Below are 115,343 nucleotides of genomic sequence, written 5' to 3' on the forward strand. Positions count from 1 at the left end.
GGACGCCCATCTGGCCCGACGCACCACCGACACCATCGTCTCCGATCTGGTGCACCGGCTGCCGCTGCCGCTGCCGCAGGAGCGTCGGCGTTCGTCGTACGACACCCGGCCCGCCACCAACAAGGGCCGCGCCCCGTACGAGCCGCGGAGGGCATGAGGTGCGCGACGGGCTGCGCGGGCTGACCACGCGGGGCCGGTCGTTCCTCGCCGCGGCGGTCGCGGCGGGGATCTCGGCCACCATCCTGGGTGAGCGGGACCTGCTCCGGGTGGCGGTGCTGCTCGCAGTCCTGCCGCTACTGGCAGCATTCTACGTCGGCCGCAGCCGGTACAAGCTGGCCTGCAATCGTTCACTGGAGCCAGAGCGCATACCCGCCAGCGCCAGCTCCCGGGTGGTGCTGCGCCTACAGAACCTGTCCCGTCTACCCACCGGCACGCTCCTGCTGGAAGACCGGCTGCCGTACGCACTGGGCAGCCGGCCCCGGGTCGTGCTGGACCGACTCGGCGCACAGCAGGCCAGCTCGGTGGCGTACACGGTGCGGGCCGACGCACGCGGCCGATACAAGATCGGCCCACTGGTGGTCCGGATAGCCGACCCATTCGGTCTGTGCGAGGTGACCCGGGCCTTTCCCAGCACCGACCAGTTGACGGTGGTCCCGCAGGCCACGCCCCTGCCCACGGTCCGGCTTCCCAGCGAGTACGCGGGCAGCGGCGACAGCCGGGCCCGGTCGGTCGCGGTGCACGGCGAGGACGATGCGGCGACCCGGGAGTACCGGTTGGGCGACGACCTACGGCGGGTGCACTGGAAGTCAACCGCGCGCACCGGTGAACTGATGGTCCGCCGCGAAGAGCAGCCCTGGGAGAGCCGCGCCACCGTGCTGCTGGACACCCGGGCGTACGGGCACTGCGGTGACGGGCCGACGGCGAGCTTCGAGTGGGCGGTCTCCGCCGCCACGAGCATCGCCGTGCACCTGCGGCAGGGGGGCTACCGGCTACGGCTGCTCACCGGCTCCGGGACGGATCTCGACGCGACGGAGGCGACCGGGCACGGGCTCCTCCTGGACAACCTGGCCGACGCCCACCTCGACCAGCGGGCTGAGATCGCCACGCTGGTCCGGGAGGTTCGGCAACACGTCGCCGGCGGTCTGATCATCGGCCTGTTCGGGACCCTCAGCACCGCTGAGGCCGAACTACTGGCCGCGCTACGCGGCAACGGCGCCACCTGCGTGGCGTTTCTCCAGAACAGCTCCACCTGGCTCACCCTGCCGGCCAGTGCCCGGGCCGAGGCCGACAACGCGCACGCCAGCGCCGCGCTCGCGCTGGTACGAGGTGGCTGGCGAGTGATCGGCGTAGACCACGGCTCCCGGTTGCCGATCCTGTGGCCGCAGGCCGGCCGCGGCTCGCAGGGCTTCGCTGTCCGGGCCGCGTCGGCCGAGACCGTGGCGAGCAGACGATGAACCGGAGGCCGCACGCATGATCTCCCACCGGAACCTGGGCCTGGTCGCTGCCGCCGCGACACTGCTCGCCGCGGCACCGTTGTCGGCCATCTTCGACCGCTGGACCTGGCTGGTCCAGTCGACCATCGCGGTCGCGGTGGTGGCCGCGGTGGCCGCCCTGGCCCGGCTGGGGCGGGCCCCGCGGTGGGGGCAGGTGCTGGCCATGCTCGGTGGCCTGTTACTCGCCCTGACGTGGCTCTTCCCCTCCGGTGCCGAGTTGCTGGGCGTGGTGCCGACCCCGGCCACCATCGGGCACTTCGGGGCGCTGGCGGAGGCGTCGCTGGCAGACATGCGCACCTACCGCGTCAAGGTGCCCGACACCGACCCGATGCTATTCCTCACCGTGCTCGGCATCGGCGGGGTCGCCGTGCTGGTCGACCTGATGGCGGTCGGGCTGCGCCGGCCCGCGCTCGCCGGCCTGCCGATGCTGGCCATCTACTCGGTCCCGGTGGCGATCTACGTCGACAGTGTCCCGCCGCTGCCGTTCGTCATCGGCGCGGCCGGCTACCTGTGGCTGTTGGCCGCCGACAACGTCGACCGGGTCCGGCGGTTTGGCCGGCGCTTCACCGGCGACGGCCGGGGGGTGGACGTGTGGGAGGCCTCCCCGCTTGCCGCCGCTGGCCGCCGGCTCGCGGCGGTGGGGGTCGCGGTCGCGGTCCTGCTGCCGCTGGCGGTGCCGGGGCTGAGCGGCGACCTACTCGACCGGCTCGGGTCGGGCACCGGGGAGGGCACGGGTGGAGCGGGCCGGGGCACAACCGGCCAGGTCGACCTCTTCTCGGCCCTGCAAGGCCAGCTCAACCAGGGCGAGGTCACCGACTTGGTCAAGGTGACCACCAATGCGCCGTCTCCCTCCTACCTACGGTTCGGCACTGCCGACCAGTTGCGAGGCGACGGCTTCCGGGCGCGCTCTCCCAGTGGTGCAACGGTCAACCGGGAGTTCAGCCCGACCGTGCCGGACCGAGAGGGAATCACCCGCGCCCGCTATCAGGCGACGGTTGAGGTGACGGAGGGTTTCGACATGCCGCTGCTGCCGGTGTACGCCGAGCCGGTGCAGTTCACGCTGAACGGCAGATGGTCCTACGACACGAACCAACAGGTCCTCTTCTCCAACCGGGAGCGTTCGCCGGGCAAGCGCTACGAGTTCGAGTACGTGCAGTCGACCTACTCCCCGACGGCGCTGCGGCAGGCCCGCCCACTTCCGGCCGAGCACAGCCTCCGCCGGCAGACGGCCACGCCGACGGTGCCTGCGGTGGAGGCTTTGGTGGACGAGCTCACCCAGGGCCACCACACCGAGTACGACAAGGTGCGGGCCATCTACGACCACTTCGCCACGGAGAACGGGTTCGGCTACGCCCTCAGCACCGAGGGGGGCACCAGCGGTCAGGAGATCGTCGACTTCCTCACCAACAAGGTCGGGTTCTGCCAGCAGTACGCCGCCGCGATGGCGTGGTTGGTTCGCGCCGCCGATATTCCGGCGCGGGTCGCTTTCGGGTTCACCACCGGCAACAAATCCGACGGTGACGCCTACGTGCTGACCAACCGCAACCTCCATGCCTGGACCGAGGTCTACTTCGACGGATTCGGCTGGGTGCCGTTCGACGCCACTCCCGCGTATGGCGTGTCGGGGGCCGTCCGGTCCGACTGGGCCCCCGACCTGGATGCGGAGGAGGAGGTCACCCCAGGGCCGAGCGCGACAGCGGGGCCGGCGGGATCGGGTTCCGGGACGAATCAGAACCAGGTGGAGGAGGGGCTGGAGGAGGAGCTGTCCGGGCAGTCGAGTGGCACCGGCACCCCCACCCGGCCCGGGTCATCCTGGCTCTGGTGGGCTATCGGGGCGCTGGCCCTGCTCATGCTGCTCACCGCCCCGGCGTTGCAGCGGTCCACCCTACGCCGACGGCGCAGTGGCAGACGGATGCCGTCGGCCACGTCGGCCGGGGTATCCACGGGCGGGATGTCTTCGCGCGACCAGCACATGGTGGTGCTGGCCGACGCGGACCGGGCACGGGCCGACGCGCACGCGGCCTGGGACGAGTTGCTGGACACGTTGGTGGATTTCCGCCAACGGATCAACCGGGCGGAGACGCCACGCGCCACCGCGAGCCGGCTCGCCCGGGACACCTTCCGTGCGGACAGTGCGGCCACGTCGGCGGTACGGCTGCTGGGCCGGGCCGAGGAACTCGCCCGCTATGCCCCGGATCCGCACCCCGGGGAACCGCTGCTGCCGGCCCTGCGCCGGGTCCGGGCCGCGCTCGTGGCGGAATCCGACCGCCGCACGCGCCTGCTGGCGGCAGTCCTGCCCCCGTCGATGCTGCTGCGTTGGCGGGTCGCCGTCGCAGACGCCTCGGCCCGCCTGGTGTCGTCCTACGGCCGACTCCGGGCCGCGACCCTACGCTGGAGCCCGCGTCGGCTGCTCACCGACCGCGACCCCCGTTGACCACACTCGCCCCAACCGGCGAGGACCGGTTGGGGCGGGTGTGGTCAAGGGCTCAACGGCGCCCCTCCGGGCGCTGCCGCCACCGGTCCTCCATCCGGTCCAGGATTGACGGTCGACGACCCGACCGCCCACGGGGCCGGCGGCGCGCCGTCGTCCCACCCACGACATGCAGGTCGGGGGACTGCGACCGCCGGTGTGACTGCGCCCCGAAGCCCAACGCGGCCAACATGACGACGAAACCCGCCACCGCTAGTGGCGGGGTCTTGATCACCGCGCCGTAAACCAGCAGGGACAGGCCGACGACGACCACGCCGGCAGCGATGAGCAGACGACGCCGCGCGTGGAAACGCGGGTCGCTGGCGCGCACGGCCGAGGCGAACTTGGGGTCCTCGGCAAGCGACCGCTCGATCTGATCGAACAGCCGCTGCTCGTGCTCCGAGAGCGGCACGGCACTCCTCCCCGGTCACGTTGGTCGGCCCGGGCGGCCGACAGACCGTGGCAGCCAACCAGCTGCTTACCCGCAAGTCTACGAGGGCCCTCGCGCGTCGGAAAGCGGGACGACCTATGGCCGGCGCTGATTTTCCCTCAGGTGCTGGTCACGGGCGCGCAACAGGCTGGCTGGACCGATGACGGACCGCCCGAAACGGGCCGCGGCGGCGTCAACGGCGCGTTCGGCTTCCCGCCATCCCCGGGCGGGCTCACCGAGGACGAGTTGCCGAGGTGCGTCCTGGACGGACATGATCCGCTCGGCCCGGACGCCGACCAGCCGGATCGGTTCCCCGGGGTCGAGGAGGGTGTAGAGCGCCCAGGCAGTGTCGAACATCTCCCGACCGACATCGGTCGGAACATCGAGACTGCGGGAGCGGCTGACGGTACGAAAGTCGGCCAGCCGTACCTTCAACGCCACCGTCCGCCCCACCTGGCCGGAGCGACGCAGCCGGGCACCGACCTTCTCGGCGAGCCCGAGCAGAGCCCGACGGATCTCCCGCCGTTCGGTCACGTCATCGTCGAACGTCACCTCCGCACCGACCGACTTCTCCCCCCGCTCCGGGGTGACCCGCCGCGGATCCCGTCCCCACGCCAGCTCGTGCAGGTGCCGAGCCGCGGCGGCACCGAGCGCCCGACGGAGCATCCCGTCCGGCGCCTGCGCCAGCTCGCCGACGGTGACCAGACCGAGCCGGCGCAGCGTCTCGGCCGATCGCTCCCCAACCCCCCAGAGCGCCGCCACCGGCAACGGATGCAGAAAGTCAAGCACCCGGGCGGTCGGAACCACCAGCAGCCCGTCCGGTTTGGCCCGGGTCGAGCCAAGCTTCGCGACAAACTTGCTTGACGCCACCCCGACCGAGCAGGTGAGCCCCACCTCGCTCGCCACCCGCTCGCGGATCAGCCGGGCGATCGCCGACGGCGGGCCGAACAGCCGCTGGGCGCCGGCCACGTCGAGGAAGGCCTCGTCCAGGGAGAGGGGCTCGACCAGCGGGGTGACCTCCCGGAAGATCTCCATAACCCGGCGCGAGGCGGTCGTGTAGGCGGTGAAGTCGGGCGGCAGGAAGACCGCGTGCGGGCAGAGTGCCCGGGCCCGCACGGTCGGCATCGCGCTCTGGACGCCGTACCGGCGGGCCGGGTAGCTCGCCGAGCTGACCACTCCCCGCGGCCCGAGCCCGCCGACCACGACCGGCCGCCCGCGTAGCTCCGGCCGGCGGTGCACCTCGACAGCGGCGAAGAAGGCGTCCATGTCAACGTGCAGCACCCGACATCCGGAGTCATCGGCGTCCGGCCCGAAACGCGGGTCGCCGCCGCGCGGCAATGACTGGCTGCGGCCCATACCCGGAAGGCTAGTGCGGGTGTCCCCGCCCTGGCCAGCGGCACGGCAGCGGAACGCAGCTCAGCCCCGGACCACCAGCAGCGGGATCGTCATCTCCGCCGCGGTGTCCGAACCGTGGTACGCCACCAGCCGACTCGCCATCGGCGGCTCGGACCGAGTGGCCAGCACGGCGTAGCTGCCGTTGCAGAGCACGACCACGTCCCCGATCCGGCCCAGGTGCTCCTCGGGCACCGGGCCGAACCAGCCAGCCGCCACCAGCTCCGCCCGGGTGGTGACCCGGGCGGCAGCGCCGAGTACGGCCGACCAGGTGGCCACTACGTCGTCCAGGGCGCCGGGCCGCACGTGCAGGTAGCGAACTCGGGGCTCGCCGGCAACCACCGTCACACCGGTGCGTAGGCGCGGGTCGGTGTCCAGGTCGAACCGGTGCTCGGCGGGAATGTCGAGCTGACCGTGGTCGGCGGTGACCAGCAACGCCGCGTCCGGCGGTAGCCCCTCCACGAGACGAGCCACCAGCCGGTCGACATCGGCCGCGGCGGCGCGCCAGGGTGCCGAATCGACCCCGCTGAGATGGCCGTGCCGATCGAGATCCGGATGGTAGCCAGAGACCAGGGTGGGCCCGGACCCGGCCTTCAGCGCAGCCAGCATCTCCCGGCCCAACTCGGCGACGCCCGCCGCACCCCGGTAGTCGCCGCCCCGGTTGGCCGCCAGGGTGAGACCGCTACCGCCGAACTCGGGCCGGCTCACCACCGTCACCTGGACCCCGGCAGCCCGGGCCCGCTCCAGCTGGGTGGGGACGGGCTGCCAGCGCAGCGGCTCCGGGTCGCCGGCCCAGTCGATGTGGTTGAGCACCTGGTCGGTGCCGGGAACCCGCAGGGTGAACCCGAGCACGCCGTGCGCACCGGGGGCAGTGCCCGTGCCCAGGGTCACCAGGCTCGTCGGAGTCGTGGACGGAAAGCCGGAGGTGAGCGGCCGGCCGGCAGTTGCGGCCAACCCAGCCAGGTTCGGCGCGTACGGCGTGGCGGTGGGGATCTGATGCCAGCCGAGCCCATCCACCAACAGCACGGCGATCCGGCGCACACCGGCTAGCGCGGCGGTCAGGCCGAGCACGTCGGTCGCGCCGGGCACTCCCAGCACCGCGAGCGCGGCGGGCAGGATGTCAGCGAGGCTCGCCGCGCCGTACCGGGGGGCGAGGATCCCGAGCGGATCGCTCGCCCCGACGTCAACCGCGGCGGGCGAACCGGCGCTGGCCCCCGGCGACGGAGTGCCGGGCAGGCGGGTCTGCTCGGGTGGGCCGATCATGCTCGCCGACGGGCGAACAGGTGCAGCTGGGCGGCGAGGTCCCGCCAGGGCGGTTGGGCGGCGAGCTCCAGCTCCAACTCCAGCAGGGCGGCGGGCTGGCCGTCGGCGACCGCGGCGGGTAGCAGGTCGGTGAGGACGCGTACGCCGTGGATCTCCTCGACCTCCAGACCCGCGGCCGTGAGCAGCGCGGCCGCCTCATCGGCGGCGAAGCGCCGCCGCAGAGTGTCCCGGGGGCCGCCGGCTCCGGAGGAGCCGGCGGCGAGTAGTGCGGCGACATCCAACTGGCCGGTCATCGCCCGACCGAGCACCGCGGCGGCCCGCCCGGCGACCAGCGCGCTCGCGGCCCCGCCCGGGCGCAGCGCGCCGGCCAGTGCGGCGACCACCGCCGCCGGGTCGTCAACCACCTCCAGGACGGCGTGACAGAGCACCAGGTCCACGCTGGCCGGCTCCACGAGCCCGGCGAGCGCGTCACCGTCGCCCTGCACCGCGCGCACCCGGTCGGCGACCCCGGCGTCAGTAGCGCGGCGGGTCAGCGCGGCGAGCGCGTCGGGGTTGGCGTCCACGACAGTCACCCGGTGCCCAGCCTGGGCCAGTGGGACCGCAAAGCCGCCGGTGCCCCCACCCACGTCGAGTACGGTCAGGTCGGCGCCGGCACGACGGTCCAGCTCGGCGCGCAGCACCGACCAGATGACGGCGGTACGCGGGGTAAGCGGCGGGCCAGCGAGCCGCCCTCGGGTCTGCTCCACCTCGACCAGCCTAGTCACCACGTCCAGTCCCGTCCGGAACGGCTGGCCGGTCAGGACTCGCCGGCGGCGCCGACCTCCTCCTCGTGCCGCGAACGCACCGAGTTCGCCACCGGCCCCTCGGTGATCTCGTACTCCCGGGCCTCGGCGTGATGGGTGGGCACCCACCCGGTGCCGAGCCGGGTCCGGCTCGTGTTGGCCACCCCGCCGTTGTAGGCGTGATTCCCCGTCATCGGTTCGTCCCCTCGTACCGCGCGGGCCACGTTGCCAGCGCGGGCAGGAGTCTCCCGCCGCCCGGGGCGAAAAACCATAACCTGGATCACTTGACGATCACCGAAAGTCGCGTGCCGGCCGCCGAACCTGGAGTTCAAGCGGGTCCAGCCGGTCGGCGGTGAGGTTGATCACTCCCTCGTGCCGACGGAGGAGGCCCCGGACCACCAGCCCCCCGCTGCTCTTCGCCACCTGCCGATAGCGCTGCCACAACCCCGGGGAACAGGTGACGTTGAGCATCCCCGTCTCGTCCTCCAGGTTGAGGAAGGTGACCCCGCCCGCGGTTGCCGGACGCTGCCGATGGGTGACGATCCCGCCAACCCGAATCCGCCGACCCGGCTCCACCCGCGCGAGCCGGGCGATCGGCACCGCCCCCAGGGCGTCGAGCCGGTCCCGGACAAACCGGGCCGGATGACTCTCCGGCGACAGCCCGGTCGCCCAGACATCCGCGACGAGACGATCGACCGCCGCCATCCCGGGCAGCGTCGGCGCGACTGCGCCGGGCACGGTACCAGGCAGGCGGTCGGGATGCTCCTGGGCCGCCACCCCAGCGCTCCAGAGCGCCTGCCGTCGAGTCACGCCGAAACACGCGAAGGCATCCGCGGTGGCTAGCGCCTCCAGCTGCGTGGCGGTCAGACCCACCCGCCGGGCCAGGTCCGACATGTCCCGATACGGCCCGCGCGCTGCCCGCTCGGTCTCGATCCGCTCGGCCACCTCCACGCTGAGCGTACGCACGCTGCCCAGCCCGAGCCGAACCGCCGGACCACCCAGCCCCCACTCGTGCGGCGGCTCCCCCGGCTGGCTTCCCCACCGGGTGTTCGGGGTGGACTCCAGGACCGCCCCAGCACCGCTGGCATTGACATCCGGCCGACGGACCTCCACCCCGTGCCGACGAGCGTCATCCACCAGGGTCTGCGGCGAGTAGAACCCCATCGGTTGGGCGTTGAGCAGCGCGGCCAGGAACGGTGCCGGGTGATACCGCTTGAGCCAGGAGCTGGCGTAGACCAGGTAGGCGAAGCTCATCGCGTGGCTCTCCGGGAAGCCGTAGCTGGCGAACGCGGTGAGCTTGCGGTAGACATCGTCGGCCAGCTCACCGGTGACGCCCCGCTCGGCCATCCCGGCGTAGAGTCGATCGGCGATCCTGGCCATCCGCTCCGCCGACCGCTTGGCCCCCATCGCCCGGCGCAGCTGGTCCGCCTCCGCCGCGTCGAATCCGGCCAGGTCGATGGCGAGCTGCATGAGCTGCTCCTGGAACAGCGGCACACCCAAGGTCTTCTCCAGCGCGTTGCGCATCAGCGGATGCGGGAAGGTGACCGGCTCCTGGCCGTTCTTACGCCGGATGTACGGATGCACCGCGCCGCCCTGGATCGGGCCCGGCCGGATCAGCGCCACCTCCACCACCAGGTCGTAGAAGCAGCGGGGCTTGAGCCGGGGCAGGGTGGCCATCTGGGCACGGCTCTCCACCTGGAACACCCCGACCGAGTCGGCCCGGCAGAGCATGTCGTAGACCTCGGCATCGTCCAGGGTCATGTCGCCCAGCTCGAGCCGCGCCCCGATCATGTCGTAACCGTGGTGCAACGCGGCGAGCATGCCGAGGCCGAGCAGGTCGAACTTGACCAAACCGACGGCGGCGCAGTCGTCCTTGTCCCACTGGAGCACGCTCCGGCCGGGCATCCGCCCCCACTCCACCGGGCACACCTCGATCACCGGCCGGTCGCAGATCACCATGCCACCGGAGTGGATGCCCAGATGCCGGGGAAAGGTCTGCACCGCGTCGGCGTACGCCACCACCGACTCGGGGATGCCCTCGACATCGACCGCGGCGACCGAACCCCGCCGATCGATCTGTTTGCTCCAGGCGTCCTGCTGGCCGGGGGAGAATCCGAACGCCTTCGCCACGTCCCGCACCGCCGACCGGGGCCGGTACGAGATGACGTTGGCGACCTGAGCGGTGTGCTCCCGCCCGTACCGGGCGTAGACGTGTTGGATCACCTCCTCTCGACGGGAGGACTCGATGTCCACGTCAATGTCCGGTGGCCCATCCCGCTCCGGGGCGAGGAAGCGCTCGAAGAGCAGCCGGTGACGGACCGCGTCAACGTTGGTGATCCGTAACGCGTAGCAGACCGCCGAGTTCGCCGCCGACCCTCGGCCCTGACAGTAGATGTCCTGCTCACGGCAGAACGTGACGATGTCGTAGACCACCAGGAAGTAGCCGGGAAAGCCCAGTTCCTCGATCATGTTCAGCTCATGTTCAAGCTGCGCGTACGCCTCGGGGTGTGCCTCCGGTGGGCCGTAACGCTCACGTGCCCCCCGCGCCGTGAGATGACGCAGCCAGCTCATCTCGGTGTGCCCGGACGCCACCGGATACGCCGGTAGTGCCGGGGCGACGAGCTGTAGGTCGAAGGCGAGTTCCGCGCCGAACTCAGCGGCTCGGGCCACCGCCCCCGGATAGGCGGCGAACCGGGCCGCCATCTCGGCACCGCTGCGCAGGTGGGCGGTGCCGGCAGCGGGTAGCCAGCCGTCGATCTCGTCCAGGCTACGTCGGGCCCGGACCGCGGCGAGGGTGGTGGCCAGCCGACGCCGCCCCGGAGTGGCGTAGTGAACATTGTTGGTGGCCACTGTCGGTAGCCCGGCAGCCTCCGCCAGCTCGGCGAGGGCGTCGTTGCGGTCGGTGTCGACCGGGTGGCCGTGGTCGGTCAGCTCCACCGCGACCATCTCCGCGCCGAACAGCGCAGTCAGCCGATCCAGTTCCTGGGCCGCCGCGTCGACTCCCTCGGTGAGCAGCGCGGCCGGCACGTGGCCCTTACGGCAGCCGGTGAGCACCACCACGTGGTCCCGCAGCTCGGCCGCGACCTCCGCCAACTCCCCATAGACCGGACGGCCCTTCTCGCCACCGCGTAGCTGGGCCCGGGAGATGGTGGCGGCCAATCGGGCGTACCCCTCGTGGCCGTGGGCGAGCAGCAACAGGTGCCGCCCGAGCGGGTCCGGCTCGCCGTTGGGCGCGCCCGGCAGGTCGAGGGAGAGCTCCGCACCGAAGACCGTCGGCAGGTGCAGGGCACGCGCCGCCTCGGCAAAGCGCACCACGCCGTAGAAGCCATCGTGGTCGGTCACCGCTAGAGCGGTGAGCCCCAACCGGACGGCCTCCTCGGCCAACTCCTCCGGGTGGCTGGCACCGTCGAGGAAGCTGAAGTTGGTGTGCGTGTGCAGCTCGGCGTACGGCACCACATCGTCCGGGCGGGCTGTCACGGGCGGCGGATGGTACGGATGTCTGCCGGCCCGCGCGGGGGCGTCGCCGCCGTCGGCCGCCACCGCCAGCGGGTCCACCACGTGCAGATGCCGCTCGCCGTCTCGAGTACGCCGTTGCCCCCGGGTGGATTCGCCGCTGAGCACCCGCTCCAGCTCCGACCACGGCAAATCCGGGTTGTGGAAGCTCATCGGTGGCCGCCTGTGCCACGCAGCTCAGTCATAGCTCGCCTCCACCAGCCACCGGCCCCCCTCGACCGCGAGCAGCAGGGCGGCACCATCGGCGAGGCAGACCTGGAACCGGGCCCGCCGCCGGGCCTCCGCCGGTTCCCACCACCGCTCGTCAACCGGCCACGGACCAGTCCATCCGGTGATCGCCACCGGCCGGCCGGCCCCGATGGTGAGCCACGCCGGTGCCGCACTCACCGCCAGACGTGCGCTGACCACGACGGGCTCCTTGACGGTGTCCTGCACGGTAGCGGCCAGCGGCTCGGGGAGCACCACCGCTGGCGCCGGCGGCGGAAGCCGGCCCGGCCACGGCGGCTCCCCCGGCCGGGGCGGCAACCACCCCGACGTGGGGGACCCGGGGCGGGCCGACCGGCGTTCATCGCCCCACGGCACCAGGCGTACCTGGTCGGCCGGGGATCGCCCGCCGCCGAGTACCGCGGTGACCACCGCCTCGGGGCCAAGGAGACCCTGGATCCGGCTCAACGCCCGGTGGGCCCGGCCCCGCTCCTCCCCGGCCTCCCCCCACAGGCCGGGTTGTAGGGCCCCCAGCGCGACCACCCCGTCGGGCACCAGCCGTAGCCGGACGATGCCGGCGGTGGGCCGCACCGGTTCGGCACCCGACCGGCCACCGGAGAGCCACCCGTCGAGCTGCCACCGCGTCCGGTCGGCGATGGCGGCGGCGGTGAGCAGACCGTCGTGCCGCCAGGTTCGGTGCAGTTCCTGACCGTGCGCGGTCACCGCCTCAATACCGAGGCGGGTGCAGGCCAGCCCGTACTCGGCGAGGCGATCGTGCAGCCGCTCGGCCAACGCGCGGGCGACGAAGGCCGCCGCGTCAACCCGGTCGAGCGGTTCGTCCTGGTTCGCGGTCACCGTCAGGTCCACCGGAGGCCGCCGAACCGCAAGCGGACGATGATCCTGGCCCGCGGCCAGCCGGTGGGCCAGCGCACCGTCGGCGCCGAATCGGGCCAGCACGTCGCCGGGGGACAGCGCGGCGACATCGCCAAGGGTGCAGATACCGAGCCGACGCAGCAGGTCAGCCAGGGCCGGTCGGCCGAGCGCCTCGACTGGCTGGTCGGCGAGGAACCGCGGCGTCCCACCCGGGGGAATCACCTGGCCGGTACGGGCGGCCAGCCCGGCGGCGAACTCCCCGTCAGCGATGCCGACCTGGCTCTCCACCGCACAGGCCTGGGCGACGTGCTCGATGATTCGCTCCGCCGCCACCCCCTCACCGCCGAGGTGGCGGGCCGGGCCCCGGGCCGATACCGCGCACATCCCGGGGCGGACCACCGCCACCCCGGCCACCAACTCCTCGACCGCGGCCACCACCGGCTCGAACGCTCGCGCGTCCCGGGCAGGGTCGTGGGCGAGGACGGTGAGCCGGGGGCATCGGCTCTGCGCCTCCCGCCGCCGTAATCCTCGGCGCACTCCCCCGGCCCGGGCTGGCTCGGAGCAGGCGACCACCCGGTTGGCGTGCAGTACCGCGACCGGGTCGGTGGCGGGCACCCCCTCCACCAGCTCAGCGGCGACCACCGGCCAGTCCGGGCACCAGAGCACCATCGTGCGGAGCCCGGTCATGCCGAACCGGCCAGGGTGAGCGGCCGGGGCCCGTCGGTGGCCGGTGGCACCGCTCGGAGTCGGCCGGCACCGGAACGCCCCGTAGGCGAAGCCGCCCGGGTGCCACGGGTCGAATCCGGAACCACCTGGGTCGCACCAGCACCGGGCAGCCAGATCGTCACCTCCCGGGGACGGGTGGCGGCGCCCCGCCCCCGCGCCGCCACGGTGACCTCCCGCCGCCGCAGCCGGCCCCGACCGACACCGACTCCCTGCCAGACTCCCCGGGTCACCTGAAGGGTCAGGTCGGCGCCGTCCCACCGTCCGTACGGGACGAGGACGCTGCCCCGCTGCCGGGCCCGAGCCGCCAGCCGACTGGCGACCGATGTGGACACTGTGGCCGGGACGGCGGCGACCACGACATCCACCCCGTCGATCAGCGTGGCGACGACGGTGGCCCACTCTGGTCCCGGGTTCGGCACGAGGGCGAGCCGGTCCAGGGCGATCCCGAACTCGGCGGCGGCGATCGCCCCGAAGGTCGGCACCCCGACCACGGCACACCACGAGCCGGCCTGGGACGTCTCGGCGAGCAGCGCCAGGACCAGGGAGGTGGCGCCGCTGCGCCGGGGCTGGCCAGCGGCGACCGATATCGTGCTGCCGCGGCGTAGCCCCCGGTTGGGCAGCAGGCCGGTCAGTTCGGGGGCAACCGGCAGCACCCGCTGTCCCCCGATCGGGGCCGGCGCACTCGCCGGACGCACCAGACCCGCCAATGCGGCGGAACCGACCACCATACGGCCCGCCATCGGACCTACCCCCTGTCGTGCTGTCGTGCTGATGGACCAGTGCATTACAAATAGGTAAAGAACTAACAAAACGGACTTATCTGGAAGATTCTTCTACTACTGCCAGCACCCTCGGCGTCGCGGCTCGGGGTGCCCCCAGGCGGGGGGTGTCGCCGCGGCTCAGGCCGCCCGGCCACCGCCAAGGGACGGTGCTCGCGCCACACCAAGCGCGGCCTCCACCACCAGCACGAACTCCTCGGCGGCACGCAGCAGATCGTCGGCCTCCCGAGAGGTGACGACCCGCGGAATACCAGCCTCGGCAGCGGCGCGTTTACCGGCGGCCAGGACAAAGAACCGGGCCCACTCGTCGAGCTCGGGGGCAACACCGACGAGCAGGACCCAGACACTGGTAACCCGGCTACGCCGAGTCGGTACGGGGCGAGCACGGGCAGCGAGCAACGCCGCGGCGGCCCGCAGAGCAGCCAGGTGAGCCGCCGCGTAGCGGAGACCGTCAGGGCTGGTGCGGGCAGCTTCGGCGAGCCCGCGACGGGCCACCGTAAGGAGTTGGACAGGGGTGCGCTGCGGCAGCACGTGGGCCGGCACCGTTGGCGCCGGAGCTGGCTTGGTCGGCATGCTCTGTCTCCTCCAGGGGCCGAGGCGCCACCCGACGGAACTGATCCGCCGACGGACCGCCGGGTCGAGTGGTGCGGAGGAAGACGCACCGGCGGGGCCGACCGGGCGTGGACGCTTCCCCACACCACACCCGGCCGGCAGGACCAGCAGGTTCGTCGCCCGCCGCCGGGGGTCGAGGGCGGCGGGCGACGCTCCCGCCTGACGGGCCGGGGCTCGCGACTGCCCACAACCCTGGGCGCGACCCGCGGTGTCGCACCCGCCCGGAGCAGCGCCGCGAAACACCACTCCGGCTGTCGGAACGAGCATCCGAAGCAACAACCCTCGGTTAATCGAACACCCGTTCTAACTACTGCTGACAGTACACCCTCCCGCCGACAAAGACACAACGTGCGCCGCGGTCGCCGCACGTCGGACGGGTCGGATGCCGCCGCACCACCGCAGTCAACCTGGCGGCCTGACCGCCGTGGTCGCCACCTCGGGCTCGCCCGCCCACCGACCACCACCGCTGGCGTGGCCAACGAAACCGCCTGGGGCGCACCGGGAAGAATGGTCGGATGCACCCACACCCGAAAGTACGGGCGACACAGGAGGCGCTGGACGGCGCTGGCGTACTCGACGGCTCTGGCGCACCCAGCCTCGTCCGCCTGCTGCCCGACGCCGTCCACACCGCCGCGGCAGCCGCCGCCGCACTCGATGTCGAGGTCGGCCAGATCGCCAACTCCCTGGTCTTCGAGACAGACGACGGGCCGCTGCTGGTGCTGACCTCCGGGGCACACCGGGTGGACACCGTCGGCCTCGCCGCGGCGATCGGCGTCACCCGACTCCGGCGGGCCACGCCGGAGTTCGTCCGCGAACACACCGGACAGGTCATCGGTGGCGTCGCCCCGGTCGGCCACCCCCGGCCACTGCGCACCCTGGTGGACACCACCCTCGACAAGTACGACGAGATCTGGGCTGCCGGCGGCGTACCCCGCGCGGTCTTCCCCACCACCTATCCGGAGCTGCTGCGGGTAACCGGCGGCACACCGGCCGAGGTGGCGTGAGCGGGCTTGTCGAACGAGCCCCGCCCGGTCAACCGCCGGGCGCCGGTCCCCGAGTTGGTCACCCTGCACGTGTGGCGGACCAGCCGAGCCGGGCTGCCCCGGGCGCTGGCCCGGATGGCGGTCGATCCGCGCCGGCTCCGCGCGCTGCCCGGCGTCCGCTTCGCCAAACTGCTCGGCACCGGGGCCGGCACCGGCTTCGGTCCCCGCGACGCGGACCTGACCCGGTGGGCGGCGCTGACGGTGTGGGACTCCCCCGCCGCGGCCACCGGCTTCGCCGACTCCCGGGTGGGACGGGCCTGGACGCGCATCGCCCGCGCCGCCGTCCGAATCGACCTACGCCCGCTCACCAGCCGGGGCGAATGGTCCGGCCGGCAGCCGTTCGGCGACCCGCCAGGCGGGCGATCCAACGGCCCGGTGCTGGCACTGACCCGGGCCCGGCTCCGCCCCGCCCGAGCGGTCGCCTTCTGGCGGGCGGTACCCCCCGTGGCCCACGCGCTGCACACCGCACCCGGCCTGCTCGCCCGCTTCGGGGTCGGCGAGGCGCCGCTGGGCTGGCAGGGCACGGTCAGCGTGTGGCGCACCCCGGCGGAGCTCGTCGCATTCGCGTACCGTCACCCCGAGCATCGTGCCGCGATCATGCGAACCCCCACTGAGGGGTGGTACGCGGAGGAACTCTTCGCCCGTTTCGAGGTACGCGACGTGGTCGGTGACCGGACGGTGCTGGGCTGGACCACGGGCGGCGAGACGAAGGTGGGGACGGTATGAGGCTGGTGCGGTGGACACCGGACGACCTCGTTCGGCGACTGGACGACGTGGTGGCCGTCTACGGCGAGGCGATGGGATACCGCGCCGACCTGCTCAAGGCGCGGCGCGGCTACATCGCCTCCCACGTCCGCCGCCCGGGCTTCCGCGCTGTCGCCAGCCTCACCTCCGAAGGCCACCTGGCCGGATTCGGCTACGGATACCACGGGAGGCCCGGCCAGTGGTGGCACGACCAGGTAGGGCGGATGCTGGACCCGGCCACCCGCCGCCGCTGGCTGGCCAGCTGCTTCGAGGTGGTCGAGCTACATGTCCGACCGCCCGCACAGGGGCACGGGCTGGGTGCCGGCCAGCTGCGCGCCCTGCTCGGGATAGCGGAGGGGAGTACCACCCTGTTGTCCACCCCGGAGGCAGACGAGCAACGCTCCCGGGCCTGGCGACTGTACCGACGCTTCGGCTTCGTTGACGTCCTGCGCGACTTCCGCTTCCCCGGTGACGAACGACTGTTCGGGGTGCTCGGCCGGGACCTGCCGCTCCCTCCACCCGCCGCCTCCGGAAGGGCCCCCACATGACCCGGCCCACCGCCCTACCGGGGAACACCCTCCGGATCGTCTGGGCGCTGTTGGCCGTGCTGGTGCTGGCGCAGATCTGCTACCCCCTGACCACGGGGCAGACCCGAGCCCGGCTGACCGTCGCCACAGTCCTGCTCGGCTACCTGCTCTCGGTTGGTCACACGCTGCTCAGCCGGGGTCCCCGGACAGCGGCAGCGTTGCTCGCCGTGGTCACCGGCGGCGGCTTCGCCATCGAGGCGCTCGGCGTGGCCACCGGGTTCCCGTTCGGCAGCTACGACTACGCGGAACAGCTCGGGCCGAAGCTGGCCGGGGTGCCGCTGATCATCCCACTCGCCTGGACCTGGATGGCCTGGCCCGCCTGGCTGACCGCGGTCCGCCTCACCGGCGGCGGGCCGACCAGGGGCACCGGGCCGGCTGTCCGCCGAATTGCGCTGGCAGCGGTCGGACTGGCCGCCTGGGATCTCTTCCTCGACCCGCAGATGGTCGCCGAGGGGCACTGGGCCTGGCGGAACGCCACCCCCGCGCTGCCCGGCCTGCCCGGCATCCCCATCAGCAACTACCTGGGCTGGCTGCTCTTCGCGGTGCTGGTGATGGCCGCCCTGCGGCCACTGGCCGGCACCGCCGTGGCCACCACCGACAGCCGCGACGCTCCGATGCTCGCGCTCTATCTGTGGACGTACGGCTCCAGCGTGCTGGCCCACGCCGTCTTCCTCGACCTGCCCGCCTCGGCCGGGTGGGGCGCAGCGGTTATGGCGCTGACCGCGGTGCCGCTGGCGGTGACGCTGCTGCCCCGACGCCTCCGGCCGACGCTGCTGCCCCGACGCGGCCGGACGACACCAGTGGGCCGGCGACGTCGCGCCGACACATCGGTATGAGCGATCCGGCCCGGCGTCTCGCCGCCGGCCCCCGCCGAGGTGGGGCGCCGACATGATCCTGTTGCTGGCGATACTGGCCGGCGTGGCCGCGCTGACCACACACGCCCTGGTCAACGCCGGCCGTTGGCTGCGCCGCCCGGTCGGGACGCCGGCGCTGGTGACCGAACCGGTGGCGGTGCTGCTGCCGCTGCGCAACGAGGCCGCCCGAGTCACCCCGTGTCTGCGCGCACTGCTGGCCCAGCGCGGTGTGCCACAGCTACAGATCGTGGTGCTCGACGACGGGTCAACCGACGGCACCCACGAGGTCGTCCGCACGGTCGCCGGCGACGACCCCCGGGTCACCCTGCTCGACGGCGACGCTCCACCGCCGGGTTGGCTGGGCAAGCCGCACGCCTGCTGGCAGCTCGCCGCCCGGGCCGACCCGGCCGCCACCGTGTTGGTCTTCGTCGACGCCGACGTGGTGCTCGCCCCCCACGCCGTGGCCGCGGCGGTCTGCGAGCTACGGGCCGCGCGGGTGGCGCTGCTGTCGCCGTACCCCCGAATCCTGGTTGCGACGGTGGCAGACCGGCTGGTTCAGCCGTTGTTGCAGTGGTTGTGGCTGACGTTCCTGCCGCTGCCCGCGATGGAGCGGTCGGCCCGGCCGTCCCTGGCCGCGGCCGGTGGGCAGTTCCTGGTCGTAGACCGGGCCGGGTACACCACCGCAGGTGGACACGCGGCGGTGTCCGACCGGGTCCTGGAGGATCTCGAGTTGGCCCGGGCGGTCAAGCGGTCCGGCGGCCAGATCGCCCTCGCCGACGGCTCACAGCTGGCCACCTGCCGGATGTACGACGACTGGCCACAGCTACGCGACGGCTACTCGAAGTCGCTGTGGGCCTCGTTCGGTCGTCCCTCGGCGGCAGCCACGGTGGTCGCGCTGCTGCTGCTGCTCTACACCGCCCCGGCGCTGGTCGCCGTGGCCGCGCTGATCGGCGGTGCGCCGGGGGCAGCCGCCGTCGCCGCCGGAGCCTACCTGCTCGGGGTCGCCGGGCGGGTGATCAGCGCCCGGGCGACCGGCGGTCGGTGGTGGCCGGACGCGTTGGGGCACCCCGCGTCGGTAGCGGTTCTCGGTTGGCTGACCCTGCGGTCGTACCATCTGCGGAAGCGACGGCGCCTGAGCTGGCGGGGCCGTCCGGTCGGCTAGGAGGCACACCATGGCGCGAGTCGTGATCGTCGGCGCCGGGGTGGGTGGCCTGGCCACCGCCGCCCGACTGGCCACCACCGGGCACCAGGTCACCCTCCTGGAGCAGGGTGACACGGTGGGCGGCAAGCTCGGCCGGTACGTACACGACACGCCCGCCGGCCCCTTCCACTTCGACACCGGGCCCAGCCTGCTGACCCTGCCCCAGGTATTCCACGACCTGTTCGAGGCCACCGGAGCGAAGCTCGACGAATACCTGGACCCGGTCCCACTCGACCCGATCGTGCGACACGTCTTCCCCCAGGGTGGACCAATGCTCGATTCATGCGCCGACTCCGACGAGTTCGCCGCCCGCATCGGCGCGGCCTTCGGCGAGCGGGCCGCCGCCCAGTGGCGGCGCCTCTGGCGGCGTGCCGAGCGGGTCTGGACGGCCTCGGAACGGGATGTCCTGCGCCGCCGGGTCGACTCGCCCCGAGACCTGGCGATGCTGGCCTGGCGGCTGGGTGACCTGGCCGCTATCGGGCCGGGCCGCACGCTACGTGGACTCGGCCGCGCCCACCTGTCCGACCCCCGGCTCCGGATGCTGCTCGACCGGTACGCGACGTACGCCGGAACCGACCCGCGCCGGGCGCCGGCGGCCCTCGTCGCCGTCCCGTACGCCGAGCTGGCCTTCGGCGGTTGGTACCTCCGCGGCGGCCTGGGCACCCTCGCCGACGCCCTGCTGACCCGCTGCCTGGACCTCGGGGTGGTGGTTCGGACCGGCGTCCGGGTCACCCGGATCGACGCGGCGGGCGGACGGGTGCACGGCGTACGCCTCGCCGGCGTGAACGCCCCCGTGCCGGCCGATGTGGTGGTGTCCAACGTTGACGCGCTCACCCTCTACCAGGACCTGCTGCCCACCCCACGACGACTGGCCGCGTTGACCGACCGCAGCCTCGCCGGCTTCGTGCTGCTGCTCGGCGTGCGCGGGGACTCTGGGCTGGCCCACCACAACGTCTTCTTCCCCGACGGCTACGACGGCGAGTTCGACGCGGTCTTCGGGGCACCCGGGCGGGGGGTTCGGGCGCGCCCGGCCCCGGACCCGACGGTCTTTGTCACCGTGGCCGCCGACGAGGCGGTCCGCCCGGCTGGGCACGAGGCGTGGTTCGTGCTGGTCAACGCCGCTCGGCAGGGCACCGCTGCCGCTGCTGTCGACTGGCGACGCCCCGGCCTCGCCGAGGCGTACGCGGACCGGATCCTGGACGTGTTGGCCGCGCGGGGAGTCGACGTACGGGACCGGCTGCTGTTCCGGGAGATTCGTACGCCGGCCGACCTGGGCACTGCGACGGGCACACCGGGCGGCGCGATCTACGGCACCACGGGCAGCCTGCTCCGCCCACCAAACCGGGGACCGGGCCGTGGGCTGTGGCTGGTCGGTGGCTCCTGCCATCCGGGCGGGGGGCTGCCGATGGTCGCCCTCTCCGCCCAGATCGTCGCCGACTCCATCGGCCCTGCCTGGTAGCGGGTAGGCGCGGTCCGCCGATACGCCTACCGCACGGTGTCCCGGCTCGCAGGCGGCTCCGGTGGCCGTTCCCCGCACCTCGAACCCGGCTCCGGGGCCGCGAGCGTCAGCCGACGTTGATCAGTGCGCCCCGGACGGCGGCCATAAGCTGTCCGAGGCCGAAGCCGGCCAGTAGCGCCCAGACCGCGCTCGCCATGGTGATGGTGCCCGCGGCCAGGTCCGGCTCGATCAACCCGGCCAGCCCGGCCAGCAGCAGGCCGACCAGGGCCACCACGACCCGGGTCGGCCGCTCCCCCACAGTCACCGCACCGATCTCTCGCATTCCGGCGGAGGTTGCCCGGGCCCGCACGTACTCATGCAGCCAGGAGAGCGCACCACCGGCGGCCACCAGCGCGCCGGGCGCGCCGAGCAGCCAGAACGCGACCAGCCAGGCCGCCTCACCGAGCCGGTCAGCCACCGAGTCGTAGACGTACCCGAGCCGGGTGGTGCGGTTGCTCACCACCGCGACCGCGCCATCGAGACTGTCCGCCACCGAGGCGAGCAGCACCAGCAACGCGCCGAGGAAGGGCCCGTTCTGTGGGCGTACCGCGACCAGCGGCACGCCGAAGCAGAGCAGCACCCCGGCGACGGTGACCGCGGTCGGGGTGACCCGCAGCCGACCCAGCACGTAGCCCCCGTGGTACGCGAGACGCAGCCAGGCACGGACGGGCGGGGCCGCGGTGCGCGGATCGAACCCACCGTGCAGGCGCGCCCAGGCCGTGGCGTACTGGTCCCAGTTCAGCTGTCTGCCCACCACGGATCAACCGTCGCACCGATCGCACGGTGTCGTGGCGCGTCTGGTCACCCTGGGGTGCTGACTCGCAGATTCCGCCAGATCTCCCGGGTCGCTGTGGACCGGTTGAAGGTGATGAAGTGGATGCCGGGAACCCCCTCGTCCAACAGCCGCTGACACATCTCGCTGGCCTGCTCGACACCGAGCTGGCGGACCGCCTCCGGGTCATCCGCCACCCGCTCGAAGCGCGCGGCCAGGGCCGGCGGGAACGGCGCGCCGGAGAGCTGCTCCGACCGCTCGATGGTGTTGATCTTCGTTACCGGCATCACACCGGGGATGAGCGGTGTGTCACAGCCCGCCACGACCACCCGGTCCCGCAGCCGAAGGTACTCATCCGCGTCGAAGAACATCTGAGTGATCGCGAACTCGGCTCCGGCCCGGCACTTGCGGACGAAGTACGCCGTGTCGGAGTCGATGTCGGGCGAGCGGGGGTGCTTGTACGGGAAGGCGGCAACGCCGACGCTGAAGTCACCCGCGTCGCGGACCAGGCGGACCAGGTCCTCCGCGTAGTCCACGCCGTCCGGGTGTGGGATCCACTCGCCGGTGGGGTCGCCGGGCGGATCGCCGCGCACGGCGAGCACGTTACGCACGCCCGCAGCAGCCAACCGTCCGATCACGTGACGCAGCTCGGCCACCGAGTGGTTGACTGCGGTCAGGTGCGCCATCGGCAGCAGCGTGGTCTCGGTGGCGACCCGTTCGGTAACCGCCACGGTCGTGTCCCGGGTTGAGCCACCGGCGCCGTAGGTGATCGAGACGAACGACGGACGCAGCGACTCCAGCTCCCGAATGGCCTGCCAGAGCAGCCGCTCGCCCTGCGCTGTCTTCGGGGGCATGAACTCGAAGGAGAAGGTCGGCCGGCGGTCGCGGATCAGCTCCCCGATCGCCGGCTGCGGATTGGGGAGAACCGATGGAAGACCAAGCGCCACGCCATGACTCTAGCGGCGTACGGCCGCGTTCCCTAGACCTTTCCCCACCGCAAACGGTAACAAGGGGCACGGCACGGCCGACACCACGCAACACGGCACAGTCGACACCACGCGGTAAGGCACGGCGCGTCGCCAGGCCGCCGATGCGTCGCCGGCCGTAGCGACCGACTAGCGTCAGGGCGTGACCTACGCTGCTCCTGTCTCCCCGGTGGACCGTGCCGGGCTTCGGCAACGCGTCAACAAGGCACTGGCCGACTTCCTGGTGACTCGACGTGCCTGGATGACCGACGTTGACGCTTCCCTCGCCCCGTTGGCCGACGCGGTCGAGGCATTCGTTCTCGGCGGCGGCAAGCGGCTACGGCCCGCCTTCGCCTACTGGGGCTACCGGGGCGCTGGTGGGGTCGACACCGAACAGGTGGCGACCGCCCTGGCCGCGTTGGAGTTCGTGCAGGCCAGCGCGTTGATTCACGATGACCTGATCGACCGTTCGGACACCCGGCGGGGGGAGCCGGCGGTGCACCTGCGGTTCGCCGCCCGACACCGGTCGGCGGACTGGGACGGAGACGCGGACGGATTCGGTACCGCGGCGGCCATCCTCCTGGGCGACCTGTGCCTCGTCTGGTCGGATGAGCTGCTGCACTCCGCCGGACTGGACCCGCACACCGTCGCCCGGGCCCGGCCGGTGTTCGACCAGATGCGGACCGAGGTCACCGTGGGCCAGTATCTCGACGTGCTGACCCAGGCCACCGGGGACACGTCGGTCGAGCGGGCCGGCAAGGTCGCCCGCTACAAGTCGGCGAAGTACACCGTCGAACGCCCGCTGCTGCTCGGCGCCGCACTGGCCGACGCCACCCCCGAGGTTCACGCGGCGTACTCGGCGTACGGGCTGCCGCTGGGTGAGGCCTTCCAGCTACGCGACGATGTGCTGGGGATCTTTGGTGACCCAGCACAGACCGGCAAACCAGCCGGCGACGACCTCCGCGAGGGAAAGCGGACATTCCTGGTGGCGGCGGCGTTGGAGATGGTCGACGCCACCGGTCGGGAGGTACTGCTCGATGGCCTCGGCGACTCCGACCTCGACGACGCGGGGGTGACCCGGCTGCGGGAACTGATCGGCGCCAGCGGCGCGCTCGGCCGCGCCGAGCAGCGGATCCAGGAGCTCACCGACACCGCGCTCGCCGCACTGTCCACGGTTGACCTCGACACCGAGGCGCACCAGGCCCTGGCCGACCTCGCCATCGCCGCCACCCGCCGCCCTGCCTGACCCCCACCCCATCCAGCCAGACGACCGGACCGGGCGGGGGACCGCCGCGGTCAGAAGCCGAGGGCTTGGGCGCGGCGTTTGACCTCCCGGGCCTGATCGCCGGCCAGCGCCACGGCGGCGGTGCCGCCGGGCAGGGTGTCGTCGGGCTGATAGAGCCAGCGCAGGATCTCTTCATCGTCGTAGCCGGCGTCGGTGAGGAGATTCAGCACCCCGGGTAGATGCTTGAGCGCCCCTCGGGTCGCCACCAGGTCCGCCGGCACCCGACGGGCACCGTCTCGGCGGACCGCGATCAGCTCCCGGTCCCGGATCATCTGGTGGACCTTGCTGATCGTCAGGTCAAGGCGCTCGGCGACAGCCGGCAGGGTCAGCCAGGCAGCCGGTTCGGCGGCAGGGCTCACGGCGGGCTCGCCAGCGGGAACGGAGTCGGTCACCCAACCACCCTGCCACGCCGCCCCGACATCGAGCGAGGGCCCCCACGGCACTGGATCAGTGCCGTCGCGCCCCGACCGGAACTGCGAAAACGGCCGTCCGGTTGGGTCACCGGATTCAAAACGTCACTGCCGGCCTGTAGCATCGGTGCCCAACCACCTACCCCTGGACACATAGACTCCCTGCCGATGGACACACAGGTCGCCGACACGTTGCTGGGCTCACTGATCGATGGGCGCTACCGCATTCGCGGTCGGGTCGCCCGGGGTGGCATGGCGACTGTATACACCGCAACCGACGAACGCCTCGATCGCACCGTCGCAGTTAAGATCATCCACCCTGCGCCGAGCCCGGAGGCCCAGGGGCAACCAGCGGGCTTCGTGGAACGTTTCGCCGACGAGGCGAAGACCATCGCCCGACTGACCCACCCCAACGTCGTCGCGGTCTACGACCAGGGCATCTACGCCGACCGGCCATACCTGGTCATGGAGTACGTACGCGGTCGCACGCTGCGCGACGTGCTCGCCGAACGGCACCGGCTCAACCCCGACGAGGCGCTCGCGATCACCGAACAGATGCTCGCCGCGATCGCCGCCGCGCACCGGGCCGGGCTCGTCCACCGGGACGTCAAGCCAGAGAACGTGCTGGTCGCCGAGGCACCGACCGGAGGTGCGGCCAACCTGGTCGACAGCGTGGTCAAGGTCGCCGATTTCGGATTGGCCCAGGCGGTGGAGGCGAGCGCCGACGACGCACAGGCCGACCAGTTGATGGCCACGATCGCCTATGTCGCACCGGAGCTGGTGACCGACGGGCACGCCGACCCGCGCACTGACGTGTATTCGGCGGGCATCGTGCTGTTCGAGATGCTCACCGGCCGCGTGCCGTACGAGGGCCATCGCCCGGTCGACGTGGCCTGGCAGCATGTGCGACAGGATGTGCCGGCACCGTCGACCCTGGTGCCAGGACTCCCGAAGATCCTCGACGACCTGGTCATCCGCGCTACCCGGCGCGATCCCGCTGCCCGCCCAGCCGACGCCGGTGCGCTGCTCGCCCAGGTGCAGGTGGCTCGGGAGGGGTTGGGCAACCCGAATACCCACACCACGGTGCTGCCTCGGGTGACCGAGAAGCCCCCGGTGAGCGAGCCGACCATGGTGGTCGCGGCCGTACAGCCGGCGCAGCGCCCCGCCTGGGCCCGGTTGCCCGAGGAGGCCCCACGGGGCGGCCGACGGCGGGCGGCCGACAACGAGAGTGTCAAGTCGCTGCCCGGTCGGCTCATGGGTGAGCAGCGCGGCCGGCTTGCGGTGGCTGCCGTCGTCGTGATGCTGGGGCTGATCGCCGCGGTGGGCGGCTGGTGGGTCGGGGTCGGCCGCTACACGCAGGCCCCAGAGTTGGTGAGCCTGGACCAGGCCACCGCGGAAGCGCAGGCGAAGCGGGCCGGTCTGGTCCCCCAATACACCGACCCGCGCCACGACGACCAGATACCGAAGGACGCCGTCCTGTCCCAGGATCCGGCCTCCGCGTCCCGCATCGCGAAGGGCGGCACGATCACCCTCACCCTCTCGCTGGGCCCCGAACAGTTCGCGGTGCCGGATGTCGTCGGCAAAGAGTTCGAGTTGGCCACGACCGACCTGACCGAGGCAGGCCTGAAGGTGGTCAAGGGTTCCACCCGCTACCACAACAGCCTGCCGGAGGGCATGGTCGTCGCCACCGACCCGAAGGCGGGCACCGAGGTCAGGCCCGGGCACGAGGTCACGGTAACTCTCAGCAAAGGCCGGGCACCGATCTCGGTGCCGAACCTGGTCGGCAAGCCCCTGGACGAGGCCCGTTCGATCCTGAACCAGCTCGGGCTGGTACTCGTTGAGCCACCGACGGTGAAGGAATCCGACAAGCCCAAGAACGAGGTCATCGGGCAGAGTCCAGCCGACGGCGACGGCGTGGAGAAGGGGACGAAGGTCAGCCTGGAGGTGAGCCAGGGCCCACCACTGGTTGTCGTCCCCCGGGTGGTCGGCATGCCGTGCCAGCAGGCCAAGCAGGTGTTGGAGGGGCAGTCCTTCCCGGTCGCGGTGCAGTTCAACCAGAACGGCACCGTCCGGTTCCAGAGGCCCGGTGAGAACTCCCAGGTGCCGCCGGGTACCCAGATCACCCTCGGCTGCCTGTGATGGCGACGACGCGACCGGTCGGTGCACACACACCGACCAGCGGCGGGCTGGCGAAAGCCGCCCTGCCCTATCTGGATGCGACGGGCGCCGAGGTTGCCCAGGTCTACGTCTCCAATTCGCGAGGCTGGGCCCTGCCGCCCGGCAACCCGGCGCAGGACGCACTGTTTCGCGACGGCTGCGCCGAGCGCGGCGTCCCGGCATTCATCCACGCGTCCCTACTGGTCAACCTCGGCTCGCCCACGGCGGCGACGGTGGAGAGATCAGGGCTGACGCTGGCGCATGCGCTACGCCGAGGGGCGGCGATCGGCGCCCAGGGGGTGGTGTTCCACGTCGGCAGCGCGGTTGACGCCGGATACACCGACACGGCGATGCGCCAGGTCCGGGAAGTACTCCTTCCACTGCTGGACACCGCCGGTGACGCGGACGGGCCAATGCTGCTGGTCGAACCGAGCGCCGGCGGCGGACGCTCGCTCGCCGCCCGGGTAGAACAGCTCGGCCCCTACCTGGACGCGGTTGACCGACACCCGTGGCTCGGTGTCTGCTTCGACACCTGCCATGCCTGGGCTGCCGGGCACGACCTTGCCGTCGAAGGTGGCATGACCGCCACGCTCGACACGCTGGTGAACACCGTGGGGGCGGACCGGCTTCGGCTGGTGCACGCCAACGACTCGAAGGACCTCTGCGGCTCCACCCGGGACCGACACGAGAACATCGGCAAGGGCGCCATCGGGGAGCCCGCCTTCGCCGAGCTGATGCGCCACCCGGCGACCTCTGGGATACCGATGGTGGTGGAGACCCCAACCGAGAAGCACGTAGGCCACGCCAGCGACGTGGCCGTTCTCAAGCGACTACGTACCTGACCGGTCCGCTGTGCGGATCAGGTACGCAGGGCACGGGTGAGGACGTCGATCGCGCGGTTGATCGCCGCATCGTCCACACCGAGATGGGTGACCAGGCGGGCGGTACGCGGACCGAGCACACTGACCAGCACCCCTTCCGCACGGGCCGCGGCCGCGAAGGTGTGGGCGTCCATCGGTGTCTTGGTGAGATCCAACGGGACCAGGTTGGTGCGCACCTCGGCCGCCAAGACGCCGAACGGCGCAACCGCATCGGCGAGCCGGGCCGCCTTCGCGTGATCCTCGGCGAGCCGCTGCACCTGGTTTGCCAGGGCGTACCGACCGGCAGCGGCGAGGATCCCGACCTGCCGCATACCGCCGCCCATCCGCTTCCGGATGAACCGAGCTCGTTCGATCTTGTCGGCACTGCCTACCACCAGTGAGCCGGCCGGCGCACCGAGCCCCTTGGAGAGGCAGACCGACAGGGTGTCGAAGAGCATGCCGTAAGTGGCCAGCGGCACCCCGTCGGCGACGTGCGCGTGCCAGATTCGAGCACCGTCGCAGTGCACCGCGACCTGAGCGTCATCGGCAACCCGCCGTAGCTCACGCAGAGCCGCCAGCGGGATCACCCCACCTCCGCCCCGGTTGTGCGTCTGCTCCACGGCCACAGCCCGGGTGGGCACCGCGAAGTAGCCGTCGGGCCGAATCATGCTGGCGACCACGTCGGGGTCGACCGCCGCGCCGACCGCCGGCCAGGTCCGCGACGAAATGCCGCCGTACGTGGCAGCCGCACCGAGCTCATACGTCACCACATGCGCGTCCGCGTCGCAGAGCAGTTCGCCGCCGGGCGGCACCACCAACTGCAGCGCAATCTGGTTGGCCATCGTCCCAGTCGGGCAGAACAGCGCCGCCTCGTGGCCGAAGAGCGCCGCAACCTCAGTTTCGAGAGCGTTGGCCGTAGGGTCCTCGCCGTACACGTCGTCGCCCACCTCGGCGACGGCCATCGCCTCCCGCATCCCCGCGGTCGGGCGGGTGACGGTATCCGAGCGCAGATCGATCATGATGTCCTCACTCCTCGCGTCAGCCACAATCGTCCCATTCCGGCCGCCGACTGCGGGGCTCGCAAGCTCACTCCTCGCGTCAGCCACGGAGCATCTCGGCTACCAGGAACGCCAATTCCAGCGACTGTTGGGTGTTCAGCCGCGGGTCGCAGGCAGTCTCGTACCGGTCGGGCAGATCGACATCGCCGATGCCCTGGGCACCACCGAGACACTCGGTGACATCCTCACCAGTCAGCTCGACGTGCAGTCCGCCGGGGTGGGTTTCCAGGCCACGGTGCACCTCGAAGTAGCCCAGCACCTCGTCCACGATCCGGTCGAAGTGCCGGGTCTTGTAGCCGTTGGACGACTCGTGGGTGTTGCCGTGCATCGGGTCGCACTGCCACACCACCTTGGCGCCGGCGGCGGTGACCTTGGCGACGAGCGGCGGCAGGACATCACGGACCTGGTGGTTGCCCATCCGGCTGATCAGCGTCAGCCGTCCCGGAACATTGTTCGGGTTGAGCTTCTCGCACAGCTCGATGACATCGTCCGGCTTCGTCGTCGGGCCGAGCTTCACTCCAATCGGGTTCGCAATCCGGGAAATGAAGTCGACATGCGCCCCGTCGAGCTGCCGGGTACGCTCGCCCACCCAGAGCAGGTGCCCGGAGAGCCCGTACGCTCGGCTGTCGGAGACACGGGTCAACGCCCGGTCATACTCCAAGGCCAGCGCCTCGTGGGAGCAGTAGAGGGTGACGGTCCGCAACGCCTCGTCCTCGGTCATCCCGCAGGCCCGGATGAAGGCCAGCGCCCGGTCAATCTCCCGGGCAATCGCCTCGTACCGCTCGCCGGCCGGCGAGTTCCGCACGAAGCCCTTGTTCCAGTCGTGCACCGCGTGCAGGTCCGCCAGCCCGCCAGCGAGGTAGGCACGGAGCATGTTCATCGCGGCGGCGGAGTTCGCGTACGCCCGGATCATGCGTTGCGGGTCGGCAACCCGCGCCTCCGGTGTCGCGTCCAAGGAGTTGATCATGTCGCCCCGGTAGGCCGGTAGGCCACGCGCGTCGGTCGGCAGCGACCGGGGTTTGGTGTACTGACCGGCCGCCCGGGCGACCTTGACCACCGGCAACGAGGCACCGTAGGTGAGCACGATCGCCATCTGCAGCAAGGTACGGGCGTTGGCGAGCAGGTGGCTCTCGGTGTTGTCGGCGAAGGTCTCCGCACAGTCCCCACCCTGGAGCAGGAACGCCTTCCCCTCGCAGACCAGTGCGAGTTGGCGCCGCAACTGGTCGACCTCGTACGGAGCGACGACCGATGGGACGTTCTCCAACACCTTGCAGACCTCGGCGACCTGGGCACTGTCCGGCCAGGGCGGGGTCTGGGCGCGCGGCAGGTCCCGCCAACGGTCCAGGCCGAGGGCAGCGTCCTCGGCGGAGTCGATGGTGGGCCGGCTCGTCTGCAACACCGGACTACCGACAGCGGGATGGCTCAGCTGATGCCACTCATGGCGCATGCCAGAGAGCCTACGGCGACGGAGCTGGCACCACACCCGCGAGGGGGGCCGTTCCGGCAGGTGAGAGACCCGCCACGATGTCGAGCTGGGTCGGGCGCAGGGCGCCGGCCGCGGAACAGCCGAATCACTGGGTTTCGGTCGGCTCGGGAGTCGTGGTCGGGGCGGGCGCCGTACTGCCGGGTGTCTCACTCGCGATGCACCAGTCAGCCCCGTCCCGGGTGACCGTGAACAACAGGGGGCGGACCAACTCCTCCGCATCGGTGGTCACCGACAACGCTGCACTGACCTCCTCGCCCCGCGGACCGGGCTCGACCTCGGTGATCTGTGCCTGCGACACCTCAAAATGGTCAGCGAAGTCGCCGCTCGGCCCGGTGGCGACCGCGTCGAACGCCGGATGCATCACGGCGCAGAACTGGCTACGCCCGGCAGCCACGTCCTTCGCCGCTACCGCATCAAGGTACGCCTGCACCCGCTCCCGCGCCTTGGTCGCGCTCTCGACCGCGGGCGCCTGGTCCGCGGACTCCGCCGGCTCGTCCGCGCTGCAACCGAGGAGGGTCACCAGCAGACCTCCGCCAAGCACGCCGAGCCCCAGCCTCTGGTACGCCGTACGCATGCCACCTCCGAACGCCATGACTCTGACCGTCGACGGGCGAGTCTGTCACATCAGTCGATGCGCTGGTCCAACCGACACGGGCGGGGAAGCAGCGATCCGTGGCTCCTCTCCCGCCCGTGTCGAGCGCGTGTCAGCCCCGGGTGCTAGCCGAGACCACTCTCGATGGCGCTGATCAGCTCCCCGTCGGTCGTGTCGCCGGAGAGCTCCCAGAAGAACGCGCCACCGAGGCCCTCGTTCCTCGCGTAGGTCATCTTGCCGCCGATGGTGGCCGGGGTGTCGTAGCTCCACCAGTTGTTGCCACAGGTGGCGTACGCCGTGCCGCCGACCGTCCCGGTCACCGGACAGGCAGTCTTCAGGACCTTGTAGTCATCGAAGCCCGGCTCGTAGGTGCCGGGAGCCGGTCCGGTGGCGGTACCACCCGGTGCGGCCTGGGTGACGCCGGTCCAACCTCGACCGTAGAAGCCGATGCCGAGCAGCAGCTTGTCGGCCGAAACCCCCTTACCCTTCAGTTTCTGGATCGCCGCATCGGACCAGAAGCCCTGTTGCGGAATGCCGGAGTACGAGTAGAGCGGCGAGTGCGGGGCGGTCGGACCCTGCGGGCTGAAGGCGCCGAAATAGTCGTAGGTCATCGCCATGATCCAGTCAAGGTTGGGCGCCGCGCCAGCATAGTCGGCAGCGTCGATCCGGCCACCGTTGCTGGCGTCGCCGGTGATCGCGGCGGTGACCAGAGCCGACGGACCGAACCGGGAACGCAGCGCGTCCACCACGTTCTTGAACGCAGCCGGCCCACTGGAGTCACAGGTCAGACCACAGGCGTTCGGGTACTCCCAGTCGATGTCGATGCCGTCGAAGACGTCCGCCCAGCGCGGATCCTCCACCAGGTGGTAACAGCTTTCGGCGAACGCGGCCGGGTCCTGCGCCGCCTGGGTGAACCCACCGGACCAGGTCCAACCGCCGAACGACCAGATCACCTTGAGATGCGGGTACATCGCCTTGAGCTTGCGCAGTTGGTGGAAACTGCCCCGCAATGGCTGGTCCCAGGTGTCGGCGACGCCATCCACGCTGTCTGCCGCGGTGTACGCCTTTTCGTAGTCGGCGTAGCTGTCGCCGATCGCGCAGCGCCCACCGGCGGTGTTGCCAAAGGCGTACATAATGTGGGTCAACTTCGCCGCCGAGCCACTGGTGTGGATGTTCTTCACGTGATAATTGCGGGCGTAGACGCCCCACTGCGCGAAGTAGCCAACGATCTTGTGATCACCACTGGGCGGTGCGGTGGTCGTCGGGGGCGGCGTGGTTGTCGGGGGCGGCGTGGTCGGCGGCGCAGTCGTCGGAGGAGACGTGGTCGGGGGTGATGTGGTCGGCGGCGCGGACCCGCCGGCGCAGGGAGCACCGTTGATGGTGCAGTTCATTGGCGCCTGATAAGGGCCGGTCCCGGTGTACCCCCAACGGAAGCTGGCGCCCGGGGCGAGCGGCCCGGCCCAACTCTTCTTGACCGCTACGTAGTGGTTGCCGGTGCGGGTGACGTCGGCGTCCCAGAAGACGCCGATGCCGGTCCCGGCGGGAAGGTCGAACTCGATCCGCCAGGTGCTCAGCGACTCATTCGAGCCATTGGTGACCGCCACCTTTGCCTCATGGCCACTCCCCCAGTCCTGCACCTTGTCGAACGCGGCGGTGACGCTACCGGCCCCGTACGCCGAGGTCATCGGGACAGCCGTGACTGCCAGCACGACTACGACACCGGCCCAGAGAGCACGGCGAAGTGATCTCTTCATGTCACACTCCTCAAATAGTTAGGAAACTTTTTTAATGATTACGAGACGTTACTCAGAGACCGCAAATTCGTCAAGAAGTTCACACACATCGCAACGGAAAGCTCCGGACAATACCGAAGAACCCGTCACGCACCTGTTGATCGCAATTCCGACGCCACCGCAGAACACGTATGAAATAAATAAAGATATATGACTGAAAAACACTTTTACTCCAGAAACACCCGACCCCGAAGCAGACACCCGGAGGCACATGCCGTAGGCCGCCCGATGCTCACCGCCCGACCGAACGCTGGACCCGACAACCTTCATCGGCTACGGCCACGTTGGACGCACGGAACGACGATCAGCTCGAATGACCAGCAGTCGCGCAGCTCAGCAGCGCCTGCGGAGTGACCCGAAGACACCCGACACCGCCCGCTCGTGCGCGCACCCGCCACCGGCCGATTCCCCACGGTGACGGCCAGCAGGGACTCACCTTCCCGCCGCACCCACCGGGAGTCCTTTCGCAGGTACGCTGCAGTTTGGTTCGCAGTAGAGCGACTGGTAAAGTCCAGTTTTACTGGGTGGCTATTCACGGCGGTCGCGATGATCACGGTGGTCGCGGTGTGTCACGTGGTCACGTGACACACCGAAAGGCCGAAAACACATTTTCCGGGCCCATGCACGGCAGCTCGACCCAGCGGAACACTTTCGGACCAGCCCACCGATCCGGCGACACGGGCCGACAAGGACGGCGCATGCTGCATCACCCGGCCACACCACCCCCGCCTCGACGGCCCACGATGGTGGATGTCGCGCGACATGCCGGTGTGAGTCTCAAGACCGTCTCCCGCGTCGTCAACAACGAACCAGCCGTCGGCCCCGAACTTGCCGGACGAGTAATGACTGCAATCTCCGAGTTGGGCTTCCGGCCCAACGGGATTGCCCGAAATCTCCGATCCCGGCAGCTCAGCGCGACGATCGGCCTACTCATTGAAGAAATCGCCAACCCGTTCTATGCGACGGTCGCGGGTGTCGCGGCGGAGATCGCGGCGGCGCACCAGACACTGCTGATCACCGCCTCTTCGGAGGAGGATCCGGACCGCGAACGCACGCTGTTGCTGGAGCTGGTCCAGCGCCGGGTGGACGGCCTGCTCGTGGTTCCGGCCGGAACAGATCACTCCTTTCTTCGGCGAGAGGTGGAATTAGGCCTTCCGGCGGTGTTTCTCGACCGGCCGCCAGGGCAGCTCCTCGCCGATGTGGTCCTGCTGGACAATCAAGGCGGAAGTCGCGCCGGAATCCGCTCACTACTCGACGCGGGGCACCGCCGGATCGGCATAATGTTGGGTTCCTTGAACGTTTACACAATGCGTGAGCGACTGGCCGGCGTACAAGCCGAGTTGTCGGGTTCCGGAATCCCGTACGACGAGGCGTTGGTGCGGAGTGGAATAGAGGGCCCCGAGCAGGCCAGCCGGGCGGTGGCAGACATGTTCGGCCTCGCCGATCAGCCCACCGCCTTCTTCTGCGCCAACAACCGCCTCACCCTCGGCGCGCTCCAGGAGTTGCATGGCCGAGGCAGCAGTGCGGCGTTGGTCGGTTTCGACGATTTTGAACTGTCCCATCTGATGCCCCGACCGTTGACCGTCATCGCCTACGACCAACGTGAACTGGCGCGGATCGCGACGGAACAACTGTTCGAACGCATCGGTGGGGACCGGTCGTGGCCGTCAACCTCGGTCCTGCCGACGCAGCTGGTTCAACGGGGCCTGAACTGAGGCGGACACACCGCCGATCACCGCCCGGGACCCCACTGATCACCATCCGGCGGCCCGGCCGACGCCTCCGCCGGCCGGACCCAGATCGCTCTACGTTGGCCCCGGGCGGAACGCCGCGACGGCATCGGCGAGCGTAGGTGGATCGGCACCCCGCCGGCCGCAGGTGAGCGCGGCGACGGTGCTGGCCTGGTGCAGCCCCTGGCGCCACTGGCTCGGGGTAACGGCAGCGAGACGGGCACCCGGCTGGTCACCGAGCGCGCCGAAGTCCGCGAGGGCGGCGAGCAGGCCGCCGGTGAACGCATCGCCCGCACCGACGGTATCGACCACCTCACCCCGCCGGGCTGACTGTCGGTACATCGCCCCGTCCGGTGCCAGCAGACAACTGCCGTCAGCACCGCGCGTCACCACCGCGCAGGCCACCCCGGCTGCCCGCCACTCGGCCATGACCTGCTCGACAGTGCGGTCTGGGTAGAGCCAGTCAAGGTCCTCCTCGCTCGCCTTGACAATGTGCGCAGAGCGTATCTGTCGCTCGACCCGGCGCTGCTCCCCAACACGGTCGGGGACGATGGAGGGGCGCAGGTTGAGGTCGATCGACAGGGTGAGCGCCCCTCGGCCTCGCTCCCGGACGAAGAGATCCTCCACGACCGCCGCGCCCGGCGCCAGGGCAAGTGCCAGTGAGCCGGAGTGCAGGGCGATGAGCCAGGTGCCCGAGAGGTTCGGTAGCTCGGCCGTGGTCCACTGCCAGTCAGCGGTCCCATCCAGGTAGCACTGATAGGTGGCCTGGCCGGAGCCGTCGAGTGTGGCGACCACCAGCGAGGTTGCCTCGACCGCAGAAACCGCCCAGGTCAGATCGACTCCGTTGGCGTGCAGGTGGCCACGGATCCGCTGGCCGAAGCCGTCGTTGCCGAGCCGGGCGAGCAGCCGGACGGGATGCTGGAGCCGGGCCAGGGTGAGCGCGACGTTGGCGGGTGAACCCCCGGGCACGGCGCGGTAGCCACCGGCCGTGTCCTCGGCGACCAGGTCGACCAGCGCCTCGCCAACAACTGCGATCATCGGCTCACCTCCACCTGATCCGTCCCCACGGGAGCGTACAGACCAGCAAGGCTCGGCCTGATCGGCGACTGGGACAGCAGCACGGCCTGGTATGCGTGGTAGACGTCGGGGTGGCCGCGCCAGACCCGGTTCGCCGGCTGGTTCCTCTCGTCCAGCTCGTGGTACCACCGTCCCGTCTTCCCATCAATCAGGTGGCGGCCAGCGTAGTCCCAGAAGACCTGGTACCAGTGCTCGTAGGAGCGGTCGCCGGTACGTCGCCACAGCGTTGCCGCCGCCCCGATCGCCTCAGCCAGCACCCAGTGCATCCGGGATCGAACCACCGGCTGGTCCGACCAGTCGAGGGTGTAGACAAAACCATCCGCCCCGTCAACCGACCAGCCACGGGTGACCGCCGCGGTAAACAACGCACGCGCGTCATCGAGGAGCCAACGGGGTGGTGCTACGAGCGCCGTCTCGAGGTGCAGCAGCAGTCGCGCCCACTCCAACCAGTGGCCGACCGTGGACCCGTACGGCCGGAAAGGGTCCGCGGGCTGGTCGAGGTTGTAGTCCAGCTGCGGCTCCCAATCGGCGGTGAAGTGCTCGGGCAGCCGCCAGTCGTGTCGGGCAGCCACGTCGTGCACCAGGTGCTCGCAGATCGCCAGCGCGCGTTGCGCCCAGCGGCGGTCCCCGGTGACCTCGCCGACGGCCAGGAACGCCTCCACCATGTGCATGCTGCTGTTCGCACCACGGTAGGGCTCCAGCTCGGAGAAGTCCCGGCTCCACGACTCCCGGGTCCGACCGGCGGTCTCGTCCCAGAACCGCTCGCCCACCACCGCGATCGCCTCGTCAAGGAGCTGGTCGGCACCGGGCCGGCCGGCGCGGGTCGCGCTGCTCGCGGCCAGTAGGACAAAGGCGTGCTCGTACGCGGACTTCCGGTCGGTGACCGGTTCCCCATCCCACTCCACGGCGCTGAACCAGCCGCCGTACCGCGCGTCCCGCAGGGTCTCGCGCAGCGTGGCGACACCGTGGTCAACCGCGTCGGCGGTGTCGGGAACCTGGTCCAGGTGGGCGAGGGCGAAGACGTGGGTCATCCGACAGGCGATCCAGGTGTGCAGTGGCTCGCGCGGGTCGGGTTCGCCACGTTCGCCCAACCACCAGAACCCTCCCTCGGGTCGCACCGAGGTGTGGGCGGCGCGCAGCAACGCGCCGCGCTGGTTGGCGAGGAGACGCTGATGGGCGGTGTCCGGGATCTGGCCGGTTGGCGTCGACTGCCGGCTGGAGAGACTTTCGGTCATGTCAGCTCTTCACCGATCCCGCCATGAGTCCACCGATGAACCAGCGACCCAGGAATACGTAGACAACCAGAGTGGGCAGCGAGGTGATCAACGCCCCGGCCATTGAGGCCGCGTAGTCGGGGGATTGAGCTCCCGCGAGTGCGTTGAGCGCAATCGTGATCGGCCCATTACGGGTGTTGGACAGGAAGATCGCAAACAGGTAGTCGTTCCACGCGGAGGTGAACTGCCAGATCACGGCAACCACGAAGCCCGGGATCGACACCGGCAGGATGATCGACCGGAAGGTCCGGAGGAGGCCCGCACCATCGACCCACGCGGCTTCGACCATCTCCACCGGCACCGTCGTGGCGTAGTAGTTGCGGAAGATGAGCGTGCAGATCGGGATGCCGTAGACGCAGTGGACGAAAATCAGTGTAGGAATACCCGGCGCAATACCGAGGGTGCTGACCACATCCCGCAGCGGAATCATCACCGCCTGGTAGGGGATGAACATCCCGAACAGGATCAGGGTGAACACGATGTCCGCGCCGGGAAACCGCCACCTAGACAGGACAAAACCATTCGCCGCACCGAGCAGCGAGGAGATCAACGCGACCGGAATAGCAAGCTGGAAGGTCCGGACGAACGACGGGCCCAGGGCCGCCCACGCCTTGGCCCACGACTCGGTGCTCCACTGCTCGGGCAGACTCCACTGTCCGTTCACACCAATATCGGAGCCTGATTTGAAGCTGGTCACGACGAGAACGTACGCCGGCATCAGAACGATGAGCAGGAATATCAGCAGCAGGCCGTACCGGAGGGTGCGCCCGACTACGCCGGCGGCGGGACCGCGACGCTTTCGGGGCGGCGCCGCGACGGCCGGTGGGGACGTCCGCCGAGTGATCGTGGTGGTCACGAACGTCGCTCCGTTCTCATCGTCTGCACCAGGTAGGGCACGATGACCACCGCGACCAACAGCAACAAGATCACCGAGATCGCCGATGCCTTGGCGTAGTCACTGGTCAACAGGGTCTGCCAGACGTAGACAGCCGGCACCTCGGTCAGCCACTGGGCGCCGGAGACAGACATGATCAGGTCGAACATCTTCATGGACATGTGTCCAACGATGATCAGCGCGGAGAGTGCCACCGGAGTCAGCTGCGGAAAGAGGACCCGCCGGTATAGCTGGAAGGTGCTGGCCCCGTCGACCGCGGCCGCCTCGCGCAGCTCCGCCGGAATGCCGCGGAACCCCGCCAGGAACAGCGCCATGACATAGCCGGAGAGCTGCCAGATCGCCGGGACCGCCATGGCGGCCATGCCCCATTCCGGGTCGGTCCACCAAGGGTTTTGCAGGAACCCGAGATTCAGCTTCCCGAAAATCGCGTTCAGGCCACCAGCATCGTCACCCTGCCCGGAGTTCATCAGCCATCGCCAGACCACACCGGAGGCGACGAACGAGAGCGCCATGGGGAACAGGTAGACGGTCCGGAACAGCCCCTCCGCCCGCACCCCGCGCTCCAGGAGGAACGCCCAGAGCAGGCCCAGCAGCATCGTCCCGAGCAGGAAAACGACGGTAAAGATCAGCAGGTTCCGCAGTGAGTGCAGGAATCGGCCATTGACGTCATTGGTAAATAAGTCGACATAATTACCTAGGCCGACGAATCCGTCCGACTCGGCGGCGGTGTGCCGATCCGACATCGAGACCTTTATCGTCCAACCGATGAGACCGTAGACGAACACTCCAAGCAGGAGCAACGAGGGGGAGATCAGCAGAAGGCCGGGTCCCCATCGCCGGACGCGAGTAAGCATGGCAGATTCCTGGTGGGTTCGGACGGACGATGTGTCAACCGGACCGATAACCGCACGACCGGACAAGAGTGCCAGCCGTGCGGTTACCGAACCTGCGAGCCGTTCTAGTTCTTGCCGACCGCCGCGGCGGCGGACATAGCCTCTTGCAACCCCGCCAGGTCCTGGTCGCTGGAGAACTTACCGATCGCGGAGTTCGCCGCCTCGACGGCACCCTGCGAGCAGGCGGCACCGTGGGCGCAGGACGGGACCTGCGTGCCGGTCTTCCACGCCTGGATGGCCGACTGCTGGTAGGCGGGGTAGTCGGCCTCGACGGCGTCGGTACGGGCGGGGATGGAGCCCTTCTTGAGGTTGAACGCCTGCTGCCCCTCGGCGCTACCGACCGTCTTCAGCCAGCACTTGGTGCCCTCGGGGTTATCGGCCCCCTGCGGCAACACGAAGGAGTCGGCGAGCCACTGGAAGGTGTCCCCGTTACCCGGGAACGCACTGTAGCCGAAGTCGGTGAAACCCTTGGCTTCGAAGTCGCTCGGCGCCCAGTCCCCCATCAGGAAGAAGCCGGCCTTGCCGTCCATGAGGAGCTTGCCGGCGTCGGTCCAGTCGTAGGTGTCCCGGTCCGCGTTGGTGTAGCTGAGCAACCGCTTGTAGTTCTCCAGGCCCTGGGTGACCTCGGGGCTGTTCCAATCGGTCGCACCGGTCCAGAGGCCGGTGAAGCCCTCGGGGCCGAGGTCACTGATCAGCACCGCCTCCAGCAGCATCAGCTGGGACCAGTCCTTGCCGATCGCGAGCGGCGCACTGATGCCCGCGGCCTTCAGTGTGTCGAGCGCGGCGAGGAGGTCGGCCAGCGTCGCCGGCTCGGCCGTGACACCCGCATCGGCCAGGACCGACTTGTTCGTCCAGAGCACGTTCGACCGGTGGATGTTCGCCGGCACCGAGTAGACCTTGCCGTCCACGCTGAGGTTGTCGATCAGGCCCGGCGGCAGTGCCTCGGTGAGGCCCCACTCCTCGTACAGAGCGCTGAGATCCTCGATCTGGCCGGCCGCGATGTATTGCGACAGCGCGGCGCCGGCGTGGGCCTGGAAGGTGTCCGGCGCATCGCCCTGTTGGAGCCGGGAGGCCAGTACCTGCTTGGCGTTCGAACCGGCGCCGCCGGCCACCGCCCCGTTCACGAAGGAGTAGTCGCATTGCTCGTCGAAGGCAGCGACCAGACCGTCAAGGCCAGCCTTCTCGCCCCCGTCGGCCCACCAGGTGAAGACCTCCACCTCCTGGTCGGCCCCGCTGTCGGCACCACCGCAAGCGGCGGGCGACAGCAACGCGAGCGCCCCAACCGCGGCGACGGCCGCCCTACGCATCCTGCCCATGGTTCCTCCCGCTAGGGATGACATCGTTGTCTAAGGGTCACAACACTTTCGCTGCGGCCAGCTTTCGTCAACGTCGGCCCAGCCACGAATAAGTAACGATGACATCACGAGCCAGCCCACCAAAAGCTACTTAACCCACCTATTGGTGGCTGACTTTGGCCGGGCGAACACGAATTGCGCTAGGCGACACTCTCGGAGCACTCGCCACCTATTGACAACGTTGTCTACGGCCGACACGCTTTCTCCGACCATCGAGCGTGACCCCCCTCACGCTGGACGACCCCCTGGAGGATTCACGTGGGCAGACACCGGAGGGCGATCGCCATCGCGCTCGCCGTTGGCCTGGCGATACCGGGCACCCAACTGCCGGCGGCGGCGGCACCATCGCCCGACACCGACTTCTTCTCCTCGTTCGATTCCGACGATTCGCAGCCGACCTGGACCAACACCGCAGAAACCGACGCGGCTGGAAAGTCCAAAATGTTCGGCGTAACCGGAAGACCAGATTCCGACGGGATCCCCGGCAACATCAATGACACGATCGTCGATGTAACCGCAAACGGCGACAACCCGCCCAACGAAACTGTCCGACGGGTCATCGACGGTGACGCGTCCACCAAGTGGCTGGTCTTCGAGCCCACCGGCTGGATACAGGCCCGGCTCGAGACGCCAGCAGCCGTGGTGCACTACGCGCTCACCTCCGCCAACGACGCACCAGAGCGGGACCCGCAGGACTGGGAGCTACAGGGGTCGACCGACGGCGACACCTGGGTCACCCTCGACACCCAGACCGGGCAGGACTTCCCCGAACGGTTCCAGACCAGGGAGTACCGGTTCAGCAACGACACCGAGTACTCGCACTATCGCCTGGACATCACGGCCAACCACGGCACGGACATCGTCCAACTGGCGGATCTCCAGCTATCCAACGGCGACACCACCCCCAAGCCGCCGACACCGATGTACAGCGTCGTCGACAACGGGCCCGCGGGAAGCCCCACCGCGAAGGCCAACGCCGGCTGGAGCGGCGACCACGCGCTGCGCTACTCAGGGGGACAGACCGTTGACGGACGCGGCTACGCCTACAACAAGATCTTCGACGTTGCCATCGATGTCACCGCGACCAGCGAACTGTCGTACCTGATCTTCCCCGAGCTGACCCAGGGCGATCTCGACTATCCGAGCACCTACGCCGCGGTCGACCTGGCCTTCGACGACGGCACCTACCTCAGCGACCTGAACGCGGTCGACCAATACGGGTTCGGTCTGCACCCATTGAGGCAGGGGACCACCAAGTCGCTCTACGCCGACCAGTGGAACATCAAACGATCGTCTCTCGGTGACGTGGCCGCGGGGAAGCGGATCGATCGCATTCTGATCGGGTACGACAGCGGCACCGGCCCTGGCACCTTCCGGGGCTGGGTGGACGACATCCGAGTGACCGGAAGTCCCGAGCGCCCCACCTACGACCGGCTCTCCGACTACGCGTTGACCACCCGCGGTACGAACTCCACTGGAGACTTCTCCCGGGGGAACACCTTCCCGGCAACCGCGGTGCCGCACGGCTTCAACTTCTGGACGCCGATGACCGACGCCGGCTCGAACAGCTGGGTCTACCAGTACCAACGGGACAACAACACCGACAACCGGCCGACGATCCAGGCGTTCACCGCCAGCCACGAGCCCAGCCCGTGGATCGGTGACCGGCAGACCTTCCAGGTCATGCCATCGGGGGCCAGCGACGAGCCGAACGCCAACAGAACCGCGCGGGCGCTGGCCTTCCACCATGCCAACGAGACGGCCAAGCCCCACTACTATGGCGTGACCTTCGACAACGGACTCAAAGCGGAGATCGCTCCCACCGACCACGCCGCCATGTTCCGGTTCACCTTCACCGGGGACCGCGGCAACCTGATCTTCGACAACCTCAACAACCAGGGCGGTCTGACCCTGAACCCGGACGGCACCGTGACCGGCTACTCCGACACCCGGCTGGGCAGCGGGGCCACCCGAATGTTTGTCTACGGCACGGTGGACCGCCCCGTCGTCGCCCACGGTGGGTTGACCGGTGGCGGTGGCAACGACGTGACCGGCTACCTGGCCTTCGACACCTCAACGTCGAAGGTCGTAACACTGCGAATCGCGACCTCGCTGATCTCCCTCGACCAGGCTCGGAAGAACCTGTCACTGGAGATCGCTGAGAGCGACACCTTCGACACCATCCGCGACCGCGCCCAGGACCTCTGGGATGACAAGCTCAAGGTCATCGAGGTCGAGGGGGCTGGCGACGAACAGCTCGTAACCCTGTACTCCAACCTCTACCGGCTCTTCCTCTACCCAAACTCCGCGCACGAGAACGTCGGAACCGCGGACGCTCCGGTGTGGAGGCATGCGGTGCAGTCATCCACCTCCGGCACCCTTCCACCGGGGACGACACCAACCGAGACCGGCGCGGACGTGGTGGCCGGAAAGGTGTACGTCAACAACGGCTTCTGGGACACCTACCGCACCACCTGGCCGGCGTACGCGTTGTTCAGCCCCACCACCGCCGGTGAACTCGTTGACGGCTTCGTCCAGCAGTACCGGGACGGTGGTTGGGTGTCGCGGTGGTCTGCCCCCGGCTACCGGAACCTGATGACCGGCACCAGCTCGGATGTTTCGTTCGCCGATGCGTACGTCAAGGGGGTGCGCAACTTCGACGTACGGGCCGCGTACGACGCGGCGGTACGCAACGCCACCGTCGTGCCGCCCGGGAACGCCAACAACAGCAGCGTCGGCCGGAAGGGCCTACCGGAATCGATCTTCCAGGGGTACACCTCGACCGCGGTCTCCGAAGGCGTCTCCTGGGCGCTGGAGGGCTACATCAACGACTTCGGCATCGCGAACATGGCCGCCGAGCTGGCCGAGGACCCGGAGACCCCGGAGGCCGACCGGTCCCGTTACCGGGAGGAGGCGGAGTACTTCCGCAGCCGGGCGCTGAACTACGTGCACACGTTCGACCCGGCGATCGAGTTCTTCCAGGGACGCGGCGCGTCCGGGCAGTGGAAGTCGACGCCGGAGACGTACGAACCGCACGTGTGGGGGCACGAGCACGACTACACCGAGACCAACGGGTGGAACTTCGCGTTCCACGTCCCACACGACGGCGAAGGCCTCGCCAACCTGTACGGAGGGCGGGAGGCGCTGGCCGAGAAGCTGGACGAGTTCTTTGCCACGCCGGAGACGGGGACCTTCCCCGGCTCGTACGGCCGGATCATCCACGAGATGCGGGAGGCGCGGGACGTCCGGATGGGCATGTGGGGCTTCAGCAACCAGGTGTCGCACCACATTCCCTGGATGTACAACTACGCTGGCCAGCCAGCCAAGACGCAGAAGATCGTACGAGAGGTGCTCTCCCGGCTGTACATCGGCAGTGAGATCGGCCAGGGGTACGCCGGCGACGAGGACAACGGAGAGACCTCGGCGTGGTACCTGTTCAGCGCGCTGGGCTTCTACCCGCTCCAGGTGGGTAGCGAGAACTACGTGATCGGCTCACCGCTGTTCACGAAGGCCACCGTGCACCTGGACAACGGAAAGAAGATCGTCGTCAACGCGCCGAACAACAGCGCCGACAACGTCTACGTGCAGGGCCTCAAGGTCAACGGGAAGCCGTACCACCAGACCTCGATCTCACACGAGGTGCTGGTCGACGGCGCGGTGCTGGACTTCAGCATGGGCTCGCAACCGTCCGCCTGGGGCAGCGGCGAGGCGGATCTCCCCCCGTCCCTCACTCCCTCCGGTGCGACTCCCCGACCGATGTCCGACATCGCGGTGACCGGTGGTCCGGCGGCGCTGGCCGACAACACCTCCACCACCTCGGCTCCGGTGGCGGCGCCAGTGCAGTGGGCAGTAGCGGGTACCCCGGAGCGGGTCCTGCACTACACCCTCACGTCGGGGCCGGACACCGGGACCGACCCGGTGGGCTGGCACCTGCAGGGCTCCTACGACGGGGACGACTGGACCACCATCGACAGTCGCGCCGACGAGGAGTTCACCTGGCGACTGCAGACCCGGTCCTTCGCCGTAGAACGGCCCGGGCGGTACCTGCACTACCGGCTCACGCCCGAGGGCGGCGATGCCGTCCCCGTCCTCGCCGAGGTCGAGTTGCTCGCCACGACCTCCCCCACGTGTACGAAGACGGTGAGCGGCACCGTCAAGGGGCCGCTGAAGGTCGACTCCGGGGTGACGTGCCTGTCCGAGGCAACTGTCAACGGGCCGGTGACGGTGCGATCCGATGCCGCGCTCTACGCGGTTGACTCGACCATCTCCGGCCCGGTCGCCGCCAACGGCGCCGAGGCGGTGGTGCTCCGGGAGGTCCAGCTCGGTGGGCCACTGGCGGTGTCCCACGTCGCCGGCGAGGTGAGCATCGAACGCACCACGATCGCCGGACCGGCGGTCCTGACGCAGAACCAGGCGCCGGTGATCGCAGCGGGGTCGGTCGGCGGACCACTGTCGTGCTCCCGCAACACCGTCGCGCCCACCGACAACGGTGTGCCGAACTCGGTGCGGGGACCGGCCTCCGGGCAGTGTGAGGACCTGTAACGATTCCGGGGCCGTCCACTGGCACAGTGGCCGGCCCCACTGCCGGCCTCGAGGGTGCCCCTCGGGGCCGCTGCCGTCCAGCGGCGGTCAGCCCGCGGCCGGCCTGCTCCCGGCACGCGTCCCACCGATGTCCGTAGCCGCTCAGTCGGCTTGGGCGGCCAGTTCCCCGGCCCGGTCCCGGGCCGCCTCCAAGGCGGCCAGCAGCGCCGCCCGCACCCCGTGCTTCTCCAACTCGCGGACGGCGGAGATGGTGGTGCCGGCGGGCGAGGTCACCGCCTCCCGCAGCTTGACCGGGTGCTCGCCGGAGTCACGCAGCATAACCGCCGAACCGATCGCGGTCTGCACGATCAACTCGTGGGCGACCTGCCGGGGCAGGCCAAGCAGGATGCCCGCATCGACCATCGCCTCCACCAGCAGATAGAAGTACGCCGGCCCGGAACCCGACAATGCGGTCACCGCGTCCTGCTGCGACTCGGGGACCCGCAGGGTCCCGCCGAGCGGGGTGAACATCTCCTCGGCCAGGGCCAGGTGCGCGCCGGTGGCGTGCTCCCCGGCGGAGATCGCCGACATCGCCTCGTCAACCAGAGCCGGAGTGTTGGTCATCACCCGCACCACCGGGGTGCCCGCGGCCAACCGCCGGCTGAAGAAGCTGGTGGGTAGGCCGGCGCAGAGCGAGATGACCAGCTTCTCGGCCGGAATCTTCGGGCCGATCTCGTCCAGCAACGCCGCCACGTCCTGCGGCTTGACCGCGATCGCGAGCACCTCGGCCTCGGCCACCGCGGTGTGGTTGTCGACCACCCGTACGCCGTAGCGGAGGGCCAGCTCCTCGGCCCGCGCCTGCCGCCGGGTGGTGGCCAACAGCCGCTCCGCCGGCCAGCCCGAGCGCAGCAGGCCCGAGAGCACCAGCTCGCCGATCTTGCCAGCCCCAATGACCGCGACCGGGTGTTGCGCCGTATCCGTCATCGACGTGCCTCTTCCAGCGTAGGCCGGTGCGCGGCGGGCCGGGGGCCCACCGCGCACCGGTGGAGCGATCAGCTACCGAAGAAGACCTCGGCCTCGGCGTACCGCTCCAGCGGTACGGTCTTCAGCTCGCGGGTGGCCTCGGCCAGCGGCACGCGGATGATGTCCGTGCTCTGCATCGCCACCATCTTGCCCCAGTCGCCCTCGTGCACCGCGTCGATCGCCTGGAGACCGAGCCGGGTGGCGAGCACCCGGTCGAAGGCGGTCGGGGTACCTCCGCGCTGGATGTGACCGAGCACGACGGTACGAGCTTCCTTGCCGGTCTTGGCCTCGAGCTGCTCGGCAAGCCACTGGCCGACGCCGCCGAGGCGGACGTGGCCGAAGGCGTCCAGCTCCTGGTTGTGCAGGACCATCTGCCCCTCGAGCGGGTGGGCGCCCTCGGCGACCACGACAATCGGGGCGTACTGGTGCTGGAAACGCTTCTCGACGTAGCCGGCAACCTGGTTCACGTCGAACTGCCGCTCCGGCAGCAGGATCACGTTGGCGCCACCGGCGAGACCGGCATGCAGGGCGATCCAGCCAGCGTGCCGACCCATCACCTCGACCACCAGGGTGCGATGGTGGCTCTCGGCGGTGGTGTGCAGCCGGTCGATGGCCTCCATCGCGATGTTGACCGCGGTGTCGAAGCCGAAGGTGTAGTCGGTGGCGCCGAGGTCGTTGTCGATCGTCTTCGGCACGCCGATGACGTTGACGCCGAGTTCGTGCAGCTTGGTGGCGACACCGAGGGTGTCCTCGCCGCCGATCGCGATCAGCGCGTCAACGCCCTGCGTGGCGAGGTTCTCCTTGATCCGCTCAACACCGTTCTCAATCTTGAACGGGTTGGTCCGGGAGGAGCCCAGGATCGTACCGCCACGCGGCAGGATACCCCGTACCTCCGCGATCCCCAGCGGGCGAGACAGCCCCTCGAGCGGGCCCTTCCAGCCATCCCGGAAGCCCACGAACTCGTGACCGTAGTTGGCCACGCCCTTCCGAACAACCGCCCGGATGACCGCGTTGAGACCGGGGCAGTCGCCGCCGCCGGTGAGCACGCCGATACGCATGATCTGCTCATCCTCCTGGGAACATTGGGTAAAGCCCGGTTAAGCCCCAGGATATGTGTCGAAACAGACAATCGGCGCCGTTGCCGGCCCGGGGCGGGCCGTCATTGCGAACTGTAGTCCCGTCCGGTATGCGCTGACACCGCACCCCGGCTACCAAGCGGTAGCCAGCCCCCGGAGCGGTATCTGGTCACCGTCGACCCGGTCCCGTCCGGCCCGATCCCGTAATGGCCTGCCACCGAGCCAGGTTGTGCCGCGCGTCCACCAGCGCATCATGTCGAGCCGCGTCCGCGTCCGGCAGCGGCGGCCGACCCCGGTCATCCCAGAGCTGACGCAGGTCCTTGGTGAAGCGCGGGACCTGGCGGGGCAGCGCCGTCATCGCCCCCCACAGCTGCGCCAGCGACACGTGGTCGTACGCCGCGTACCACGCCCACAGTTCCAGCTGCTCGCCGGGGCGGCCCCGGACCGGCTCCAACAGAAAATCCTCAAGCTCGTCCCGGATCCGCGCGCGGGACCGCCAGGCCCGATCCGCCGGCGACGGCAGCTGACTCAGCACATTACGCCGCACCCAGGGCACCGCCCGGGAGTCGTCGAACTCGGTGGAGACGGCGTAGAAGTCACGGCCGTACTCATCGACGACGCCGATCGACACCAGGTCGATGGTGCGACCGTCCTCGATGAACTCACAGTCATAGAAGTAGCGATAAACCATCACCGCCATCCTGACGTACGCCGCCACAACCGAACCGGGGTGGGTGCCGCCGGCTGGAGCGCTCCGCATCCTCGCAGGTCAGAACTGGTATCGGATAGGTCTCGAAGGTCACGCAAACGAATTGAGGGGTGTACAGCAAGCGACCAGGCCGTCATGATCTGATGTGTACCGCTACCGGAGGCGTCGGAGCACCTTGGCAGTCTCTGTCAGGTTCACCCGGTGAGCGAGTCAAGGGTCCTTGACCGGGGGAGGGGTTGGGCCGTGGAGGTGCGGCTACCGGAGCCAGGTGACGCGCTCACGGGCGTCGAGATGTTCGCCGGCCTCGAGCCAGAAGCCCGGCAACGAGTAATCGCGGCGGCGGTGCCACGCACCTACCGCAAAGGGCAGCTACTCTTCGTGGAGAACGACCCGGGCGAGTCCCTGATCGTGCTACGCCGCGGCGCGGTGGCCGTCTTTCGTACGGCTCCCACCGGTGAGCGGGCAGTGCTGTCGGTGATCCGGCCGCCGGAGGTGCTGGGCGAGGTCTCGTTGCTCGACGCCTCCACCCGGTCGGCGTCCGCCGAGGCCATCGAGGACTGCGCGGCCCTGGCCCTGTCCCGGGGCGCCTTCATGGAGTTGGTGCACTCAAACCCACGCATCCTGGACGCGGTGATGCGTTCTCTCGGCAGCCTGATCCGCCGGCTGACCGAGCAGAACGCCGACCATGTCTTCCTGGATCTGCCCGGAAGGGTGGCCAAGACGCTGGTCCGCCTGGCCGGTGAGAGCCAGGCCCCCATGATCACCATTGAGCTCAACCAGAGCCAGCTCGCCGAGATGGCCGGGGGCTCCCGACAAAGCGTCAACCAGGCGATCGGCTCCTTCGCCAGCCGGGGCTGGCTGCGCACCGAGGGCCGCCGGATCGTGGTGACCGATGTGGCGTCGCTGCGCCGCCGCGCCGGCATGAGCGAGCGCTGACGACACGTACGATCAGGGGCGGGGTGGGCGATCGACCCCGGACGGGCCCGGCCGGCGACGCACCGATCGCAAGACGCGACCGAACGCACTCCCGCAACCGGTCCCCGGCGTGTCACGATTCAAGGCACGGCGGACACACACGCCGAGAGGCTTCGGGAGCGCGCCCCCGGCGCGCGATGAGGAGGTTGTCCGGTGTCAGCGGGTGGGGCCCGCCGGGGACGGCGGGACAACGGGATCGACGCAAGCGAGTACGCGATCGCCGGTGATGTGGATCCCCGGGTAGGTGAGCATCTCCTGGACGTGCTCGCCGCCGGCGGCATCGCCGCCTATCTACAACCCTCGGCCGACCTCAACCCGGTCACCCGCACCACCACAGTCCCGCCCCGGCCAATCGACCGACTGTACGTGGACCGCTTTCACCTGCGAACCGCTCGGGACTACCTGACCCAACTCGCCGACGAAGGCGTCACCGACCGGGCCCGGGACAACGAACCCGACATTGAGGCCGAGTGGGCACGGATAGTCGCCGGGTTCCACACCACCTCCGCCAGCGGTGGAAGCAGCCGGTGGCCTGTCGCAGAGGACGTGGACGACGACCGGGCCGGCCGGGCCTCCACCGACACGCGGCGACTGCCCTACGCGGCGGACGTCTCCGGCGTCTCCGTCAGCCAGGGGCGGGAGGAGGAGCCGTCACTCCTCGACGGGTTGGACACCTTCGGCGCGGACCTGCCCGACGACGAGGAGGAGGCAGAGCGGTACACGCCGCCCCCACCTCCACCCTTGCCCCGCATCTCCAAGTACGCCACGCTCGGCATCCTGGCCATAGTGGTCGGCTTCCTGCTCTTCCTCTACCCGCCGCTGCTTCCGGTAGACCCGGGGATTGTCACCCTGCTCGGCTTCACCGGCATCATCGCCGGCTTCGTCACCCTGGTCTGCCGGCTCCGCCCCGGCGACCGAGACGAACACGACCCGGACGACGGCGCCGTCGTCTGATCTGGGGACCCCCGAAGCTGAGGCGTAACAATGGTGTAACTTACGGTTAGTAGGAATACTGCTGTCCGTCATCCCCCTCCGCCGGCTGCCGGCCCTATCCCCCTGTTGCGGCGGTATCCGGCAGATCGGAAACGCTCGAGGTGCGACAGAATTCCCTGGTGGTGGTCGCCAACCGCCTCCCCATCGACGACAGTACGGCGCCCGACGGTGCCTGCGAATGGCGCTGCCGCCCCGGCGGCCTGGTGAACGCCCTACACACCCCGCTACGGCAGACACCCGCAGCCTGGGTGGGGTGGGCGGGTGGCACCGGGCCGGCACCGGCGCTGCCCGACGTTGACGGTGTCCGGATGCACACGGTGCCGCTCACCGCCGACGACCTACGTGACCACTACGAGGGCTTCGCCAACGCCACGCTCTGGCCGCTCTACCATGACGCCGTCGAACAGCCGGAGCACCACCGCCGCTGGTGGGAGGCGTACCAGCGAGTCAACCAACGGTTTGCGGCGGCCGCCGCCGAGGTGGCCGAGCCCGGCGCTGTGGTCTGGGTGCAGGACTACCACCTACAACTCGTGCCCGGCCTGCTTCGGGCACTCCGGCCGGACCTGCGAATCGGCTTCTTCCTCCACATGGCGTTCCCACCGCCGGAGCTGTTCATGCAGCTCCCCCGGCGAGCCGAGCTACTGCGGGGAATGCTCGGTGCCGACCTGGTCGGCTTCCAGCGGGCCCAGGCGGCACACAACTTCGCCCAGCTCGCCGACCGGGTGCTCGGGCTGCCGGCCACCGACCATCGAATCGCCGTTGACGGCCGGATCGTACGCATCGGTTCGTTCCCGGTCTCCATCGACACCGCCGAGATGGCCGCCCTGGCCGACCGGCCCGACGTCGCCGACCGCGCCAGCCGGCTCCGCCGTGACCTGGGCAGCCCGGAACACGTGATCCTCAGCGTGGACCGGATGGACTACACCAAGGGCATCGAGCAGCGGCTGAAGGCGTACAGCGAGCTGATCGCCGACGGGCACGTCAAGGTCCAGGACACTGTCCTGGTGCAGGTGGCGGTGCCCAGCCGCGAGCGGGTGGCGCAGTACCAGATCCTCCGCAAACGGGTCGAGCGCGAGGTCGGCCGGATCAACGGCGAATTCGGCCGCGTCGGCGAGCCGGCCATCCACTACCTGACCCAGCCCTTCGACCGCGCCGAGGTGGCCGCGCTCTACCGGATCGCCGACGTGATGGCGGTGACCCCGCTCCGGGACGGCATGAACCTGGTCGCCAAAGAGTACGTAGCCGCCCGGGTAGACAACACCGGCGCGCTGCTACTCAGTGAGTTCGCCGGCGCCGCCGCCGAGCTACCCCAGGCCTACCTGGTGAACCCACACGACCTGGAAGGCCTCAAGCTGGGCCTGCTCGCGGCGCTGCGGGCCCAGCCGGATCAGGTCCGCGAGCGGATGCGGGCGATGCGGACGCACCTGCGCCAGCACGACATCCACGCCTGGGCTCGCTCCTACCTGTCCGCGCTTGACCAGGACAGCACCCTGCTCAACCGACTCGGTACGGCCCGCTGACCAACCACCCGGGCTCAACCGCCGGACGGCTCCTTCTCCAACCAGTCGAGAATCGCGTCGATCGGTTCCCACCACCCGGCGTCCAGCATCAGGTCGTGGCCCATGCCGGGGAAGAGCAGCGGGGCCGAGGCGTACCGTCGGGCAGCCCGGGTGAGCGCTGAGCGCGGTACCACCCGGTCCTCCGGGCTACCCAGCACCAACACCGGTGGATCGCCCACAGCCGGCTCGGGCTCCCGCCCGAACAACAGCTGCCACTGGGCACGTCGGGCGGGGCGGCCCAGCCGAGACAGGTGCCGCCGCGCCTCATCACGGGGCAGTTCCGGACCGAACAACTGGGCATGGTTGCACCGCAGCCGGCCGCCAACGAGCGCGGGCAGCGTACCCAGGGGGTTGTGGCGCAGCGCCGTGAACGCCGTTGCCCAACCACCCAAGACCGGGGCCACCAACGCAGCGGCGCGGGCCGGGTAGCGGGCCAGGGCGTGCGCAACCACCAACGCCCCGGCGCCATGCCCGACCAGCACCGCCCGGCGGGGCAGCCCCGAGGCCACCTGCACCACGTCGTGGACGTACGCCCGCAGCGTGGCCTCCGGTGCTGGTCCACTGCCAGACTGCCCACGCAGGCTCAACGCGTACCCGGAGAAGCCTCGCTCGACGGTGTGCCCCAACCAGTGCTCGGCGAACGCCCAGGCGCCGTGACCGAAGCCAGGGACGAACAACAGCGGCGGTCGGCCCTCATCCAGCGCGGGGACGGCCTCGAGCACCTCGCGCCGAACCGGACGGACCGGTCGAGCCCACTCCCACCCCCGGATGACCCGTACCTGCTGGTTCACTGGGTAAACCCTCCGCTCGCGACTGCGGGGCTCGCAAGCTCACTCCTCGCACTCACTTGGCCTCCAGGTCGTGCAGGGCGCGCTGCAGGACGCGCAGGTAGTCGGCGTGACCGACCTCGAACCAGTGTCGGCTGCTCTCCTTGACCGGCCCCGCGTAGCGCTCTCCCGCCCGCGCGCTCACCGTGGCGGCGAAGGCTGCCGCCTTGCTGGGCCGGGTCTCCCGCAGTCGCAGCAACCGGGCGAAGAGCACGGTCTGCCAGTGGGACAGCGGGAAGATGCCGGAATCCGGCTGCACCAGGCCGGCCACGGCGAGGGTCGGGTGATTCGGCACAAAGGCGTTGAGCCACAGCGCCGGACGCCCGGTCATGCCATCGTCGCCAAGGATCTTCGGGTCGAGAAACTCGAACCGGGGCAGGTAGCCGGTGGCGAACACGACCAGCTCCGGATCGATCTGCCGGCCATCCGCCAACTCGACGGAGTCCGGGTGGAAGCGGACGGCGTCCGGCACCGGAGTGACCCGGCCATGGCTCAGATAGTAGACGAGTTGGCTGTTCACGATCGGATGCGTCTCCAGCATCCGGTGGTCGGGCTGCGGCAGACCGAAACGGGTCAGATCTCCCACACTCAGCCGGAGGAGGCGGTGCAAGAGCCACTGGCGGAGCCGCCGGGGCAACCGCAGCGCCAGCAGCAGGTCGTTGAGCTGGTCGGCCGGACGGCCGAGGAGATATTTCGGCGCATACCAGTAGCCACGGCGCGTGGAGTGCCAGCAGTGGGCGGCCTGCTGGGCTGCCTCGGCAGCGATGTCGCAGCCGGTGTTGCCGGCGCCGACCACCAGCACCCGCCTGCCCCGCAACTGCGCCGGGTCCTGGTAGGCCGAGGCGTGCATGACATCGCCGCGGAACTCGGCAAGGCCCTCGTAGTCGGGCAGCTTCGACGACCAGTTGTGGCCGTTGGCGACCACAACCGCGGCGTACCGGGAGGTCCGTTCCGGGCCATAGCCGCCGGTGCTGCGGGTCGTGACGTCCCACCGGTCGCCGTCAACCGGCTCGACCCGCACCACCTCCGTGCCGAACCAGACGTGCCGGCGCAGGTCGAAATGGTCCGCGTACCGCTCGAGGTAGGACAGCAGCTGGCGGTGATGCGGGTAGTCTGGCCAGTCGTCCGGCATCGGGAAGTCGGGGAACTGGGTCAGCGGACGCGACGAGATCAGGTGCGTGCTGGCGTAGACCGGGCTCCGGTCGTGCCGCCAGTTCCACACCCCACCGACTCCGGTCTCCCGCTCGTAGCAGTCGACACCGAACCCGTGCTCGGTCACATTCTTGATCGCGGTCAGCCCGCTCGGGCCCGCCCCGATCACGCAGACAGTCTCACCGCGGTCGGAGACGGAGCGGCCGGCACAGTTCCGGTCGAGGGTGCTCGGCTCCGGGTCGGGCCGGCCGTGATCGATGGAGGTGGTCACCGAGGCATCTCCTTAGGTGCGCACGGATGCCGGGTCGCGCAGCATCCTGCCCACATCGGATGCCCAATGTCCAGCCCGGCCGCCCGGCCGCCCGGCGGCCAGTCGGGCGGGGGCAGTAGCCGGGCGGCCGGGACCGGAAGGTGCGACCTGCCGCCGCAGCCGCCCGACTCGCCCGGTCCGACACCGTGACACGGATGACCACCCACCCGCGACGCCGCGTCGCCCCGCTGACCGGGATTGGTGTACGACCGGACCCGCGGCGGTGCTGAGTCGACGGCGGTGCCGGCCCTCGTCCTAAATCTGCCGGGCGAGGTCGGCAGCGCCGATGAGACCGGCGTTGTTGCCGAGCTTGGCGGGACAGATCTGCGCCACCGGCAGCCGGCCCCGCTGCGCGAGCGCCTCGGTGAAGGCGGACCGGGCCGGTCCCAGCAGCAGGTCACCGGCTTCGACGACGCCACCGCCGACCACCAACACCTGCGGGTCCAGGATCTGCGCCAGGTCGGCGAGGCCACTGCCGAGCCAGTGGCCGACCTGGGCGAAAGCCTCGGTGGAGACCGGGTCGCCCTCCTGCGCCGCGGCGGTGATCATCCGGCCGGTGGTCGCGTCCACGTCGCCACCGGCAGCCGCCAGCAGGGTGGAAGCGCGGTGCGGTTCCTGGCGGGCTGCGGCGCGGGCGAACCGCACCAGGGCGCTCCCGCTGGCGTACTGCTCGATGCAGCCCAGCCGGCCACAGCCACACTGGTGCCCGTCCGGCACGGCGAGCATGTGTCCCAGCTCGGCAGCGATGCCGTGCGCGCCACGCACCAACTCGCCGCCGAGCACGATGCCGCCGCCAACCCCGGTGCCGATGGTGAACATGACCATCGAGTCCTCGGCATCGCGGGCCGCGCCGTAACGGAACTCCGCCCAGGCGGCCACGTTGGCGTCGTTCTCCACGATCACCGGCAGGTTGGTGGCTCCGTTGACGAAGTCGCGCAGCGGCTCGTCCCGCCAGGCGAGGTTCGGGGCGAAGAGCACAGTTGAACGACTAGCGTCGATCCAGCCGGCCGCGCCGATGCCGACCCCCTCGATCGCCCGGCCCTCGGCCAGTTCTCGGATCACCTCGACGATGACGTCGCAGGTCTTGCCGACGTCATCCGCGGGAGTGTCCCGTCGGGTCTGCACGAGCACCGTGCCCGTGTCGTCCACGACGCCGGCTGCGACCTTCGTGCCACCGACGTCCACTCCGATGGTCAGCGTCACCGCTGCCACTCCCCTCTGCTGTACTGCCCGGCCCGGAGGCGTTGCGCCGGTCGGGTCGGGGGCGCTGGGTCAGGCCCCTCGGGCGCTCTCGCCCATGTCGCCGGGTGCCCGAGCGGCGGGCACCACGGGACGGTCAGCCGTCGCCGGTGCTTTGTCTGTCGCGGCCGACCCGGCGACGTTGACGGGCGGTGCGGCGGCCGGGACGGGGGCCTCCTCCGCCCGAGTCGCAGCGGACCAGACATCCCCCTCGGACGCCGACGAAGAATCATGCCTGCTTCGGGTGGCTGCCTGCCACACCGGGGTTGGCCGTTGCGGTGCCGCGGGTTCCGCGGTGGGGTCCGCCGCTGAGGTGGGGGCCGGCTGCGCCGAGGCGAATGCCCGGAGCAGGCTCGCCACTCCGGCAGCGAGATCACCGGCTCCGGTCGCGAGCCGCTCGGCGAATTCCGGACTCGGGTCCCGTAAGGCGACAATCGCCCGACAGAGCGGGCAGATGCAGCACTCCGCCGTTCCGGTCGACAGACCGGCACCGGTCGAGCTCCCCGCATGGCCGAAAGCACTCGAGACGACCTCACCGAGCGGACCCCACGAGGTGCCACCCTCCGCGCCGGCCGCGGAGAGCCGCGCCGCGGCCAACAGGGTCGCGACCAGTCGTTCCGCCTCTTCCCGGGCCGAACCCGGATCCGTTGCCCCCATGGTCGGCTCCTCTACCGAAAACGGCCGCGTCACTGCGGCCCGTCAGATGCTTTCTACCCGGCGCTTGAGCTGCTTCAACGCGGCTTCCATGATCATTCTCTCGGCCTTACGGCGAAACATCCCAAGCATCCCGACCGACAGCTCGACCTCCAGTGTGTAGGTCACCGTGGTCGTGCCATCGGCGTTGCCCACCAGGTCGTACGAACCGCGCTGGGTGCGCTGCATTCGGGAGGGCGCCGCCAGGTGCCACCCGATCCGGCTGAGGTCGTCTGCGTACTCGTAGACCAGCACATACTCGTCCACCAGAACGCCGGCGTCGAGGGTGAACCGCACCTGACGGGCGTGACCGTCGGCGTCCTCCTCGAGCACCTCCACCTGGCGCAACGCGTCGGTCCATTCGGGGTAGCGGGGCAGGTCACAGATGACTGCCGCCACTCTTTCCGGTGCCGCACCGATCGTGATCGACTGAATGGAGGAGTCCGCCATGGGGGGAGGCTACCCGGCCGTGTGACGAACCTGTCTGCACCACCCACCGCGTTGGACGGGTAGGTTGCGACAGAGCCGACCGCGAGGGCGGCCTGCCCGGCCAGCGTGAACACGAGGAGAGTGCAGGTGCGCGAGTTCTCCGTCCCACCGATCGTCACTGTCGGCGACTCGGCAAATCTAACCGATCCGGTCTGGGAAAACGCTGAGGTCGCCCCAGACGTGGTGCAGTTCATCCGTGTGGGTGCCGACAACGCCTCGGTCGACGTTACCTGCCGCCAGTTCCGCAACGAGGTGGTCGCGGTGGCGCGCGGCCTGGTCGCGGCCGGGGTACAGCCCGGCGACCGGGTCGGGCTGATGAGCCGCACCCGGTACGAGTGGACGCTGTTCGACTACGCGATCTGGGCCGCCGGCGCGATCACCGTGCCGATCTACGAAACCTCCAGTGCCGAGCAGGCCGCCTGGATCCTGTCCGACTCGGGGGCGGTCGCCATCCTGGTGGAGACGGACACGCACGCCGCGCTGGTAGCCGGCGTCCGGGACCAGGTGCCCGAGCTGGCGAACGTGTGGCAGATCGACAGCGGCGCGATAGACGAGTTGGTCACCGCCGGCGAGTCGGTTGACCCGGCCGAGATCGAGCAGCGGCGCGCCGCCGTACGCGCCGACGACCTCGCCACCATCGTCTACACCAGCGGTACCACCGGACGCCCGAAGGGGTGCATGCTGACCCACCGCAGCATGTTCGCCGACGTGGCCAACGCCGTGCCGGTATTGCCCAACCTGTTCGGCCCGGGCGCCTCCACGCTGCTGTTCCTGCCGCTCGCACACGCCTTCGCCCGGCTGATCCAGGTCGGTGTGGTGCAGGCGCGCGCCACGATGGCCCACTGCCCGGACACCAGCGACCTGCTCCCCCGGTTGCAGACGGTTCGCCCCACGTTCGTGCTCTCCGTCCCCCGGGTCTTCGAGAAGGTCTACAACAGCGCCAAGCAGAAGGCAGAGGCGGCCGGCAAGGGCCGAATCTTCGCCCGCGCCGAGGCCGTCGCCATCGCGTACAGCGAGGCGCTGGAGACCACGACCGGGCCCGGTTTGGCGCTCCGGGTGCAGCACGCGCTCTTCGACCGACTGGTCTACCGTAAGTTGCGGGCCGCGCTCGGCGGACGGTGCAGCGACGCGATCTCCGGCGGCGCGCCCCTCGGCGCGCGGCTCGGGCACTTCTTCCGCGGCGTGGGGGTGACCATCTACGAGGGGTACGGGCTGACCGAGACCTCCCCCGCCGCCTCCGTCAACCTGCCCGACGCCATCCGGATCGGCAGTGTCGGCCGCCCGCTGCCCGGAGTGACCATCCGGATCGACGACGACGGCGAAGTCCTCATCGCCGGAGAGCTGGTCTTCAAGGGCTACTGGCGCAACGAGGCCGCCAGCGCGGATGTGCTCACCAGCGACGGCTGGTTCCACACCGGCGATCTGGGCCAGCTCGACAGCGACGGCTACCTGCGGATCACCGGCCGGAAGAAGGAGATCATCGTGACCGCGAGCGGCAAGAACGTCGCTCCGGCGGTCCTTGAGGATCAGGTCCGAGCGCACCCACTGGTCAGCCAGTGCGTGGTAATCGGCGACCGGCAGCCCTTTGTCGCGGCGCTGATCACCGTGGATGAGGAGGCGCTGCCAGCATGGCTGGCGGAGGCCGGTCTGCCCGCGACCACCTCGGTTGAGCAGCTACGCGAACATGCGGGGCTGCGGTCCGAGATCCAGTCCGCGGTTGACACGGCCAACCGCGCCGTGTCCAGGGCCGAGGGCATCAGAGTCTTCCGAATCCTTCCCCGCGACTTCACCGAGACGACCGGCGAACTGACGCCGTCCCTCAAAGTCAAACGACAAATCGTGCACAAGTCGTACGCTACGGAAATCGCTAATATCTACCGAAGCTGACTACCATCCGTCCCGTGCCCGCCTCCACTCCGAGACCGCCCCGACCGCACCCCCTCGCCGCCGCCGCGCGCGTGGTGATGCTGGCCCTGGTGGCGGTACTGAGCCTGCTCGCCACGCACGACCTCGCCCAACTGTGGTGGATCGCGCTCCTGGCGGCGGCGGGCCTGCCGGCACTGCTCGCGCCGACACACGACCGGCTCGGGCCGCTGAGCCGGGGCGCCGAGGTGATGGTGCTGGGACTCGCCGCCAGCCACGTCGCCTCGATGGCGACGATCGGCGTGCAGAACGCCGGGCTGGGCGCGTCCGCGGTGCTGCCGTACCTGACCGTCCCGGTCACCATCACCGCCCTGCGCCGACGCTTCCGCGAGGGCGCAGGACTGCTGGCGATCATCGGTCTCACCCTGCTGCTGGCCGGGGCGCTGACCGAGGTTGACGGCCAGCGGCAGCTCTTCCAGGTCGGCTACCTGGCGGTCAGCGCCCAGTGGCTGACCCTCTCCGGCCTCGGGCTCTATGCCGCGCGAACCCTGCACCGAGTGATCCAGGCGCGCAGCGACAGCAAGCCCCAGCCATACGCGGAGGCAACTCGCCTCCTCACCCAGCTACGCACAGTAGCTCGACAGCTACCTGGAGCCACACTGGATCCGGGGGGCATCTCCGAGCACCTGCTGGAGGAGCTGCGGACGCTGACGCGGGCAGACCGGGCAGCCGTCCTGTCCGCCAGCGGTGGTGGACGACTGGTGGTCCTGGCCCAGTGCGGTACCGACCGGGTGGACTGGGAGACCACACTGGATGCGGACTCGGCGATCGCCGACGCGTGGGCCAGCCAGCAGCCACAGACCGCCGCGCACTCGCAAGCCCGCTCACCCGTCAGCGGAGAGGTCTCCGCGCTGATCGTGCCGCTGGTCGCCGGGGTGCGCACGGTCGGGTTGGTGGTGCTGGAGGCGGATGTCGCGCACGCGTACCCGCCCGCGGTCGTGGCCCGGGCGACCGGGCTGACCTCCCCCGCCGCGCTACGTCTGGAGGCGGCCCTGCTCTTCGACGAGGTGCGCTCCCTGGCCACCAACGAGGAGCGGCAACGACTCGCCCGGGAGATCCACGACGGGGTGGCTCAGGAGCTGGTGATGGTCGGCTACGGCATCGACAACGCCCTGGCCACGGTGCACGAGGACACCGAGGAGACCGCTGAGTCGCTGCGGGGGCTCCGTCAGGAGGTCACCCGGGTCATCACCGAACTGCGGCTCAGCCTCTTCGAGCTGCGCAGCGAGGTGGACCGGCACGGCGGCCTCGCCGCCGCCATCGCCGAGTACGCGCGCACGGTCGGGGTCTCCGGCGGCCTGCGGGTACACCTGTCGCTGGACGAGTCGACCGCGCGACTGCCCGCCGCCACCGAGGCCGAGCTGCTGCGGATCGCCCAGGAGGCGGTGGCCAACGCCCGCAAGCACGCCGGCGCCTCGAACCTCTGGGTCACCTGCGCGGTGGACCCGCCGTACGCCCAGATCGAGGTGTCGGATGACGGCCACGGGATCTCCGACCAGCGTACGGACGGGCACTATGGCCTTGCGATCATGGCCGAGAGGGCGGAACGTATCCGAGGTCGACTGGAGATCCGGCCGCGGCAGCCAAGCGGCACAACGGTGGCCGTGGTTGTTGGTTCGTCACCCCAGCGCGATAACGTGCGTGGCAGTACCACAGCAGAAGGGGAGTAACCCGAGGATGACCACACCGACACCGGCCACTCGCACCAAGGTCCTCCTTGTGGACGATCACGACCTGATTCGCAAAGGGCTGCGGCATGCCTTCGAGCGCGACCGGCAGTTCGAGGTCGTCGGCGAGGCTGCCACCGCGGCCGAGGGGGTCCGCCAAGCCGGCGCCCTCCAGCCAGACGTGGTCATTATGGATCTGCGACTGCCCGACGGCAGTGGCCTCGAGGCCACCCGCGCCCTGCGCAAGTCCAGCACCACGATGGGCATCGTCGTGCTGACCATGTACGCGGGTGACGACCAGCTCTTCGGCGCGCTCGAGGCGGGCGCGAGCGCCTTCGTTCCGAAGACCGCCCCGGCGGATGAGGTGGTCGCCGCAGCCCGGCACGCCGCCTCCTCGCCCAGCGCCTTCACCGCCGCCGACCTGGCCGAGGCGATGAAGCGCCGGCTGGCCCCGTCCGGGCCGCAGCTCTCCCCACGCGAGGGGCAGGTGCTACGCCTGCTCGCCGATGGGATGAGCGTGGCCGGCATCGCCAAACAGCTCTTCGTCAGTGAGTCCACTGCCAAAACTCACATTTCCAAACTGTACGAGAAGCTCGGGGCCGCCAATCGCGCCCAGGCATTGATGACAGCACTCCGGCTCGGCCTGCTCGAGGCCCCCGACGCGCCCAAGTTCTGAGCCGCCGCTCAGCTAACGAGCAGACAACTTCTCATCGACGACAGTGTCGGCCGGCGCGATGTCGCGCTAAGGTCTCCCCCGGCAGAGGGTTGGTCTGCAGGGGCGGGCCCCGTGCGCACGAAGAGGTGAGGCATGCGACGGCCGGACTGGGCACCCGACGACATCGACATCGAGCGTCCCAGCGTCGCCCGCATGTACGACTACTATCTCGGTGGCTCCCACAACTTCGCGGCGGACCGAGCAGCAGCACAGGCCATGGTCGCGGCCGTTCCCGAGGCCCCGCTGATGGCCCAGGCAAACCGCGCCTTCCTGCGCCGGGCGGTGCACTTCCTGGCTGATGCCGGGGTCCGGCAGTTCCTCGACATCGGCTCCGGAATTCCCACTGTGGGCAACGTGCACGAGATCGTCCAGCAGGTCGCGCCCGACTCCCGGGTCGTGTACGTCGACACCGACCCGGTGGCGGTGGCACACAGCCAGGAGATTCTCGCTGACAACGATCAGGCAACCGTGGTGCAGGAGGACCTGCGGCGCCCCGACCGGATCCTCGGCCACCCCGAGCTCCGTCGGCTGCTCGACCTCAATCAGCCGACCGCGGTGCTCATCGTCGCTGTGCTGCACTTCGTCTCCGACGACGACCGCCCCGCCGAGCTGCTGCGAACCCTACGCGATGCCCTCGCCCCCGGAAGCTGGCTGGTGCTCTCGCAGGCCAGCGACGAAGGGCGGCCGGACAGCGAGCGGAGCGACGCCGAGGCGGTGTATCGGCGCACCGGCAGTCCACTCTGGTTCCGCGACCGGTCCGAACTGACCACGCTCTTCGACGGTTTCGAACTGGCCGAGCCCGGGGTGGTGTGGGTTCCGCAGTGGCGTCCGGAGACGCCGGAGAGCAGTGTGAACGCCGAGGCGTCGGCGTTCCTCGGAGGCGTGGGGCGGATCGGTGGCTAGCCCAGCCACCGCGACTCAGCCGAGCGGCGCCAACTCCGGCATGGCGGCCTTCACTCAGGAATGGGCGAACGCGCTCACCGGAACAAGCTACCTGCCGATGACCCAGGCACAGCTCAAGAAGCTGCTCAACCGCCTCGCCCGGCAGCTGGCGACGGCCCTGCTCGCCGAGCCGTTCGACCTGCGAGCCGGTCAGCGCGTCGGCACCGAGCTGGTCGCCGCGCACATCGCCTCCGCCGAGGCGCTCGGGCGTACGGTTGAGGTCGTTCAGCTCCGCCTGGTGCGCGATCTGGGCCTGGTCGCCGAGGACGTTACGGACCGGCTGGCCCGGTTGCTCGCCGCCGTGACCACCGGCTACACCCGGGCACTGCGCGACCGCACGCTGGACGAGCAGGAGTCGATCCGGCGGGCCGCGATGGCGCAGCGGACGGAGGCCGAACGGGCGCTCCGGGCCAGTGAGGCCCGCTTTCGGCACCAGGCCACCCACGACGCGCTCACCGACCTGCCAAACCGGAATCTCTTCACCGAGCGGCTCACCGCGGTGCTGGAGGCGCCGCAGCGGGACACCGACCGGGTCGGCCTCTGCTTTCTCGACCTGGACCAGTTCAAGCGGGTCAACGACCTGCATGGACACCAGGCCGGTGACCGGGTGCTCACAGAGGTGGCCAACCGACTGCGGCAGGCCCTCGCCGGGCATCTGGTCGCCCGACTCGGCGGCGACGCGTTCGTCATCCTGATCGAACGCACCGGTGGCACCCGGGACGTGATCGCGGTGGCAGAGGCGGCCCTGGCTGCCGTACACGAACCGGCCGCGGTGGCGGGCCAGGAGGTGACGGTGCGGACCAGCATCGGCATCGTGGAGCGGCAGGTCGCGGGCGCCTCCGCGAACGAGCTGATGCGGGCCGCTGACTGCACCCTGCACTGGGCCAAGGCAGCCGGCGGCGGTCGCTGGACGCTCTACGATGCCGAGCGCGACCGCCAAGAGCTGACCCGCCAGGCGCTGACCGCGGCGATCCCGCCCGGACTGGACCGGGGCGAGTTCTACCTCGACTACCAACCACTTGCCTCCCTGCGCGACGGCCGTCTGCTGGGCGTGGAGGCATTGGTGCGCTGGCGGCATCCCGAGCTGGGCGTCCTACGCCCGGACAGGTTCATCGGCCTCGCCGAAGAGACCGGATTGATCGTCCCGCTCGGTCGGTGGGTGCTCGCCGAAGCCTGCCGGGCGGCGGGCAGCTGGTCGGTGACCGGCGGAACGCCGTTCGTCAGCGTCAACCTGGCCGTCCGGCAGGTGCACCGGCCGGGCCTGGTAGACGAGGTCCGAAACATACTGCGGTGCACCGGGCTGCCACCGGAACGTCTCCAGCTGGAGATCACCGAGAGCGCCATGATGAGCCCTGCCGAGGAGCCGGTGCGGGCGCTGCGCTGCCTCGCCGACCTCGGTGTCCGCATCGCCATCGACGACTTCGGCACCGGCTACAGCAACCTGGCGTACCTGCGCGACCTACCGGTCACCGAGTTGAAGGTGGCTGGGGAGTTCGTGGCCGGGCTGCGCGCCCAGGAGCCCCAGGCAGACGAACGGATCGTCGCGTCGTTGGTCTCGCTGGCCCACGCACTCGACCTGACCGTCACCGCCGAGGGGGTGGAGACGGCCGGGCAGGCCGAGCGGTTGCGGGCCATCGGCTGCGACGCCGGCCAGGGCTGGCACTTCGGCCGTCCAGAACCTGCTGACCGGATCCTGGCCCGACTGTCCTGACCGAGCACCGGCCGGGCTGAACCGGGTTTCCCGGCCCACCGCGTCGCTCAGGGGTGCAGGAGAGTGGACATCCGGGCGGCCTGGGTCTCCCACCGCCACTCGCGTTCGACCCAGTCCCGGCCGGCAGCACCGAACTGGCGGGCCAGGTCGCGGTCGGCGAGCAGGGTCGCCACCCGGTCGGCGAGCTGGGCCACGTCCCGCCCCCGCACCACGAAGCCCGTCTCGCCGTCGCGCACCGCATCCGGCGCACCGCCCGAGTCGCCGGCCACCACGGGCAGCCCGGTCGCGGAGGCCTCCAGGTAGACGATGCCCAGCCCCTCTACGTCCAGGCCCCGGTTCCGGGTACGACACGGCATCGCGTACACGTCGCCGGCAGCGTAGTGCGCGGGCAGCTCCGCCGCCGGCACCGTGCCGGTGAAGACCACGTCCCGCTCGACGCCGACCTGCCGGGCCAGCTTCCCCAGCCCGTTCCGGTACGGCCCACCCCCGACCATCAGTAGTGCCGTGTCCGGGACCCGACGGCGGATCTCCGGCAACGCCCGGATCAGCGTGTCCTGCCCCTTTCGCGGCACCAGCCGGGACACACAGACCACGACCGGTCGGTCAACCAGCCCCAGCCGCGCCCGCACCGAGTCACCCCGGACGGTCGGGTGGTAGGTGTCGAGGTCAACACCGGGCGCGAGTCGACGCAGCTCGGTCACCCCACGCAACGCGCGGTCCAGTCGGAGCCGGGTGTACTCACCCAGGTACGTGGTCACGTCAACGTCCCGGCCGATCCGGCGGAGCGCGGAACGGGCACCGGGCAGCGCTGCCCAGCCAATCTCATGCCCGTGGGTCTGCGCCACCACCCGCCGGACTCCGGCCCGACGTCGCAGGCCGGCGGCGAGCAGCCCGAGTGGTGCCGCTGCACCGAACCAGACCGTGTCGCAGTCGTGTGCCCGGGCAAGCTGGGCGACCCGCTGGGCCACCGGTGGGGTGGGCAGCAGCACCTTGGTGTCTTCCCGCACCACCTCGAAGGGCTGGTCGGCGTCGAACTGCTCGGCACCGCGCCAGCTTGAGGCGTAGACCACCACCGAGCCCACGGGCTGGCGCACCGCGAGACCATGCACGAAAGACTGGATCCCCCCGGGCCGGGGCGGGAAGTCGTTCGTGACAAGCAACGTCCGGCTCTCGCTCATCGGCTGGTCTTCCTGGCGTAGGCGCGGGCGGCGGCGATCCGCTCCACGGTGGACGGGTGACTGGCGGAGTAGAGGTATCCCAGCCGGGGTGGGTCGGGGTCGGCGAGGTTGATGCCGGCGAGTCGGCGCTGCATCGCCACAAAGGCGCCCGGGTCCTTGGTCAGCGCCAGCGCGTGTGTGTCGGCCCGCGCCTCGATCCGACGGGAGATCAACGCCTGCGCCGGCGTGGCAACCAGGCCGGCCACCGTCACCAGCGCCAACAGCAACGGGAAGGCGCGCGGTTGGTCAATCGAGTCGACCCCAGCCATCCGCAGCAGCGGAGCGACGAACCCGAGCAGGTAGAGCGCCACCACTAGCACCGCCGCGCCCAGCGCGCCGGTCAGCATGCCGATCACCACGTCCCGGTCTTTGGCGTGCCCCAACTCGTGGGCCACCACCGCGGTCACCTCCTCCGGGGTGGCTTCGCGCAGCAGGGTGTCGTAGACGACGATCCGGCGGGTCGGCCCCAGCCCGGAGACGTAGGCGTTGACGGCACGGGTGCGTCGGGAGGCGTCCGCCACCAACACGTCCCGGACCGGTACGCCGTCGCGGGCCGCCAGCTCCATCAACTCTGTCCGCAGTGGGCTGGGCGCCAACGGGGTGAACCGGTTGAACACCGGCTCCACCAGCACCGGGAACACGAACGACAGGAGCAGCACCAACCCGGCTGCCCCAGCCGCACCGAGCGCCCACCACCAGCGCGGCGCCAGCCGGATCACGGTGTAGAAGCCGCCCAGGGCCACTGCCCCGATGACCGCACTGACCGCGTACGACCGGAGCAGGTCGACGGTCCAGCCACCCCAGCCGTTGGTGGCCAGCCCGTAGCGAGTGAGCACGGTGTGTCGCCAGGCGGCGAGCGGCAGCGTCATCAGGTCGGCGACGAGCACCACGGTGAGCCCGCCGAGCACCGCCTGCGCGGCCCAGTGCCCACCGAACGGGCGGCCGACCAGCTCGACCAAGCTGCTGCCCAGCGGGGTGAGCCCAAGCGCGAGCGCCACCAGCAGGCCGACACCGAGCGCCGCCCAGCCGCCGGGCCGCAGTGCCGCCCGGAACTCCCGCCCCCTACTCACCTGCTCTTCTGGCAGCTCGTCCAAGGCGGCGAGTTGGTCGGCCCGCGGGGCCGGCGGGCGCTGCCACGGGATCAGCACGGCGGCGGTGACAGCCAGCGCAGCGACCAGCCCGAACAGCGTGAGCAGGGCCCAGCCACGCGGGCTCACCGGATCGCCCCCCGGCCCACGGTGCCGACGGACCCGCCCGCAGCGCGCCATTCCCGCGTCATGCCTCTCCTCCCGCTGTGCGCGCCCATCGTAGTGGCCACCCGGTCACGACGGGCGGGGCGCACATACCACCGGCGAGGGCCGGACGATCGCGGCCACCCCCACCCCCACGGGCAGGGTCAGGCCGCCCGATGGCGGCGGCCGGGCCGGCGCACCGGTGGCCGGGACTCCGGCAGCACCTGCACGTCGAACCCGGCCCGAGCGAACACCTCGATCGCCCGCGCCTCGGCGGTGCCGAACTCCACGGGCTCCTCGAGCAGCGCGGTCACCAGGCAACCCGAACAGCCGCCTGCCCGGCCCGCGCACCCGCCACAGTCGATCAACATCACGCCTCCCGCCGCGCCAAAGGTGATGAGGCCAGCAGGTCGCGCTCTCTGGTCACGCCCCACCCCCGCCTCTGCGAGGGTCTGCCCAGCACCATCGGTCACATCGACGCTAGACACCGCGTATGACAGAACCCGGACAACTCGATCAACTCGCCGCCGAGACTCCCCGGGGGAGAAGCGGACTGGGGCGTGTCCCGCCCCGGCTGGGACCGCCAGCCGATCAGGACCGGGCCAGCCGGCGCAGCAGCGCGTCGGCGCCCAGCGGGTAGGCACCGTGTCGGCGTACCCCATCGGCCACCTCCCGGTCCGCGGAGACCACCACCACCGGGCGACCCGACGGCTCGGCCCGGACCAGCCGCCGGATCAGCTCGTCGGCCGTCTCGCCCTTACGAGAGAAGAGCACCCGGACGCCGCGCGGACTCGGCGGCAGGCCGTGCATCCGCTCGGCGCCGTCGAAGACCACGGTTACCTCGTCGCCGGTCTGCGCGGCGATCCCACCCAGCCCGGTGATCAACCGCTTGCGCTGCTGCTCCAGCGACATTTCGCCGAAGCCCCGCTTGGTGACGTTGTAGCCATCCACCACCAGATGCGCCCGGGGCAGCGCGAGCAGCTGGTCCAACCGGGCCGGATCGTCGGAATCCCGGGCTCGGGTGGCGACACCCGGCACGGGAGCACCGGACTGGTTGGCGAAGGCGTCGGCGACGAAGTCGGCCGGCAACCGGTCCGCCGGATCCAACGCCAGCTCCCGCCGCAGTCCCACCGCGGCCCGACCGATCGTCTCCAGCAGCAGCCACAACCGGGCGTCGTCCACCGACCTGGACTCCTTGGCGCTGGCCCGGGCCACCCCGGCCGCCGCCTCCGCCTCGGCCAGCCGGGCCCGGGCCCGGCGCAGCTCCGCCTCGGCGTCCGCCGTCGCGCGCGCCGCCCGGCCCCGCTCCGTGGCGAGCAGCTCGCTCGCCCGGCGCTCTCGGGCCTGCGTCTCACGCAACGACCGGCCAAGCTGCCGCGACTCCTCCCGGAGTTGGCCGAGCTCCTCGCGGACTCGGGCCAGCTCGTCGCGGAGCTTGTCTGCTTCGACCCGAGCCACCGCACGGTCGTGTTCTGCGCGGGTAGCCCGCTGCTCGGCCTCTCGGACCAGCTCGGCGGCGACTGCGCTGTCCGCCTCGGCCCGGACCGCCGCGCCGCTGGTCTCGATGAGGTCCCGCCACCCCCGCGGGCGCACCAGGTACGCCAGTGCCGCGACCTCCACCGGATCGGCGGCAGCCGGCGCGGTCCCCCCGACCACCGCCGCGCCGAGGTCACCGGCGTCGGCAAGCACCCGCGCGGCCACCCGCTGGCGAAACAGTGGGTCGCCGGTCAACTGGGTCGCGATCATCGGCGCGCCGAGCCGCGCCCGCCGGTTGGGAGCGAACTTGGCCACCCGGCGCAGCGGGACCGGCACCTCGTCCGCGGGCAGGCCGGGCAAGACCGCCGCGGCCAGCACCACGATCCGCTGCCGGACCGGCTCCGGCAGCACTGGTTCCGGACCATCCTCCGCGGTGAGGTCGTCGGCGGACGGCGTGGGGTCGGTCCCGCTGCGGGGTCCGGAACCGGACGCACCGGCGGTGCCGGTGACAGCCGGGCTGGCGGTGGACGCGGTGGCGCCAGCGGCAACCGGATCATCGAGAGTGCCCCCCGTACCCTCGATGCCCGGCTCCGGCGCAGCGTCGACCGACTCCTCCGCGGGGCGGTGGTCGTCGTCGTACGGTTCGGCGAGGGGCATGTGGCAAGTCTCCCACTGTCGCCCGGCTCACCGCCGAGCGAGTGAACCGGTATCTCGCAGGACTGTTGTCAACGCTCCTCCACCGCTGGAATCGGCGGTTCCAGGGGCGATGTGAGGCAAGGCTGCGGAGTCCGGGGGGGTGTGGTGTCGGACCGGGCCGTTAGCGTGCCCGCCGATGGCACCGCAGAAATATGTTCAGGAGTTGTTAGCCGGTCTCGACCCCGCTGTCGGCGGCGTTGACCCGGCGCTACCGCTCTACGCGACCACCTTCGTCGTGGTCGACCTCGAAACCACGGGCGGCGCGCCGGACGGCGGCGGCATCACCGAGATCGGTGCGGTGAAAGTCCGCGGCGGCGAGCAGCTCGGCATGCTCGGCACTCTGGTCAATCCCGGCACTCCGGTCCCGCCCTTCGTCACCGTGCTCACCGGCATCACCCAGGCGATGCTGCTGCCCGCCCCACCGATTACTGAGGTCCTGCCGAGCTTCCTCGAGTTTCTCTCCACCGACGCGGTCCTGGTGGCCCACAACGCCCCGTACGACGTGGGGTTTCTCAGGGCGGCCTGCGCGGCGCACGGCTATCGCTGGCCGAAGCCGCGGGTGCTGGACACGGCGGCGCTGGCCCGACGGGTGCTGACCCGCGACGAGGTGCCCAACCGCCGGCTCGGCACCCTCGCGGCATATTTCCGCACCGCCACCCGGCCCACCCACCGGGCATTGGACGATGCGTTGGCCACCGTTGACGTGCTCCACGGGTTGATCGCCCGGCTCGGTGGCCACCGGGTGCACACCATCGGCGACGCGATCGAGTTCTCCCGGGCGGTCACCCCGACGCAGCGACGCAAGCGGCACCTCGCCGAGGGCCTGCCCCACTCACCCGGGGTCTACCTGTTCCGGGGCACCGACGACCGCCCGCTCTACGTCGGCACCTCGGTCGACATCGCCACCCGGGTCCGCAGCTACTTCACGGCCGGGGAGAAGCGGGCCCGCATCTCGGAGATGCTCGCCGCCGCCGAGCGGGTGGAGGCGGTGGAGTGCGCCCACTCGCTCGAGGCGGAGGTGCGGGAGCTGCGCCTGATCGGGACGCACGCCCCGCCGTACAACCGACGGTCGAAGTTCCCCGAGCGGGTGGTCTGGCTGAAGCTGACCGACGAGGCGTACCCACGGTTGTCGGTGGTGCGAAACCTGGCCCCGGGGGACGAGGCCTACCTCGGGCCCTTCACCTCCCGCCGCGCCGCGGAGCTCGCCGCGGCCGGCTTCCACGACGCGATACCGTTGCGGCAGTGCACGCACCGGCTGTCGCTACGGAAGGTCACGCCGGCCTGCGCCGTGGCCGAGCTGGGTCGCTGCCCGGCCCCCTGTGAGCACCGGATCACCCCGACGGAGTACGCGGACCGCGCGACGATGCCCTTCCGTACGGCGTGCGGCGGCGACCCGCAGGGCGTGGTGGACGCCCTGCTCGACCGGATCGAGACACTCTCGGCGGGAGAACGCTACGAGGAAGCCGCGGTGGTGCGGTCCCGGCTGACCGCCGTGCTCCGCGCGATTACCCGGATGCAGCGACTAGCCGCGCTCACCGGGATCGCCGAGGTGGTGGCTGCCCGGCCGGCACCGGACGGTAGCTGGGAGTTGGCGCTGGTGCGGCATGGACGGCTGGCCGGTGCCGGCGTATCTCCGCCCGGGATCCACCCACGACCGACGATCGCCACGATCCGGGCGACCGCGGAGACCGTAGCCCCGGGTCACGGACCTACTCCGGCCGCCAGCGCCGAGGAGACCGAGCGCATTCTGTCCTGGTTGGAGCGTCCAGAAACCCGGTTGGTGGAGATGTCGTCCGCCTGGGCCTCCCCGGCTGCCGGTGCAGGCCGGTTCCGAGCCCTGCTAACGAAGGCGGCAAACGCCGCTTCCCACCAATTCTCGACCGAAAGCCCATGACCAACCAGCTGATCGGATGACGCCCGCTCGCATAAGCTGTTAACAACAGCAGTCCTGCCTGTTTCTGGCCTGCTCCCGGCACCGGAGACGGTGGCCTGGGGGCCGGGGTGAGGAGGTATCCCTCGTGGATGTCGACGCCGGACACGGCGCCGCCTTGGAGGGCGCGCTTCCGCCCCCACCGGCAGAGCTGCCGCTGACCCGCCGGCTGCGGACGCTGTTGGCGTGGTCCACCACCGAGGCCGAACCGGTTGGTGAACTGGTCCGCACACACCGGAACATCCACTCCGGAACGGATCCGTCGGTGCTACGTCGGGCGTACACGATCGCCGAGACGATGCACCGCGGGCAGTTCCGCAAGAGCGGCGAGCCCTACATCACCCATCCGCTCGCGGTCGCCCAGATCTGCGCCGGCCTCGGCATGGACGCGACAACCCTGGTCGCGGCGCTGCTGCACGACACCGTCGAGGACACCCGTTACACCCTCCAAGCCCTCGCCGACGACTTCGGGCCCGAGGTCGCCCATCTGGTTGATGGAGTGACCAAGTTCGACAAGGCGTTCTACGGTAAGGCCGCTGAGGCCGAGACGATCCGAAAGATGATCATCGCGGCCGGCAAGGACGTCCGAGTGTTGATCATCAAACTGGCGGACCGGCTGCACAACATGCGCACGCTCGGGGTCCGCTCCGCCGCGTCCCGGGAACGCATCGCCCGCAAGACCCAGGAGGTGCTCGTTCCGCTCTGCGACCGGCTGGGCATCCAGAAGCTCAAGCGAGAGCTGGATGACATCGTGCTGATGCACCTGGAGCCGGAAGAGCACGACCGCATCTCCCGGCACCTGCACGACCGGCCCGGCTGGGACGCATACCTGGCGGAGGTCGTCTCCCGGGCGAAGACGGCGCTCCGGCGCAGCCGGGTCAACGCCGACGTTACCCCCCGTCCACGCCACCTCTACTCGATCTGGAAGGACACCCTGGCCGGCGACCACGCCACGCCGTGTGACCTGCCCCGGGTCGTAATCGTCGTGAATGGCCCGGCCACCGACTGCTACGCGGCTCTGGGCGCCATCCACGGCACCTGGCCTCCCGTGCCCGGCCGGTTCAAGGACTACATCGCCTCCCCGAAGAACAACCTCTACCGCTCCCTCCACACCAGCGTTCGCGGGCTGAGAGACCGCACTGTGGAGGTGCTGATCCGCACCGAGGAGATGCACCGCTGTGCGGAGTACGGCATCGCCGCCAGCTACCGCTTCCCCGGGGCCCGCGTGGACCAGTCCGTCCGGGAGGAACAACTGGACTGGCTGCGACGCGTGCTGGACTGGGAACAGGAGACCGCCGACCCGGCGCAGTTCCTTGAGTCGCTGCGCAGCGACCTCGCCGAGGCGCAAATCCAGGTCTTCGCCGACGGCCGACAGGTGGTGTTGCCCGCCGGGGCCACCCCGGTCGACCTCGCGTACGAACTCGGCACGGAGCGCGGCGACCACTGCCTGGCGACCCGGATCAACGGTCGACTCGCCCCACTCTCCTCCTGCCTCGAAGACGGCGACGTCGTGGAGATCTTCACCGAGACGGAACGGACGCCCGACGGCTTCGACACGGCCCCACGCGGTCCCCGCCGGGAATGGCTCGGCTTCGTCAAGTCCCCACAAGCCCAGATGCAGATCAACCGATGGTTTGCCGACCACACCGAACCGGGCATCTCCATCGCCGACAAGGTCCGCCTCGGCCGGGCCGCCGTCGGGCTGGCCCTACGCAAGCACGACCGGGGTCTCGCCAGCGACCTGCCCCTGCTCCGGCTCTCCGAGGAGCTCGGCTACCCCGACCTGGAGACGATGCTCGTCGCGGTCTTCGACCGGGCAATCGCACCGGACGCGGTGGTGAAGCAGCTCATCGACCTGGTTGACCACCGACAACGGTGATCCGGCCGGCCCCAGGCCGGCGGAGTTCCACCCGACGGCATTAGCCTGGACCCATGATCTGCCGCTCGCGGATATCCGGACGTGCCATCGCATACCAGGTCTTCTACCGGCTTCCGTTGCCCGTGCGGCGTCGCCTGGTCCGGCTGACCGTACCGAAGTACATCGTCGGTGCGGTCACCCTCGTTCGGGATACCGAGGCCAAGGGGGCCGGCCGGCTGCTCCTGCTACGCCAACCCCCGGGCCGGGGGTGGACGCTGCCGGCGGGGCTGCTGCAGAAGCGAGAGGCGCCGGTGGTCGGGGCGTGCCGCGAACTGTACGAGGAGACGGGCATCCGGCTCTCCCCCCGCGAGCTGACCCCGGCGGTACCGAACGCGATCGTCCACGACAAGGGTTGGGTAGACGTCGTGTTCACCGCAGAGGTGCCGGCGTCAACGACCAGCCTGCGGGTGGACGGCGCGGAGGTCTTCGAGGCCGCCTGGCACCCACTGGACGCCCTGCCCAGGTTGACCTGGCCCACGGCCCGCCTGCTCGGCTACTTCGACATCGGGCCGTTGGCAGGGCAGTTCCCACCAGCGCTACCCGAACCCCAGCAGTGACCGCCGTCGAGATCTGCGCGGTGGTCCTCGCCGCCGGCGAGGGCAGCCGGCTGCGTCCGCTGACCGAGCGGGTGCCCAAGGCGCTCTGTCCGGTCGGGAACGTCCCGTTGCTCGACCGGGTGCTCACCCGGCTTGCCGGGATCGATCTGACCGGGACCAGCCGGGTGGCGGTCAACGCGAGCTCTCTCGCCGAGCAGGTGATCGCGCACGTCGGGGACCGGGCCCACCGGTCGGTGGAGCCCGACGGCCCGCTCGGCACCGCCGGCGGCCTGGCGAAGCTACGCGACTGGATCGACGGGCGGGGCGTCCTGGTCGGGAACGCAGACGCCTACCTCGCCGACCCGGACCGTCCGCCGGGACCGGACATCGCCGCACTACTGCACGACTGGGACGGCGAGACCGTACGGCTGCTGGGCCAGCCCGCCGTGAACCCAACGGCACCCGGCACCTTCGACGGCCACGCCTTCACCGGGTTCTCCCTGCTGCCGTGGCGGCGAGTTCGGCACCTGCCGCTGGAGTTCGGCGATCTGGTCCGAACGGTCTGGCGTCCGGCGGAGGCGGCCGGCGAGCTGACGGTGGTCCCCTATCCCGGCACGTTCTACGACACCGGCACCCCCGCCGACTACCTCACCGCCAACCTGCACGCCGCGGGCGGCGATAGCCTGGTTGACCCCACGGCGCTGGTAACCGGCCCGTGCCGGTCGGCGGTGATCGGGGCGGGTGCGCGGGTGCACGGGGCTGTCACCGGGGCCGTGGTCTGGCCGGGTGCCACGGTGGGGGCGGAGGAGCACGTTCAGAATGCGATCCGCGCGGGGACCGATCTCACCGTCGTAGTCAGCGAACCCACCACTGCCGGGAACGTCTAGCATGAGCGGAGAAGCCGACGAACGGAGCGAACTCCTGTGATCACCGCGATTGTGCTGATCGACTGCGCCACCGACTCGATCCCCGAGGTGGCTGAGGCACTCGCCGCACTGCCCGGTGTCAGCGAGGTCTACTCGGTGGCCGGGCAGGTCGACCTGGTCGCGATAGTCCGGGTCCGCGAGTTCGAGCAGATCGCTGAGGTGATCGCCGGGCGCATCTCCAAGGTGTCGGGGGTGCTGAACACCGACTCCCACATCGCATTCCGCGCGTACTCGCAGCACGACCTCGAGCAGACGTTCGCGATTGGCCTCGCCTCCGCCGACTGACGGGCAGCAGACACGCCACGCAGCCGACGGCCGGTCCACCCCATCCGGGGTGGACCGGCCGTCGAGCTACCTCATCGTGGTCAACTATTGCCCGGAGCCGGGGTCTCGGTGCCGGTGCCGCCGCCCGGAGCCGGTGACTCGGTGGTGCTACCCGGAGCCGGGCTCTCGGTGGTGCCGGGGCCCGGAGTGGTCATACCCGGGCTCGGGGTCGCGGTGCCGGTACTCTGCGGGACCTGGACACCCATCTGGTTGGCCAGCTCGACCAACTCGTCGTAGTGGGTCTGCAGGGTCGGCAACGCGGTCTGCGCCAACTCGATCACCGACGAGTCAGAGCCCTGCGAGATCTCCGTCTGGGTGGCCTGGATGGCCTGGACGTGGCCGGTCAGGTTACTGGTCACCCAGAGCTGGTCAAATTCCTCGCCGCTGGCGTTGTTCATCTGGTCGGTGGCGTCCTGCTGGTCAGCCGTCAGCTCGCTCGTCAGCTCGACACCGAGCTGGCTGGCGACCTGCTGGACCGTCTCATCCAGTTGGGTGTGGTCAGTCCCGATCTGTTGGCCCAGGTCCTTGACCCCCTGGTCCTGGGCCTTCTGCCCAGCCAACTCCCCCTTGCCGATCTCAAACAGATTCACCTGGTGAATGGCCTGTAGGTACTGGGTGTCCTGCTGCGAAGGCTGCACCGCGGCCTGGGCAGCCGCGGCGGGTGCGATACCCACCAGCACCAACGCGGCAAGCAGGCCCAGGCGTTTGAATCCCCACATTCGTCCTCCCCCTCGAGACGTTGGACCGCACGGATACCCGACTGGCCGGGGTTATTCCTCGGTCCCAGGCCAGGTATGCCCCCACAGGCGTGGCGCCCGCCGGAGTTCTCCGGCGGGCGCCACGTGCGGTTACGTCGCGGGTGAGGTCAGCGGCGCTCGCCGCTGGTGATCTCCGAACGCTCGGTCTCCGAGTCGACCGGAGGTGCCGGCGATACCGGCGCCTCGGCGGGCTTCTCGATCGGGTAGAAGAAGCCCCGGATCGCCGGGCCGAGCGCGCCGAGCCGGTTCATCTTCTTCGGCACCACCCAGCCGACGTACTCCAGTTCGCCGTCCTCGCGGTGGAGCGGCTGGTGCACCTCGACGAACCGGCCGTCCGGCAGCCGCCGGATGATGCCGGTCTCGACCCCGTGCGCCAGAACCTCCCGGTCGTGCTGTTGGAGACCCAGACAGATCCGGTAGGTGACGTAGTACGCCAGCGGCGGGAGGAGCAGCAGACCGATCCGGCCACCCCAGGTCATCGCGTTCAGGCTGATATTGAACTTGTCGGCGATGACATCGTTCGCCCCGGAGAGCGCCAGCACCAGGTAGAAGGTGACGGCCATGGCACCCAGCCCGCTACGCGCCGGAACGTCCCGCGGCCGCTGGAGCAGGTTGTGGTGGCGGTAGTCCTTGAGGCGCCGGGCCTCAATGAACGGATAGAGCACGGACATACCCACCAGCACCCCGGGCAACACGACCGTTGGCCAGAACAGCGGCGGAATGACGTACCCATCGCCGATCGGAATATAGATCTCCCAGGCGGGCATCAGCCGGGTAGAGCCGTCGAGGAACATGACGTACCAGTCAGGCTGGCTGGCGGCCGACACCACCCACGCCTCGTACGGCCCGAACAACCAGATCGGGTTGATCTGGAACAGGCCGGCCATCAGCGCGACCACACCGAAGACGACCATGAAGAAGCCGCCCTGCTTCAACGCGTACCGCGGGAACATCCGCTCGCCGACCACGTTGTCGTTGGTCCGGCCGGGGCCGGGCCACTGGGTGTGCTTCTGCTTGAAGACCAGCCCCAGGTGGGCACCGATCAGGGCGAGCAGCAGGCCGGGGATGAGCAGTACGTGCGCGATGTAGAACCGGCTGATGATGATCGTTCCGGGGAACTCGCCGTCGAAGATCGAGGACGTGAGCCAGGAGCCGATCACCGGAATCGACAACATGATGCCGGAGGCGATTCGGAGCCCGGTGCCGGAGAGGCCGTCGTCCGGCAGGGAGTAGCCGGTGAAACCGGCCAGGAAGCCAACCCAGAACAGCAGCGAGCCGATGATCCAGTTCGCCTCCCGCGGCTTGCGGAACGCGCCGGTGAAGAAGACCCGCAGCATGTGCACCACGATCGCGGCCATGAACAGCAGGGCCGCCCAGTGGTGCATCTGCCGCATGATCAGGCCGCCCCGGACATCGAACGTAATGTCCAGACTGGAGGCGTATGCGGCGGACATCGGCGTGCCCCGCAGCGGGGCATAGCTGCCGTTGTAGAGCACCTCGGTCATCGCCGGCTCGTAGAAGAAGGTCAGGAAGACCCCGGTGAGCAGCAGGATGACGAACGAGAAGAGCGCAATCTCACCCAGCAGGAAGGACCAGTGGTCCGGAAAGACCTTGTTCAGGAGCCGACGGAGCGGGGTCGCCACCTGAAAGCGGTCGTCCACTCCCCGGGCCACGTTCCCCGGGACGGCTGCCATCTCAAACTTGCGCCGCTTCACGGCCGCTCCCAGAAGTCGGGCCCGACGGTCTCGGTGTAGTCGGACGTGGCCACGAAGTAACCCTCGTCGTCAACGACGATCGGCAACTGCGGTAGCCGACGGCTGGCGGGACCGAAGATGGGCTTCGCGTTGTCGGTGATCAGGAACTGCGACTGGTGACACGGGCAGAGCAGCCGGTTGGTCTGCTGTTCGTAGAGGCTGGCGGGGCAGCCAGCGTGCGTGCAGATCTTCGAGTAGGCGGCGAAGTTGCCCCACATGAAGTCGTCGTGGCCGATCCGCACGTTGGCCTCGCGGGCCTCCTGCGCATCCGCGTCCCGAAGGTGGATCAACAACGCTGGCGAGTCTGCGTACTTGTTACTCACCCCGTGGTCGATGCCGGGGAAGACGGTGATCTGGCCACCAGCGCTGATGTCCGCCGGGCGGATCGGACGGCCGTCCTCACGGACCAGCCGGACCTTCTGCCCGCCCTCGGTGGGCGCGAAACCCGTGGTGAACATCTGGTTGTTCTTGTGCGGCTGCGAGATCAGGCCCCCCACCAGCGGCGCCGCGGCCACCGCGCCGACCGGCGCGAGACCGGCCAGCAGCGAGACTCCCAGCAACGGCCGGCGCTTCACGCCCAGCTCGTCAGCCATGTAGAGCATCGTCTGCGCGGTGACGGTCCGGTCCCGCTCGTTGACCTCGCCCTCATGCCGGTCCTGAACCGAGACCTCCTTGGGCAGCAGCTTCTTGCCCCAGGTGAGAATGCCGAAGCCGATGCCGAGCAGGGAGACACCCAGGGTGACACCGAGCAGCGGCGTGTACCACTTGTCGCCGCCGTAGCCCAGCTCGTACTCCCAGGGCCACCAGATGTAGATCGCCAGGAAGGCGGTCGCGGAGGCGCCGGTCAGCAGGAAGAACAGGGCGACCGTACGGCTCAGTCGTCGCTCGGCCTTGCTACCCGGCACGACCTGCGGCTCGTAGTGGACGATCTCGATGTCGTCCTCACGGGCGCCCGCACGGACGATGTCGAAGCGACTGAGGTCCGGGTCATCCAGGTCGACCGGCTGGTCGCCGCCCGCGTTTCCAGGGTGGGTGGTGGTCATGCCGTCACCTCGCTGTGGGCGGTGCCGACCCGCGACACCGGCGCAATGTTGGTCTGGAACCGCCCGGTCACGACTTACCCGCAATCCACAGGGTGGTAAAGACCAGCGCGACGATGCCGACCAGGAAGATCGCCAGACCCTCGGTCGAGGGGCCGTAGCGGCCGAGGTTGAAGCCACCCGGGTCCTGGTTGTGGTTCAGGGTCTCCTGGATGTAGGCGATGATGTCGGCCTTCTGCTCGGGCGTGATCTGGTTGTCCCCGAACACCGGCATGTTCTGCGGGCCACTGAGCATCGCGGCGTAGATCTGCCGATCGGTGGCGGGCTTCAGGGTTGGCGCGTACTTACCCGAGGAGAGGGCGCCACCGCCACCGCCGAAGGCGTGACACTGCGAGCAGTTGATCCGGAACAGCTCGCCACCGGCGGCGAGGTTGCCGCCCTTGTGGAGATCTTCGCCGGCCGGTACCTCCGGGCCGCCGCCAAGCTCCTGGATGTACTGCCCGAGCTGACGGATCTCATCGTCGTTGAAGACCGGAGGCTTGCGGGGTGCCTGGGCCTCCTGCCGGACCATCGGCATCCGACCCGTGCCCACCTGGAACTCGACCGAGGCGGAGCCAACGCCGACCAGACTCGGGCCACGCCCCTCGACGCCCTGCGCGTTGCGACCGTGGCAGCTCACACAGCTTTCGTTGAACAGCGCCTTGCCGTCCGTGGCGGCGCTGGACATCGGTGTGTCCTGCGCCTGCACGCTGGGGGCGAAAGCCGTGTAGGCACCGCCAGCCAGCATCAGCGCTGCCAGCAGCCGGACCGCGGCACCCAGCCGGCGGCGGCCCCTGCTGCGCGCCGCGGGCCGCCCGCGCAGCCGCGCGAGCAGACCGCGTCGGCGGTCGTTGTCAGAAGTCATGACCTGTGTCCTTAACCGGTTGGACCTTGCCTGAGGGGACGAAGCAGCGGCGCGATTCGGGGCGCGCCAAGATCACTGAAGCCAGTAGATCATGGCGTAGAGGGCGATCCACACCACATCGACGAAGTGCCAGTAGTACGACACCACGATCGCCGATGTCGCCTGCGCCGGCGTGAATCGACCCATGGTGGTGCGAATCATGAAGATGACGAAGGCGACCAAGCCGCCCGCCACGTGGAGACCGTGGAAGCCGGTGGTGAGGTAGAACATCGATCCGTAGCCGTCTTCGTTGATCTTGATGCCCTCGTGGATCAGCTCCCGGTACTCGTTCAGCTGGCCGAGTACGAAGATCAGTCCCATCACGAAGGTGATCGTGAACCAACGCCGCAGGGCGTGCACGTCCCCCTTCTCCGCGGCGAACACGCCGATCTGGCAGGTCACCGACGAGAGCACCAAAATCACCGTGAACGTCGTCGCGTACGGAACATTCAGATGCGGAGTGTGCTCCGCCCACTGCTCCGGCGCCGCGGCACGGATCGAGAAGTACATCGCGAACAGCGCCGCGAAGAACATGAGTTCGCTGGAGAGCCACACGATCGTCCCGACGCTGACCATGTTGGGTCGCGTCAGGGAGTGGATCCGGCTCTTGTCAATCGCTGGGGCCGCAGTCACGCGGTCATTATTGCCGTTCAGCGAGGCCGGCGATCAGCGGGGGCCCAAACCGGTGCTCCGGGCAGCCCGATCGGGGGGTCCGATTAGCCTCACCTAAGGTGAAAACGTGCAGCGCGTCGATCCAGTCTCCATTGCTACCGAAGTCGCCGCACCGGCCGCGACCTCGGTCGCCGCACCTGCGGCACCCGCGGCCATCCCACCGCCATTCACCCTCACATCGATCTTCACCGAGGTGCAGCCAGTCAGCTGGATCATCGTCGGCTTGGCGGTCGCAGCTGGACTCTACCTCTACGGCGTACGCCGGCTCCGGGCGCGCGGCGACCGATGGCCGGTGACCCGAACGCTGCTCTTCCTCGGCCCCGGCCTCGGTGGCATCGCTGCGGTGACCCTCAGCGGGCTGGCGGCCTATGACACCGCGTTGCTGTCGGTCTACCTGACGCAGCACCTGGTGCTCTCCATGGTGGCACCGATCTTCCTGGCCCTGGGCGCCCCGACCACGCTGGCGCTGCAGGCATTGCCACCACGCCCTCGTGAGCGGCTGCGGACGCTGCTGCAGAGCCGGACCGCCCGGCTCTGCAGCCACCCCCTGCTCGCCTTCGCGATCTTCATGGCCACCCCGTTCGCCCTCTACTTCACCGACCTGTACCGCCACACGCTCGAACACGCATGGGCACACGAGTTGGTCCACACATACATCCTCCTGGTCGGGTGCGTCTTCTTCTGGCCGCTACTCGGGCTCGACCCGCTGCCCAACCGCTGGCCCTACCCGGGCCGGGCGCTGCTGATGCTGCTCTTCGTGCCGTTCTACACCGTGCTCGGGCTCACCATCATGCAGTCGACCACCCTCTTTGGTGGTGACTGGCACTCCTCGCTCGACCTGACCTGGGCCGACCCATGGGAGGACCAGGTGATCGCCGGTGGCATCCTCTGGGGCGGCGGCGAGTTCGTCAGCGTCACCATACTGGCGGTGCTGGTCGTGCGATGGATGCGCCAGGCCGAACGGGAGGCCCGCCGGATCGACCGCGAGCTGGACCGCCAGGAGGCCGAACAGCGGGCCAGCTCGACGGTGGGTTGACTGCCGGGCCGGGGGGCACCGCCCGCGGAAGCCCTGCTGGGTAGGACCGGTACGATCGGCAGGTAGCTACGAGGTGGGAGCCAGTAAAGCAATGAGCGATCGTCGGTGCACTGTCCTGCTCTACAGTGACGACCCGCAGGTCCGGGATCGGATGCGACTTGCCGTCGGTAACCGGCCCGCACCCGGCCTCAAGGTGGAGTTCGTCGACGCGTCCGACTACGCCGAGTGCATCCGGCTGGTTGACGACTACGAAATTGACCTCCTGCTCCTGGACGGCGAGGCCCACCCGGGCGGCGGCCTCGGCATCGCCCGGCAGATCAAGGACGACCGGGCCGACGCCCCGCCCACCTGCGTGGTGCTCGCTCGCGCCGCCGACCGATGGCTCGCCGCCTACGCCCAGGTTGACGCCACCCTGATGCATCCGCTCGATCCGGTGACCACCGGCACAACCGTCGCCGAAGTGCTGCGGACCCACGCACCGACCTGACGTCCCCACTCCGGCACCGCCTCGGCGCCGGATCCGCCGGCGCCGGATCCTAACCCCTGGACCGCTCGGGAGGCCCTCATGGGCGAACGGACCTGGCCACACCTGCTCGCCGCGCTGCTGCGCGGTGAGCAGCTATCCACCGCCGACACTGCCTGGGCGATGGGTGAGATCATGTCCGGATCGGCGGGCCCGGCGCAGATCGCCGGCTTCGCCGTCGCGCTGCGGGCCAAGGGTGAGACCCCCGCCGAGCTCTCCGGCCTGGTCGAGGCGATGCTCACGCACGCCGTTCCGGTCGATCTGCCTGCGGAACTGCGCGCAACCGCAGTGGATGTGGTGGGCACCGGTGGCGATCTCGCACACACCGTGAACATCTCCACCATGGCCTCCCTGGTCGTCGCCGGCGCCGGCGTACGGGTCGTCAAGCACGGCAACCGGGCGGCTTCCTCGTCCTGCGGCACCGCGGACGTACTGGAGTTCCTCGGTCTGCCGCTGGACCTCGGCCCCGAGGCGGTGGCGACCTGCGTGGCCGAGGCGGGGATCGGCTTCTGCTTCGCCGCCCGATTCCACCCCGGGATGCGCCACGCTGGTCCGGTCCGTCGGGAGCTGGGCGTACCAACCGCCTTCAACTTCCTCGGCCCACTCACCAACCCGGCTCGTCCCCGAGCCGGCGCAGTCGGCTGCTTCGACGCACGGATGGCGCCGGTCATGGCCTCGGTCTTCGCCGCTCGCGGTGACTCGGCGCTCGTCCTGCGCGGTGAGGACGGGCTCGACGAGTTCACCACCGCCGCCCCCACCCGCGTCTGGGCGGCGCAGGGCGGCACGGTCTCCGAGGCGCTGCTCGACGCGACCGACCTTGGGATACCCCGGGCCACCCTCGCCGACCTACGCGGCGGTGACGTCGCCTACAACGCCGACGCGGTACGTCGCCTGCTGGCCGGGGAGACCGGGCCGGTGCGAGACGCGGTGCTGGTCAACGCCGCCGCGGCGCTCGCCACCCAGGGGCCCCTGGACACAGACCTGACCGAGGCGTTGCGGGCCGGCCTGCTCCGGGCCGCCGATTCGATCGACTCCGGCGCCGCGGCCCGCACTCTGGACCGCTGGATCGAGGTCGCCCAGACCGTAAGGCCAGCGACCGTCTGAGCCAACGCCAGACCGGCCGAGCCAGACCAACTCCGCCAACGACGAACGGCCCGCTCCCGACAGGGAACGGGCCGTTCGACCAGTTGTCATCAGTGCTCGGCGGTGCGCCGGGTACCGCTGTAATACTCGAAGAGCAGGCCACAGGCGGCGAAGATGACTGCTACCAGGCCGACGGCCAGCAGCCAGAGCTGCCAGAACACGAGGCCGAGACCGGCGATCGTGGCCGCCAGCGCGATGCCGAACGGCCAGTAGCTGCCCGGGCTGAAGAAGCCCACCTCACCCGCGCCATCAGCGATCTCCGCATCCGGCCGGTCCTCGGGCCGCAGATCGATCCGCCGGGCGACAAACCAGAAGAAGCCGCCACACATCAGGCAGAGCAGGAAGCTCAGCAGCAGGGCGATGGTGCCAACCCATTCGATCTGGCCGCCATCGCCGTAGGTCCAGCCCCCGTAGAGCGCCGTGGCAAAGAGCAGGAATCCAGCGATGAGGAGGAAGATGCGCCACTCGGTCTTCATGCCTGCTCCCTCAGTTACCCGAGCCGGTAGCCGACTTGTCGGGGTTGAAGTTCGCCTCGGTGCGTCGCGTGTCGAACGGCTCGGTGGTCGTCGCGTACGGATCTTCACCGATCGCGGTCAGCGCCTCCTGCGTAGACCGTCCATCCTGCTTGGCGGCGATGAACTGGTCGTATTTCTCCGGCGTGACAACCCGCAGTTCGAAGTTCATGAAGGCGTGGTAGGTGCCGCACAGCTCGGCGCAGCGGCCCACGTACGCACCCTCGCCCTCGAGCTCGGAGACCTCGAAGACATTGCGAATGCTGCCGGGGAAGACATCACGCTTGAACAGCATCTCCGGCACCCAGAACGAGTGGATGACGTCGCGGCTGGTCTCCTCGAAGCGGATCGACCGGTCCGAGGGCAGCACCAGGATCGGGATGACCTCGCTGGTGCCGAGGACCGAAGCGATCGTGTTGGCCTCCACGCCCTGGCCATCGCGGTAGTTGAACTGCCAGTTCCACTTGAAGGCGACCACCTCGACGGTGACATCCGGGTCGCGGGAGGTCTTCCCCACATCGGTCTGCACGATCGCCGTGTAGTAGAAGAGCACGGAGACGATCAGGATCGGGGCGATGGTGTAGAGGAACTCCATCGGCAGGTTGTAGCGAGTCTGCACCGGCAGCTCGTTGCCCCGCTTCCGGTAGCGCACCACGCACCAGAAGATGAGGCCCCACACGAACACACCGACCGCGAGCGCCGCGATGCACGAGGCGATCCACAGGTCATACATCCGGTTCGCCTCAGGGGTGATGCCCCCCTGCGGCCAGCCGAAGCCGCCGAACGCGGCGCCGACATCGCAGCCCGTGAGCAGGACCAGCAGTGCCGCTCCGCCGAGACCGAGCCCAGCCAGCCGGCCGGCACCCCGCACCCGGCGCCCACCGGCTCCCGGGTAGGCGCTGTGCCGTACGGCCGACGGCCGTACCTCCGAACTCCTTGCGACCACCTGGTCCTGCCTCCCTAGCGCGCCGCCGTGTCATCTGATCTGCCGGCCTCCGCCGGAGCTACAACACCGGCGGCAAAGGGGTCACCGACGGTCGCAGATTACTCGACCAAGACCGGCTGGACCCGATTGGGGTGGTTGTCCGCCCCCATCGGGGTGATCACGGGACAGGGAGGCGATATCGTGGAGTTCCGTGAACGCCTCTCCGGTCTACCTGGACGCCGCCTCCGCCGCGCCGCTGCACCCCGTCGCCCGGCAGGCGCTGCTGGCCGCCCTTGACGACGGCTGGGCCGACCCACAGCGGCTCTACGCCCCGGCGCGGCGGGCGCGTCAACTCCTGGACGCGGCGCGGGAGGCCGCCGCGGCCACGCTCGGCGTCCGACCAGACGAGCTCTCCTTCACCCCGAGCGGTACCGCGGCTGCGCACTCGGCCGTCCTCGGCGGGCTCGCCGGACGACGCCGGGTCGGGTCCGGCCTGGTGCACTCCGCGATCGAACACTCGGCGGTGCTGCACGCCGCCGAGCGGCACGTGGCTGGCGGCGGCACGGCGACATCGATCCCGGTCGACCGGGTCGGCCGGATCGATCTGGACGCCTGGTCGGCTGCGGTCCGGGCGCCTGGCACCGCGCTCGCCGCCCTGATCGCCGCGAGTCATGAGGTGGGCACCACGCAGCCGATCGCCGAAGCCGGTGCCGCCTGCGCCACCGCCGGGGTGCCGCTCTACGTTGACGCGGCGCAGGTGGTCGGGCACGCGCCGGTGCCGGCGGGCTGGTCGGTGCTGACCGCGAGCGCCCACAAGTGGGGCGGGCCACCGGGGGTCGGACTGCTGGTGGTCCGCAAGGGCACCCGCTGGGAGTCGCCGTGGCCGATGGACGAACGCGAGTCGGGGCGGACCCCGGGGGTGGTGAACCTACCGGCGGTCGTCGCAGCGGCGGCGAGTCTGCGCGCGGCGGCGGCCGACGCGGCGGCGCGGGGGGCCCGACTCGCCCGCCTGGTGGACCGGATCCGGGCCCGGGTGGCGACCGAGGTGCCGGATGTGGAGGTGGTCGGTGATCCAGAAGACCGGCTTCCGCACCTGGTGACCTTCTCCTGCCTGTACGTCGATGGTGAGGCGCTGCTACACGCGTTGGACCGGCGCGGCTTCGCCGTCTCCTCCGGGTCGTCGTGCACGTCGTCGACGCTGCGCCCCTCGCACGTGCTGGCGGCGATGGGAGTGTTGTCACACGGCAATGTTCGGGTCTCGCTGCACCAGGACACGACCGAGGCCGACGTGGAGCGGTTCCTGACCGAGCTGCCGGGGATCGTGGCCGCGTTGCGGGCCGAGGCGGGAGTGGTGGGGCTGTGACGGCGCCCGAGGTACTCGACTGCCGGGGGCGGCGCTGCCCGCTACCGGTGATCGCGCTGGCCCGCCGCCTGCCCGAACTGCCGGTGGGCACCCTCGTCCGGGTGCTGGCCGACGATCCGGCCGCCGCGGTGGACCTGCCCGCCTGGTGTCGGCTTCGAGGTCAGGAGTTCGTGGGCCAGGTGGACGGTCCCGACGGCCCGGGATTCGACGTTCGCCGCCGGCGCTGACCCCCGGGGCCCGGGGATCAGTGCCGGCGTGGGATTACGGCACCAGGTGTGGGCGGACCTCTTCGGCGGCCGCGTCGCCGTACGACTCGGCGAGCCGCTTGATGAAGAGGTCTCGGCGGAGCTGGTACTCCTGGGTGCCAACGGCCTCCAGCACGAGGGTGGCCAGCAACGAGCCGACCTGGGCGGCCCGCTCCAGCCCAAGACCCCAGGAAATCGCGGTAAAGAAGCCGGCCCGGAACCCGTCGCCGACTCCGGTCGGGTCAACGGCGCGCATCTCCCGGGCAATCGGCACATGGATCGGGTCGATGCCCCGTCCGGCGATCTCCACGCCCTGCTTGCCCAGGGTGGTCACCCGCACCTTGACCAGATCGAGCAGCTGCTCGTCGCTGAGGCCGGCCTTGCTCTGCAGCAGCGACTTCTCGTACTCGTTGGTCATCAGGTACTCGGCGCCCTCAACCAGCGCGACGACCTCCTCGCCCGCCATCCGGGCAAGCTGCTGGGAGGGGTCGGCCGCGAACGCGTAGCCCCGATCCCGACACTCGGCGGAGTGGCGCAGCATCGCCTCCGGGTCGTTGGCGCCGACCAACACCAGGTCGAGGCCGCCGGACCGCTGGGCGATCGGCTCCAGCTCGATGTTGCGCGCCTCGCTCATCGCTCCCGCGTAGAAGGAGGCGATCTGGCACATCTCGGTGTCGGTGGTGCAGACGAAGCGGGCGGTGTGGGCGATCTCGCTCATGTGGACGGAGTCGCAGTCAACGCCGTGCCGCTCCAGCCAGGAGCGGTAGTCGGCGAAGTCGGCACCCACCGCGCCCACCAGAACCGGGCGCAGGCCGAGCTGGCCCATGCCGAAGGCGATGTTGGCGGCCACCCCGCCCCGTCGTAGCACAAGGTCGTCCACCAGAAAGGAGAGCGACACTTTGTCGAGCTGGTCGGCGATGAACTGTTCGGCGAATCGGCCAGGGAAGCTCATCAGGTGGTCAGTCGCGATCGAGCCGGTTACGGCGATCTTCATGTCATCCCTTGGGGTGTCGGGAGCGGGGCGTCGGTCAGCCTACCGCTCCGGCTACCCCGAGGTAACCGTTCAGTTGAACCACCGACAACTCCCGTACCAACCACCGGGGGGCCGGTCCCCGGGATGGAACCGGGGCCGGCCCGCCGGTCGGCGGTCAGCTGAACGAGTCGCCGCAGGCGCAGGAGTTCCCCGCGTTCGGGTTGTCGATCGTGAAGCCCTGCGCGTCAATACGGTCGGCGAAGTCGATGGTGGCGCCGCCCAGGTAGGGGGCACTCATCCGGTCGACGACGACCTCCACGCCGTCGAAGTCGGTGACGACATCGCCGTCGAGTGACCGCTCGTCGAAGAAGAGCTGGTACCGCAGGCCGGAGCAGCCGCCCGGCTGCACCGCGACCCGGAGCCGCAGGTCGTCACGGCCCTCCTGCTCGATCAGAGCCTTGACCTTCTGGGCCGCGACGTCGGTGAGGATGACGGTCGTGGGGGCCTCGGTCGACTCGGTCTGCGCTGGCGTGGTCACGTGGAATCTCCCTGCACACGTAAGGTGTGGTCGTCGTGGCCAACACCGTCGGTCAACGATTCCCACTGCGGTCCGGCTTTCGATTGTAGGCCGATCGTTGCCGGGTCACCCAGGTGACGGGGGCCGCACGGGGCCGATCAGCGACTCCACTGCCGGGCCAGCCGGGCCGCCAGGGTTCGCAGCCCGTCAGCCGGCTGACTGACCGCTGCCTCCACCCCGCCGTGTTCGGCCCCGCCGTAGTGCTCAACCAGGCTGTGCGCCTCGGTGACGCCCGCCGCGGCCGCCTCCCGTCGGCCCGCGCCCACCCGCCCCGCCAGCACCACGCACGGCACGCCTCGGTCCCGGGCTGCGCCGGCCACTCCAGCGACCACCTTGCCGCGCAGGGACTGCTGATCAAACGAGCCCTCGCCGGTGATCACCAGATCGACCGTGTCCAGCGCGGTGTCCAGCCCGACGGCGCGGGCGACCAGGCCGATCCCCGACTCGCACCGGCCGCCGAGGGCGAGCACCGCCGCGCCCAGCCCACCGGCAGCCCCGCCACCGGGCAGGGCGCCGAGGCCACCGGGGCAGCCGGGCAGGTCCCGTTCAAGGACCGTGGCGAACCGCTCCAGCGCCGCGTCAAGTAGCAGCACGTCCGCCCGGTCGGCGCCCTTCTGCGGACCGAAGACACTGCTCGCCCCGTGCACCCCGAGCAGCGGGTTGTCCACGTCCGTGGCAGCGACCAGCCGGGCGTCCCGCAACCGCGGCGCGCCGTCCAGCGCCGCGACGGCGGCCAGCGCCGCTCCCCCGTACGGCAGGGCCGCACCAACCCCATCCAGCGGTGGCACGCCGAGGGCGGCGAGCAGGCCCGCACCGGCGTCGTTGGTGGCCGAGCCGCCGAGCCCGATCACCACCTCGGAAGCGCCGCACTCGACGGCGGCGGCCACCAGCAGCCCCACTCCGTACGAGGTGGTACGCCTCGGGTCGTACTCGGCCGGGGTGAGCAGCCGCAGGCCACAGGCCTGAGCGCTCTCCACGTACCCGGTGCCGGCCGGGGTGAGCAGGATCTCACCGGCCGTCTGACGGCCGAGCGGGTCGACGGTTGATACCGGCACCCGACGGACGTCCATCGCCCCGGCCAACACGTCCAGGAACCCGGGACCACCGTCGGCGAGGGGGTGCACGAGCAGGTCGTCGTCCGGCGCCACCGATCGCCATCCGTCAGCCACGGCGGCGGCCACCGCCGGCGCCGCAAGAGTGCCGGCGAACTTGTCCGGACAGAGCAGCACACGCATGCCGAGCAGTGTGGCAGCACACACCGGCAGAAGTCGCAACGCGGTGGCGCTGTGGAACCATAGGGGCGTGACGTCGACCTGGGTTGAACCTTCCGCCACCGCCACCGCGCTCCTCCTGCTCGGTCGGGGAAGCGATCCGGCTACCGAACGGGGAGTCGAGTGTCCGGGCGAACTGCCGGCGCCGAGCGATCCCGACCTGGTGGCCCGGGCAACGGCGGCGAAGGCACAGCTGGGTGACCGGGTCTTCGTGCTGGGCCACCACTACCAACGCGACGAGGTGATCCAGTTCGCCGATGTGACCGGCGACTCGTTCAAACTGGCCCGGGAGGCCGCGGCCCGGCCGAACGCGGAGTACGTCGTCTTCTGCGGCGTGCACTTCATGGCCGAGAGCGCCGACATCCTCACCACGGACCAGCAGCGGGTCGTCCTGCCCGACCTGGCCGCCGGTTGTTCAATGGCGGACATGGCAGCGCTTCCGCAGGTCGAGGCCGCCTGGGAGACCCTGGCCGACCTCGACCTCGCCGAAGGCACCGTCCCGGTCACCTACATGAACTCCTCGGCGGACATCAAGGGTTTCGTCGGGCGCAACGGCGGCGTCGTCTGCACCTCGTCGAACGCCAGGCGGGCGCTGGAGTGGGCGTATCAGCAGGGTCAGCGGGTGCTCTTCCTCCCCGACCAGCACCTGGGCCGAAACACCGCCGTTCTGGAGCTGGGTCTCTCGCTGGACGACTGCGTGCTCTACGACCCGCACAAGCCGAACGGCGGGCTCACCGCCGAGCAGCTACGCGACGCTCGGATGATTCTTTGGCGGGGGCACTGCTCGGTTCACGGCCGGTTCACCCTCGACAGCGTCAACGACGTACGCGAGCGGGTTCCGGGCGTCAACGTGCTGGTGCACCCCGAGTGCCGGCACGAGGTGGTCCGCGCCGCTGACTTCGTCGGATCCACGGAGTACATCATCAAGACGATCGAGGCGGCCCCGGCCGGCTCGGCGTGGGCGGTGGGCACGGAGCTGAACCTGGTCCGCCGGCTGGCGCTGGCCAACCCGGACAAGCAGATCATGTTCCTGGACCGGGCGGTCTGCTACTGCTCGACCATGAACCGCATCGACCTGCCCCATCTGGTGTGGGCGCTGGAGGAGCTGGTCGCCGGCCGGGTGGTGAACCAGATCACGGTGGATGCGGAGACCGCGCACCAGGCCCGGGTCGCGCTAAACCAGATGCTCGCCCTGCCGGGAACGGAGAACCGGCCGCCAAGTGGAACGTGATAGCTGTCCGTAGCCACTCTGGCGCTAAAAGTACTACAACGCCGATACATGCCGCCAAGGGTGATCTGACCGAGTCCGTCTTCATCACCGAGGGCTATGCTGCCCTGGGCGACGACACGTGGGTGTCCGGTTACCGACCCCTGCCACCACAGATCGCAGGACATCCAACCCCACCGATACCCGGCACCACTCGACGCGCTGGAGGTTGCGTTGACCGATGACGTCCTGGTCGTACACGGAGGCACTCCGCTGGAAGGGCGAATTCGCGTACGCGGTGCGAAGAACCTCGTCTCCAAGGCGATGGTCGCCGCGCTGCTCGGGGACAGCCCGAGCCGGCTCTACGACCTACCGAAGATCCGTGACGTCGAGGTCGTCCGTGGCCTGCTCGGCGTACACGGGGTCAAGGTCACTGATGGCGACGAGGACGGCGCACTGGTCCTCGACCCCGCCAACGTGGAGAGCGCCAGCACCGACCAGATCAACGTGCACGCCGGTTCAAGCCGGATCCCGATCCTGTTCTGCGGGCCACTGCTACACCGGCTTGGCCACGCCTTCATCCCCGACCTCGGCGGTTGCCACATCGGCCCCCGCCCGATCGACTTCCACCTTCAGGCGCTGCGTGAGTTCGGGGCGACCGTCGACAAGCAGCCGGAGGGCCTACACCTGTCGGCGCCGAACGGCCTGCACGGCACGAAGTTCGCACTGCCCTACCCGAGTGTCGGCGCCACCGAGCAGGTGCTGCTGACCGCGGTGATGGCCGAAGGTGTCACCGAGCTGCGCAACGCGGCGGTCGAGCCGGAGATCGTCGACCTGATCTGCGTCCTCCAGAAGATGGGCGCGATCATCAAGGTGCACACCGACCGGGTGATCGAGATCCAGGGCGTGCCGAAGCTCCACGGCTACTCGCACCGCCCGATCCCGGACCGGATCGAGGCGGCCAGCTGGGCCGCCGCCGCGCTGGCCACCCGCGGCCACGTCGAGGTGCTGGGCGCGGAGCAGGCCGACATGATGACGTTCCTGAACATCTTCCGCTCGGTTGGCGGTGAGTACGAGGTCACCGACGCCCGCCCACCCCGGCTGAACGACCCCGGCCAGGAGGGCGGCATCCGATTCTGGCACCCGGGCGGGGAGCTGAAGTCGGTCGCGCTGGAGACCGACGTGCACCCGGGTTTCATGACCGACTGGCAGCAGCCGCTGGTCGTGGCGCTGACCCAGGCCCGCGGCCTCTCGATCGTGCACGAAACGGTGTACGAACAGCGACTCGGCTACACGTCGGCGCTGAACTCGATGGGCGCGAACATTCAGATCTACCGAGACTGCCTGGGTGGCACGCCGTGTCGCTTCGGCCGGCGCAACTTCAAGCACTCGGCGGTCATCGCCGGGCCGAGTAAGCTGCACGCCGCCGATCTGGTCATCCCCGACCTGCGGGCCGGGTTCAGCCACCTGATCGCGGCGCTCGCCGCCGAGGGCACCTCCCGGGTGTACGGCGTCGACCTCATCAACCGTGGCTACGAGGACTTCGAGGCAAAGCTCGCCGACCTCGGCGCGCACGTCGAACGACCATGACCCACACCACCGCAGGCGGCGATACCCGCTCCTGATGTCCGCGCCCGACGCACCGCGATGTGCACCGGGCGCGGACATGTGGCTACGCTTGGCACGTGCCCCTGTTTCGTCGCAAAGCCACTGACCTGCTCGACGAAGTCACCACACCGGTGACTCCCGAGGAGGAGCCCGCCGCCCACCCCCGGGGCTACACGCCGGCGAAGGGGCGCGAGACGCCCAAGCGGCCCAGCATCGGGCGGCGCCCCACCACGGCGGTCACGTCGCTGAGCAAGGAGGAGCGCCGCGCGGAGCGCCGCCGACTGCGCGCCGAGTCGGCCGCGGAGTTCCGCCGCGAGGGCGGCCCCCGAGACCGGGGGCCGGAGCGGCTACTCGCCCGCAACGTGGTCGACTCCCGACGCACGGTGGGCACCTGGTTCTTCGGTGGCGCACTGATCGTGCTGCTCGGCTCGAACCAGGCGATGCCGCCGGAGGTCCGGCTCGGCTCCAACATCCTGTGGGTGGTGCTCGCCTTCGCCTTGATCATCGACTCGATCCTGATCTCACGAAAGATCAAGAAGCTGGTCCGGGAGCGTTTCCCGAACACCGGGCAACGGATGGGCTCGCTCTACCTCTACGCGATCATGCGGTCGATCACCTTCCGCCGGATGCGAGCCCCCGTACCCCGCGTCGCCATCGGCGACCCGGTCTGACGGCACCCGCCGCGAGCAGCTGCTCGCCCCCCTTCCGACACCTCGACCCAGCACCAGCGGGGGCACGGACGCCACCGGAACCGCCCCCGGCAGCTACGAAGACCCTGTGGTCAGCTGTCCGGGATGCCGAAACCCTGGTCCGGATTTAGCCCACATTTCCGGAACATGGGATAACGTTTGGGTCCCGCGCGGGCGCCGCAGTGGCGGCAACCGAGCCCGCGCCGCTACCCTCCTTCCGCAGCTACGCCTTGCTGGACGGAAGAAGCTACGGCCGGCGGGTGCCCAGCGCGACAAGGTGCAACGAGGTGACAATCGCCGTGAGCGAGCGGACGCGAGCCGGTCATCGGGGCGCGCCCGAACGCAACCAGACGCCCCCGCCAAGTCTCGCGCATTCCCTGCGGGCAGGCCAGGGCAGCCCCCTCGGCCACGCCGGCGACGGGGCGTGCGGATGAGTCGCGGCGGATACGGCGACCCGTGGCACCACCTCGCCGAGCCGTCCTGGATGGTCGAGCCGACCAACGAGTGGTATCCGCAGTTCCCCGGCCAGCGCTACCCCGGCGACATCGGGATCGAACACACCCAGCCGCCTGCCGCGCGCGGGCGAGCTGCCAATGTCGGCCGGGCCACGGTGCCCCCGCTGGCGCCGACCCGCCCCGACGGGACGTACACCGGCCGATCCTGGGATGAACCAGACAACCGCCGGAGCCGCCGCGACGAGGAGCCGCGCCGCCGGCAACCCGGCGCGGCGCCCCAGGGGGCCGACCGAGGCCGGCGGCCGGAGTCGGGGGGTTTCCGCGACGGCGACCCCGCCTGGGACCGGGACCGCCACCGCACCCGCGCCGGGCACGGTCAGTACGCCCGTCCGGACCGGCACGACGACCGGAGTTCGTGGCACGAGCCCGGCGGGCGGAACCAGCCGGTCTCCCCCGCCCGGCACCCAGAACCGGGCTGGATTCCCGAACCGGACGAGGAGCGACCCCAGGGACGCGAGCGCTACGCCCTCGGCCGGGAGGCTGGAGGGCCGCCACCTCGAAGCCGCTACCCATGGGGACGGTCAACCGACACCGATCATGGTCGGCCCGGCGCACCGCCGGAGAGCGATGGTGGGCACCCGAGGCCGGACGGGCCCCAGGCGAACCGGGATGGGCACGTTGGCCCATTCCCACGACGGCATTCGGACGGCCACGGCCACCTGGCCGGCCCTGCTCCCGCTGCCGAGCACCACGCCGTCCACCCGCACCACGACGGAGCACCCGGACCGGTCCGCCACCCCGACCGACAGCCAGGCCAGCAGCCGCGCCCCAACCGTCGGCCCGGCACCCCACAGCCCTGGCCCCCACCCCAGCCGGGCCCAAGCCAGGAGAACCCCCGGCACGGCGAGCCACCCCGACCGCACCTCCCGCCACCGCACCGTCCGCCGCAGGGCGGTCCCCCGATGAGCACGTCGGCGCCCCCGTACGGCCGACCCGTGTCCGGTGCCCCCAGCCGACCGGTGTCCGGTGCCCCCAGCCGACCGGTGTCCGGCGGTGCGGGGACGGCCCCACCGCCCCCTCCGCACCAGCACCGCCCGGTCACCGGCGCACCTCCCGGACCGCCGCCACCTCCCGAGGCGGACGGGCCAGCACCAGCCACCAGTACATCGCAGCCGCGGCGGTATGTTCCGCCACCGCCCACCACCGAACCCGTCGGTCCGGCGCCGGGCCCGAGTGGGCCAAACGCCTGGTTCGGACCGGCCACCACCCCTGCCCCCGCCCCCGCCGAGCCACCCACGCCCGCCGCCGCGTCAACCCCGTCCAACCCGGATGCACCGTCGCCGACCGCCGCACCCGACCAGCCCGACGAGGGGTCAGCCGCCGCATCACCACCCTCCGCGGAGCCAGCCAGCACCGCCCCCGGGTACGCGGAAGCCGCCAGCACCCCCGGGGAGGAGGCGGAACCCGCCAGCACCGCACCGGAGGAGACCGAGTCAGCCGGTGCCGCACCGACCACCGCTGCTGCTGGCGTCCTCGAGAGCAGCGACGAGACTCCGGACGAGGATTCAGCCCCGATAGCGGACGCTGCCCCGACGGAGAGCCCGGACCCGGCACAAGCCGACACTGGCCTGGAACGTGCGCCAGCGGCGGGACCCGCCCCCACCGCCGAGCCCGCCTCGTCGGATTCGGAGGCCGCGAGGCCACCGGAGCCGGACCACATGCTCCCCGCGCCCACACCGCGACCGGCGGCCAACCCGGCGGAGACGGAGGCAGTGGAGGCCAATCCAGCGGAGACGGAGGCAGTGGAGACGGAGGCGGAGGCGGAGGCAACGGAGGCGCCCACGACGGAGACGCGGGAAGGCCCCGCACCGGAGACAGCGGCCACTCCCCCGCCGGATACGGTAGCCGCGCCCGCGACTGTTCCGCCCGCCGAGGACCGGGGCGACCCCGCGGATGCCGCGGACGCCGACGACACCGCCCCGCCGGGCGACCCCGAACGGGTCCTGGCCAACCTTCCCTGGCGACTGGACCCGGCCACGCTCCGCGAGGTCATCCCCGACCCGGGGCAGTTCCGGAATATCCGACACCGGCTGACCGAGAAGCTCGACACAGCCATGGACAACCGTTCCCGGGCCCGGCTGCTCAGTCTGCGGGCCGTGGCGTCCCGGGCGGCTGGTGATCTGGACGACGCGCTGGCAGACGGCCGACTGGCCCTGACCTACGCGGAGGCCACCGGCGAGTTGCGACGGTCCGCTCTCGCCCAGGCCCGGCTGGCGCACGTGCTGCGGTGGCGGGGCGAGTACGACGAAGCCGACCGCCTCTTCGCCCAGGCGAACTCGCCGGAACTGCCCGACCGACTCCGGGCGGCGCTGCACGAACATTCTGGACGGTGCTGCGTTGACCAAGGTCGACTGATCGAGGCCTGCCTGCACTTCGAGCGGGCGTTGGACCTACGTGGCACCGCCGATGCGGAGCTGCTGGAGCGGGTACGGATGAGTCTGGACGCGGTCGCCGATCGGGCCGCCAAGTCCGGCTTCGGGCCGTACCCCCGCAGCAGGGCGGAGTTGCTGGAGCCGGAACAACCACCGGCGCCGGCGCGCGACGGCGATCTCTGGGGGTACGCCGACCCGGACGGTGATCTGGTCATCGCGGCGGAGTACGCGGAGGCGCAGTCGTTCCGAGAGGGCCTGGCCTGGGTACGCCGCCCGGACGACCAGCGGTTCTCGCTGCTCGATCGAGCTGGCAGCACCGTGTTGACAGCGTCCTGGCTGGTGGTCCGCCCGTTCGCCGACGGGCTGGCCTGGGTGTCCCAGGGTGAGCCCGGTGGCTGGCGTGCGATTGACCCGCAGGGCGAGGTCGTGGTGCCACCGGGCTTCGCCGACGTGCGCCCGTTCCGACACGGGATCGCCGTGGTCCGGCGGGAGGGGTGGGGCGCGGTCGACCGCGCCGGCCGGCTGGTGGTACCGACCCGCTACCACGGGTTCGCCACCATGCTCGTTGCCGGCGGGCAGGTGGATGGCTTCACCGAGGACGGCTTGGCCGTCGTTGACCTGGCCGGGCGGTATGGCGTGGTGGACCGGACCGGACGGGTGGTCGTACCGCCGGTGCACCCGGCGTTGGTGGTGCACCCCGTGGCCTACCTGGTAGCCACCACCGCCGGCCGATGGGGGGCGTTGGATCGGCAGGGCGGACCGCTGATCGAGCCGACGCATCCCGACCAGGCCGAGGTGCTCACCGAGATCGAACAGCTACTCACCGATGCGGTGCCACTGCTCTGACCTGGTCGGACAGAAAGCTCGGCCGGCAACGGCTCGGCGACCGTCCCCGCTACTGCATCGGGGTCGGCGAGCAGAACCGTGCCCTTCGTGGGCGTGCCACCGAGCTAAGGTCAGGGAATGGAATTCCGACACCTGGGCCGTTCCGGCCTGATGGTCAGCGAGATCTCATACGGAAACTGGATCACCCACGGCTCGCAGGTTGAGGAGGAGTCAGCCGTCGCCTGTGTCCGGGCCGCCCTGGACGCCGGTATCACCACCTTCGACACCGCGGACGCGTACGCGGGCACCCGCGCGGAAGAGGTCCTCGGTCGGGCGCTGCAGAACGAACGGCGTTCCGAGTTCGAGCTGTTCACGAAGGTGTTCTGGCCGACCGGGCCGAGTCGCAACAACCGGGGCCTGTCCCGCAAGCACATCATGGAGTCGATCGACGGCTCGCTGCGCCGGCTGGGTACCGACTACGTCGACCTCTATCAGGCGCACCGGTATGACCACAGCACCCCGATCGAAGAAACAATGGAGGCGTTCGCCGATGTTGTCCGCGCTGGGAAGGCCCTCTACATCGGGGTCTCCGAGTGGACCGCGACGCAGCTACGCCAGGCCCACCCGCTCGCCCGTGAACTGCGGATTCCCCTGATCTCCAATCAACCGCAGTACTCGATGCTGTGGCGGGTCATCGAGTCCGAGGTGGTGCCGGCCAGCGAGGAGTTGGGCATCGGCCAGATCGTCTGGTCCCCGATGGCCCAGGGTGTGCTGACCGGCAAGTACCAGCCGGGCCACCCCCCACCCGCGGGCTCCCGGGCCACCGACGAGAAGTCCGGCGCGCACTTCATCGCCAAGTGGCTCAGCGACGACGTGCTGACCCGGGTGCAGCAGCTCAAGCCGCTCGCCGAGCAGGCGGGGCTGAGCATGGCCCAGCTCGCCATCGCCTGGGTGCTGCAGAACCCGAACGTCTCCTCGGCAATCATCGGTGCCTCCCGCCCCGAGCAGGTGCACGACAACGTCAAGGCGGCCGGGGTACGGCTCGACGCCGACCTGCTCAAGGCGATCGACGACATCATCGAGCCGATCGTCGAGCGGGACCCGGCCCGGACCGAGTCCCCCGCGCAGCGGCCCTGACCCGCCCACGGCGGTGGGCCGGCCGGGAGGACCCGGCCGGCCCACCGCCGTGCGAAATGACCGGCCCACCGCGGCCGGAGTGACCGGCGGTACCGCGCGGGCTCAACCCTGCCAGAAGCGGACCAGGTCCAGGCCGAGCCCGTACAGGCCCGGCGGTAGGCCCAGCGCGTCACCGACGGCGAAGACCGTCCCGAAGAACCAGCCGTTGATCCGGGGGTTCCACAGCAGCGCGAAGAGCAGGAGAAAGCCGTACGGCGCGAAGAGGTCGTACACCCGCCGGTACGGCGGGGAGAGCCATGGCTGGATCATGTTGCCTCCGTCCAGCCCCGGCACCGGAAGCAGGTTGAGCAGGCTCGCCGTGAGTTGGAGGAAGGCGAGCAGTGCCACCGCAGCCCAGAACTGCACCGGCCCGCCGCCGCTCGCCGCCAGCCGGACCGCGATGACCAGCACCAGCGTGAACACCACGTTCGTGGCCGGGCCGGCGAGGCTGACCAGGGTGTGCCGTAGCCGCCCCGGGATGGCGTGCCGGTCCACCCAGACCGCGCCGCCGGGCAGGCCGATACCACCGAGCAGCACCACCAGCACCGGTAGCGCGATCGACAGCAGCGGATGGCTGTACTTCAGTGGATTGAGGGTGAGGTAGCCCTGGTGCGCGACGCTGCGGTCACCGGCCCGGAACGCCACCAGCGCGTGCGCGTACTCGTGCAGGCAGAGTGAGACCAGCCACCCGGATACGACGAAGAGGAACACGTTAACCCGGATGTTGCCGCTTTCCTGCCAGGTCAGGAGTCCGCTGAGCGCGAAGAGCGCCACCAGCCCGAGGAAGACCGGGCTGGGGCGGAACGCTGCCCGGGGCACGCCCAGCACCAGCGGCCCGCCTCCAGCGCGGTCTCCGGTCATCACTCCGCCGGGGGCTGCAGACTCATCCGGTACTCCACGCGGTCGTCCTCGACAAGCAGGACCGCGATCACGCCGGCCGCCGCGAGTTCCCGCCAGGTCTGGCCGATCCAGGACTCGGCGTCCGCCTGGCTGGTGAACGACTCGGCCGGCCCGGACGCCGGCTCGCCGTTCTCGCCCTCGTACTGCCAGCTCCACGCCATCTGCGTGTCTCCCCTCGCCGCTGATCTCCCGTCAGCCTAGTCCGCCGCGCCGCCGACGGCTGCACGTCCGGCCCAGGCATGATCGTTTCGAGGCGGATGTGAGCAGTTCCGGGAGGAGCGGGGCGGGAGGCGGGCAGGCACCGGGCGGCCTTAAGGTACGGGCATGTCCATTGACGGGTGGAACACGGTCCTGGTGCTCGGCGGAATCCGGTCGGGAAAGTCCGAGTTCGCCGAGGCCCTGGTGGCCGACGCGCCGGCGGTCCGGTATGTGGCCACCGCCGCCGACACCAGCACCGACGATACGGAGTGGGCGACCCGCCTCGAAGCTCACCGCGCCCGCCGGCCGACGACGTGGACCACGGAGGAGATCGCGGGGGAGCCACGCCGGCTGGCGGAGATGCTAGCCGCCGCGCAGCCCTCCGAGACGCTACTCGTTGACGATGTCGGTGGCTGGGTGACGGCTCTCCTCGACCCCGCCCACCAACCCGCCGACGCCACGGCCACCATCGCCGAGCTGGCCGCGGCGGTCCGCTCCTGCCCGGCCCGGCTGGTGCTGGTGAGCTCCGAGGTCGGCCTCTCGCTGGTGCCGACGACCCCGCTCGGCCGCGCCTTCGCCGATGCGCTCGGCACCGCCAACCGGGCGATCGCCGACGCGGTGGACACGGTCGTGCTGGTGGTCGCCGGCCAGCCCATCTGGCTCAAACCGCTCCCACCGACCCGCCCGGCCGCCGTCCCGGCTCAGGTCACGCCGGCCGCCGCCGGCAGCAGAGCTGCTACCAGCCCGATCCTCGCACCGACACCGCTACCGGAGGTGCTGACCCCGAGCGCCCCGGCCGAGCTCGCCACCGGTGCCGGCGCCCCCTGGTTGACGCCGCCGGTGGCCGCGACCGGCCTGGCCATCGAGCCGGGCCTGGAGCTGCCTCTGCCCGACGAGGACGCCGGCTCGCAGGCCGTGGAGCGGGTGGCCACCCGGGACCTGCCCGGCGCCGGCTTCGGCGGGCTCACCCAGCTGGTCGAGTTCGCCGCCGCCACCCAGGGCACTTCGCAGCCCACCCCCTGGGGCAGCACCCGGCTGCTGCTGGTGCATGGCGACCACGCGGGCGGCGCTGCCGCCGGCACCGCCCCCGGCGACTCCGCCCGCCGAGCCCAGGAGGCCCGGGAGGGCCAGGGTGTGTGGGCCCGCCTCGCCGCTGAGGCCGGGGCCGAGCTGCAGGTGGTTGACGCCCCCGCCGCAGACCCGATCGAGACCGACCCGGCGCTCCCCCTCAACCAGGTCGAGGCGGCGTTGCAGCTCGGCTGGCGGCTCGCTGACCAGGCCGCCGACGCGGGCGTACGGCTGCTGGTGCTGGGGGCATGCGGCGCCGGCACCGACGCCGCCGCGGCAGCCGTGCTCGCCGCCACGGCCGGCGCCGAGCCACCCACCGTGCTCGCCCGGGTGCGCACCGACGCCGGTGAGTACGACGACGCGGCGTGGATGGTGCGCTGCGCGGCCGTCCGGGATGGGCTGCACCGCAGCCGCCACTCGTCCCGCGAGCCCAAGGAGATCCTCGCCGAGGTGGGCGGCGGCGACATCGCGGTCGCCACCGGCGTGCTGCTCGGTGCCGCCGCGCGGCGGCTGCCGGTGCTCCTGGACGGGCCGGTCGGGGTTGCGGCCGGTCTGGTCAGCCGTGACCTGGCCGGACCTGCCCGGCACTGGTGCCTGCTCGCCGACCACGGCGGGCACCCCGGTGTCCAACTCGCCGCCGACGTGCTCGGCCTCAATCCCCTGCTTGACCTGCGACTGGACGTGGGCGAGGGCGGGAACGCGTTGGTGGCGCTGCCGCTGCTGCGGTCAGCGCTGGCCGTGGCCGCGGCGCTGCCGGCGCACCCGTCGCTACGGGTCGGGTCGGAGGAGGCCGCGCCGACGACGGAGCGGGTGGCCGCCGGCTCAACAACGAACGAACCACACGAGGCCACGCCACCGACGGAGGAATCAACGCCGGCCAAGCCGACGGAGCAACCAGAGCCGGCGACGCCGACGGAGGACGAGCCGGACTTCCGCGAGCCAGAACCGGCCGGACCGGGGCCCACCAGTACCGATCCGGAGTCCACACCGCTGGATTCGTCTGGCCGGCGTGCCGGCTGAACCGCGGCTCGCCGCCGGGGCCCGGCTGGCGCTGACCACGTTTACCACATTGCCGGTGCGGGCCGGCCGGATCGACCGGGCCGTCGCCGGCACCGCGATGGCCCTGGCCCCGGCCGTCGGCGCGCTACTCGGCGCCCTCCTCACCGGAGTGCTGCTACTCACCGGCGGCTTCGCGCCACCACTGGTAGCCGCTGGCGTCACGGTCGGGGCTGGCGCACTGCTGACCCGGGGGTTGCACCTCGACGGGCTCGCCGACACCGTGGACGCGCTCGGCTCGTACCGGCGCGGTCCGGCCGCGCTAGAGATCATGAAGAAGCCGGATGTCGGCCCGTTCGGGGTCACCGCGCTGGTGGTCGTCCTCCTGGTGCAGGCGGCGGTGCTCGCGGAGTTGGCCGAGTGGTCAATGCCGACCGTGCTGGCGGCGGTGGTGACCGCAACCGCCGCCGGGCGGCTCGGAGTCGCGCTGGCCTGCCGGCGCGGGCTGCCGGCAGCTCGACCGGATGGGCTGGGAGCCCTGGTCGCCGGGACCGTCGGGCCAGGCGCCCTCGCTACCGGGGCCACCGCGGTGGCGCTGCTGGCGCTCGCCGCCGTGCCGGACCGTCCGTGGCAGGGACCACTCGTCGTCATCGCCGCCCTCGCCGCCGCGGTCTGGCTGCTCCGGCACGTGGTGCGCCGCCTCGGTGGGGTCACCGGCGACGTGCTCGGTGCCACCGTCGAGGTGGTCACCACCCTTGTCTACCTGGGACTGGTCTTGTCCGGCTGAGCTCCGCACATCCCGGCGGGTAGCGTGGCGCACGACAACACCGGCACGGCCATCCGGGAGACCCCATGCTCATCACGGACGACTTCCTGCCCGTACCGGTCCCGGAAACGCTGAACGCGACCTACCTGGTGCCGATGGCCGGGCTGCCGAGGGTGGGCACGAAGACCGCGGTACGGCAGCTCACCGGGCGGCTCGCCGAGCCGGTGCACGCACTCGCCCAGCAGATGCTGGACAGCCCGTTGATGAGCGTGGACACCCGGCCGATCCACGAGTTCCCCGAGCTGCCGCCGGACCTGCTCACCGCCTTCGGCGCGACCGAGGCCCCGCTGTCCCGGCTGGCGGCGGCGACCCACCTGGTCGTGGTGCAGGCCGAGTACCGGCCCGGCTGGCCGCCGGCGCACGAGTGGGCGGCGCGGGCGGTGGCGGCGGCGGTCGCCGACGCGGCCGGCGGCGACGTGGTGGATGTCTTCGGGCTCCAGTTCCTCGACCCGGCGACCGCGCTGCGGTCCCTGCCGGACGAGCAGGGCCGGATCCGGCTGGTCGACTGGGTACTGGTGCCGTACTCGTCCGACGCCGACGGGCTCTGGTTCACCACCAAGGGGCTGCGCCGGTTCGGGCTGCTGGAGCTACAGGCACAGGGCGTGCCGGACCACCTGACCCGGGCCTGGGGCGCGGTGATGACCGGCACAGCGCGGCGGCTGCTGCGCACGTGGACCGACGGCCTGGCCGGCGAGGAGCTGCCTGCGTTCGTGCAGCTACCCGTACTGGCCACGGTCACCGGAGGAGACATCGCGGTGGCGTACGGCAACCCGGAACAGCATGGGGCCACCGCCCCGGTGCTGCTGCGGTTGGAGCTGGACCCGGCGACGGACCCGGAGGCGGATTCGTTCCTCACCCTGCGGCCGCCGGCCGGCTACTCCGGACCGGACGGCCGCTACTACGCCTCGGCCTGTGGAACCCTCTTCACCGGCATCGCACCGGACGTGCGCTACACCCGCTCCGGCGACGCGATGAGCCAGGCGGTCGCCACCGCCCGCGCCTCCCTGGGCGAGATCCGCGCCCGCTTCCTCGCCGGGGCGCTACCACCGGAGACGCAGCTGGTGGTGAAGTACGGACTTCCCGGGGAGGACGGCCCGGAGTACGTGTGGGCCGGGGTGACCTCCTGGCCGACGCCGGAGCAGATCGAGGGCGCCAGCGCCAGCGACGCCACCACGGATCCGGCCGTACGGATCGGCTCCGCGGTGGTGGTGGAGGCGACCGACGTGGTCGACTGGGCGGTCCTGGACGGCACCGGGGTCCGGGAAGGCGGCTGGACCCAGGCCGTCCTGGACGCCGGCGAACGCCCCGCCCCGCCGGTCTGACCCGCCCCCGCCGATCGGCCGGGTGGCGCGGGCGCTGACCGGGGGGCGAGCTACCGAACCGAGGGGTTGACGAACGGCGGGCGGACCAGGCTCACCGCTGCCCGGCGTCCCCGGATGTCGACCTCGAGCTCGGCCCCGTCGGCCAGGGCCGGCTCGGTGTCGATCAGGGCCAAGGCGATGCCCTGCTTCCGGGTCGGGCTGAAGGTGCCGCTGGTGACCGCACCGACCGGCGTCTCACCATGGTAGACGACCATCCCGGGGCGCGGGATGGCCCGATCGACGGCCACCAGGCCGCGCAGCCGGCGCCGGGGGCCGGCGGCCTTCTCCGCGAGCAGCGCCGCGCGTCCCCAGAAGGCGGGCTTGTCCCAGCCGACCGCCCAGCCCGAACGGCCCTGCACCGGGGTGATCTCCAGCGACAGGTCCTGCCCGTGCAGCGGGTAGCCCATCTCGGTACGCAGGGTGTCCCGGGCAGCCAGGCCGCACGCCCGCAGCGGCTCATCGGCGGCGAAGAGCGCGTCCCAGACTCCGCCGGCCGCCGCGGCGGGCAGGATCAATTCGTAACCCCACTCGCCGGTGTAGCCGGTGCGGCACACGGTCACGTCGGCCCCGGCCAGCGCGCCCTCCGCGAAGCTCATGTAGCCGTGCTCCGTGGGCAGTCCCAGCGCGCCGAGCAGGTCTGCCGAGCGCGGGCCCTGCACCGCGAGGAGCGCGTACGCCTCGTGCTCGTCAGTGATCGTGACCGTCGGTGGCGCGGCGGCCCGCAGCCGGCGCACCACCTCGGCGCTGTTCGCGGCGTTGGGGATCAGGAAGACGTGGTCGTCGGCGTACAGGTAGGCAATGATGTCGTCCACCACACCACCGGTGGCATCGTCGCAGCAGAGGGTGTACTGCGCCCGGCCCGGCCCGATCCGGGCCAGGTCGTTGCTGAGGCAGGCGTTGACGAACTCCGCCGCCCCCGCGCCGGTGACCCGCACCTTGCCCAGGTGCGACACGTCGAAGACGCCAACCGCGTCGCGGACCGCCGAGTGCTCCTTACGCACCCCGCCCCCGGCGTACTCAAGCGGCATCTCCCACCCGCCGAAGAGGGCGAACTTGGCGCCGGCAGCGACGTGCCGGTCGTGCAGCGGAGAGCGGCGCAGCCGGGTGTCGGCGGAGCCGGAGGTCACGTCGGTCATGGGTGGCAACTTACCGGCATTACCCCGGCTGGTTAGCATCGGCGGGACCCGCCAGTACCACTGGCGGGACAGCCCTGGTCAACGGCGGGTACGGTCCGCCGGAGACCTTCATCGCTGGTGCGCGACGACGCGACCAGCCCGGCCCGCCCGGAGTAGCTTCAGTGACATCGCCCACTATTTCCCTCAGCCTCGTCGACACCGACCCCGCCGAGCTCGCCGTTGACGCGATCGTCATCGGCGTGCACAGCCAGCCCGGAGAGCTGGCCGGCGACCTCGTCGGCACCCTGCTGCTGGCCAGCGGCGCGGAGAGCATCGCCGCGGCCTTCGATGGAAAACTGACCGAGACGCTGGCGTTGCTCGGCGCAACCGGAGGCCCGGGCGAGGTGATCAAGCTCGCCACGCTCGGCACGGTTACCGCTCCGGTGATCGCCGCGGTGGGCCTCGGACCGGAGCCGACCGGCGCCGCCCCCGCCCCGGAGACCCTGCGCCGGGCGGCCGGTGCCGCGGTGCGGGCGCTGGCCGGCTCGGCCCGAGTCGCGCTGGCCCTGCCGCTGCCGGACGACGCCGACGCGCCGGCCGCGCTGCGCGCGGTCGCCGAGGGGGGCCTGCTGGGCGGCTACCGGTTCGCCGGTTACAAGACCCGCCCGCAGCCGGCCCGGCGGGAGCCGGTCGCGGAGGTGCTGGTCGCGGTCCCGGACGCGGGTGACGCCACCGCTACGGCCGAGGTAGCCCGGGCGCAGGCGGTCGCCAACGCGGTCCGGTCCTCCCGGGACTGGGTCAACGCCGCCCCCAACGAGCTGCGCCCGCCCGCCTTCGCCGACTCGGTGGCGACCGCCGCCCGCGCGGCTGGGCTGGAGGTGGAGGTGCTCGACGAGGTCGCCCTGCGTGAGGGCGGCTACGGGGGCATCACCGCCGTCGGGCAGGGGTCGCAGGCCCCGCCGCGACTGGTGCGGATCAGCTACACCCCGGCTGGTGGCGGCAACGGCAAGCGGGTCGCCCTGGTCGGTAAGGGCATCACCTTCGACAGCGGCGGCGTCTCGATCAAGCCGGCGCAGGGTATGTGGGAGATGAAGGCCGACATGGCCGGCGCCGGCGCCGTCGCCGCCGCGATGCTGGCGGTCGCGGAACTTGCGCCCGCCGTGTCGGTGACCGCGTATGTGCCGATGGCGGAGAACATGCCCTCCGGTACGGCGTACCGGCCGGGCGACGTCATCACGATGTTCGACGGCAAGCGCGTCGAGGTGCTCAACACCGACGCCGAGGGACGGATGGTCCTCGCCGACGCGATCGCCCGGGCCTGCGTGGACGGCTGCGACTACCTCCTGGAGACCTCCACGCTCACCGGCGGCCAGGTGGTCGCGCTGGGCAAGAAGGTGGCCGGTGTGATGGGCACGCCGGAGCTGTGCGAGCGGGTGCGGACCGCCGGCGAGGCGGTCGGCGAGCCGACCTGGCCGATGCCGCTGCCGGAGGACGTGCGCAAGGGCATGGACTCCGAGGTCGCCGACATCTCCCAGGTCAACGCGGGGATGGACCGGGCGGGTCACATGCTCCAGGGCGGTGTGTTCCTGCGTGAGTTCGTCACCGAGGAGGTCGCCTGGGCGCACATCGACATCGCCGGCCCCGGCTACCACTCGGGTGAGCCGACGGGCTACTGGACCAAGGGCGGCACCGGGGTGCCCGTCCGCACCCTGCTGCACCTGATCGAGGACATCGCCAGCCAGGGCTGACGTGTCAGCAGGGCCCTCGTACCGGCGCGGCGGGTACGAGGGCCCTGCGCACCACCCGCTGAGTCACCCACCTCCGCCATGGTGTCGAACTCACTCGCCAGCTCGGTTCAGAACAACTCGGGGCGACGCTTGCGGCGTTCGTTGTAGTCCCGCATCCGCTGCGGGTAGCCCATCAGGCTCACGTCGTAGACCGGGATGCCCAGCCGGTGGGCGAAGCGCCGCGCGCCGTCCGGGCCGTCGATCCGGCGGCGAGTCCACTCCCCGTCGTCGGCGATCAGCATGACCGTGGTCTCGGTGACGGTCGTCCGGGGCTCGATGTACGCCTCGACTCCCCGCCGGGTTCGCACGAAGTTCTCCAGGTGGCCCAGATCGCCCCGGTCAACCCCGCGACCCTGACTGACCGGACGTGCCTTCTTCCGTCGGAACAGTCCCACCGGTCGTCTCCCCACACCCGCACCATCGAAGCTGATGCCAAGGGTACGTGTCTCGGACGTGTCGTTGGGCACCTCGTTACCCGTGCCGGGCGTGGTGGTGACAAGATGACCGAGGTGGGGTGTGTCCGCATTACCCCACGGTGACCCCCGATGCAGCCAGGCGACCTGGGAGTTGGACGTGAGCGAGCCGAACGAGACCTTCGACATCGTCATCCTCGGAGGTGGCAGCGGCGGCTACGCAGCGGCGCTGCGCGCCGCTGAGCTGGGCCTGTCCGTCGCGTTGGTCGAGAAGGGCAAGCTCGGCGGCACCTGCCTACACAACGGCTGCATCCCGACCAAGGCGTTGCTGCACGCCGCCGAGGTCGCCGACCAGACCCGCGAGTCGGAGCAGTTCGGCGTCAAGGCCGAGCTGGTCGGCATCGACATGGCGGCGGTCAACTCGTACAAGGACGGGGTGGTCGCCCGGCTGTACAAGGGACTGCAGGGCCTGCTGGGTGGCGCGAAGAACATCACCATCGTGTCCGGCGCCGGCCGGCTGGTCGCTCCGAACACCGTCGAGGTCGACGGTAGGCGGTACACCGGCCGCAACATCATCCTGGCCTCCGGCTCGTACGCGAAGAGCCTGCCCGGCCTGGAGGTGGACGGCGAGCGGATCATCACCAGCGACCATGCGCTGGTGATGGACCGGGTCCCGGCGTCGGTGATCGTGCTTGGTGGTGGCGTCATCGGGGTGGAGTTCGCCAGCGTGTGGAAGTCCTTCGGGGTGGATGTCACGATCATCGAGGCGCTGCCCCGGCTGGTCGCCGCCGAGGACGAGGAGTCGTCGAAGGCGCTGGAGCGGGCATTCCGGAAGCGGAAGATCAACTTCAAGGTCGGTAAGCCGTTCGAGAAGGTCGAGAAGACCGACAGCGGCGTCCGGGTGACCATCGCCGGCGGCGAGACCATCGAGGCCGAGCTGCTGCTGGTCGCCGTCGGCCGGGGACCGAACACCGCCGGCCTCGGCTACGAGGAGCAGGGCGTCCGGATGGATCGGGGCTACGTGCTGACCGACGAGCGGCAGCGCACGAGCGTGCCGAACGTCTACGCGGTCGGCGACATCGTGCCCGGCCTCCAGCTGGCGCACCGCGGCTTCCAGCAGGGCATCTTCGTCGCTGAGGAGATCGCCGGAGAGAACCCGGCCGTCATCGACGAGGCCGGCATCCCGCGGGTCACCTACTCCGACCCCGAGCTGGCCTCGGTCGGCCTGACCGAGACCAAGGCCAAGGAGCAGTACGGCGCCGACAAGGTCAAGACGTACAACTACAACCTGGGCGGCAACGGCAAGAGCCAGATCCTCAAGACGACCGGCTTCGTCAAGCTGGTCCGGGTCGAGGACGGCCCGGTCGTCGGCGTGCACATGGTGGGTGCCCGCGTCGGTGAGCTGATCGGTGAGGCCCAGCTCATCTACAACTGGGAGGCGTACCCCGCCGAGGTGGCGCAGCTCGTGCACGCCCACCCGACCCAGAACGAGGCGCTGGGTGAGGCGCACCTGGCCCTCGCCGGCAAGCCGCTGCACGCGCACGCCTGACACGACAACCACGGCGTCCGGCGACGGGCGACGATCCCATCAGGGGAATGAAGGAGTCTGGAGAAATGCCGGTATCGGTCACCATGCCCCGGCTCGGTGAGAGCGTCACCGAGGGCACCGTCACGCGCTGGCTCAAGCAGGAGGGCGACACCGTCGAGGTTGACGAGCCGCTACTCGAGGTGTCGACCGACAAGGTCGACACGGAGATCCCGTCTCCCGCGGCTGGTGTACTGACCCGCATCGTGGTTGGCGAGGACGAGACCGCCGAGGTCGGCAGCGAGCTGGCGACGATCGGCGATGAGGCCTCGGGCGACAACGGGGCGGCGGGCGGCGGCGAGGCCGAGTCACGGCAGTCGGCACCCGAGCAGACCGCCGCCGCCGAGGGCACCGGCCCGGAGCCAGAGCAGAAGCAGTCGGCTCCCGCGTCCTCGAGCGAGGGCAGCTCGTCGGGCGAGGGCAGCTCGTCGGGCGAGGGCAGCTCGTCGGGCGAGGGCAGCCCGGTGACGATGCCGGCCCTCGGCGAGAGCGTCACCGAGGGCACCGTCACCCGCTGGCTCAAGCAGGTCGGCGACACCGTCGAGGTAGACGAGCCGCTACTCGAGGTGTCGACCGACAAGGTGGACACCGAGATCCCCTCGCCGGTCGCCGGGACCGTCCTGGAGATCACCGTGGCGGAGGACGAGACCGCCGATGTCGGCGCGACGCTGGCAATCGTCGGCGCGGCCGGCGCCGCGGCGAAGCCCAAGCCGAAGCCGGAGCCCAAGCCGAAGCCGGAACCCAAGCCGGAGCCAAAGCCCGAGCAGAAGGTCACTGAGCCGACCCCGGGCGTCTCCTACAACGAGCCGGCGGCCGAAGCCGAGAGCGCCTCCGATCCGGCGAAGGCGGAGCAGGCCGCCACCCCGTCCGCGCCCGCATCCCGGCCGGCGACGACCGGCGGCACGGAGAACGCCGGGTACGTCACCCCGCTGGTCCGCAAGCTCGCCGGCGAGCACAAGGTTGACCTCACCACGGTCAAGGGCACTGGTGTGGGTGGCCGGATCCGCAAGCAGGACGTGCTCGACGCGGCCGAGCAGGCCCGCACCGCCAAGACGGCTCCGGCCCCGGCAGCGCAGCCCACCGCCCCCGCGGCGAAGCCGGCGGCCCGGCCCACGCCCAGCAGCAAGCGGGGCACCACCGAGAAGCTGCCGCGGATCCGTACGACCATCGCGAAGCGGATGCACGAGTCGCTGCACGAGATGGCGCAGCTCACCACCGTGGTCGAGGTCGACGTCACCCGGATCGCCAAGCTGCGGGCACAGGCGAAGGACACCTTCCAGCAGCGGCACGGCGTGAAGCTGTCCTTCCTGCCGTTCTTCGCCCTGGCCGCCGTCGAGGCATTGCAGGCGTACCCGATCGTCAACGCCCAGATGGACCTGGGGGCCGGGAAGATCACCTACCCGGAGGCGGAGCACCTCGGCGTCGCCGTGGACACCGAGCGGGGCCTGATGGTGCCGGTCATCCACAATGCCGGTGACCTCAACCTGGGCGGCATCGCCAAGCGGGTCGCCGACCTGGCTGAGCGTACCCGGACCAACAAGATCAGCCCGGATGAGCTCGCTGGCGCGACCTTCACGCTGACCAACACCGGCAGCCGGGGTGCCCTCTTCGACACCCCGATCGTGCCGTCGCCGCAGTCGGCGATGCTCGGCACGGGTGCCGTGGTCAAGCGCCCAGTCGTGGTCAACGACCCGGAACTGGGCGAGGTCGTGGCCGTCCGGTCGATGATCTACCTGGCCCTGTCGTACGACCACCGACTGATCGACGGTGCCGACGCTGCCCGTTTCCTTGGCACGATCAAGGAGCGGCTGGAGGCCGGCAACTTCGAGGCCGAACTGGGCCGGTAACACCCGACCCGACGACGGTGGGCTGCCCGGTGATCCGGGCAGCCCACCGTCGTCTCACGGGTCAGGCCGCTCCGCGACGAACACGCCGACGCCGTGGACGCCCTCGACGAACCCTTGCGTCTGAAGCACCAGGATCGCCTGGCGCACGACCGTCTGCGACACGCCATGCTCCTGCCTGAGCTCGGCCGTTGACGGCAACTTCTCCCCTGGCGCCCACTCCCCGGACTCGATCCGCGCACGGATATGGTCCGCGAGCAGCACCCACTTCGCTTTGGCGGGCATCCACACTCCCAGGTCTGCACCGCCATTCGACCATGACCGGCCGACACGGAGCGCAACTCGCCGAGGCGAAACACGCCGCGCGTACTCCCCCGGTGGCGGCGAACTGACCCGCCGGTCACAGGTGGGGCGGGCCAGGTGGTTGACCCTCGCGCAGGCCTGGCGGGCTAACGGTGGGCACTGGTGACGGAACGTCCGCACACGCCGCTGCGGCCGCTCTGGCTGTGCCGACGATGCGCCGCACCGTGGCCGTGCGGCTCCGCACGTTGACGCTGCTGCGGGAGTAGGCCCACGATCGGGTTGCGTTGATCATCTATCTCGGTGGGCTACTGTACGAGGCCACCGAGCAACTGCACGCGCTCAACCCGCAGGAGACGCCGGACGCGGGCCAGCTCTTCGATCGGTTCCTCGGCTGGCACCGAAGCCTGCGTTAGGGGGACCAGCCCACCGGCGAACGGCACGAATGGCGGTGGAGCACCCCGTCGAAACCTCGCCAACGAGGTACGTCGCGAGTAGTTGGTTCGATACCCTACGCAGGTGTGGTCGCGACGCCGTCGTGCCCGGGACTGGCTCCAGCAGCGGGATCCGGACTATTGCGCCACCCGACGTGCGACGCGGTTGACCCTCATCGCCTGCCTGCTCTTCTACGGCTGCCGGTACGGCCTGGGCAGCCCCCTCATGGCGGCATACGCGCTGTTCGGCACGCTCGCCGCGGGCGTGTTCGCCCAGTTGCCGGGCGGGCCGGCCCAGCGGGCCCGAACGCTACTCGCCGCGCTACCGGTCATCTGGCTCCTGGTCGCCACCGGGACCCTGCTGGCCGCGAGCACCTGGACCGCCACGACCGGCATGCTCGTGATCGGGTTCGCCGTCGCCTTCGCCGGGGTCAGTGGACCTCGCCTGATCGGCCTTGCCAGCGCGTTCCAACTCTCCTACATCCTGGCCAGCTTCCCCCCGTACCAGCCCGACACGCTGCCGGAGCGGCTGGCCGGAGTGACGCTCGCCGTCGTTCTGGTCGCGGTAGCCGAGGTGACGCTCTGGCCCGGGCCCGCACCGGCCACCCCCGCGCAGCGCCTGGGCTGGGCCGCGCGGAGCACCGCCTCGTTCGTCGCCGCGCTCGCGGACATGTTGGCGGGGCAGCCCGCCGCCGCTGCGGAGGCCCGGCGACGCCAGGTCAACGCGGCCGACACCGTCACGCAGACCCAGATGTGGCGGCTGCCGCCGACCGAGCGGGCAACGTCGGCGAGCCGGCAGGACCACGCGCTGCGCGACGCGGCCACCGATCTGCACCAGACGGTACGGCTCGCCGAGTGGCTCCGGCGGAGCGCCGCGACGACCACCGACGGGGATGTGGCGACATCCCTGCGGCGCTGCGCCGCGTCCCTGGGCCGCTCGGGCGACGCCCTGTTGGGCACGGAGCCGGCGTCCCGCGACACGGTGGTGACCATGGAGCACCAACAGCCGACCGCCGGGCGATCCGCCACCACCGGCCAGCTACGCGTGGCCGCGATCGCCCGGTCGCTGGCGCGGCACACGGACTTCGTCGCGACCGCCGTGCGGATTGCGGAAGGCCACCGTGACACCACCCACCAACCGGCCGGACCACACAGCTTCTGGTACCAACGACGAAGCGCCCCGTCGCTGTACTGGCAACGGCTGCGGATCCATCTCACCCCACGCTCGGTCTTCTTCCAACGCGCCCTTCGACTCGCCGTCGCCCTGGCCGCCGCCCGGCTGATCGCCGGGGTGCTGAATCTGGAGCACGGCTTCTGGGTGCTCCTGGCCATCCTGACGCTCCTGCGAACCTCCGCGGCGGACACGTGGGCCACGTTCCGCCGGGCCCTGGCCGGCACCCTCGTCGGCGCCGCCGCCGGGGCCCTGTTGTTGCTGGCCGCTCCCCAGCAGGAGACGTACGCGGTGCTCCTGCCACTGACGATGCTGCTGGCCCTGGGGGTGGGTCCGCTACTCGGACTCGCCTGGGGGCAGGCTCTTCTCACGCTACTGCTGATCACCGCCTTCGCCCAGCTCACCCCGGCCGGCTGGGAGCTGGCCGGGATCCGCCTGCTGGACGTCCTGACCGGCGCGGCGATCGGCGTCGGCGCCGGAATCCTCATGTGGCCCAAGGGCGGCGGTGGCGAACTCCGCCGGTACACGTCGGTCTACCTCGGCGCGGGCGCTCACGCGATCGAGGAGACTGTCATGAGGCTGGCGGGACGAGACCACGCATCCGGCCGAGCCCCCTCCCATCGTGGTGCGACGGGTGGCGAGCAGACGCTTGCGGCCGCGCACCGGGCGCAGATCCTCACCGACGCGTCGTTCTGCCAATACCACCTGGAGCGAAACCATCCGCGACCCATCGACGTGGACTGGGAGGCGGCCCTGGCCGCGGGGCATCGCATCGTACGCGGCGCGGAGCGATTCGGCACCGGCGACCGGGTCGGCACGCTGGCGCCCCGCTGGCCCGGGCCCGTAGACCAGCTCGCACGCCGAGCCGAACGGCTACGCTCCGACTACACCGGCCTGGCCAGCCGCCTGGCGCAGGGGCCACCTGCACGATGCGACTCCCGTCGCGCCACCAACGATGGGTGTCGTCGAACAGGTCCACGAGGTCATTCAGGACGGCGACCGAGGGGCCGACGTCCTGCACCTGATCGAGGTCGACCACTGGCTCGCCGATCTCGGCCGATCCCTCAACCGGATCCCGGCACGGCAAGAGGCGGGGGGCAGTTCGTTCGGACCGTCGAACCCGTCGCCCGGATAACGCGGACGCGTGTGTTGGCCGTAAAGGCGGATCTTGGCCTGTAGGCGGTCGTACTGACGTTGGAGCAGGCGCATCCGCTCCTCCCCGGCTGCCGCACCGTCGCCCAGGCAGCGGAGAACATCGACACGCTCGCCCGTGGTCCGCTCCCGGCGGACGCGTACGCCGAGGTCGAGCGCCTGCTGGCGGATCTTCGGCAGATCCCAGCCGAACCGGTCAGGTGACCAACTCCACGCATCTATTGGTCACCAGTATCCGAGAATATGTGCATGCGGATTCTGATGGCCGGCGCGTCCGGCTTCCTCGGCACCCGGCTGGCCGACCGACTCGCTGCGGACGGGCATCACGTGACCCGGTTGGTCCGCCGGCCGCCGCAGAGCGCCGACGAACGACAGTGGAGTCCGACCGCGGCGCAGCTCGACCCGGCGGTGGTGGCGGAGGCCGACGCCGTGGTCAACCTGGCCGGCGCGGGGGTCGGTGACCGCCGGTGGAACGACGAGTACCGGCGGGTCATCCGCTCCAGTCGGGTGGACACCACCACCACGCTGGCGATCACGATCGCCGGGCTGCCGGCCGCCGACCGCCCGGAAGTACTGGTCAACTCGTCGGCGGTGGGGTGGTACGGCAACACCGGCGACCGGACCGTTGACGAGGAGGCGGCGGCCGGCGAGGGCTTCCTGGCCGATGTCTGCCGGGTGTGGGAGGCCGCGACCCGGCCGGCCGAGGACGCCGGGGTGCGCGTGGTCCGGCTGCGGACCGGATTGCCGCTGCATCGCGACGGCGGCCTACTCAAGCCGATGGTGCTACCGTTCCGGCTCGGCATCGCGGGACGGTTGGGCAGCGGCCGGCAGTGGCTGCCCTGGATCGCGCTGGTGGACTGGCTGGACGCTGCCGCCCTCGCCATCGGGCGGGCCGACCTCACCGGCCCGGTCAACGCGGTCGGGCCAGCACCCGTGACCAACGCCGAGTTCACCCGGGAACTGGCCCGGCAGCTACACCGGCCGGCGATCATCCCGATCCCGGCGCTGGCGCTGAAGGTGGCTCTCGGCGGCTTCGCGCAGGAGGCACTGACCAGCGCACGGGTCCTGCCAGGGGCGCTGACCCGGGCGGGACTCACCTACCGCCACCCGGGTCTGACCAGCGCCCTACACGCCGCGCTCGCGGCGGAGCCGGACCGATGAACGGCGAGCCGGTGCGGGGCACGACGACAAAGATCTGCCCTGGCGAGCTCTTCCCCGCAGGTCTGACCGGCGTGTCCAGGTCCGGTTGGTAACGTCCGCTGCGTGCCGACCTCGCCGTCCGTGGTGTCCCCGCCGACCCCACCCACGCCCGTTCGCCACCGCCGGGCAGATCTGATCGTGGCGCTCGTGGCGCTCGCCCTCGCGGTCTGGGTGACCAGTGGGCTCTGGCGGGACCCGAACGGTCGCACGATCATGGTCAACTCCAGCGACCAGGCGCTGTTCGAGTGGTTACTGGCCTTCGGTGGGCATGCTCTCACCCACGGGCAGAACCCGCTCTTCACCTACATGATCAACGTGCCCGATGGGGTCAACCTAGCGGTCAACACGTCGATCACCGTGTACGCGGCGCTCTTCGCGCCGCTGACCTACCTGATCGGGCCGCCGGCCACCTTCCTGGTGATCCTCACGCTCAACCTCGCCGCCACCGCGATCGCCTGGTACTGGCTACTCAACCGCCAGTTCGCCCGCAGTCCGCTCGCCGCCGGGCTGGGCGGGCTCTTCATCGGCTTCTCCCCCGGCATGGTCTCGCACGCCAACGCCCACCTGAACTGGACCGCCGGTTGGTTGGTGCCGCTGCTGATCTGGCGCGTCTTCGCACTACGTCGTAGCGGGCACCGGATCCGCGACGGTGTCCTGCTCGGTGTGCTGGTCGCGGTGGCGTTCTCCATCGCCGCCGAAGGGCTCTTCTTCACCGCGATCGCCCTCGGCCTCTTCGTCGCCGTCTGGGCGCTGCACCCGGCCAGCCGCGCCGAAGCACGCGCGGTGTTGCCGGGCTTCCTCGGCGGGCTCGCGGTGACCGCGCTGGTGGCGGGGGTGCTGCTGGCGTACCCACTGTGGCTGCACTTCGCCGGCCCGCAACGCTTCGACGGCACCGGCTTCGACCCGGTGATCCACTCCGAGGACATCGCCGCGTACGGCGCGTACCCTCGGCGCTCGATCGCCGGCGAGGCCGGGCTCCGGACCGGCCTCGCCCCGAACCCCACCGAGGAGAACTCGTTCTTCGGGATACCGCTGCTGCTGCTCGCCATCGCCTCCTTCGTGCTGCTGTGGCGGCGCGTCCAGCAGGCGCCCCAGCGGGCCACGCTCTGGGCACTCGGGGCGGTGGCCGTGGTCTTCACCGTGCTGTCGTTCGGGCCGCAGGCCACGTTTGACGGCCGCCGCCTCGACCTGCCGATGCCCTTCGACCTGTTGGCTCACCTACCGGTGGTGAACGCCGCGCTGCCCGCCCGGTTGGCGCTGGTCGTGGCGCCGGTGATCGGGGTGCTGCTCGCGTACACGGTGGATGCGCTCCGGGCCGAACCACCACGGTCCCGGCCGGCCCGGCTCGCCTGGCTGGCGGCGTTCGCCGTGGCGCTGGTACCGCTGACTCCGACCCCGCTGATCACCATCGAGCGGGAGCCGATCCCGCGCTTCTTCACCTCCGGCATCTGGCGGGACTACGTCTCACCGGGCGGGGTCCTCACGCCGATACCGCTGACCGTGGACGTGTACCCGGACGGGCAACGGTGGCAGGCGCACGTTCTCGCGGACCGGCAGGGCGAGTTCCGAATCCCGTCCGGGTTCTTCCTCGGCCCGGGCGGTCCGGACGGGCGCGGCCGGATCGGTCCGGTGCCCCGGCCGCTGAGCGCCATCCTCGACGAGGCCGCCCGCTTGGATGTGGTGCCGATCGTCACCGAGGGCACCCGGGAAGATGTCCAAGCCGACCTGCGGCACTGGCAGATCGAGACTTTGGTGCTCCCGGACCAGGTACACGGGGCGAAGTGGGCCGTCGATGAGGAGGCGCTCCGGCAGACCGCCACCGAGCTGTTCGGTGAGCCGGAGCGGGTCGAGGACGTCTGGGTCTGGCGGGTCTCGCCCGGCTGAGCCGCGGGACGGGCGTACCGGTGAGTCGGATCACGAGCCGGGGCGACTGGCGGGTACGAGACTAGGCTGGGCCCGTGAGCACGACTACCCCGGATCTGACCGTTGTCCGCGCCGGCACTCTCGGCTACGAGGCCGCGTGGGAGGAGCAGCGCCGGCTGCACGAGTCGGTGGTTACCGACGAACGTGGCGACGCCGTGCTGCTGGTGGAGCACCCCAGCGTCTACACCGCGGGCAAACGCACCGAGCCGTGGGACCGGCCGATGGACGGTACGCCGGTCATCGACGTTGACCGGGGCGGCAAGATCACCTGGCATGGTCCGGGTCAGCTCGTCGGGTATCCGATCCTGCGCCTACCCAACCCCGTCGACGTGGTCGCGTACGTGCGCCGGGTTGAGCAGATGTTGATCGATGTCTGTGCCGAGTTCGGGCTGGTGGCCGGCCGGATCGAGGGACGCAGCGGAGTATGGGTGCCGGCGGACGACCGCGGGCCCGCGCGCAAGGTCGCCGCCATCGGGATCCGCGTCGCCCGCGGCGTCACCCTGCACGGCTTCTCGCTGAACTGTGACTGCGACCTGACGTACTACGACCGGATCGTGCCGTGCGGCATCAGCGACGCCGGGGTGACCTCGCTCGCCGCCGAGTTGGGCCGACGGGTGACTGTGGCGGACACCCTTCCGGTGGTCGAGCGGCACCTACCCACCCTCATCGAACCCTGAGCCGACCGCACCGGCCCGCTGGGTGGGCCGCACACCGGGTCGCTCAGGCTGGCCGACGCCGGATCCACCAGAGCGAGATGAGCGACAGGGCGGCGGTCAGGGTGAGCAACACCCCGAGTTCCCGCCACTGCACCAGCCAGAACCGCCTTGCCGGCACGTAACGCTCCTCCTGCAGCAGCCCCTGTGCGCCCAGCCACTCCCGGCAATCCGGTGTGCACTTTTCCTGGTCGGTCGGCCCGCGATACTCCGGTCCGCCGGGCGTGGTCACGATGGTGTTCGACAGCTCCCACGAATCAGTTTCGCTCGGCCAGCCCTCGACCCTGGTCACCACGTCGTTCATTCTCGCGACCATGTTGGCACGCTCGGCGGTCAGCGCGGTGACGCGATGCACGGGGTCGGCGATCAGCGGGCGTAGTTCGACGGCGCCGATTTGTGTCGCCACGACGAGTGCCAGGGTCACCGCCGTCGCGGCCAGGGTCTTGCGCAGCATCAGTCCGGCGGTCACCCCGATCGCGAAGGCGAGGGTGGCGTAGCCGATCGGGACCACGCCGCGGGTGGAAAAGACCAACGGGGTGATCAGATTGGCGTGGGCCAGGGTGGCGTGGGCGTCGTCGATGGGTTGCGCCCAGCTGGTCAGGGCGAGGCTGAGCGCACCCGCGACGAGTACGGCTGCCAGACCACCGACCGACAGCTTGACGAGTAGCCAGCGGCGTCGGGAGACGGTTTGGCTCCAGGCGATCCGGTACGTTCCGGTTTCGAGTTCCCGTGCCACCATCGGGGCGCCCCAGAACACGCCGACCAGGGCGGGCAGCCCGAAGGACGCGCCGACGCCGGCGAGCTGGACTCGGCCGGCCAGGCTCTGCTCTATCTCGTCCAGGAAGGAGTCTGCCGCGTTCTGGCAGTCGTTGCCGGTGCAGCCGGTGTATCCGGTGCTCACCGCCAGACCGCGGACCTGCCACCAGGTGAAAAGGAGAGCACCGAACAGCACGGCCAGGCAGGCTGCGCCGACGATGGCCTGAGTCCGGAACTGCCGCCAGGCCAACCAGGTCATCGCTGTGCCTCCAGCACTCGTTCCGGCGCGGCCGCCGGGGCCGACTCACTCAGGTAGGCGAGCAGGATGTCCTCCAGATCGAGCTGGTCGGCCTGCCACGACGGGTCGTCGATCGGGGCGGTGCTGCGTACCACCAGGGTCGACTGCGCGGCGGTGTGCCGGTCCTCGATGAGAGTCCAGCCGTACGATGCGACGTCAACGGACTCACGCCGGGGGCCGATCAGGCGATGGTGGCTGGCGAGCAGGTCGTCGACGTCGCCGGCCAGCCGCACCTGGGAGCCGACCAGCACGATCAGGTGGTCACAGATTCGTTGTAGGTCGGAGACCAGATGCGAGGACATGATGACGGTCATCTCCTGCTCCGCCACCAGTTCCATCAGTGCCTGCAGGAACAGGCGGCGGGCGAGCGGGTCGAGCGCCGCCACCGGCTCGTCGAGCAGCAGCAGTTCGGGCCGTTTGGCGACGGCTACGGTCAGCGCCAGATTGGCTCGCTGGCCGCCGGAGAGCTTGCCGGCCTTCTGACTCGGATCGAGCCCGGCCTGGGCGATTCGCTGCTCGGCTATCGCGCTGTCCCAGGACGGGTTCAGGCGGGCGCCCAGCCGTAGGTGCTCGGCGACAGTCAGTCCGGCGTAGACCGGGGCGTCCTGGGCGACGAAGCCGACCCGAGCCGAGCCACTGGCCGGGCGCTCGCCGAGCACCTCGATCATTCCGGCGGTCGGTTCGAGCAGTCCGCAGGCCAGTTGCAGCAGGGTCGACTTACCCGCGCCGTTCGGGCCGACCAGGCCGACGACCTGGCCCACCGGCACGTCGAGCGTGCAACCGGAGAGCGCGGTGCGGCGACCGTACCGTTTGGTCAGGTTCTCCGACCGAAGCACGCTGGTCATGCCCTCGCCTCCGCGAACGCGCGGAACGTGTTCAGGAACAGCGCCTCGACGCCTTCGTCGTCGAGGCCCGCCTCGCGGGCCTCGACCAGCCACTGTTCCAGCTTCTGCCGCAGCAGCTCCTGTGCCGCGACCGCCGGGCCGTCGAGCGTCTTCGCGATGAAGGTGCCCCGCCCCTGCCGGGCCGTGACCAGACCTTCGTACTCCAGCTCGCGGTACGCCTTCGAAACCGTGTTCGGGTTGATCGCGAGCCGGGCCACCACCTCCCGGACAGTGGGCAGTCGGTCGCCCTCATGGAGCACGCCGAGCCGAAGCGCGTGCCGCACCTGCTGGATGAGCTGCATGTACGGCGCGACCCCCGACTTTGCGTTCAAGTAGAAATCGATCATCCGTCCACCCCCGTTCTACTAGTTCTCTAGCAGAATAACTCATTCTGGCCACGCGTCAAGATCGCCAAACCGAGCGCTGGGTACGGCACGGGTAAGTGGT

Annotated in this window: 98 protein-coding genes and 2 pseudogenes (1 of these 100 running past the window's edge); 49 read left to right on the top strand and 51 right to left on the bottom strand. The window is 70.6% G+C overall.

Going from position 1 to position 115,343, the window contains the following annotated elements; all coding sequences use genetic code 11:
• The 3 genes in view from SALPAC6_RS0101580 to SALPAC6_RS0101590 are tightly spaced (at most 16 nt apart) and all read left to right on the top strand, a layout consistent with a single transcriptional unit that may run on beyond the window.
• Nucleotides 1-157, top strand: partial view of an AAA family ATPase gene (locus SALPAC6_RS0101580; RefSeq protein ID WP_018251695.1) — the 3' end only. It extends 902 nt beyond the left edge of the window; the window shows 157 of its 1,059 coding nt (coding positions 903-1,059); its start codon lies off the left edge, out of view; the stop codon is at nucleotides 155-157.
• Nucleotide 158: 1 nt separating this feature from the next.
• A complete protein-coding gene (locus SALPAC6_RS0101585; protein WP_018251696.1) occupies nucleotides 159-1,454 on the top strand; it encodes a DUF58 domain-containing protein in 1,296 nt (431 codons plus the stop codon).
• 16 nt (nucleotides 1,455-1,470) lie between these two features.
• Nucleotides 1,471-3,927, top strand: a complete 2,457-nt coding sequence (locus tag SALPAC6_RS0101590; RefSeq protein WP_018251697.1) for a transglutaminase family protein — start codon at nucleotides 1,471-1,473, stop codon at nucleotides 3,925-3,927.
• 52 nt (nucleotides 3,928-3,979) lie between these two features.
• Here SALPAC6_RS0101590 and SALPAC6_RS0101595 read toward each other — a convergent pair whose 3' ends face one another.
• The 9 genes from SALPAC6_RS0101595 to SALPAC6_RS0101635 form a co-directional block, all read right to left on the bottom strand.
• The gene (locus tag SALPAC6_RS0101595; protein ID WP_018251698.1) at nucleotides 3,980-4,375 is read right to left on the bottom strand and encodes a DUF3040 domain-containing protein; all 396 of its coding nucleotides are present in this window, start codon (nucleotides 4,373-4,375) and stop codon (nucleotides 3,980-3,982) included.
• A 114-nt stretch (nucleotides 4,376-4,489) separates the two neighbouring features.
• Entirely contained in the window at nucleotides 4,490-5,749 is a 1,260-nt protein-coding gene (locus tag SALPAC6_RS0101600) for a DNA polymerase IV (RefSeq protein WP_026189231.1), read from the bottom strand.
• Between the two features lie 60 nt (nucleotides 5,750-5,809).
• The gene (locus SALPAC6_RS0101605; RefSeq protein ID WP_018251700.1) at nucleotides 5,810-7,048 is read right to left on the bottom strand and encodes an alkaline phosphatase family protein; all 1,239 of its coding nucleotides are present in this window, start codon (nucleotides 7,046-7,048) and stop codon (nucleotides 5,810-5,812) included.
• Nucleotides 7,045-7,815: a class I SAM-dependent methyltransferase gene (locus SALPAC6_RS0101610; protein WP_018251701.1), complete on the bottom strand. Its 771-nt coding sequence runs from the start codon at nucleotides 7,813-7,815 to the stop codon at nucleotides 7,045-7,047. The genes SALPAC6_RS0101605 and SALPAC6_RS0101610 overlap by 4 nt, the downstream gene beginning before the upstream one ends.
• A 29-nt stretch (nucleotides 7,816-7,844) precedes the next feature.
• Nucleotides 7,845-8,024: a hypothetical protein gene (locus SALPAC6_RS0101615; protein WP_018251702.1), complete on the bottom strand. Its 180-nt coding sequence runs from the start codon at nucleotides 8,022-8,024 to the stop codon at nucleotides 7,845-7,847.
• A gap of 97 nt (nucleotides 8,025-8,121) precedes the next feature.
• The gene (locus tag SALPAC6_RS0101620; protein ID WP_018251703.1) at nucleotides 8,122-11,496 is read right to left on the bottom strand and encodes an error-prone DNA polymerase; all 3,375 of its coding nucleotides are present in this window, start codon (nucleotides 11,494-11,496) and stop codon (nucleotides 8,122-8,124) included.
• A gap of 24 nt (nucleotides 11,497-11,520) precedes the next feature.
• Nucleotides 11,521-13,107 (bottom strand): DNA polymerase Y family protein, encoded by a 1,587-nt coding sequence (locus tag SALPAC6_RS0101625; RefSeq protein WP_018251704.1) that lies wholly within the window; start codon nucleotides 13,105-13,107, stop codon nucleotides 11,521-11,523.
• A complete protein-coding gene (locus SALPAC6_RS0101630; RefSeq protein ID WP_026189233.1) occupies nucleotides 13,104-13,886 on the bottom strand; it encodes a hypothetical protein in 783 nt (260 codons plus the stop codon). The genes SALPAC6_RS0101625 and SALPAC6_RS0101630 overlap by 4 nt, the downstream gene beginning before the upstream one ends.
• 159 nt (nucleotides 13,887-14,045) lie before the next feature.
• Nucleotides 14,046-14,498, bottom strand: coding sequence for an SAV_6107 family HEPN domain-containing protein (locus tag SALPAC6_RS0101635; RefSeq protein ID WP_018251706.1), 453 nt, complete (start codon nucleotides 14,496-14,498; stop codon nucleotides 14,046-14,048).
• Nucleotides 14,499-15,052: 554 nt separating this feature from the next.
• Between SALPAC6_RS0101635 and SALPAC6_RS0101640 the strand changes: the two genes are divergently transcribed.
• From SALPAC6_RS0101640 to SALPAC6_RS0101665, 6 genes are read left to right on the top strand one after another with little or no spacing between them, the layout of a single operon-like run.
• Nucleotides 15,053-15,541 (top strand): YbaK/EbsC family protein, encoded by a 489-nt coding sequence (locus SALPAC6_RS0101640; RefSeq protein WP_018251707.1) that lies wholly within the window; start codon nucleotides 15,053-15,055, stop codon nucleotides 15,539-15,541.
• A gap of 6 nt (nucleotides 15,542-15,547) precedes the next feature.
• Nucleotides 15,548-16,306, top strand: a complete 759-nt coding sequence (locus tag SALPAC6_RS0101645; RefSeq protein WP_018251708.1) for a hypothetical protein — start codon at nucleotides 15,548-15,550, stop codon at nucleotides 16,304-16,306.
• Nucleotides 16,303-16,872, top strand: a complete 570-nt coding sequence (locus SALPAC6_RS0101650) for a GNAT family N-acetyltransferase (RefSeq protein ID WP_018251709.1) — start codon at nucleotides 16,303-16,305, stop codon at nucleotides 16,870-16,872. The genes SALPAC6_RS0101645 and SALPAC6_RS0101650 overlap by 4 nt, the downstream gene beginning before the upstream one ends.
• A complete protein-coding gene (locus tag SALPAC6_RS0101655; RefSeq protein ID WP_018251710.1) occupies nucleotides 16,869-17,747 on the top strand; it encodes a carotenoid biosynthesis protein in 879 nt (292 codons plus the stop codon). Before SALPAC6_RS0101650 ends, SALPAC6_RS0101655 begins: the two co-directional genes overlap by 4 nt.
• Before the next feature lie 52 nt (nucleotides 17,748-17,799).
• Nucleotides 17,800-18,927 carry a glycosyltransferase gene (locus SALPAC6_RS0101660; RefSeq protein ID WP_018251711.1) on the top strand — a complete coding sequence of 376 codons (1,128 nt, stop codon included), beginning with the start codon at nucleotides 17,800-17,802 and terminating at the stop codon, nucleotides 18,925-18,927.
• Nucleotides 18,928-18,937: 10 nt separating this feature from the next.
• The gene (locus tag SALPAC6_RS0101665) at nucleotides 18,938-20,425 is read left to right on the top strand and encodes a phytoene desaturase family protein (protein WP_018251712.1); all 1,488 of its coding nucleotides are present in this window, start codon (nucleotides 18,938-18,940) and stop codon (nucleotides 20,423-20,425) included.
• Between the two features lie 106 nt (nucleotides 20,426-20,531).
• On the opposite strand, the gene SALPAC6_RS0101670 is transcribed toward SALPAC6_RS0101665, so the two are convergent.
• Both SALPAC6_RS0101670 and metF read right to left on the bottom strand, forming a co-directional pair.
• A complete protein-coding gene (locus SALPAC6_RS0101670) occupies nucleotides 20,532-21,221 on the bottom strand; it encodes a CDP-alcohol phosphatidyltransferase family protein (protein WP_018251713.1) in 690 nt (229 codons plus the stop codon).
• Between the two features lie 44 nt (nucleotides 21,222-21,265).
• Entirely contained in the window at nucleotides 21,266-22,183 is a 918-nt protein-coding gene (gene metF, locus SALPAC6_RS0101675) for a methylenetetrahydrofolate reductase [NAD(P)H] (RefSeq protein ID WP_018251714.1), read from the bottom strand.
• A 181-nt stretch (nucleotides 22,184-22,364) separates the two neighbouring features.
• Between metF and SALPAC6_RS0101680 the strand changes: the two genes are divergently transcribed.
• The gene (locus SALPAC6_RS0101680; protein ID WP_026189234.1) at nucleotides 22,365-23,447 is read left to right on the top strand and encodes a polyprenyl synthetase family protein; all 1,083 of its coding nucleotides are present in this window, start codon (nucleotides 22,365-22,367) and stop codon (nucleotides 23,445-23,447) included.
• 50 nt (nucleotides 23,448-23,497) lie between these two features.
• Here SALPAC6_RS0101680 and SALPAC6_RS0101685 read toward each other — a convergent pair whose 3' ends face one another.
• Nucleotides 23,498-23,878: an Rv2175c family DNA-binding protein gene (locus SALPAC6_RS0101685; RefSeq protein ID WP_018251716.1), complete on the bottom strand. Its 381-nt coding sequence runs from the start codon at nucleotides 23,876-23,878 to the stop codon at nucleotides 23,498-23,500.
• Between the two features lie 186 nt (nucleotides 23,879-24,064).
• Between SALPAC6_RS0101685 and pknB the strand changes: the two genes are divergently transcribed.
• Nucleotides 24,065-26,035: a Stk1 family PASTA domain-containing Ser/Thr kinase gene (gene pknB / locus SALPAC6_RS0101690; protein ID WP_018251717.1), complete on the top strand. Its 1,971-nt coding sequence runs from the start codon at nucleotides 24,065-24,067 to the stop codon at nucleotides 26,033-26,035.
• Nucleotides 26,032-26,895: a deoxyribonuclease IV gene (locus tag SALPAC6_RS0101695; RefSeq protein WP_026189235.1), complete on the top strand. Its 864-nt coding sequence runs from the start codon at nucleotides 26,032-26,034 to the stop codon at nucleotides 26,893-26,895. The genes pknB and SALPAC6_RS0101695 overlap by 4 nt, the downstream gene beginning before the upstream one ends.
• A gap of 17 nt (nucleotides 26,896-26,912) precedes the next feature.
• Here SALPAC6_RS0101695 and SALPAC6_RS0101700 read toward each other — a convergent pair whose 3' ends face one another.
• The 4 genes from SALPAC6_RS0101700 to SALPAC6_RS0101715 all read right to left on the bottom strand — a co-directional run bounded on the left by SALPAC6_RS0101700 (nucleotide 26,913) and on the right by SALPAC6_RS0101715 (nucleotide 31,803).
• Nucleotides 26,913-27,932, bottom strand: a complete 1,020-nt coding sequence (locus SALPAC6_RS0101700; RefSeq protein WP_018251719.1) for a threonine aldolase family protein — start codon at nucleotides 27,930-27,932, stop codon at nucleotides 26,913-26,915.
• Between the two features lie 79 nt (nucleotides 27,933-28,011).
• Nucleotides 28,012-29,418 (bottom strand): class II 3-deoxy-7-phosphoheptulonate synthase, encoded by a 1,407-nt coding sequence (locus SALPAC6_RS0101705; RefSeq protein WP_026189236.1) that lies wholly within the window; start codon nucleotides 29,416-29,418, stop codon nucleotides 28,012-28,014.
• Between the two features lie 124 nt (nucleotides 29,419-29,542).
• Nucleotides 29,543-30,031 (bottom strand): hypothetical protein, encoded by a 489-nt coding sequence (locus SALPAC6_RS0101710; RefSeq protein WP_018251721.1) that lies wholly within the window; start codon nucleotides 30,029-30,031, stop codon nucleotides 29,543-29,545.
• 143 nt (nucleotides 30,032-30,174) lie between these two features.
• Nucleotides 30,175-31,803, bottom strand: a complete 1,629-nt coding sequence (locus SALPAC6_RS0101715) for a glycosyl hydrolase family 18 protein (RefSeq protein ID WP_026189237.1) — start codon at nucleotides 31,801-31,803, stop codon at nucleotides 30,175-30,177.
• Nucleotides 31,804-32,540: 737 nt separating this feature from the next.
• On the opposite strand from SALPAC6_RS0101715, the gene SALPAC6_RS0101720 reads away from it, so the two are divergent.
• Nucleotides 32,541-33,557, top strand: coding sequence for a LacI family DNA-binding transcriptional regulator (locus tag SALPAC6_RS0101720; RefSeq protein ID WP_026189238.1), 1,017 nt, complete (start codon nucleotides 32,541-32,543; stop codon nucleotides 33,555-33,557).
• Between the two features lie 90 nt (nucleotides 33,558-33,647).
• Here SALPAC6_RS0101720 and SALPAC6_RS0101725 read toward each other — a convergent pair whose 3' ends face one another.
• The 5 genes from SALPAC6_RS0101725 to SALPAC6_RS0101745 all read right to left on the bottom strand — a co-directional run bounded on the left by SALPAC6_RS0101725 (nucleotide 33,648) and on the right by SALPAC6_RS0101745 (nucleotide 39,018).
• Nucleotides 33,648-34,610: a carbohydrate kinase family protein gene (locus SALPAC6_RS0101725; protein ID WP_018251724.1), complete on the bottom strand. Its 963-nt coding sequence runs from the start codon at nucleotides 34,608-34,610 to the stop codon at nucleotides 33,648-33,650.
• The gene (locus tag SALPAC6_RS0101730; RefSeq protein ID WP_018251725.1) at nucleotides 34,607-35,884 is read right to left on the bottom strand and encodes an AGE family epimerase/isomerase; all 1,278 of its coding nucleotides are present in this window, start codon (nucleotides 35,882-35,884) and stop codon (nucleotides 34,607-34,609) included. The genes SALPAC6_RS0101725 and SALPAC6_RS0101730 overlap by 4 nt, the downstream gene beginning before the upstream one ends.
• Before the next feature lies 1 nt (nucleotide 35,885).
• On the bottom strand, nucleotides 35,886-36,779 hold the full coding sequence (locus SALPAC6_RS0101735; RefSeq protein ID WP_018251726.1) for a carbohydrate ABC transporter permease: 894 nt from the start codon (nucleotides 36,777-36,779) through the stop codon (nucleotides 35,886-35,888).
• A complete protein-coding gene (locus SALPAC6_RS0101740) occupies nucleotides 36,776-37,672 on the bottom strand; it encodes a carbohydrate ABC transporter permease (protein WP_020493530.1) in 897 nt (298 codons plus the stop codon). Before SALPAC6_RS0101740 ends, SALPAC6_RS0101735 begins: the two co-directional genes overlap by 4 nt.
• Nucleotides 37,673-37,776: 104 nt before the next feature.
• Nucleotides 37,777-39,018: an ABC transporter substrate-binding protein gene (locus tag SALPAC6_RS0101745; RefSeq protein WP_018251728.1), complete on the bottom strand. Its 1,242-nt coding sequence runs from the start codon at nucleotides 39,016-39,018 to the stop codon at nucleotides 37,777-37,779.
• A 306-nt stretch (nucleotides 39,019-39,324) separates the two neighbouring features.
• On the opposite strand from SALPAC6_RS0101745, the gene SALPAC6_RS0101750 reads away from it, so the two are divergent.
• Entirely contained in the window at nucleotides 39,325-43,608 is a 4,284-nt protein-coding gene (locus tag SALPAC6_RS0101750) for a GH92 family glycosyl hydrolase (RefSeq protein WP_018251729.1), read from the top strand.
• Nucleotides 43,609-43,749: 141 nt separating this feature from the next.
• Here SALPAC6_RS0101750 and proC read toward each other — a convergent pair whose 3' ends face one another.
• From proC to SALPAC6_RS0101765, 3 genes are all read right to left on the bottom strand, one after another.
• The gene (gene proC / locus SALPAC6_RS0101755) at nucleotides 43,750-44,571 is read right to left on the bottom strand and encodes a pyrroline-5-carboxylate reductase (protein WP_018251730.1); all 822 of its coding nucleotides are present in this window, start codon (nucleotides 44,569-44,571) and stop codon (nucleotides 43,750-43,752) included.
• A gap of 68 nt (nucleotides 44,572-44,639) precedes the next feature.
• Nucleotides 44,640-45,668: a 6-phosphofructokinase gene (locus SALPAC6_RS0101760; protein WP_018251731.1), complete on the bottom strand. Its 1,029-nt coding sequence runs from the start codon at nucleotides 45,666-45,668 to the stop codon at nucleotides 44,640-44,642.
• 187 nt (nucleotides 45,669-45,855) lie between these two features.
• On the bottom strand, nucleotides 45,856-46,377 hold the full coding sequence (locus tag SALPAC6_RS0101765) for a polyadenylate-specific 3'-exoribonuclease AS (protein ID WP_026189239.1): 522 nt from the start codon (nucleotides 46,375-46,377) through the stop codon (nucleotides 45,856-45,858).
• 261 nt (nucleotides 46,378-46,638) lie between these two features.
• On the opposite strand from SALPAC6_RS0101765, the gene SALPAC6_RS0101770 reads away from it, so the two are divergent.
• The 3 genes from SALPAC6_RS0101770 (at nucleotide 46,639) to SALPAC6_RS0101780 (ending at nucleotide 49,883) form a co-directional block, all read left to right on the top strand.
• Nucleotides 46,639-47,331, top strand: coding sequence for a Crp/Fnr family transcriptional regulator (locus SALPAC6_RS0101770; protein WP_012014480.1), 693 nt, complete (start codon nucleotides 46,639-46,641; stop codon nucleotides 47,329-47,331).
• Between the two features lie 192 nt (nucleotides 47,332-47,523).
• The gene (locus tag SALPAC6_RS0101775; protein ID WP_018251733.1) at nucleotides 47,524-48,324 is read left to right on the top strand and encodes a hypothetical protein; all 801 of its coding nucleotides are present in this window, start codon (nucleotides 47,524-47,526) and stop codon (nucleotides 48,322-48,324) included.
• 140 nt (nucleotides 48,325-48,464) lie between these two features.
• A complete protein-coding gene (locus SALPAC6_RS0101780) occupies nucleotides 48,465-49,883 on the top strand; it encodes an alpha,alpha-trehalose-phosphate synthase (UDP-forming) (protein WP_018251734.1) in 1,419 nt (472 codons plus the stop codon).
• Between the two features lie 14 nt (nucleotides 49,884-49,897).
• Here SALPAC6_RS0101780 and SALPAC6_RS0101785 read toward each other — a convergent pair whose 3' ends face one another.
• The 5 genes from SALPAC6_RS0101785 to SALPAC6_RS0101805 all read right to left on the bottom strand — a co-directional run bounded on the left by SALPAC6_RS0101785 (nucleotide 49,898) and on the right by SALPAC6_RS0101805 (nucleotide 54,593).
• Nucleotides 49,898-50,713, bottom strand: a complete 816-nt coding sequence (locus SALPAC6_RS0101785) for an alpha/beta hydrolase (RefSeq protein WP_018251735.1) — start codon at nucleotides 50,711-50,713, stop codon at nucleotides 49,898-49,900.
• A 52-nt stretch (nucleotides 50,714-50,765) separates the two neighbouring features.
• Nucleotides 50,766-52,172 (bottom strand): flavin-containing monooxygenase, encoded by a 1,407-nt coding sequence (locus SALPAC6_RS0101790; protein WP_018251736.1) that lies wholly within the window; start codon nucleotides 52,170-52,172, stop codon nucleotides 50,766-50,768.
• A gap of 294 nt (nucleotides 52,173-52,466) precedes the next feature.
• The gene (locus SALPAC6_RS0101795) at nucleotides 52,467-53,423 is read right to left on the bottom strand and encodes an ROK family glucokinase (protein WP_188115226.1); all 957 of its coding nucleotides are present in this window, start codon (nucleotides 53,421-53,423) and stop codon (nucleotides 52,467-52,469) included.
• Between the two features lie 60 nt (nucleotides 53,424-53,483).
• A complete protein-coding gene (locus tag SALPAC6_RS0101800) occupies nucleotides 53,484-54,107 on the bottom strand; it encodes a flagellar biosynthesis protein FlhF (RefSeq protein ID WP_018251738.1) in 624 nt (207 codons plus the stop codon).
• Between the two features lie 42 nt (nucleotides 54,108-54,149).
• Nucleotides 54,150-54,593 (bottom strand): SRPBCC family protein, encoded by a 444-nt coding sequence (locus SALPAC6_RS0101805; protein ID WP_018251739.1) that lies wholly within the window; start codon nucleotides 54,591-54,593, stop codon nucleotides 54,150-54,152.
• Between the two features lie 126 nt (nucleotides 54,594-54,719).
• Between SALPAC6_RS0101805 and SALPAC6_RS0101810 the strand changes: the two genes are divergently transcribed.
• The 5 genes from SALPAC6_RS0101810 to SALPAC6_RS0101830 all read left to right on the top strand — a co-directional run bounded on the left by SALPAC6_RS0101810 (nucleotide 54,720) and on the right by SALPAC6_RS0101830 (nucleotide 61,590).
• The gene (locus SALPAC6_RS0101810; RefSeq protein ID WP_018251740.1) at nucleotides 54,720-56,519 is read left to right on the top strand and encodes an AMP-dependent synthetase/ligase; all 1,800 of its coding nucleotides are present in this window, start codon (nucleotides 54,720-54,722) and stop codon (nucleotides 56,517-56,519) included.
• 14 nt (nucleotides 56,520-56,533) lie between these two features.
• Nucleotides 56,534-58,225 carry a sensor histidine kinase gene (locus SALPAC6_RS0101815; protein WP_033666322.1) on the top strand — a complete coding sequence of 564 codons (1,692 nt, stop codon included), beginning with the start codon at nucleotides 56,534-56,536 and terminating at the stop codon, nucleotides 58,223-58,225.
• Nucleotides 58,226-58,232: 7 nt separating this feature from the next.
• Nucleotides 58,233-58,898, top strand: a complete 666-nt coding sequence (locus tag SALPAC6_RS0101820) for a response regulator transcription factor (protein ID WP_018251742.1) — start codon at nucleotides 58,233-58,235, stop codon at nucleotides 58,896-58,898.
• A gap of 132 nt (nucleotides 58,899-59,030) precedes the next feature.
• Nucleotides 59,031-59,840, top strand: a complete 810-nt coding sequence (locus tag SALPAC6_RS0101825) for an SAM-dependent methyltransferase (RefSeq protein WP_018251743.1) — start codon at nucleotides 59,031-59,033, stop codon at nucleotides 59,838-59,840.
• Between the two features lie 40 nt (nucleotides 59,841-59,880).
• A complete protein-coding gene (locus tag SALPAC6_RS0101830) occupies nucleotides 59,881-61,590 on the top strand; it encodes a putative bifunctional diguanylate cyclase/phosphodiesterase (RefSeq protein WP_223874219.1) in 1,710 nt (569 codons plus the stop codon).
• 47 nt (nucleotides 61,591-61,637) lie between these two features.
• Here SALPAC6_RS0101830 and SALPAC6_RS0101835 read toward each other — a convergent pair whose 3' ends face one another.
• From SALPAC6_RS0101835 to SALPAC6_RS0101850, 4 genes are all read right to left on the bottom strand, one after another.
• Nucleotides 61,638-62,768, bottom strand: coding sequence for a glycosyltransferase family 4 protein (locus tag SALPAC6_RS0101835; protein WP_018251745.1), 1,131 nt, complete (start codon nucleotides 62,766-62,768; stop codon nucleotides 61,638-61,640).
• Nucleotides 62,765-64,024: a M48 family metallopeptidase gene (locus SALPAC6_RS0101840; protein ID WP_026189241.1), complete on the bottom strand. Its 1,260-nt coding sequence runs from the start codon at nucleotides 64,022-64,024 to the stop codon at nucleotides 62,765-62,767. Before SALPAC6_RS0101840 ends, SALPAC6_RS0101835 begins: the two co-directional genes overlap by 4 nt.
• A gap of 179 nt (nucleotides 64,025-64,203) precedes the next feature.
• Nucleotides 64,204-64,410 carry a hypothetical protein gene (locus SALPAC6_RS0101845; protein ID WP_018251747.1) on the bottom strand — a complete coding sequence of 69 codons (207 nt, stop codon included), beginning with the start codon at nucleotides 64,408-64,410 and terminating at the stop codon, nucleotides 64,204-64,206.
• Between the two features lie 220 nt (nucleotides 64,411-64,630).
• A complete protein-coding gene (locus SALPAC6_RS0101850) occupies nucleotides 64,631-66,172 on the bottom strand; it encodes an NYN domain-containing protein (protein WP_018251748.1) in 1,542 nt (513 codons plus the stop codon).
• 175 nt (nucleotides 66,173-66,347) lie between these two features.
• Between SALPAC6_RS0101850 and SALPAC6_RS0101855 the strand changes: the two genes are divergently transcribed.
• The 5 genes from SALPAC6_RS0101855 (at nucleotide 66,348) to SALPAC6_RS0101875 (ending at nucleotide 71,806) form a co-directional block, all read left to right on the top strand.
• The gene (locus SALPAC6_RS0101855; RefSeq protein WP_018251749.1) at nucleotides 66,348-68,105 is read left to right on the top strand and encodes a DEDD exonuclease domain-containing protein; all 1,758 of its coding nucleotides are present in this window, start codon (nucleotides 66,348-66,350) and stop codon (nucleotides 68,103-68,105) included.
• Nucleotides 68,106-68,229: 124 nt separating this feature from the next.
• Nucleotides 68,230-70,020 (top strand): RelA/SpoT family protein, encoded by a 1,791-nt coding sequence (locus tag SALPAC6_RS0101860; protein WP_018251750.1) that lies wholly within the window; start codon nucleotides 68,230-68,232, stop codon nucleotides 70,018-70,020.
• A 53-nt stretch (nucleotides 70,021-70,073) separates the two neighbouring features.
• Nucleotides 70,074-70,616, top strand: a complete 543-nt coding sequence (locus SALPAC6_RS0101865) for an NUDIX hydrolase (protein WP_018251751.1) — start codon at nucleotides 70,074-70,076, stop codon at nucleotides 70,614-70,616.
• Entirely contained in the window at nucleotides 70,613-71,482 is an 870-nt protein-coding gene (locus SALPAC6_RS0101870) for a nucleotidyltransferase family protein (protein ID WP_018251752.1), read from the top strand. Before SALPAC6_RS0101865 ends, SALPAC6_RS0101870 begins: the two co-directional genes overlap by 4 nt.
• A gap of 36 nt (nucleotides 71,483-71,518) precedes the next feature.
• Entirely contained in the window at nucleotides 71,519-71,806 is a 288-nt protein-coding gene (locus SALPAC6_RS0101875; RefSeq protein ID WP_018251753.1) for an Lrp/AsnC family transcriptional regulator, read from the top strand.
• 80 nt (nucleotides 71,807-71,886) lie between these two features.
• Here the strand turns inward: SALPAC6_RS0101875 and SALPAC6_RS0101880 are convergent, their stop codons facing one another.
• The 5 genes from SALPAC6_RS0101880 to ctaE form a co-directional block, all read right to left on the bottom strand.
• On the bottom strand, nucleotides 71,887-72,564 hold the full coding sequence (locus SALPAC6_RS0101880; RefSeq protein WP_018251754.1) for a DUF4142 domain-containing protein: 678 nt from the start codon (nucleotides 72,562-72,564) through the stop codon (nucleotides 71,887-71,889).
• A 146-nt stretch (nucleotides 72,565-72,710) separates the two neighbouring features.
• On the bottom strand, nucleotides 72,711-74,318 hold the full coding sequence (gene qcrB, locus SALPAC6_RS0101885; protein ID WP_018251755.1) for a cytochrome bc1 complex cytochrome b subunit: 1,608 nt from the start codon (nucleotides 74,316-74,318) through the stop codon (nucleotides 72,711-72,713).
• Nucleotides 74,315-75,400 carry a cytochrome bc1 complex Rieske iron-sulfur subunit gene (gene qcrA, locus SALPAC6_RS0101890; protein ID WP_018251756.1) on the bottom strand — a complete coding sequence of 362 codons (1,086 nt, stop codon included), beginning with the start codon at nucleotides 75,398-75,400 and terminating at the stop codon, nucleotides 74,315-74,317. Before qcrA ends, qcrB begins: the two co-directional genes overlap by 4 nt.
• A 67-nt stretch (nucleotides 75,401-75,467) precedes the next feature.
• Nucleotides 75,468-76,301, bottom strand: coding sequence for a cytochrome bc1 complex diheme cytochrome c subunit (qcrC, locus tag SALPAC6_RS0101895; RefSeq protein ID WP_018251757.1), 834 nt, complete (start codon nucleotides 76,299-76,301; stop codon nucleotides 75,468-75,470).
• A gap of 72 nt (nucleotides 76,302-76,373) precedes the next feature.
• Nucleotides 76,374-76,973, bottom strand: a complete 600-nt coding sequence (ctaE, locus tag SALPAC6_RS0101900) for an aa3-type cytochrome oxidase subunit III (RefSeq protein ID WP_012014506.1) — start codon at nucleotides 76,971-76,973, stop codon at nucleotides 76,374-76,376.
• A 106-nt stretch (nucleotides 76,974-77,079) separates the two neighbouring features.
• Here ctaE and SALPAC6_RS0101905 point away from each other — a divergent pair, with 106 nt between their 5' ends.
• The 3 genes from SALPAC6_RS0101905 (at nucleotide 77,080) to trpD (ending at nucleotide 79,675) form a co-directional block, all read left to right on the top strand.
• Entirely contained in the window at nucleotides 77,080-78,048 is a 969-nt protein-coding gene (locus tag SALPAC6_RS0101905) for a cytochrome c oxidase assembly protein (RefSeq protein ID WP_018251759.1), read from the top strand.
• A 91-nt stretch (nucleotides 78,049-78,139) separates the two neighbouring features.
• Nucleotides 78,140-78,535 carry a response regulator gene (locus SALPAC6_RS0101910; protein ID WP_018251760.1) on the top strand — a complete coding sequence of 132 codons (396 nt, stop codon included), beginning with the start codon at nucleotides 78,140-78,142 and terminating at the stop codon, nucleotides 78,533-78,535.
• A 78-nt stretch (nucleotides 78,536-78,613) separates the two neighbouring features.
• Nucleotides 78,614-79,675: an anthranilate phosphoribosyltransferase gene (gene trpD, locus SALPAC6_RS0101915; protein ID WP_018251761.1), complete on the top strand. Its 1,062-nt coding sequence runs from the start codon at nucleotides 78,614-78,616 to the stop codon at nucleotides 79,673-79,675.
• Between the two features lie 89 nt (nucleotides 79,676-79,764).
• Here trpD and SALPAC6_RS0101920 read toward each other — a convergent pair whose 3' ends face one another.
• Nucleotides 79,765-80,190, bottom strand: a complete 426-nt coding sequence (locus tag SALPAC6_RS0101920; protein ID WP_018251762.1) for a cytochrome c oxidase subunit 4 — start codon at nucleotides 80,188-80,190, stop codon at nucleotides 79,765-79,767.
• Between the two features lie 10 nt (nucleotides 80,191-80,200).
• A complete protein-coding gene (gene ctaC / locus SALPAC6_RS0101925) occupies nucleotides 80,201-81,172 on the bottom strand; it encodes an aa3-type cytochrome oxidase subunit II (protein ID WP_026189242.1) in 972 nt (323 codons plus the stop codon).
• 190 nt (nucleotides 81,173-81,362) lie between these two features.
• On the opposite strand from ctaC, the gene SALPAC6_RS0101930 reads away from it, so the two are divergent.
• A complete protein-coding gene (locus SALPAC6_RS0101930) occupies nucleotides 81,363-82,514 on the top strand; it encodes a cysteine desulfurase family protein (protein WP_018251764.1) in 1,152 nt (383 codons plus the stop codon).
• Nucleotides 82,511-82,741: a sulfurtransferase TusA family protein gene (locus tag SALPAC6_RS0101935; RefSeq protein ID WP_018251765.1), complete on the top strand. Its 231-nt coding sequence runs from the start codon at nucleotides 82,511-82,513 to the stop codon at nucleotides 82,739-82,741. Before SALPAC6_RS0101930 ends, SALPAC6_RS0101935 begins: the two co-directional genes overlap by 4 nt.
• A 34-nt stretch (nucleotides 82,742-82,775) precedes the next feature.
• Here the strand turns inward: SALPAC6_RS0101935 and SALPAC6_RS0101940 are convergent, their stop codons facing one another.
• The 3 genes from SALPAC6_RS0101940 to SALPAC6_RS0101950 form a co-directional block, all read right to left on the bottom strand.
• A complete protein-coding gene (locus SALPAC6_RS0101940) occupies nucleotides 82,776-83,753 on the bottom strand; it encodes a carbohydrate kinase family protein (protein ID WP_018251766.1) in 978 nt (325 codons plus the stop codon).
• A gap of 154 nt (nucleotides 83,754-83,907) precedes the next feature.
• The gene (gene erpA, locus SALPAC6_RS0101945) at nucleotides 83,908-84,270 is read right to left on the bottom strand and encodes an iron-sulfur cluster insertion protein ErpA (protein WP_018216456.1); all 363 of its coding nucleotides are present in this window, start codon (nucleotides 84,268-84,270) and stop codon (nucleotides 83,908-83,910) included.
• Between the two features lie 137 nt (nucleotides 84,271-84,407).
• The gene (locus SALPAC6_RS0101950) at nucleotides 84,408-85,544 is read right to left on the bottom strand and encodes a glycerate kinase family protein (RefSeq protein WP_033666320.1); all 1,137 of its coding nucleotides are present in this window, start codon (nucleotides 85,542-85,544) and stop codon (nucleotides 84,408-84,410) included.
• 67 nt (nucleotides 85,545-85,611) lie between these two features.
• Here SALPAC6_RS0101950 and nadA point away from each other — a divergent pair, with 67 nt between their 5' ends.
• From nadA to SALPAC6_RS0101985, 5 genes are all read left to right on the top strand, one after another.
• On the top strand, nucleotides 85,612-86,811 hold the full coding sequence (nadA, locus tag SALPAC6_RS0101955; RefSeq protein WP_018251768.1) for a quinolinate synthase NadA: 1,200 nt from the start codon (nucleotides 85,612-85,614) through the stop codon (nucleotides 86,809-86,811).
• Nucleotides 86,812-87,021: 210 nt separating this feature from the next.
• Nucleotides 87,022-88,377, top strand: coding sequence for a UDP-N-acetylglucosamine 1-carboxyvinyltransferase (gene murA, locus SALPAC6_RS0101960; protein ID WP_018251769.1), 1,356 nt, complete (start codon nucleotides 87,022-87,024; stop codon nucleotides 88,375-88,377).
• Between the two features lie 95 nt (nucleotides 88,378-88,472).
• Complete coding sequence (locus SALPAC6_RS0101965; protein WP_018251770.1) at nucleotides 88,473-89,066, top strand: DUF3043 domain-containing protein; 594 nt, start codon at nucleotides 88,473-88,475, stop codon at nucleotides 89,064-89,066.
• 448 nt (nucleotides 89,067-89,514) lie between these two features.
• Nucleotides 89,515-92,817 (top strand): WG repeat-containing protein, encoded by a 3,303-nt coding sequence (locus SALPAC6_RS25220; RefSeq protein ID WP_188115225.1) that lies wholly within the window; start codon nucleotides 89,515-89,517, stop codon nucleotides 92,815-92,817.
• A gap of 117 nt (nucleotides 92,818-92,934) precedes the next feature.
• Nucleotides 92,935-93,933, top strand: coding sequence for an aldo/keto reductase family protein (locus tag SALPAC6_RS0101985; protein WP_018251774.1), 999 nt, complete (start codon nucleotides 92,935-92,937; stop codon nucleotides 93,931-93,933).
• 102 nt (nucleotides 93,934-94,035) lie between these two features.
• Here the strand turns inward: SALPAC6_RS0101985 and SALPAC6_RS0101990 are convergent, their stop codons facing one another.
• Together SALPAC6_RS0101990 and SALPAC6_RS0101995 are read right to left on the bottom strand one after the other, a co-directional pair.
• Nucleotides 94,036-94,833, bottom strand: a complete 798-nt coding sequence (locus tag SALPAC6_RS0101990) for a site-2 protease family protein (RefSeq protein WP_018251775.1) — start codon at nucleotides 94,831-94,833, stop codon at nucleotides 94,036-94,038.
• Nucleotides 94,833-95,033, bottom strand: a complete 201-nt coding sequence (locus SALPAC6_RS0101995) for a hypothetical protein (RefSeq protein WP_018251776.1) — start codon at nucleotides 95,031-95,033, stop codon at nucleotides 94,833-94,835. The genes SALPAC6_RS0101990 and SALPAC6_RS0101995 overlap by 1 nt, the downstream gene beginning before the upstream one ends.
• Before the next feature lie 163 nt (nucleotides 95,034-95,196).
• Here SALPAC6_RS0101995 and cobU point away from each other — a divergent pair, with 163 nt between their 5' ends.
• From cobU to SALPAC6_RS0102010, 3 genes are all read left to right on the top strand, one after another.
• Entirely contained in the window at nucleotides 95,197-97,158 is a 1,962-nt protein-coding gene (gene cobU / locus SALPAC6_RS0102000) for a bifunctional adenosylcobinamide kinase/adenosylcobinamide-phosphate guanylyltransferase (protein WP_018251777.1), read from the top strand.
• A complete protein-coding gene (locus tag SALPAC6_RS0102005) occupies nucleotides 97,148-97,921 on the top strand; it encodes an adenosylcobinamide-GDP ribazoletransferase (protein ID WP_018251778.1) in 774 nt (257 codons plus the stop codon). Before cobU ends, SALPAC6_RS0102005 begins: the two co-directional genes overlap by 11 nt.
• Nucleotides 97,922-97,986: 65 nt before the next feature.
• Nucleotides 97,987-99,282, top strand: a complete 1,296-nt coding sequence (locus SALPAC6_RS0102010) for a hypothetical protein (RefSeq protein ID WP_018251779.1) — start codon at nucleotides 97,987-97,989, stop codon at nucleotides 99,280-99,282.
• Nucleotides 99,283-99,332: 50 nt separating this feature from the next.
• On the opposite strand, the gene gcvT is transcribed toward SALPAC6_RS0102010, so the two are convergent.
• On the bottom strand, nucleotides 99,333-100,457 hold the full coding sequence (gene gcvT / locus SALPAC6_RS0102015) for a glycine cleavage system aminomethyltransferase GcvT (RefSeq protein WP_018251780.1): 1,125 nt from the start codon (nucleotides 100,455-100,457) through the stop codon (nucleotides 99,333-99,335).
• A 161-nt stretch (nucleotides 100,458-100,618) separates the two neighbouring features.
• Between gcvT and SALPAC6_RS0102020 the strand changes: the two genes are divergently transcribed.
• On the top strand, nucleotides 100,619-102,184 hold the full coding sequence (locus SALPAC6_RS0102020) for a leucyl aminopeptidase (RefSeq protein WP_018251781.1): 1,566 nt from the start codon (nucleotides 100,619-100,621) through the stop codon (nucleotides 102,182-102,184).
• Between the two features lie 107 nt (nucleotides 102,185-102,291).
• Here SALPAC6_RS0102020 and SALPAC6_RS0102025 read toward each other — a convergent pair whose 3' ends face one another.
• Nucleotides 102,292-102,618: a hypothetical protein gene (locus SALPAC6_RS0102025; protein WP_018251782.1), complete on the bottom strand. Its 327-nt coding sequence runs from the start codon at nucleotides 102,616-102,618 to the stop codon at nucleotides 102,292-102,294.
• A 178-nt stretch (nucleotides 102,619-102,796) separates the two neighbouring features.
• Here SALPAC6_RS0102025 and lpdA point away from each other — a divergent pair, with 178 nt between their 5' ends.
• Together lpdA and sucB are read left to right on the top strand one after the other, a co-directional pair.
• Nucleotides 102,797-104,185 (top strand): dihydrolipoyl dehydrogenase, encoded by a 1,389-nt coding sequence (lpdA, locus tag SALPAC6_RS0102030; protein ID WP_018251783.1) that lies wholly within the window; start codon nucleotides 102,797-102,799, stop codon nucleotides 104,183-104,185.
• 65 nt (nucleotides 104,186-104,250) lie between these two features.
• A complete protein-coding gene (sucB, locus tag SALPAC6_RS0102035) occupies nucleotides 104,251-106,068 on the top strand; it encodes a 2-oxoglutarate dehydrogenase, E2 component, dihydrolipoamide succinyltransferase (RefSeq protein WP_018251784.1) in 1,818 nt (605 codons plus the stop codon).
• 54 nt (nucleotides 106,069-106,122) lie between these two features.
• Here the strand turns inward: sucB and SALPAC6_RS0102040 are convergent, their stop codons facing one another.
• Nucleotides 106,123-106,356: a GntR family transcriptional regulator gene (locus SALPAC6_RS0102040; RefSeq protein ID WP_018251785.1), complete on the bottom strand. Its 234-nt coding sequence runs from the start codon at nucleotides 106,354-106,356 to the stop codon at nucleotides 106,123-106,125.
• A gap of 296 nt (nucleotides 106,357-106,652) precedes the next feature.
• On the opposite strand from SALPAC6_RS0102040, the gene SALPAC6_RS31125 reads away from it, so the two are divergent.
• The 6 genes and pseudogenes from SALPAC6_RS31125 (at nucleotide 106,653) to lipB (ending at nucleotide 112,922) form a co-directional block, all read left to right on the top strand.
• A complete protein-coding gene (locus SALPAC6_RS31125; protein ID WP_018251787.1) occupies nucleotides 106,653-106,781 on the top strand; it encodes a hypothetical protein in 129 nt (42 codons plus the stop codon).
• A gap of 103 nt (nucleotides 106,782-106,884) precedes the next feature.
• A pseudogene (locus SALPAC6_RS25230) lies at nucleotides 106,885-109,105 on the top strand (FUSC family protein).
• Nucleotides 109,106-109,185: 80 nt separating this feature from the next.
• Nucleotides 109,186-109,326, top strand: a pseudogene (locus SALPAC6_RS28790) (aldo/keto reductase); the annotation flags it as partial.
• 45 nt (nucleotides 109,327-109,371) lie between these two features.
• Nucleotides 109,372-110,283 carry a TIGR01777 family oxidoreductase gene (locus tag SALPAC6_RS0102060; RefSeq protein WP_018251789.1) on the top strand — a complete coding sequence of 304 codons (912 nt, stop codon included), beginning with the start codon at nucleotides 109,372-109,374 and terminating at the stop codon, nucleotides 110,281-110,283.
• 102 nt (nucleotides 110,284-110,385) lie between these two features.
• The gene (locus SALPAC6_RS0102065; protein ID WP_018251790.1) at nucleotides 110,386-112,206 is read left to right on the top strand and encodes a hypothetical protein; all 1,821 of its coding nucleotides are present in this window, start codon (nucleotides 110,386-110,388) and stop codon (nucleotides 112,204-112,206) included.
• A 74-nt stretch (nucleotides 112,207-112,280) separates the two neighbouring features.
• The gene (gene lipB, locus SALPAC6_RS0102070; protein WP_018251791.1) at nucleotides 112,281-112,922 is read left to right on the top strand and encodes a lipoyl(octanoyl) transferase LipB; all 642 of its coding nucleotides are present in this window, start codon (nucleotides 112,281-112,283) and stop codon (nucleotides 112,920-112,922) included.
• Between the two features lie 43 nt (nucleotides 112,923-112,965).
• Here lipB and SALPAC6_RS0102075 read toward each other — a convergent pair whose 3' ends face one another.
• The 3 genes from SALPAC6_RS0102075 to SALPAC6_RS0102085 are packed head-to-tail and all read right to left on the bottom strand — an operon-like array spanning nucleotide 112,966 to nucleotide 115,243.
• Nucleotides 112,966-113,973: an ABC transporter permease subunit gene (locus SALPAC6_RS0102075; protein ID WP_018251792.1), complete on the bottom strand. Its 1,008-nt coding sequence runs from the start codon at nucleotides 113,971-113,973 to the stop codon at nucleotides 112,966-112,968.
• A complete protein-coding gene (locus SALPAC6_RS0102080) occupies nucleotides 113,970-114,857 on the bottom strand; it encodes an ABC transporter ATP-binding protein (protein ID WP_018251793.1) in 888 nt (295 codons plus the stop codon). The genes SALPAC6_RS0102075 and SALPAC6_RS0102080 overlap by 4 nt, the downstream gene beginning before the upstream one ends.
• The gene (locus SALPAC6_RS0102085; RefSeq protein ID WP_018251794.1) at nucleotides 114,854-115,243 is read right to left on the bottom strand and encodes a GntR family transcriptional regulator; all 390 of its coding nucleotides are present in this window, start codon (nucleotides 115,241-115,243) and stop codon (nucleotides 114,854-114,856) included. Before SALPAC6_RS0102085 ends, SALPAC6_RS0102080 begins: the two co-directional genes overlap by 4 nt.
• Nucleotides 115,244-115,343: the final 100 nt, after the last annotated feature.

This window comes from Salinispora mooreana, from assembly GCF_000379065.1.
GTDB lineage: Bacteria > Actinomycetota > Actinomycetes > Mycobacteriales > Micromonosporaceae > Micromonospora > Micromonospora mooreana.

What these genes read in the sequence shown, in the direction of transcription:
- SALPAC6_RS0101590 (WP_018251697.1), top strand. Translation starts at nt 1,471, where the DNA reads ATGATCTCCCACCGGAACCTGGGCCTGGTCGCTGCCGCCGCGACACTG.
- SALPAC6_RS0101600 (WP_026189231.1), bottom strand. Translation starts at nt 5,749, where the DNA reads ATGGGCCGCAGCCAGTCATTGCCGCGCGGCGGCGACCCGCGTTTCGGG.
- SALPAC6_RS0101605 (WP_018251700.1), bottom strand. Translation starts at nt 7,048, where the DNA reads ATGATCGGCCCACCCGAGCAGACCCGCCTGCCCGGCACTCCGTCGCCG.
- SALPAC6_RS0101615 (WP_018251702.1), bottom strand. Translation starts at nt 8,024, where the DNA reads ATGACGGGGAATCACGCCTACAACGGCGGGGTGGCCAACACGAGCCGG.
- SALPAC6_RS0101620 (WP_018251703.1), bottom strand. Translation starts at nt 11,496, where the DNA reads ATGAGCTTCCACAACCCGGATTTGCCGTGGTCGGAGCTGGAGCGGGTG.
- SALPAC6_RS0101625 (WP_018251704.1), bottom strand. Translation starts at nt 13,107, where the DNA reads ATGACCGGGCTCCGCACGATGGTGCTCTGGTGCCCGGACTGGCCGGTG.
- SALPAC6_RS0101630 (WP_026189233.1), bottom strand. Translation starts at nt 13,886, where the DNA reads ATGGCGGGCCGTATGGTGGTCGGTTCCGCCGCATTGGCGGGTCTGGTG.
- SALPAC6_RS0101635 (WP_018251706.1), bottom strand. Translation starts at nt 14,498, where the DNA reads ATGCCGACCAAGCCAGCTCCGGCGCCAACGGTGCCGGCCCACGTGCTG.
- SALPAC6_RS0101640 (WP_018251707.1), top strand. Translation starts at nt 15,053, where the DNA reads ATGCACCCACACCCGAAAGTACGGGCGACACAGGAGGCGCTGGACGGC.
- SALPAC6_RS0101650 (WP_018251709.1), top strand. Translation starts at nt 16,303, where the DNA reads ATGAGGCTGGTGCGGTGGACACCGGACGACCTCGTTCGGCGACTGGAC.
- SALPAC6_RS0101655 (WP_018251710.1), top strand. Translation starts at nt 16,869, where the DNA reads ATGACCCGGCCCACCGCCCTACCGGGGAACACCCTCCGGATCGTCTGG.
- SALPAC6_RS0101660 (WP_018251711.1), top strand. Translation starts at nt 17,800, where the DNA reads ATGATCCTGTTGCTGGCGATACTGGCCGGCGTGGCCGCGCTGACCACA.
- SALPAC6_RS0101665 (WP_018251712.1), top strand. Translation starts at nt 18,938, where the DNA reads ATGGCGCGAGTCGTGATCGTCGGCGCCGGGGTGGGTGGCCTGGCCACC.
- pknB (WP_018251717.1), top strand. Translation starts at nt 24,065, where the DNA reads ATGGACACACAGGTCGCCGACACGTTGCTGGGCTCACTGATCGATGGG.
- SALPAC6_RS0101700 (WP_018251719.1), bottom strand. Translation starts at nt 27,932, where the DNA reads ATGATCGATCTGCGCTCGGATACCGTCACCCGCCCGACCGCGGGGATG.
- SALPAC6_RS0101705 (WP_026189236.1), bottom strand. Translation starts at nt 29,418, where the DNA reads ATGCGCCATGAGTGGCATCAGCTGAGCCATCCCGCTGTCGGTAGTCCG.
- SALPAC6_RS0101710 (WP_018251721.1), bottom strand. Translation starts at nt 30,031, where the DNA reads ATGCGTACGGCGTACCAGAGGCTGGGGCTCGGCGTGCTTGGCGGAGGT.
- SALPAC6_RS0101715 (WP_026189237.1), bottom strand. Translation starts at nt 31,803, where the DNA reads ATGAAGAGATCACTTCGCCGTGCTCTCTGGGCCGGTGTCGTAGTCGTG.
- SALPAC6_RS0101720 (WP_026189238.1), top strand. Translation starts at nt 32,541, where the DNA reads ATGCTGCATCACCCGGCCACACCACCCCCGCCTCGACGGCCCACGATG.
- SALPAC6_RS0101725 (WP_018251724.1), bottom strand. Translation starts at nt 34,610, where the DNA reads ATGATCGCAGTTGTTGGCGAGGCGCTGGTCGACCTGGTCGCCGAGGAC.
- SALPAC6_RS0101730 (WP_018251725.1), bottom strand. Translation starts at nt 35,884, where the DNA reads ATGACCGAAAGTCTCTCCAGCCGGCAGTCGACGCCAACCGGCCAGATC.
- SALPAC6_RS0101740 (WP_020493530.1), bottom strand. Translation starts at nt 37,672, where the DNA reads ATGCTTACTCGCGTCCGGCGATGGGGACCCGGCCTTCTGCTGATCTCC.
- SALPAC6_RS0101745 (WP_018251728.1), bottom strand. Translation starts at nt 39,018, where the DNA reads ATGCGTAGGGCGGCCGTCGCCGCGGTTGGGGCGCTCGCGTTGCTGTCG.
- proC (WP_018251730.1), bottom strand. Translation starts at nt 44,571, where the DNA reads ATGACGGATACGGCGCAACACCCGGTCGCGGTCATTGGGGCTGGCAAG.
- SALPAC6_RS0101760 (WP_018251731.1), bottom strand. Translation starts at nt 45,668, where the DNA reads ATGCGTATCGGCGTGCTCACCGGCGGCGGCGACTGCCCCGGTCTCAAC.
- SALPAC6_RS0101765 (WP_026189239.1), bottom strand. Translation starts at nt 46,377, where the DNA reads ATGGTTTATCGCTACTTCTATGACTGTGAGTTCATCGAGGACGGTCGC.
- SALPAC6_RS0101800 (WP_018251738.1), bottom strand. Translation starts at nt 54,107, where the DNA reads ATGGGGGCAACGGATCCGGGTTCGGCCCGGGAAGAGGCGGAACGACTG.
- SALPAC6_RS0101805 (WP_018251739.1), bottom strand. Translation starts at nt 54,593, where the DNA reads ATGGCGGACTCCTCCATTCAGTCGATCACGATCGGTGCGGCACCGGAA.
- SALPAC6_RS0101820 (WP_018251742.1), top strand. Translation starts at nt 58,233, where the DNA reads ATGACCACACCGACACCGGCCACTCGCACCAAGGTCCTCCTTGTGGAC.
- SALPAC6_RS0101825 (WP_018251743.1), top strand. Translation starts at nt 59,031, where the DNA reads ATGCGACGGCCGGACTGGGCACCCGACGACATCGACATCGAGCGTCCC.
- SALPAC6_RS0101830 (WP_223874219.1), top strand. Translation starts at nt 59,881, where the DNA reads ATGGCGGCCTTCACTCAGGAATGGGCGAACGCGCTCACCGGAACAAGC.
- SALPAC6_RS0101835 (WP_018251745.1), bottom strand. Translation starts at nt 62,768, where the DNA reads ATGAGCGAGAGCCGGACGTTGCTTGTCACGAACGACTTCCCGCCCCGG.
- SALPAC6_RS0101845 (WP_018251747.1), bottom strand. Translation starts at nt 64,410, where the DNA reads ATGTTGATCGACTGTGGCGGGTGCGCGGGCCGGGCAGGCGGCTGTTCG.
- SALPAC6_RS0101850 (WP_018251748.1), bottom strand. Translation starts at nt 66,172, where the DNA reads ATGCCCCTCGCCGAACCGTACGACGACGACCACCGCCCCGCGGAGGAG.
- SALPAC6_RS0101855 (WP_018251749.1), top strand. Translation starts at nt 66,348, where the DNA reads ATGGCACCGCAGAAATATGTTCAGGAGTTGTTAGCCGGTCTCGACCCC.
- SALPAC6_RS0101865 (WP_018251751.1), top strand. Translation starts at nt 70,074, where the DNA reads ATGATCTGCCGCTCGCGGATATCCGGACGTGCCATCGCATACCAGGTC.
- SALPAC6_RS0101880 (WP_018251754.1), bottom strand. Translation starts at nt 72,564, where the DNA reads ATGTGGGGATTCAAACGCCTGGGCCTGCTTGCCGCGTTGGTGCTGGTG.
- qcrA (WP_018251756.1), bottom strand. Translation starts at nt 75,400, where the DNA reads ATGACCACCACCCACCCTGGAAACGCGGGCGGCGACCAGCCGGTCGAC.
- qcrC (WP_018251757.1), bottom strand. Translation starts at nt 76,301, where the DNA reads ATGACTTCTGACAACGACCGCCGACGCGGTCTGCTCGCGCGGCTGCGC.
- SALPAC6_RS0101910 (WP_018251760.1), top strand. Translation starts at nt 78,140, where the DNA reads ATGAGCGATCGTCGGTGCACTGTCCTGCTCTACAGTGACGACCCGCAG.
- trpD (WP_018251761.1), top strand. Translation starts at nt 78,614, where the DNA reads ATGGGCGAACGGACCTGGCCACACCTGCTCGCCGCGCTGCTGCGCGGT.
- SALPAC6_RS0101920 (WP_018251762.1), bottom strand. Translation starts at nt 80,190, where the DNA reads ATGAAGACCGAGTGGCGCATCTTCCTCCTCATCGCTGGATTCCTGCTC.
- SALPAC6_RS0101940 (WP_018251766.1), bottom strand. Translation starts at nt 83,753, where the DNA reads ATGAAGATCGCCGTAACCGGCTCGATCGCGACTGACCACCTGATGAGC.
- SALPAC6_RS0101950 (WP_033666320.1), bottom strand. Translation starts at nt 85,544, where the DNA reads ATGCGTGTGCTGCTCTGTCCGGACAAGTTCGCCGGCACTCTTGCGGCG.
- SALPAC6_RS25220 (WP_188115225.1), top strand. Translation starts at nt 89,515, where the DNA reads ATGAGTCGCGGCGGATACGGCGACCCGTGGCACCACCTCGCCGAGCCG.
- SALPAC6_RS0101985 (WP_018251774.1), top strand. Translation starts at nt 92,935, where the DNA reads ATGGAATTCCGACACCTGGGCCGTTCCGGCCTGATGGTCAGCGAGATC.
- SALPAC6_RS0101990 (WP_018251775.1), bottom strand. Translation starts at nt 94,833, where the DNA reads ATGACCGGAGACCGCGCTGGAGGCGGGCCGCTGGTGCTGGGCGTGCCC.
- SALPAC6_RS0101995 (WP_018251776.1), bottom strand. Translation starts at nt 95,033, where the DNA reads ATGGCGTGGAGCTGGCAGTACGAGGGCGAGAACGGCGAGCCGGCGTCC.
- cobU (WP_018251777.1), top strand. Translation starts at nt 95,197, where the DNA reads ATGTCCATTGACGGGTGGAACACGGTCCTGGTGCTCGGCGGAATCCGG.
- SALPAC6_RS0102010 (WP_018251779.1), top strand. Translation starts at nt 97,987, where the DNA reads ATGCTCATCACGGACGACTTCCTGCCCGTACCGGTCCCGGAAACGCTG.
- gcvT (WP_018251780.1), bottom strand. Translation starts at nt 100,457, where the DNA reads ATGACCGACGTGACCTCCGGCTCCGCCGACACCCGGCTGCGCCGCTCT.
- sucB (WP_018251784.1), top strand. Translation starts at nt 104,251, where the DNA reads ATGCCGGTATCGGTCACCATGCCCCGGCTCGGTGAGAGCGTCACCGAG.
- SALPAC6_RS0102060 (WP_018251789.1), top strand. Translation starts at nt 109,372, where the DNA reads ATGCGGATTCTGATGGCCGGCGCGTCCGGCTTCCTCGGCACCCGGCTG.
- SALPAC6_RS0102075 (WP_018251792.1), bottom strand. Translation starts at nt 113,973, where the DNA reads ATGACCTGGTTGGCCTGGCGGCAGTTCCGGACTCAGGCCATCGTCGGC.
- SALPAC6_RS0102080 (WP_018251793.1), bottom strand. Translation starts at nt 114,857, where the DNA reads ATGACCAGCGTGCTTCGGTCGGAGAACCTGACCAAACGGTACGGTCGC.
- SALPAC6_RS0102085 (WP_018251794.1), bottom strand. Translation starts at nt 115,243, where the DNA reads ATGATCGATTTCTACTTGAACGCAAAGTCGGGGGTCGCGCCGTACATG.